The sequence below is a fragment of the Geodermatophilus sp. URMC 60 genome (assembly GCF_053502585.1).
Genome location: NZ_CP199958.1, coordinates 4,334,067 through 4,447,399 on the forward strand (window position 1 = coordinate 4,334,067; position 113,333 = coordinate 4,447,399).

Consider the following 113,333-nt stretch of genomic DNA (forward strand, 5'->3'; position numbering starts at 1 on the left):
TCGTCGAAGGACGCCGTCCTGCTGCAGGTCGACGGGCACGAGGTGCGCGTCTCCAACCCGGAGAAGCCGTACTTCGCCGAGCGCGGCATCCGCAAGATCGACGTGGTCGAGTACTTCGTCGCGGTCGGCGGCGGGATCCTGCACGCGCTGCGCGACCGCCCGACGACGCTCGAGCGCTGGCCCGGCGGGGTGTTCGAGGGCGCGCGGCTGTCCACGCGCGTGGACAACACCGGCGACGCCTTCTACCAGAAGCGGGTGCCCAAGAACGCGCCCGACTGGGTGCCGACGGCGCACATCACCTTCCCCAGCGGGCGGACGGCGGACGAGATCGCACCGGACTCGGTGGCCGTCGTCGCCTGGTGCGCGAACCTCGGCACGCTGACGTTCCACCCGTGGCCGGTGTCGAAGTCCGACGTCGAGTCGCCGGACCAGATCCGCATCGACCTGGACCCGCAGCCGGGCACCGACTTCTCCGACGCCGTCCGGGTGGCGCCGCACGTGCGGGAGCTCCTGGCGGAGTTCGGCATGCAGGGCTGGCCGAAGACCTCCGGCGGGCGCGGAGTGCACGTCTACGTGCCCATCCAGCCGCGCTGGACCTTCCCCGAGGTGCGCCGCGCGGTCATCGCCTTCGGCCGCGAGCTGGAGCGGCGGATCCCCGAGCGCGTGACGATGTCGTGGTGGAAGGAGGAGCGCGGCGAGAAGATCTTCATCGACTACAACCAGATGGCCCGGGACCGCACGATCGCCTCGGCGTACTCCATCCGGCCCAAGCCGCACGCGCCGGTCTCGGCCCCGGTCGACTGGGACGAACTGCTCGACGTCCACCCGACCGACTTCGACGTGCTGACCATGCCGGCGCGCTTCCGCGAGGTCGGGGACAAGCACGCCGCGCTGTCCGACCACGCGTTCGGCATCGAGCCGCTGCTCGAGCTGGCCGAGCGGCAGGCCACGGACCAGGGCCTCGGCGACCTGCCCTATCCCCCGGACTACCCGAAGATGCCGGGCGAGCCGATGCGGGTGCAGCCGAGCCGTGCCAGGCGTCCGACCAGCGCGGACGGATGACCCGGCGCTCGACGCCAGGGAGGCACAGCGCTCACTCGGCAGACGACCCACGTCCTGCAGGGGATCGGGCGTAGTCCTCCGGTCGCCCCTCACGGCGGCTGAGGCCGCTCCCGGAGCACCGCGGACGATCGGGCTCCACAGCCAGAGCGTCCACTACTCCAGCCGCTGGCTGACCGACCGCGGCCGTGAGCCCATGCTCGACGAACCCACCTGGCACGCGATGGCCGCCTGACTGGCCGAGACGCGTGCGAGCCCTCCACTGCGGGCACCAGGCTTCCCGGCTTACGGTTCTGCAGCTGGCTGGTCATTGGAGGAGAACTGGAGGTCGCCCCCACCGACGACATCAAGATCCACGCACCACCGGAGGACCGGTGCCGATCCCCACCGACGCCGAGATCGCCGCCCCGCTGAAGACTCGCATGGTGGATGCGCTCAGGCCGGGGGCTTCGACCACGGCGTGTTCTTCAGCCATCGCGATGAGGTGGTGCTGCAGCAGCTGCTCGACACAGGTGCGCGGGTATCGGAGCTCTGCGGACTGGAGCTGACCGACGTGGACCTCGACCGGAAGCTGACCTACGTCACAGCCAAGGGCTCCCGGGCCCGCGTGGCGCCGTTCGGCGCGAGGAGCGCCCAGGCGGTTGACCGATACCGCGGGTCCGCGCGCTGCATACCCGCTTCCGTTCGTCTCAGCTGCTGCTCGGCCAGCACGGCCCGATGAGCCCCGACGGTGCACGCGATGTGGTCAACATCCGCGCCGTGCAGGCCGGCTTCGCCGACGTCCACCTGCACCGCTTCCGGCACACATTCGCCCACCATTGACTCGCCGACGGTGGGCAGGAGCGGGACCCGATGTGCTGGCCGCTCGCGCTCGGACGACATGCTCCCGGTACGCAGCATGCACGGCGCTCGAGCAGGCCCACGACGCACGCCGGCGTCCGGGACTGGGTGACGAGCGTGCACCGGTAAGGGCGGCGAGCATCCCTCGAAGCGACAGGCCCACCGGCCCCCAAAGCCAGGAGCGCGGATTGTGCGAACGTGAGGCTCGTGCTGCTCGGGTCCTCATACCGGCACGGCGACCTCTGGACTCTCGGCTTCCTGCTGAGGACGGGGCCGCGGCGCATCTCGCGGGCAAGGGGGGGCACGAGGCCGCCGTCAGTTGGGCAGCAGACCCCGCCGCAGCTCCTCGGGGCTGACGTTGATCTGGAAGTGCATCGCGTCCTTGACCGACCTCCAGCGACCGCCCCAGGTGATCACCTGCAGCCCGTCGACCGTCGAGATGGCCTCGACGGCGTCGATCTGCGCCGGGGTGAAGGACGTGTCAGCCCGCTCGGCCCTCACCTCGGCGCATCGCCTCTCCTGGGTCGGCGCTCTTGACCACCGCACCTCGGGCTGGCGTGGCGTCTTGCGGTAGGGGTTGCACTCCGGGTCGATGTCGGTCGCGATGCCGTAGGAGTGCAGCGACCACCCCTTCCCGCCGGTGACCCGCCGCACGCAGAAGTTCTCCGCGCGGCTCGCGCGGTAACCGTTCGCCGTCAGTGCGTGCTCCAGTGCCTGCCACGCCGCGACGGTCACCGGGTTCACCTGTGTCGGACGACGCAGCCCGAACATCCGGATCGACATCACGGGCTCCGCCTTCCCGCCGAGGTGCTCCGCCCAGGCCCGGCGCAACCACGCGTCGTCACGGGGGGCGGCGAGCGGGCCCGCCGGCGCACCACCCGGCGGTGGAGTGCGCAGCGCAGGACGCACGATCCCGTCCCGGATCCGCAACCACTCTTGCGCGAGGGACGTCTCGTGTCGCGCGATCCGGGTGCCGCGCCGCTCCGGGTGCCGCTCGAAGAAGATCATGTCGGTGAGCGTGTTCACGTCGCCCGTCCCCAGTGCCACAGCCGCCTGGATCGCCTGGGGCCAGCGTCGCTGCCTCAAGGCAGTCTGCAGCTGTCGGGACGGTGCGGGCGCGGGGCCCACGTGCTCGCGCTCGTACTCCGCCGCCGCCCACGCCGTATCCGCCCCGGCGGGGTCGAGCGCCCACTCCGGGCGCAGCCCGGGTCCGCGACCGGCAGCGGTCAGCCCCCTGCGGTGGGCGGCACCGTGGTCCCCGCCGGGCAGGCGCTGGGGGCGTCGTCCGCCGTAGGTGAACCGGGCGGCGACGCGTCGGTACGTCGTCCGGCCGTCGGGCTGCCGGACCACACGGACGACGTCGTAGTGCGGACGCGGTCCACCGATGTGGTCGACGACCCACCCGGGGCCGAGCGAGCGCGCTCGGCGCAGTGCCAGGGCACGCGCGCGGCCGGCCGTGGAGCACCAGTACTCGCGGCGCCCCGGAGCTGCGCTGAGCCGGACGCCGGCGGAGTCGAGGACGGCGGGCCCCGGCCCGGTCGCGGATGGTGCGCTCATGGCCTCTTCCTCGGGTGGTCGTCGTGGTGAGGAGCGGACAGGGCTAGTCGACGATCAGGTCGCGCCGCCGGCCGGCCGGGCGCGGCCCCGACAGGGGCGCCCGGCGGACGCCTGCCGACCGGAGCACCACCGGCGCCTCGGCTCGATCGGCGGCGACGCCGATGGCCTGGGCGCTGGTCAGCCACTCCTCCGCGTGTTCGGCGATCGGCAGGAGCAGCGCCTCGAACTCGGTCCGGCCGGTCTGGAGGACGTGGGGCTGGGCGAGCCAGCGGAGGATCTCCCGGCCGGTGACCGCCATGCGCTGCCGCGGGGAGGTCATCAGCGGCTCCTGGAAGTAGCGTGTCAGGACCTCCTCGATGACGTCCCAGGCGTTGTCGGCGCCGAAGACGCGCTTCACGTCGTCGGCGTTGAGGATGCGGAAGGCCTCCTCGAGCAGCTGCATGACCTCGACGCGCAGCACGTTGATGTTGCCGTACGAGACGAACTTCAGGTTGTTGCGCAGGTCCAGGCCGGCTCGGCGGACGATCGCGATGCTGCCGAACGTGGGGTCGTTGGCGCGGTCACGGAGCACGTCGGAGATGCGCTTGTCCCGCCAGTACTGGGCGACCTGCCGGTTGAAGAGGGTGAACAGGGGGTGGAACTCCCGGTTCGGACGCACCTGCCCCGTCAGCGCCCGGGCCCCGTAGCCGAACGCCCGGCGGTAGGCGGCCGCACGCTCGCGACGGGTGCCGCGGAGCACCTCCCGACGGTCGAACTGGTACAGCCCGTACGCGCCGGGCCCCGACGACAACCGGACAGCGCCGTTGCGGAACAGCTCCCGCAGCTTCTGCACCACACGGAAGACCCCGACCCGTTCGTGCTGGTAGATGTAGTAGAGGTCACCGATCGCGACGATGCGCTCGGACGTGACCGTTTCGTCGTAGCCCTCGACGCCCTGGGGGATGCGCGTCTGGCCGAGCTGCCGCGCCGCCTCGGGACCGATCCCCACGAGCTGGGACAGACCGTTGTCCGGCGGGGGTGGAGCGGCGCTGTCGGCCTCGGCCGCCTGCCGCACGTAGTCGTCGATCTGCCCCACCAGGGCGTCGGCCAGCCGCGGCGTCTCCAGCAGGTCGACCCCCAGCTGATCGATCGCCTCCTGCCGCAGTTGCGCGAACCGGTCGAGGAGGGCCTGGTACTGCGCCTCGGTCGCCATCAGTACTCCTCCGCCCCGCCCGATTTGTCTCGCGGATCGAACTTCATCACCCAATGACGTCGATCATCGACAGCAGCTGTGAAGTTCACATTGGTCTCAGTGGGATACCAAGGAATTGGACCCTTGCGGGAGTACACCTTGAACTCCACCTGCTTCACGCGCGGCGGGAATCTGTATGGCGGAGTGCGATACAGACCATCCATCCCTCTGATCAGCGGGATTGTCCCTTCCCACTCGTCGACGCTCCACTGCAGATGCAAGTCGTCGGACGGTGGTCCGGCTGTGGCCCGAGCCACCTCGAACAGGTGCTCCTCGAGAGGCTGGATGGCGGCGTCGACGGCGAGCGACCCGAACACCGGTCCGCCGTTGGGCCGCTCATGCTCGATGACCCCTTCGACGAGGCGCCTCAACCGCCGCGCTGTCGAGTGGAGGGCTCCGGTGATCGCGAGCCGGCCGCCGTTCCTGGCGAGACGCACCCCCTCCTCGGCGGAGAAGTCCTCGATCCAGTCGAGGAGGTCCTCGAGGAACATCTGCTCGTCGTCGGAGGTCCTCACCGGCCGTGTGCGCCGCTGGTCCGCGTCGATGAGGACGGACTCGAAGGCAGTACGCAGCTCCCTGACCGAACCGGTCACCACGGCCAGCTGCCGCTCCAGGACGACCAGTTGCACGCCGAGGAATGTCGTGCCTGCCGTCGCGCCGAAGGCATTCTTGTCGCGGTCCCAGCTCGCGCGCAGGGAGACGAGGTCGTCGCTGATGATCCGGAAGTCGGTGAGCTGCTGTTCCTCGCCCGGGTCGTTGACGCGTTCGGCCGGGTCTCGGCTCACCAGCCCCAGCACGTCGCGCAGGCGCCCCAGCTGGCCACCCACGGCATCGGGGTCGGTCTGGGGGACGGACCCGAGCAGGATGCTCCAAAGTTCGTCGACCCGGGCGACCCTCGGTCCACCGAGGCGGCCCAGCTCGGTGACCACCTCGCGGAACTCCGAGGAGATGACGTGCTTGGCAGCGGCCGCGATGTCCAGGTCCCCGGTCTGGGTCAGTGGCTCCAGCCTCTCGAGCAGGGGTGCGACGCGGTTGAACGCCTCGGCGGCGCGCACGTGGAGGCTGGCCTGCGCGCCCACGACCCCACCCTCGAGCTCGCCGTGGAAGGTGACGGTGTTCGGCCGGTGCCGATAGAGCACGCGGCCGTCCTCCTCGTACCGCTCGAAGGCCTGCTCCAGCGCGGAGAGGACCCCGTCGATCCGTCCGGGGCGGCGCCGCCAGCCGAGCACGTTGCCGATCGCCTGCTCGACGGACTCCTTGAGGTCCCCGGGCCGGCGCTGCTCGCGCTCGCGCACCGGGGTCTCGGCCGTCGTCCGTACCGGGTAGGCCAGGAACTGACGCAGTGCCTGGGCCAGCTCCTCGTGGCCCGACCCGTTCCCGGATGACTCGGTCATGCCGTCCTCCCCGGCGTGTGTACGTAGACCGGCCCGATCGAGGCGCGGTCGGCGAGCTCCTGCCAGCACAGGGACTGCTCCTCCTGCACCGCGGAGATCCGCGGACGGCAGCGGCCGATGCCCTCACGGACGACCTCGACCCACGCTGCCCAGTCGTGCCCGTGGTGGCGGAGGACGACCACCGGGTCGAGTGCCTCGTAGGAGTTGACGTCGCCGCAGAACCGGTCGGCCAGCGTGGTGAGTGCGGCCTGCATGGCGACCAGGTGTCGCTGGGCGTCCACCAGGTCGAGTCGCTCGCCGGCCTCCGCGGCGTGGACCGCAACGCGGCAGGCCTCCTCGGCGCGGCCGACGAGGTCGTCGACGGCACCTCCCAGTCGGTCGATCACCGCCCGCTCGGCGGGCGCGTCCTCCCGCACCGTGAGGCCGAGCGTCTCCAGCTCAGCCCGGAGCCGTTGGCACGTCGTCACCAGCCCGGAAAGCGCGGTGGCCAGGGTCATCACGGATCACCGCCGCGCGAGATCGCGGTAGAAGTGGCGGCTGACCACGTCCGGCGAGGCCAGCCGGCGGTCGAAGGCCAGACGGGCCGCCCCGATCAGGAACCGCTCGGGGAGGATGCCGGGGTCGATGCCCCGGGCCAGGCGCCCCGCAGCCTCCTCGATCATCTGTTGCTCCTTGGGTGAGAAGCGGACCACCTGCGCCAGTGACCGGTGGCCGAGCGTGTCGTAGGGCTGGAAGCACATCGTGTCGACGACCAGGCGGACGGCGTCGTCGGCCGACTCCAGCAGCGCATCCGGGTAGGGAGCCGCCGGCCTGCCGTACGTGCGCCGCCAGGCACGCCGGAAGCTCTCGGCCTCGTCCGCGAACCCCATCCGGGACAGCAGCTCGGCGCTGACGAACACCCTCAGCCACGGTGTGGGGTGGACGCCCGCCGGGTCGTAGGTCCACACGCTGACCGGTGCGCGGGCCAGGATGTCCATGAGCGAGGCGACGACGGCGGGCCCACCCAGCAACAACCCGCACAAGTCGGCGAAGGTTTCCCGGTTCCACCGGCGCCACACCCGCGCGACCCCCGGTGGGTGCCCGGCCTCCACCAGCCGGCGTTCGAGCGTCTCGGGGACGACGCGGGCGAGGCCGAGCTCGTTCTGCAGGTTGTGGCTGACCTCGTGGAGGACTGCGCCCAGGGTCCAGGGGTTGACCAGCCGGTGGTACGGCAACTGGATCTGCGGGAACGGGTTGCGCTGGAAACCCAGCCGTCGCAACCGGATGTCCCGCCGGAAGGTGGACGGCGTGGACCCTGCCTCCATGCAGCTCATCGGTGCCGGTTGGGGCACCGACTTCGCGGTGCCGAGGCCGAGGAAGGCGTCCTGGTAACAGTCCAGGGCGATCCGGTCACAGCCCAGGAGCCACTCGGCGAACCTCCCCTGCCGCTGACCGAAGAAGCCCAGGTAGAAGTCCCAGACGCGCTCCACCGCGCGCACGTGCTGGTGGGCCACCTCGCCGGCCGTGACGAGCTGACGCAGCCGGCCCGTGGTGGGGTCGGCCTGCGCGTCCGCGGCGATCCGGGCGACCCTCCGGTTCAGCGCCAGCAGCGGCTCGCGCAACGTGGTGATGAGCGCGTTGACAGCCTCCACGTGCCCCTGGGTCGGCGCGGCGTGGCCGGTGCCGAACTCCTCCCGCGTGAAGGGACGCAGCGCCCGCGCGTGACGGTCGAGGTTGCGTGTCTGCGCGCTGGTCCACCGCGCGAGGACGGCGGCCGACCGCGGCAGCGACGGCCGGGGCTCCAGCCCCTGCCCGACCTGCCGAGCCGGTGCGGCTGCCGCGACCATCGCGCACGCTCCCTACCTCGATCCGACCGTCCGCCTACTGGAAACGCCGACGTGCGTCCGCCGTCCAGGCCCGGTCCGCCGCCCGGGCCCGCTGGATCACGAAGCGGCGCCGATCGGGGTCGCGCAGTGCGCGGGCGGCGTGGTGGGCGAACCGGCGGCCGACGAGGTCCAGGGAGACCGGGGCGCCTCGCGCGTACCGACCGGCCACGTCGGCGGCGGTACGACGGACGACGTCGGGTACCGCCTGGACGTACGACCTCGTGGTGGGGTCCTTCCACAGCTGTCGGCCGACCTCCACGGCGCTCCTGGCCAGGTCGGGAACCCAGCTGGTCACCGCCGGGGCCAGCCGGGCGGCGACGGCGGGCAGGGCGCCCAGGAACGCCTCGGCCTCCGCCTCGGACCCCGTTCGGGCCGCCAGGGCTCCCAGGTGCTCCATGAGCCCGACCTCGGCGGCCGGAGACGGCGCCCCGAGGTGTCCGCCGTTGGCGCGCCGGCCGTCGACCGGCAGGATCCCCTCGCTGATGACCGACATCGCTGGGCCCTCCCTGACCGGCGTCACGCGCCGTGGCGTGACGCCGTCTGCTGCAGGTACTGGCGGACACCCCGCTGGTTGCGCAGGGCAGCGGTCCGTGCCACCGCCGGCTTCATCAGGGCACGCTTGGCCTGCGCCTGGACGACACGGTCGACGGTGCTCTCCGACACCGGCGCTCCGGCCTCGACCCGCTGGGCGAGGGTCTTCACGACCGGCGCGGTGATCCCCGACAGCTCGACGGTCGTGGCCGCACGGGTGCCCTTCCGACGCCGGGCGATGTCGGTGAGGACCGCGTTGACCTGCACCAGCCGGGGGATGAGGTCGGGGATCGCGCTCTGCAGCAGGGCCTGCTCGCGCGGGGTCATCATCATCACCGTCGCGGCGCCCATCAGCGCCTCCGCCTGGTGGTCCGACGGTGTCCGCGCCGCCGCCGCGGCCATCGTCTGGGCCATCGCCTCGTTGCGGCCCATGGGCGCGGCGGGTGACTTCACCGAGGCCGCGAGCTCGTACGCGAGCTCGTACTCGGACTCACCCTCGCGCCGGCGGCGACGACGCCTCTTGCCGGATCCCCCGAACAACCCACCGAACATGCGCCCGATCGCGGGCACGGCTGACTGTGCCACCGAGCGGGCGGCGTCCACGGCCATGGGGATGGCCGCCTGCGCGAGTGGGGCGGCCAAGGCGCCGAGCGGAAGGAACTGCTCGTCCTCGAACTCGCCCTGGCCGAGCGCGCCGCCCGCAGGCACCCCGCCGAGGACCTCGTACTCGTCCTCGTCCTCGTACTCGTACTCGTACTCGTCCTCGAACTCCCCCTGGCCGAGGGTGCTCTCCGGCAGGAGCTCACCGAGGAACTCGTCCTCGAACTCGTCCTCGGGCTCGCCCACGAGTTCCGGGTCGAGCGTCTCGAACCCGACCTCGCCGTCCTGCGAAACGCTCATGAGGCCCTCCCCATCGTGCGATTCCCTGGCATTCGGGAACACTAGGGAAAAGGCAGGCTCATCCGGGATCACACGTTCTGGGTCACGCGCCCAGGCGTCACGTGGACACGTGACGTCGTCCTTCTTCGCCGAGGAGACGGGCGACCATGGCGGCGCGCGAGTTGACCTCCAACTTGGTGAACACCCGGCGGAGATGGGTGCCCACCGTCCATTCGCTGATGTCGAGGACGGACGCGATCATGCGATTCGTGCAGCCCTGCGCCACCATGCGCACGATCTCCCGCTCCCGCGGGCTCAGTGACACCCCGGAGGGGTCCGGCGGTCTCTCCACGGTCACGACCTGACACCGCACGCCGTCGACCTCGAACTCCAGCAGCACGGCTCCCCCGTCATCCGACCGAATGCACATGAGGGAACGGACCAACCGCCGGAGTTCGACCACCAGTCCGCTCCGGAGGTCCTTTTCACCGGGGCCCTCGGCTAGCCCTTGCGACGCCACTCCCAGAGGGCGGGACGGGCGATCCGGCCGGAGTCGGGGCGCGGGGCCGCCATTTCCCCCAGCGGTTGCTCGCACCCCGGCCACCCCATTTCTGGACACGGTCGGACGGACTTGTCGACCGTAACCGTCACGTGGTCCGGCCTCGTGTCACACGTCCTGAGGACTCAGGCCGACCTGTGCAGGGCAGGGCCATCCCGTGGTGCCGACACGACGCGCGAGGCGGAGGCAGAGCGACACCCGGCCGCGGCGGGCGGACGAGCCGACGTGCTCGTACGGCACTCGCGGACGTCCGCCCACACGGCCGGACAGCCACCCCCCCGGGAAGCATCGAGGTGCAGCGTCACCGCTGCGTCAACGGATCGTCACGGCGCCGTCGTGGGTCTCACAGCGCCACGGCCGACCCGGCAGCTGCCTCCGCACCCGTGGACAACCGGTCGTGATGCGGTCGAGGCGGTGCGCGGCGAGCGAGGTCCTCGGAGGCTGCATGCCCGTGATCGCGCCGCCCTGGTGAGGACGTGCAGCTCACCGACGGGCGACTCCGTCGACGACGACAGCTCCAGCGTCTCGGTGGCCGACAGGCCGCACCGGATCAACTGTCCACCTGCTTGTCGCGGTGACCGGCCACGCGGTGGTCGAGGTGCACGGGCGGCAACTTCCTTGCGCGGTTTTCAGGCGCGAGAACCCGCCCGATAACCCACCCGCCCACGCTCATGCGCCACCTGCGGTTTCACTGCTCTGAACAGCGTTTTCGGGTCTCGCACCCGAAGATGCCGGGCGAGCCGATGCGGGTGCAGCCGAGCCGGCCAGGCGTCCTAGCAGCGAGGACGGCTGATCCCGGCGCTCCCGGCGGCCTAGCACCGCGCTGACTCGCCCGATGACTGCCGCCACGGCGATCCGGCTCGAGGACCTGCTGGCGTCGTTCGGCGGTACCTGCGGGCCGCCGCGAAGGCGCCGCGGACGATCGAGCTCTACAGCCAGTCCGTCCGCTACTTCACTCGCTGGCTGACCGACCGCGGCCGCGAGCCGGTGCTCGACGAGCTGACCCGGCACGCGATCAGCGGTCCCGAAGGCGATCCGGAGCATCCGGTCGGCGCGGTGACACATGTGCACGGCTCAACGAGGCGACTCCCGGGGTCGGGGTAGCGCCAGGTACCGCCTACGGGAGGTGAGGGTGTAGGGATAGAGCGTGAGCGGTCGGGGGACCGACTTCTTCGTCAGTCACGCCGGCCGGGACACCGGGTGGGCGGAGTGGCTGGCCTGGCAGCTCGAGCAGGCCGGGCACACCGTCGAGCTGGACGTGTGGGACTGGGCGCCGGGCGAGGACTTCGTCGCCCATATGCAGACTGGCCTGGAGCGGGCGGCTCGGCTGCTGGCGGTGTGCACCGAGGCCTACTTCGCCTCGGGGTTCGGCGCGGCGGAGCTGCGTGCGGCGTTCGCGCGGTCCGCGGCGGCGCAAGGACGGATCGTGCCGGTGCTGGTCGAGCCGGTCACCCTGCCCCCGCTGTACGCGTCACTGATCCACCTGGACCTGACCGGCCTGGACGAGGCCGCGGCGGCGGCCCGGCTGCGGACCCGGCTGGCCGGTGGCCGACCGACGAACGCGCCACCGTTTCCTCACCCGTCGCCGGCGCCGACGGAAAAACCGGGATTCGCCGGCGCGCTGCTCGCGGTGTGGAAGGTGCCGCCGCGCAATCCGCGCTTCGTAGGCCGGGACGGCATGCTCACCGAGCTGCGCCGACGGCTGCGGGCCGACGAGAACACACTGGTGGTGCAGGCGCTCTACGGGCTGGGCGGGGTGGGCAAGACCCAACTGGCGATCGAGTACGCGCACCGCTTCGCCGCCGACTACGACCTGGTGTGGTGGATCGACGCCGAACAGCCGGTGCTCATCCCCGAGCAATTGGCTGGGCTTGCTGACGGGTTGGGGCTGCCAGCCGGGGCGACGGTGACCGTCACGGTGGAGCGACTGCTCGCCGAGCTGCGCGGCCGGGACCGCTGGCTGCTGATCTACGACAACGCGGAACGGCCCGGCCGACATCGCCGGCTACCGCCCGGCGGTGCCGGGCACGTGCTGATCACCTCGCGCAACCCAGGCTGGGGCGCCCTCGACGGCCAGCTGGAGGTCGACGTGCTCGCCGGGGGCGTGACCGTGGCCCTGCTCCAAGGGCGAATCCCAGGCTTGAGCGAAGAGCTGGCCGACAAGCTCGCTGCCGAACTGGGAGACCTCCCGCTGGCCGCCGCCCAGGCCGCCGGGTATCTGGAGCAGACCGACCTACCCCCAGCGGGCTACCTGCGCCGCTTCCGCACCCGCCGGACGGCGCTGCTGGCCCGCGGCGACGTCGTCGGCTACCACGGCCGCCTGGACACAACCTGGGCGCTGTCCCTGGAGCGGCTGCGCAGGGCGGACCCGGCCGGGGTGCAGCTGCTGGAGCTGGCCGCCTTCCTCGCCCCCGAACCCATTCCGCTGGCCCTGGTCGGTAACGGCGCCGACCTGCTCGATGAGCCACTGCGGGCCACCGCCGCCGATCCCGACGCCCTCACCGACACCGTCGGCGCGCTGGTCGGCTACACGCTGGCTCGCCGCTCCCCTGACGGCTTCCTGCTGCACCGGCTGGTGCAGGCGGTCATCCGCCACCAGCTGCCCGCTGACCGGGAGCACACCATCCGTCAGCAGGTGGTGGCGCTGCTGGCCGCCGCATACCCCGGCGACCCGGAGGACCCGGCCAGCTGGACGACTTATGCCCGGCTCGCTCCGCACGTGCTGGCCACCGCCCCGATCGGGGATCACTCCTCCACCGGTCGACATTTGGTCCTGGACACCGCCCGGTTTCTGTACGCCAAAGGAGACAGCCGCGGCAGCCGAGCCGTCCTAGAACCGCTGCTCCACCGCTGGCGGTCGACCCTCGCCCCGACCATCCCGACACCCTCACCGCCGCGAGCGCCCTCACCCTTGTCCTGGCCCAGCTGGCGAGGCGGAACCGGCCCGCGCCCTGAGCCAGGACACCCTGCGCCGCTGCCGGCGGGTGATGGGCCCGGATCACCCGACCACCCTGTGGGCGGCGGCCGCCGTGACCCGCGCCCTGCGCGAGTTAGGCGATGCCGAATTGGCCCGCGCCTGGGTCAGGAGACCCTTGAGCGCTGCCGCCGGGTGCTCGGCTTCGACCACCTCATCACGCTGTGGGCATCCGCGGCCCTGCCCCATGCCTCGGTCCATCTGGGCGAGGCCGAGCCGGCCCGCGCCTTGGGCGAGGACACCCTGCAGCGCTGCCGCCGGGCGCTCGGCCTCCACAACCCGACCGGTGGCTCAAGCCGGCCGTCCACGGACAGGCTGCGTCGTCGACCCGCGCCCGATGACACGACCGAGGAGACGCCATGAACCACCTGCGCCGACTGCAGGTTGAGCAGCCTGTCATCTTCTGGGTCCTGGTGGCGCTGGGCCTCTTCCTCGGCTTCCAGCTCGTGCTCTCCGTCGTGGGCCTACTGCTCGGACCCTTCGGGCTGCCGTCGTGGGTGCCCATCGTGGTCGTCGTAGGCGGCCTCGCCCTCCTCGCCCGGGGCCAGCCGAGGTCCCGGTGACTACGCCTGCCGCCCCCGCTCCTGACCCGGAGCTTCCTTCCGACCTGCTGTGTCCGGTCCAGCTCGGCGAGGGTGCTCGTGGTCCGCCGCAACCGACTGGCCACCAACCGCGGAGGCCCTGCATCGCCGCAGCCTCACCATCACATGCTGCTAGGAGCGGGACGTGGGCAGGAGAGGTCTCGACTGCCGGGCCTGGAGCGGTCGAGACACGCCCGAAGACCCCCAGTCAGACTCGGAGAGCTCACTGTCGTTCGCGATTGTGCTGTCCACCCTCCCCACAAAGCTGCGGGGTGTGACATCGCTCGGCCCTGTACAGCCTTGCCCGACAGCCCTGTTCGGACCGCTTCGCTGTACCGGTTGCTGTACAACTTCCCCGCTGGTCTCCTGGCGTCTGTCAACGACGGCCCAAGTTGCCCTCTGCAGCGACGGCCGATGCGGGTTATCAACCGACCCTCCGGACCGGAATGGGCTAACGCGCGAAGGGCTCCGCCCGGCCGTCAGCCGTGCGGGACCGCCTCGCGGATACTGCCGGAAGTTTCGTTCGGATCGGCGGGACTGGTCCCGACGATTGACGGATCGGCCGGGTTACCCAGGCGCGGCGGTCCGGCGGCGGCCAGGACCTCTGCGACGACGATGCGGCCTTCCCGGGTTCGCGGTGAGATGAGCGTTTGGTCACCCGCGGCTGGGACCTCGACGAGCCGCACCGGTCGACCATGGCGGGTGAGCTCGTCGGCGTAGCGCCGGGCGTCGTCGACCAGCGGGTCCTCGATGCCGGCGAGCAGCACAGCCGGCAGCGTCGGGACGCCGTCGAGCCAGGCATAGGGCGTCGCCCATGTCCACGACTGAGGTAACGCGTCCGGCGGCCCGCCGAAGAACCGCTCCGCCCTTGGGGTGACGTACGCATCGGGCACCGGGACGGGCCAGCCGTAGAAGCCGGCGATACCGACGACGGCATCCGGGACCGCCGATGCCGCGTGATACCGGCATCGGGCCGGGTCGAACGTATCCCCGGCGACGGCCAGGACGGTGGCCACCAATGCGCCGTCCGACCACCCCGCGAGGATCACCCGGTGCGGGTCCCCGCCGAGGCCACTGGCTCGTTCGCGGGCGAAGCGAACGGCGCATGCCGCCTCCTCGTAGGCATCGGGGAAGCGGGCATCCGCGTCGATGCCGGCCCAGTCGGCGTTGAAGACGAGTGCGCCGGCCCGCGCGAGCGCCTCGGCCAGCTTGGTGAGGTCCGCCCGGTCCCCGCAGCAGCCGTGCAGCAGGACGACGACCGGGGTCGGCGTCGTAGCGCGGGATCCGTCCGGCCGGTGGACGTCGAGGACCGCGCCGCTGGCATGGGCGTCCTGCTCCAGTGGTGGGGCTGCGGGGGAAGCCGCGGCCGCCGGGCCAGCACCGTCCGGGCGGGACAGGCTCCCCCCGCAGCTCAGGAGGAGACCGGTCACCGCGAGGGCTGCGCACACCCGCCGCGCAGCCCTGCGGTCAGCCACCGGGCGTCCCGGCGCAGGTCTGGGGTGGGCGGGACAACCCGTATCGGTCAGCCTCGGCGTCGCTGAGCTCCCGGCCGGCGACAGCGCACGCCAGGTCCCGCCATTCCCCGAGGTCGAGCGTCCAGCGGATGACGCCGCCGTCCCCGGCGCTGAAGACCGCGGCACCGGAGGGAAGGGCGACGACGCCGCCAACCCGGTCCAAGCGGCCGAGCTCCCCGAGAGGATCCAGGCGCACGTCGGCCTCCCAAAGCCGCAGCGTGCCGGTCTCGTCCGCGGTCGCCAGCCGGCCCGCCGGCTCGAGATAGGCGATCCCGGTGACCGTGCCCTCGTGCCCGGCAAGCGCCGGCCGGTCCGCCCGGCGCGCGTCGGTCTCCGCCAGGTCCCAGAGCACGACCTCTCCCTCGGCGTTGCCGATCGCGACCGTCTCGCCGTCGGGGCTGACGGCCGCGGTCTCCATTCGGCTGGTCCGCTCGGTCAGGGTGAGCGACTCCGGGGCGGGGAAGTCCGGCCAGAGGCGCGCCCGCCCGTCCGCTCCGGCCGAGATCAGCGCGCCGTCCGACGGCCGGAAGACGAGGTCGCGGACCCAATTGTCGTGTCGGCCCAGGGTGCTGACCTCCCGCAGGACGGGGTCCCAGGCCCGGACCAGGCCGCCGTCCCCACCAGTGACGACGTATCGCCCGTCCGGGGAGACCTCGACGACGACCGAGCCCTCACCGAGGCCGAGCTCATCGGTGCGGGCCCGGCCGTCGGCTGCGTCCCAGACCCGCACCCGCCCGCTGTAGGTGGCCGAGACGAGCATCGAGCCCGGACCAAACGCCAGACTGCTCACCGGATCCACGGCGTCCAGCTCGATCCCGGTGGGAATTCCGTCCGCCGTCCGCAGCACGATCCGGCCGGAGTCCTCACCCGTGGCTACCCGCTCCCCGGAGCGGTCGACGGCAACAGCCCGGCTCGGTGCCGACTGCTCCGGCAGGGAGGTGGCCAGCCGGCTGCGCCCGGCGTTGCCGGTGTCCCACAGGAAGAGCCGGGTGCCGCCGACGGACAGCATCTGGTCGTTGGCCAGGAACCCGAGGCCGCGGACGTAGTCGCCGTGGCCTCGCAGCGGGTCGCCGACCGCCTGTCCGGTGGCCGGATCCCACAGCCGAACGGTGTGGTCCCGGCTGGCTGAGGCCAGCCTGTCGCCGTCCGGGGAGAACGCCACGTCGAAGGCCCGCTCCTCGTGGCCGGGCAGCTCGTGAACCAGCTGCCCCGAGGCCAGCGACCAGATCCGGACTGCCCCCTCCTCGCCCGCGGAGGCGAGCAGCGCGCCGTCGGGGCCGACCGCGAGGGCCCGGACAGCGCCGGTGTGCCCGAGCAGCTCAGCCCGCAATGCGCCGGTGGCGACGTCCCACGCAAGGATGCGCCGGTCGTCGGGATCACCTCCGGTGCGCCCGCCGCCCGCCAGCAGGGTCGCGCCGTCCGGGGTGAAGGCCACCGTGTTGACCCAGTCGGCGTAACCGGTCAGCAACCGCTGGCCCTGACCGGTCCGCGCGTCGCGCAGGATGACCTGACCGTCCTGACCGCCCGTTGCGAGCAGCGTCCCATCCGGACTGTAAGCCGCCGTTCGGACCGAGCCGACGTGCTCCGGACCGGCCTGCGGCCCCGAGAGGAACGGCACGGGCTCGCCGCCGGGCAACGTCCACTGCCCGATCTCGCCGGTGCTGGACGTGGCGACGACGGCGCCCCCGTCCGGCCGCACCGCGATGCTGCGGATCTCCCCGCCCAGCCGGCCCAGCTCCCCCGGCGCGCCGCCGTCGAGGTTCCAGGACCGCACCACGCCGTCCAGGCCGCCGGTCACCGCGGCCTGTCTCTCGCCGACGACTGCCACCGCGTACTGCGGCACGGGTGCGTGCAGCACGCGCAGCACCCGGGGGTTCGCGGCGAGCGCGGCAAGGGCCCCGCCGACGGTCCGCGGCGTCGAGCGCAGCCGCAGCCCCTCCTGGGACAGCAGCAGCGCCCGGTCCACCTGCTCCGGGAGCAGCGCGGCGGCGGCCAGGGCCAGCTCGCCGGACCGGGCGAGGACCCGTCCGTCTCGGGCCTCGTTGCGTTGCTGCACCGCGACGACGGCGACCACCACGACAGCCGCCAGCAGCGCGGCCAGGGCGACGGTGAGCAGCCGGAACAACCGGTCAAGCCGGGCCTTGCGGGCACGGGCCGTGGCCAGCGCCGCGTCGCTCGCGGTCACGAGGTCCAGGAGGTCCCGGCTCGCCCCGAGCTCGTCGGCGTCGGGACCGTCGAGCCAGGCCCGCGCCTGGCCCAGCTCGACGTCGTCCATCAACCCGCCGGCCCCCCGGCCCAGCCGCACCCAGGAGGCCGCGGCGTCCTCGAGGTGGCGTCGGGTGCGCTCGGCCGCCCGGAGGTCCGCGATCCACCCGCGCAGCGCCGGCCAGCCGGTGATGATCGCTTCGTGGGCGAGGTCGATGAGCGCCTCCCCCGGATCGCTGGTCCGTTCGTCGGTGCTGCAGGTGACCAGGCGGGCGTCGATGAGGTGCTGCAGCACCCGGTCGAACGTCTCTGCGCTGCTGTCCGGGCTCTCCAGGTCCCGGCGGCGCTGCTGACGGCGCACGTCGCCGCGGCCGTCCATCAGCTGCACGAGCCGCAGGAAGACCCGCCGGGCGAGCAGCCGCTCCTCGTCGGTGGCTAGCGCCGCCATCGCCGCGTCCGCGCGCCGGGCCAGCGCCACCTGCAGACCGGTGCGCGGCGGCTCCCCGTAGGAGCTGCTCGGCAGCACCAACGCGTCGTAGGCGCTGATCGGCAGGTAGCGGCGCCGCAGGCGGCCCCAGAGCAGGACGAGGGTCTCCTGGATCAGCGGCAGGCTGCCCGGCTGCCCGCCGGCGTCGTGGACGATCGTCTGCACCAGCGCCGCCTCGATGTGGACGCCGACCTCCGCCGCGGGCGCGGCGATCGCCTCCCGCAGCCGGTCACCGGTGAGGGGCAGCACCTCCAGCCGGTGGTCGCGCACGGTCGCCCAGAGTGGCGAGGTCATGAGCTGCGGGTAGAAGTCCGCGCGGATGGCCAACAGGCAGCGCACCCGCCCCGACTCGCACAGCGAGCGCAGCTTCCGGCAGAAGTCGATCACCTGGCCACCGGCGCCCGGGGCGGCGTGCGTGAACAGCTCCTCGAGCTGGTCGACGACGAGCACCGTCGCTTCCTCGGGGCCCGGCCGCTCGGCGGACGCGAGCGCCGTGAGCAAGGTGTCGTGCGGCCGGTCCCCGGGGCGCACGGTGATGATGCGGGCGCCGCCTGCGGCCAGCCGCGGAACGACACCCGCCTGCAGCAGCGAGGACTTGCCACACCCCGACGGGCCGACGACGGCGAGCACCGGGTGCAGGCGCACCCGCTCGACGACCTCCTCGATCTCCGCAGCGCGGCCGTGGAACTGGCGGCTCTGCTCGCTGGTGTACGGCACCATGCCCGGGTAGGGGCATCCCGGCGGCGCGACCTCGGCCGCCACCTCCCGGTGCAGGTCGGCCAGCAAGCGGGCCAGGCAGACCTCCCAATCCGCCTCGTGGGTGGCGTCGAGGGTGGTCAGCATGGCGAGCGACAACGGCAGCTTGTCCACCGGGTGCAGCAGGATCGGCAACACCGGCCAGGTCGAGTGCTCCAGCCCGTAGTGCTGCGCCAGCAGCCGCAGCCGCAGCGCGCTGTCGTCGGCCAGGAACGCGGGGGAGATCACCAGGACGACGCGCTCGGACCTCTCGACCGCCTCGGCGAACTGCTCGCTGAGGGGGCGACCGAGGCGGAACTCCGACTCGATGCCGACGCGGACGCTGGCCTGGCGCAGCCCGGGCAACAGGAAGCCCTCGGCCCAATCCCGGTCCTCGGCAACGTAGGACAGGAAGATCTCCCGGCGGTCCCGATCCGCGGCCGCCGGCCCGGCGGCCGGACTGCCGGCGGTCACGGGCCGGCCGCCGGGTCGGACCACGGACGGCGCAGTTCCCGGCTCAACCGGGCGACGCCGTCGTCGAAGGCCGCGTCGTCGGTGAGGTCCAGCCACAGCCGAAGCCGCATGCTCAGCCGGGGTGTGACCGCCTCGCGCATCACGCCGATGAGGCGCACCTCGGCGTTCTCGAGTCCGAGGTGCTCGGCCATGAGTGACTCGAGGTCGGTGAACGTGCTCGTCAGGTATTGAGGGGTGAGCACCGCGACCGTGTACCGGCTGACCTCCACCGCGCGGGTCATGGCGATGATCAGCGGCTCGCCCAGCCGGAACTCGTCGTCGTCGAGGAAGACGCGCACTCCCGCGGCGCGGAGGGCAGGGACGAACCGCCCCCTCACCCAGGGCCGGTCCGGCGGGTGCCGGCGGTAGCTGACGAACACATCGTGGGTGAGCCCCGGCGCCGGGCCTGCGCCTGGCGCGCTCACGGGCCGTCCTCCGGCACTCCCGTCGCCGTCAGCCGCCTGAGTGCGGTGCCGGCCGCCGGCTGGTCGGGGACCCGGTACCCGACAGTGCCGAGATGGCCGGGCGGGAAGGGCGACACGGCGTCCGTCGGCGGCTCACGCAGGGTCGGCAGCGTGGCCAGCTCCGGTCCTCCGGGCGCTGCAAACGCAAGGGCGAGCCGCTCGAGGTCCGAGCCCTCGAGCCTCGCATCCACGGTGAGCGAGCCCCGCGCGCGGACCAGCCCGCGGAGGCAGTCCCAGGACGGACAGCGGTCGGGCAGCGCGGCGGCGAGGGCAGTGAGCAACCGCTGCTGACGGGCGATCCGCCCCAGGTCGCCAGAGGTTTCGGGGGTCCAGCCGGCGGGGGTGAGCTCCTCTAGGCTGCGGGAGCGCAGGTAGGCGAGGGCGGCCGCACCGTCCAACTCCTGGGTGCCGGGCCGCAGGGCCAGCCCCGTCCGCTGGTCCCGCACGGCATGCGTCACGGTCAACGGGACGCCGCCCAGAACGTCCACCATCGCGGTCACGGCGTCGAAGCCGACCTCCACGTAGTGGTGCACCGGCAGCCCTGTGAGCGAGCGGACGGCCGAGATGAGGGCGTCTGGCCCGTACTCCAGCGCGCCACCGAGCTTGCCGTCCCCGTGCCCAGGGACCGACACCCGCAGGTCCCGGGGCAGCGATAGGCCGGCCACGCGCCCGGTGCGGGGGATCGCCCAGAGCACGACGCTGTCGGCCCGCTCCCCTTCGACGTCCCAATCGGGGTCGACGGGGTCGCGACGGTCGCTGCCCACGAGCAGATACATGATGGGGCCCGCCACGGGTTCCGCATCCAGCGCGGGGACGGCGACGTCTGCGTCCCGCAGTGCCGCCTCAAAGAGCAGGTTGTCCCCGCGGGTGAGCACGGTCCAGGTCCCGCCGAGCAGCAGGGCTGCGGCGAGGGCCAGCGCGGCGGACGGGCGAGCCACGGCGGTCACGGTCCGGAGAGGTCAGTCGGCGTCGGTGGCGTGAACGTCGACCCAGTCGTCTGCGTCCCGTCGGCCGTGGTGGTCGGGGCCGTGGTGGTGGTCCGGGCCGGGGTGGTCCGGGCCGGGGTGGTCGGGGCCGGGGTGGTCGGGGCCGTGGTGGTGGTCCGGGCCGGGGTGGTCGGGGCCGTGGTGGTGGTCCGGGCCGGGGTGGTCGGGGCCGGGGTGGTCGGGGCCGGGGTGGTCGGGGCCGGGGTGCTCGGGACCGTGGTGCTCGGGACCGTGGTGCTCGGCGACAGCGAGCCGGTCGTTTGATCGCCGCTCGTCGGCCGGTCGGCGCACGCGGGCGTGAGGGCAGCCAGCGTCGCCAGGGCGAGGGCCGCGCTCCTGCACCGCCACGCTGCCGCCACCGACCACCTCCGGACCTGCTCGCGGCCCCGAACCGACCCGACGCCGCGGTCGGGGGCGCCAGGCCCCGTCCCACGGTGCCACCGGGGCGTCACCGCGGCGTCACGGCACAGCTGGGAAGACGTTGCGAAAGTAGGTCGTCGGGATCTGTCCCGTCCTGACGGTCCGCCGCAGGCTACGGCGTATGTCCTTGTCGGCGTCTTCACCGCCGCCCCGGCTGATCAGTGACGAGCTGTGGGAGTTGGCCGAGCCACTGATCCCGCCGCAGCCGCCGGCGGTGCACGGTCGAACCGGGCGACCGCGTACCTCGGATCGGGACGTCCTCGAGGGCATCGCCTTCGTGCTCTCCAGCGGCACCAGCTGGACCAAGCTGCCCCGCGAGCTGGGCTACGGCTCCGGCTGGACCTGCTGGGGCCGGATGCACGAGTGGGCCGACGCCGGCGTCTTCGACCGCCTGCACCAGGCCGTGCATGACCGACTGGGTGAGCAGGGCCGGCTGGACTGGTCGCGGGCCAGCCTGGACTCGGTGAGCGTCCGGGCGAAAAGGGGGTGCGCTGACCGGACCGAACCCGACCGACCGCGGCAAGGCGGGGACCAAGTACCACCTGCTGGTCGACGCCACCAGGCTGCCGCTGAACGTGCTGGTCTCGGCCGCGGACCGGTACGACAGCCTGTTCGTTGAACCGATCCTCGATGGCATGCCCGCGATCAAGCGGCGGCCGCGGCCATCCCCGCCGGCGGCCGGTCAAGCTGCACGGGGACAAGGGTTTCGACAACCCGCGAGTCCGCCGCTGCCTGCGCCGCCGGGGCATCACCGCCCGCATTGCCCGGATCGGCGTCGATTCCAGCCAGCGGCTGGGCCGGCACCGCTGGGTCGTTGAACGCACCCTCGGCTGGCTGCTGTCCTAAGAGCGCCTGGCCCTGCGCTACGACCGCACCGCCGTCACCATCACCACCCTGGCCCGCCTGGCCGTCACCCTCATCCGCGCTCGGCGATCACCGACGAACTAATGCAACGTCTTCTGAGACCGCCGAGCCCTCCACTGTCGCTACCCGGCTGCGCGGCATGCGCCGGTTCTGCCGCCGGCGGTGCGTGACCACCCAGTTCCGATCCTGGCGCTGCGGTGACGGAGTGCGCAAACAAGATGGCGTCAGGTGCCTGCAGCGGCCTGGGACGAGATGGTGAGACAGCGCAACCCACGGTGAACAGGCACTCGGTCGGATCGTGACGGGGAGCGGCACACCATGGAGCTGTACCGGCTCCACGTCGCCAGCCCCACTTCGCCAGGACGACCGAGTTCGACTCCTAACTGGCCGACGACCGTGTCGCGGTCCACCTGACACCTCTTGGCCAACACGTTGCCTCGAGGATCCCCACTGCTGGCCGGCGTCCCGGTTACTGGCAGTGCTGTCGCATGGACGTTCTTCATCTGTTCCGGGTCGAGGGCGGTCGGTTCGCCCAGCACTGGGCCGCCGCGAGCACATTGGTCTGCTGAGGCAGCTCGGCGCCTGGCCTCGACGGCGGGGCGGCCTATGGGATGACGGGCCCACGGGCGGTTGTGCACGTAGGCGCCGGCAGGCCGTGGAGATGGTGGAGTCACACGCCAGACCGACCAGTACTCCGAGGATCACGCCGCAACTCGAGACCGACGGCTCGACGCCCACCGGTGGTTGCGCAGGCGTGCCGGAGGCGCCACGGTGGCTTGCCACGCCCGAGGGACGGCCACAGGAGGCGCCATGTCCAGCATGATCAGCATCCGTCGCCAGCGGACCGGCTCCACCGCCAAGACGGCGAGCGTCACCGGCGCGATGGCTGTCGGCGCCCGCATCCTCGGGCCGTCGGCGATGGGGCCTCTCGCGCTCGCCGTCACCGCCGTCGGCGCGATGGCCGTCGGCCGGCTCGCGATTGCTGACGCGGTGATCCGGAGACTGCGCGCCGAGGAGATCCAAATCGGCTCGCTGAAGGTGCGCGAGCTCGAGGTGGCCGGCCAGCGTTGGACCGGCTCCACCATCTCGTCGATCCCGAGGGCCGATCAGCAGTCGTAGTGATCAGCCGTGGTGGGGAAGACACCGACGACATGCGCGGCGCGCTGTGCCGACCCCGGTGATGTCGCGAAGGGATGGCGGGCGGCGTGCTCGTGGCCGCTCGACCGGGCCGCCTGACCGACGGGCTGTGGGCTGGTGTTCCGGTGCCGCCGAACTCGGCCTTCGCCGGCGGCACGCCGGTCCTCCAGGACGTGTCCGGGCTCGACCTCCGTGGCGTCGATCGTCTGCACCGCCTCGACCGCCGGCAGCGTCGCGATCGGAAGCCGGCGGCCGTTCATGGATGCGCTCCTCTCGAGGTAGCTGGGGATCGGCGCCACCGGCGTCTCGAGCCGGGCGCCGGAGCTGGCTTGCGCCCACTCGGCGATTGAGACGAGTTCGTCGCGCGTGGGGCCTCCGGCCGTCGGCTGACGCCAGCCGGTCTCGTAGACGGCGCGGGCCAGCGGCTCGGCGGCAGCCAGCGACGCCGGCAACGCGGTCATGGCCACGAAGCCGGCGACGTGCGGTTCGATCCGGGGGTCGGCTTGGCCGGCCGCGACGATGGCAGCCGAGGTCAGGGGCTGCGCGAGGTCGAGGTCATGGCCTTGCCAGCGGCGTACCGACTCGGCGTCGAAGGCCAGGTGGTCCTCGACCCACGGGAGGATCCCCGTGTCGCACCAAGCGCCGAAGGGAGCTGCGATGGTGGCGGGGTCGGCGCCGGTGTCGAGCAGCTGCAGGAGCGCGCCGATCTGCATGCTGGCCATGGCGAGCCCCCGGCCCGCCGTGGGCGCCGTGGTCGCGACTGCATCACCGATGGCGACCAGACCGGGCCGACCGAGCTGCTGCCGGTAGGTGTTGGACAACCCACCACCGACGATGACGCCGCTGGTGGGCGTGGCGACGCGGGCGTCGGTCCATTCGGCCAGCCCGGGAATTGCCCGGCAGGCGGCCTCGAAGGCGCTCGGGTGACGGAGGGCGCCCAGGCCGGCGTCGGCGCTGGGTCGGGGGGTCAGCCGCAGGACCGTCTTCACCTCGGTCGGCGCGAAGGCCGCCGTACTGAAGCTCGCCTTCGACTGGACGCTGGCCGGCGACGAGGAACCGGTGGCCATCGCGGACCGGCCGGAGGTGCGGCGAATGATGCAGGGCCAGGACCCCGCCGAACTGCTCGCCGCATGGATGGCCATGAACGCCGCCATCAACCAGCGGCTCGCCACGCTCCACCACGTCCTCGTCGTGGCAGCCGACGCCGACCCCGAGGCTGCAGCCCTCCTCGCCACGACCGACGACCAGCGGGCCGAGGGCGCCCGAGATGTCATCGGCCGCGTCGCCGACCTCGGCGGGCTGCAGCCCGGACTCGATCCCGAACAGGCTGCCGCCATCGCCGACGTCCTGATCGATCCGATGCTCCACCAGCGCCTGGTCGGCACCTGGGGCTGGACGTTCGAGACCTACGTCAGGCACCTGCAACGGATGGCGGCGGTGTCACTGCTGGCGTAGCAGCACGGGCGGCGGAAGGCGCTGCCCGGGAGGAGCACGCTCGCCCTCAGGCACAGCCCTCCTCGCACCGGCCGAGCCGGCGCGCACGCATCGTCGAGTCGGGATGAGGCGATGAGCACGCCGGACCCTCGAAGCGTCGCGCGCAGGAACGGCGTCGCCGGAGACGGACGGGAGGAGGGAAGGCAGCCCCTGCTCGATCAGCCCCTCGGTGCAGAGCTCAACCGTGTCGCCGCGGCGCACCGCGGCCTCGTGAGCGGTACCGGGGGCCGAGGCGATCCGCGCCGAGCCGCCACTCGGCGCCGCGCGCGCAGCGTCGCCCCGCGGCGACCGCGGTGAAGCATCCGTGGGAGCTGCCCGGACGAACTGGTCCCTCTACCTCTCTGTCCGGGAGGCCACCGACGAGACCTCCTCGGCCCGAGGGGTCCTGCCGACGAGCCTGTTCACCGCAGCGCGCAACTGCTGGAGGTCCCACTCGGTGCTCCACAGCGCCCAGGCGACGAACAGCACCTGGAGGGGCAGTCGCAGCCAGGGGTACCAGCCGCCGGGTTGCCCCTCCACGTCGACGCCGGCGACGGCGACGTACACGTTGGCCGGGAAGACGGCGACCAGGTAGGCGGCGAGCGCGAGACCGGCGCGGCGCCGCCACGGCTGGCGGAGGAGGAGTGCTGCGCCGAGGGCGATCTCGACCGCACCGGTCACGAACACGAGGGTCTCCGCGGCGGGCACCCACGGCGGCAGGTGCTGGACGAAGGGTGCCGGCATCACCCAGTGCGCCACCCCGGCGAAGACCATGGCGGCGGCCATGCCGAGGCGAGCCGCACGGCGGGCGGAGCGCCGGCCGGACGACGGCCACAGGACGAGTGCGGCCACCGCGGTGGCGAGCGCGAGGACGACGAGGAAGATCATGAGGATCAACCCCTCGGAGGCGTTGGTGAGGACGAACGGGCATGGGCTTCGCGCGGAGCCGGTGGCGAGGGGGCCCCGCCGAGGGCGGGCCGTGACGTCGTGGCCCGCAGCAGGCCGATGCCGAGGGTCAGCAGCCCTGCCACCAGGACGACGGCCCCGGCGTAGGCGGAGTAGATGATCGCGTTGGGTTCTCGGTCCTGCGGCATCAGGACGGACAGGAAGAACGCCACGGGCAGCAGGACAGCGGCGGTGGGAAATGCGAGCCGCACGAACCAGCGGGCGCGCTCGGACAGCCCGGTCTCGTCGACGTAACGAAGCGCGACCAGGGACAGGAGCAACAACACGCCCGCGTGCGCATGACCGGCGCGCCACAGGTCCTGCCGCAGCGGGTTGTCACGGTAGCCCGGGTCACCGATCAGCAGGCTCAGCACGCTGACCCCGCCGATGACGACCGTGGGCAGGACGACGAGGACGATGCCGGCGACCCGGCGAGACGCGGGGCTCATGCCGCGCCTCGCTCCGTTTCACCGGCCAGGCCCAGCGGCTCGCTGAGCGCGGCTGCAACCCCCACCATGGCGTCACCCACGAGGCCGACCGGGGCCAGGCCGACCGAGCAACCGGTGGCCGGTCCGCTCGACGCATCGGTGAGTTGCCGAGTTGTCGCGCGTCGCGCCGGCCGGCGGGGCCGGTGCGCAGCCGCACCGGCGGGCGCTCCACCGGCGGAACGACCGGGACGGAGGGGAATCGGAGTCGACAGTCCCTGTGCCATGGCTGCTCCTCGTACGACTCGGTGGGCACGCACCCGCGTGGGGAGCGCGCGCACCGCGGCAGCGACGCTAGGGGACCGCCGAGGACCCGGACACGGCCGCAGGTCCCTGTCCGGGCCGGCGGCGGAGCATCCGGGCGCGCCTCCCCCGCCGAAGTCCGCGGTGGAGGTCGCCCACCCGACCAGGTCCAGGTCCCGGGCGACCCACGTCCGCTCATGCGCGACCTGCGGTTCCGACGTTCCGGACAGCGCTCCCGGGTCCGCGCCCCGCCCGCGATCCGTTCCGAGCACCTACCGGCGTCCTCCCGGCGCCGTCTCGCCGCTCAGCGCGGCTCGCCCCCCTCTCGCGACCACAGCAGGGGAAGCACCACCTCGTCGACGATCTCGACGATCACCTCGTCGGGCACCGGTCCCTCGTTGGTCAAGGAGTGGTAGCGCATGAGCGCGGGCCCGACCTCCCGCTGGCGTCGGGTCACGGCGTCGACGTCGAGCTCACCGCGTTGGTGCGCCCGACGCAGCACCGTCTCGATCATCGCTGCGCTGTTGCCCCGGGCCCGGGCGCGGAACTGCTCGGCGCGCGCGGGATCGCGCAAGACGTCGCCGAGCACGCCCCGCATGGCCCGTCCAGCCGGTCCCGCGAGTTGTTCCCCCGCGGCCCGCAGCACGGCCAGCAGGTCCCCGCGCAGGGTGCCGGTGTCGGCCAGCGCTGCCGGGTCGGGCAGAGCGTGGTGGACGGCGTCCACGACCAGCGCCACCTTGCCCGGCCAGCGGCGGTACACCGAGGCCTTGCTGGCGCGGGCCCGTTCGGCGACCTTCTCCATGCTGACGTTCGCGTAACCGACCTCGTCGACCTCGGCGATCGTCGCCTCCAGGATGGCCGCGACGAGGGCCTGACCGTGTCGGCGCCGCGGCCCCTCCAGGACGTCGCGCACGTCGGGGTCCCTGCGCACGTCAGCGGTCACGCTGCCGAGCGGGCCGGTCGGCCGCACCGGCCTCGACGACGAGCCCGGCGTCGCCGTCGACGGTGACCACCTGGCCGTCCGCGAGGACCGTGGTCGCCGTCCCGGTGGCCATGACGGCCGGGATCCCGTACTCGCGGGCGATGATCGCCGCGTGCGACCCGGAGCCGCCGGAGTCGACGACGACGGCTGCCGCGCGCTGGAACAGGGGGGTCCACGCGGGGTTGGTGTAGGGGCAGACCAAGACCTCGCCGTCGCGCAGCGTGCCGAACTCCGCCGGACCGCCGACCACGCGGACCGGCCCGGTCACCCGCCCACCGCTGGCGGCGACGCCGCGGAGCAGCGCGGCGGTGCCGGCGTCGGACTGCGGGAACAGAGAGGCCCGGCTGATCATCGGTGCGCCCGCCAGCTCGGCGCGCCGGGCCGAGCGGGCGCGCACGAGCGTGCGCAACCGGTCGGCGTCATGCGGCGTGAGCCGTGGTGGATCGGCGCAGTGCTCCAGCTCCTCCAGCCGCAGGTGGAAGACGTCCTCGGGGAGAGCCAGCACCCCCACCGCCGCAAGCCGGCTGCCGGCCTCCATCGCCACCCGGCGCAGAACCGGCAACACCGCGGTGACATGGAAGTGCGAGTCCTCGCGGAAGGCGATGCCGGCGCGAGCGGCCGCCACGACCCGCCGCGCGCCCTCAGCCGTCCCCGTGCGGCGGACGAGGGGATGGCCGACCAGCCGGTCCTCAGCCGCAGCAGCCGGCCCGGGTCCGGACGGCCGCGGAGGACCGGCCGCGAGCACCGACACCAGCGCGAGCACCGTGGTCGGCGCGTCCGCCCAGGTCGGAGCGGACATCAGCAGCGGGCTGGTGGTCTCGCGGTGTCCGTACCCGGCCAGGAACTCCCCCAGCGCCGCGGAGAACGCGCCGCATGCGGGATCGTCGGTGATCCGCTCGAGCAGGGCCGGGCCGTCCAGGTCGGCGAACGCATCGCGCAGGACCGGATCCTGCCGGACCTGGGCAGCCAGGCCCTCCAGCGCGCGGTTGGCGTCCTCGGTCCGGGTCCGCGTGCCCAGGGTGAGCTGCCCGGACAGCGCCCGGAGCCCCAGCAACGACACCAGGAGGTGCAGGCGCAGGAGGTCGTGACCGACGCGCGGCAGGTAGTCCACCCGCAGGTCCGTGACCAGGTCCGTCGCCGAGAGCGCCCGACGCGCGACCGCGGTGAGATCCGTCCAGGTGAGCCCGGTCAGGTCCACCTCGCGGAGGTGCCGCACCTCCCGCTGGAACCGGTCGAAGCGCGGATCGCGCTCCCACGCAGCCGGTGCGAAGCGGCGGATGCGGACAGCCAGGCGTGCGGGCGCGGTCAGCACCGCTCGGGTCGGCAGGGGCAGCGGAGGCACGAACCGGTCGACGACCCCATCGACCTCCGGCAGCACGTCGGACATCTCCAGGCGCAGTCCCGGGATCTCGGCCAGCATCCGTTCGACGAGCCGACCGATGCCCGGCTGTATCCAAGCGCTGACGTCGAGTGGGTATGGCCGGTCGGTGAAGTAGTCGAGCAGCTGCTGGCCGAGCCGGCGCCGGATCCGGCCCAGCCGGAGCGGGGGCGGCGGGAGTGCGGTCATCGGACGGGTCTGCACGAGCCAGACCTGCCCGGCGGCGCGGACCCACTCGATGTCCTGGGGACGCCCGAAGTGTCCCGCGACGGCCCGACCCAGCCTGGCGAGCTCGACCACCACCTCGTCGGGCAGAGCGTCCACCGGCTCCTCGGCACTACGTGCCACCCCGCCGCCGACCACGCCCCGGATGACCACCTCACGCCGGCCGGGGACGTGCTGCCGGACGGCGCCGCCGGCGTCGAGCACGTAGTGGTCGGGGGTGACCAGCCCGGAGACGACGGCCTCGCCCAGCCCCGGGCTCGCATCGATCACCACCTCGTCGCGCGCACCGGTCACCGGGTTGGCGGTGAACATCACTCCGGCGTGCTCGGCCGGCACCATCCGCTGCACGACGACGGCCATCCGCACCGAGGCCTGGTCGACGCCGCGTCGGTCGCGATAGGCGATGGCCCGCTCGCTCCACAACGACCCCCAGCACCGGCGCACCGCCTGGAGGAGCGCGACCTCGCCGACGACGTTCAGGCAGGTGTCCTGCTGCCCGGCGAACGCGGCGCCGGGCAGGTCCTCGGCGGTGGCGCTGGAACGGACCGCGACCGGGCCACCGCCGAGCACGGCGTAGGCCTCGAGGATCTCCGCTCGCAGCCCGTCCGGGACGGTGGCGCTCTCGAAGGCGGCACGGATGCCTGCGGCGCCGTCACCTGCCCGCAGGCCCGCCTCGATCCTCGCGGCCAGCCCGTTGCTCTCGACGACGCCGGCGTAGGCGGCGGTGGAGACGACCACCGCATCGGGGACGGGGAAGCCGCCGCGCACCAACTCGCCGAGGTTGGCACCCTTCCCGCCGGCCAGAGCCAGGTCTCCGCGGCCCAGCGCCGAGATCGGAACGACCAGCTGGTGATCGTGGCTGTGCAGGGTGTCCGTCATGACGCGCTCCTGACGGGAGTGGGGCTGCGGCGTGGTGCGCATGATCGGCTGGTATCCCGGCCTCCCGGATACCCGCCGATCGAAACGGAGCGTTTCTATCGACGCTACGTCGCGACAGCCGCAGATGCAACGTCCATTGCGCCGTCCGTCGTGACTCGGTCAGCAGGGTCTTGCTGGAGTCCTCCCACCGCTCGACCACCAGCCCGCTCGCGTGGCACGTCCCGCAGCCCACCCAGTGCTGCGCGAGGATCTGGACTACTGGATGAGCGGGGGACGCCGATGTGCGGTGCGGCTCCTGCTGGGACCGCTGCGGCTGCCATCGACGGCCGATGCCGCGGAGGAGCACCGCGGCGCGCCACTACGGGTCACCGACCGACGCCCCTGAGGTCGACCGTCGGTTGCGGTGACCCGCGTCGGCTGGACATGGTGTGCCCGCCGTCCTCCGCAGCCGGGTCACCGGACCCATGGGGCTCCCGACCCCTGGGAGGAGCCGCACCGGGCGGCGCGGACATCCGGCACAGTTCCGTCGCGAGCTGCTCGAACAAGTGGAGGGCCCGATGCTGATCACCGAGGACCTGGACGACGTCGCCGTCCTGCGCATCGAGCACGGCCGGGTCGGCGCCCTCGACGTGGAGCTGCTGAACGCCCTCACCGAGGCCGTGACGGCATCCGACCGGGCGCTGGTCATCACCGGCAGCGGCTCCTGCTTCTGCGCTGGGGTGGACCTGCGCCGGATCCTGGACGGCGGCCGGCCGTACACCGAGGAGCTCCTGACTGCGCTGTCCCGCACGTTCCGCGTCGTGTTCGACCATCCACGGCCGACGGTCGCGGCGGTCAACGGGCACGCGATCGCCGGTGGTTGCGTGCTGGCCCTGGCCTGCGACCTGCGGCTGATGTCGGGCGGACGGATCGGGCTGACCGAGCTGGCGGTCGGCGTCCCCTTCCCGACCACCGCCCTGGAGGTCGTCCGGCACGCGCTCGGCTCCCGCGCCGGCCCGGTGCTCCTCGGCGCGCAGACCACCGACCGCGAGCGGGCGCTGGCCCTGGGGATGGTCGACGAACTCACCGAGCCCGCCGCGCTGCTCCCGCGGGCGGTCGCGCTGGCGGCTGAGCTGGCCGCCCGGTCGCCGGAGTCCTACCGACTGGCCAAGGTGCAGCTCCACCGCCCCGCGCACGCGGCGATCGAGGCGACCGCCGACGGCGACACGACCGTCCTCGACGGCTGGACCTCCGACGACACCCGGCTGCGGATCGAGGCCGCGCTCGCGGCGCTGACCGGGCGGTGAACGCCGTCCCCCTCCCGGACGAACCGGGCAGCCGTGGCGGCGGGCGGCAGGTTGACGGCGTGGAGCCGGAACGGCGTCCGCCACTGCAGCAGGGCCGGTGCGGGCGGTCGGATCACGCGCCCGCACCCCCAGGCGTGTGCCATCTCGGCGCAGTGGAGACCGTGGGCACGACCATCAGAGACGCAGGCTGGTCATGCCGCCGTCGACCCGCAGGACGGTGCCGGTGGTCGACGCGGCCAGCGGGGAGGCCAGCGAGGCGATCGCGTGGGCGACCTCGTCCGCGGTGATCAGGCGGCCCAGGGGCTGGCGCCGGCGCAGCGCCTCTGCGGCCGCCTCCGGGTCCTCGGCCGCGGCGAGCAGGCGGGCGACCCAGGGGGTGTCCGCGGTGCCGGGAGCGACGGCGTTGACCCGGATGCCCTCCGCCGCGTGGTCGGCGGCCATCGCGAGGGTCAGCGCGAGTACCGCACCCTTGCTCGCGCCGTAGAGCGCCCGCTGCCGCACGCCGACGAAGGCGACCGCCGAGCAGGTGGTGACGACGGCGGCATGTCCGGACCGCCGCAGGTGGGGCAGCGACGCCGCGGTGACCCGCGCGATGCCGGTGACGTTGACGTCGAGGACCCGCGCCCACTCGGTGTCGTCGTTGGCCGCGACGTCGCCCACGGCTCCGATCCCGGCGTTGGCGACCACCACGTCGATCCCGCCGAGCCGGTCGGCCACCGTCGTCACGGCCGTCTCGACGCCGGCGCGGTCGGTGACGTCGCAGGAGAGCGCCAACTGCCCTTCGGGCACGCCGTCGGTGCTGCGGTCGAGGACCGCGACCCGGGCGCCACGGTGCCGCAGCAGCCGTGCGGTGGCGGCGCCGATGCCGCTGGCGCCGCCGGTGACCAGGGCGACCAGCCCTCCGAAGTCGTCCATCCCGCTCTCCTTCAGGGCAGTCCCGGATCGATGTGGATCTTGGGGCCCGGACCCGCGCCCTCCGGCCGCTCGCCGGCCAGGACGGCGCCGACCCGGTCCAGGCCCACGGTGGCCGCGACCAGCGGGCGCGGGTCGACCTCACCGGCGGCGTAGGCGGCGATCGTGGCGGCGAGGCCGGGTGAGGCGGAGAGGATCCCCACGGCCGTGACGTCCTTGAGGGCGAGGTCCCGGGTGTCGACGGTGCTGGGGCTGCCGGCAAGGCCGATGTAGACGACGCGGCCGGCCGGTTCGACCCGCTCCAGGGCCAGGGCCGGCAGGTGGACGGCGTTGGACGCGTCGACGACGGCGTCGAACGGGAGGTCCGGGAGGGTCTGCTCGGTCCAGGCGTGCTCGAAGCCGAGGCCACGGGCGAACTCCAGCGAGGCCGGGCTGACGCCCATCAGGTGCACCTCGGCACCCGCGGCGCGCAGGAACATCGCGACCAGCAGGCCGATCGTCCCGGGCCCCAGGACCAACGTCCGGTCGCCGGGGCCGACGTCGGCCGCCCGGGCCGCGCGCAGCGCGTTGCCCCCCGGCTCGACGAGCGACCCCATCACCGGGTCCACCGAGTCGGGCAGAGCGTGCAGCGAGGTGGCCGGCACGGCGAGTTGCTCGGCCAGCGCTCCGGGTCGCCCGCCGCGGATGCCGACCTCCTGCCGGTGCTCGCAGACGTGCTGGTGCCCGCGACGGCAGCGGCGGCAGGTGCCGTCGCCGAGCATGGTGTCGCCCATGACCCGCCGGCCCTGCCAGGCGGGGTCCACGCCTCGGCCGACGGCCGCGACCCGACCGCACCACTCGTGGCCCAGGCGCATGGGGTAGGCGGCGTGCCCCTGGTGGAGGTAGGCCATCTCCCCGGTGGAGAACTCGACGTCGGTGCCGCAGACGCCGACCCGCTCGACGTCGACGACGACCTCCCCCGGCAGGGCCACCGGGGCCGGTACCTCCTGCACCGAGCTCTCGCCGGGCCCGGTGAGGACGTGGGCCCGCATGGTCCGCGGGCTCACCGCGGCGCGAGGACGCACTGCCGCTGTGAGCCCAGACCCTGGATGCCGAGTTCCATGACGTCGCCGGGCTGCAGCCAGACCGGGGGCCGGAAGCCCATGCCGACGCCCGGCGGGGTGCCGGTGTCGATCAGGTCGCCGGGCTCCAGGACCAGGAACTGGGACAGGTGGTGGACGATGAACCACGGGTCGAAGACCATGGTCCTGGTGTTGCCGGTCTGCCGGCGCACTCCGTTGACGTCCAGCCACATGTCGAGGGCGAGGACGTCGTCGATCTCGTCCGGGGTGACCAGCCACGGGCCCGCGGGGTTGAACGTCTCGGCCGACTTGCCCTTGACCCACTGACCGCCGCGCTCCATCTGGAACGCGCGCTCGCTGACGTCGTTCACGACGCAGAACCCGGCGACGGCCTCGCGTGCCTCCTCCACCGAGTCCAGGTAGCTGGTGCGCCGTCCGATGACGATGCCGAGTTCGACCTCCCAGTCGGGCTTGGTGGACCCACGCGGGATGCGCACGTCGTCGTCCGGGCCGATCAGCGTGTTGGGCGACTTGGTGAACAGGATCGGCTCATCGGGCACCGCCTGCCCGGTCTCCGCGGCGTGGTCCCGGTAGTTCAGCCCGATGCACAGGATCTGGTGCGGCCGGGCGATCGGTGCGCCGATCCGCTCGCCGGCGAACCGGGACACCTGACCGGTCGCGGCGCGCTCGTCCACGACAGGGCGGACGCGGTCGAGACCGCCGGAGCCGAAGAATGCCTCGTCGACGTCGTCGACGACGTCGGAGAGGTCGACGTAGGTGTCGTCGTCGAGACGCGCGACGGGCTTCTCGGCGCCGGGCGCGCCGATGCGCATGAGGTACACGGAGGTGCTCCAGGAGGTCGGGGGATCAGGAGGCAGCAGAACCCCACCAGGCGGGCACGGGCGGGCCGTGCAGGGTGTCCATGCCGTACGTGCAGCGGCCGTCGGCGGACCAGGCCGGCCCGTCGGACAGCGTCAGGTCGCCGTCGAGCTGCGTGCGGATCCCGACGGTGTCGGGGCGGACCAGCACCTCGGGCCCGGAGGGCCCGTCCAGGGACGGCGTCCCGACGACGAAGCGGCCCGCCGGGTCGACGGCGCCGTCGTCGAGCCGACGCCCCTGACCGGCCGGGACGACCTGCCGGCCGTCCTCCGGTGCGCCGTCCGGCCGCAGGACGACGAGGTGGTCCTGCGCGGCCACCGGCAGCGCGCCGTCCGCGGCGACGGCGACCGCGCCCACCGTGCCGTCGGGCTCCTGGCGGCTCGTGACCCCGATGCGCCCGCCGTCCAGCCGTCCCCGGAACACGGTGTCGGCGCGGATGTCGACCCACAGCAGCCGGTCGCACGCGGCGTTCCGCACCGGGCCCTCGGCGAGCGGGTGGACCTCGTCGGTCGCCACGGGGACCTCGGTCACCGCTGCCCCTCCCCCAGGGGTCCGAGCAGACCGCGGATCTCGTCCACGGCGTCGACGAGTGCGCTCAGCGGCGTCCGGTAGGTCAGGGCGCTGATGCTCACGGCTCCCGACGGGGAGGTCGGAGAGGTGAGGAACACCGGCACGGCGAGGCAGTTCACCCCGACCTCGTTCTCCTGGTCGTCGACGGCGAACCCGCGCGCGCGGTTCCCGCGCAGGTCGGCGTCGAGCTCGTCGACCGAGCACAGCGTGCGTGGCGTGCGCCGGGCGAGGTCCCCTGATGCGACCCACGCCGTCACGTCGTCCCGGGCGGTCAGGCGGGAGGCGAGGAGCAGCTTGCCCACCGCGGTGCAGTGAGCGGGGTTGCGACCGCCGATCGTCGAGGTCAGCCGGACCGCACCGGACGGAGGGTCGACCTTCGCCCGGTAGACGACCTCCCGGCCGTCGAGCACCGCGTAGTGCGCGGTCTCGCCGAACTCCGCGGCCAGCGCCTCCAGCACCGGGCGGACCCGCACGTGGTCGGGGCGGGCCTCGTGGTGGGCGAAGGCCATCCGCAGGAACTCGTCGCCCAGCACGTAGCGACCACGGGCGTCCTGGTCGGCCAGACCGGCGCGGCGCAGCGAGGCCAGCGCGCGGTGGACCGTCGGCTTGGGGCTGCCGATGGCACGGGTCAGCTCCTCGAGGCCGACGCCGTCGGGGAAGCGGGCCAGTTCCTTGAGGACGGCGAGGACCCGGTCCGACCCGACCAGGCGGCTCTCGTGCAGCGGCGGAACGGCGTCCCGACCAGCGGCTGTCGTTCCGGGCCTGGGCTGCGTAGTCTCCATCGTGATTCCAGAAGCTAGACCATCGTCTCGGCAGTTGGAAGGCGGTGGTGATCGTCCGTCGACGCGACCAGGGAGGCCCGATGACGTCAGGACGCGATCGGACCGCCGGATCCCCGCTGCGCAGCGCGCAGTGGTACGCCGGCGAGGACCGCAACGCCTACATCCACCGGGCGTGGATGCGCCGGGGCGTACCTGGCGACGCCTTCGACCGCCCGCAGATCGCCATCGCGAACACCGCCTCGGACCTGACCCCGTGCAACAGCCACCTGACCGAGGTCGCGAGGTCCGTGCGTGACGGCATCCAGGAGGCCGGCGGCATCCCCCTCGAACTGCCGGTGGTCTCCCTCGGTGAGACACAGGTCCGGCCCACCGCGATGCTGTGGCGCAACATGGCCGCGATGGCCACGGAGGAGATGCTCCGGGCCAACCCGATCGACGGCGTGGTGCTGCTGGGCGGCTGCGACAAGACCATCCCGTCGCTGCTGATGGCCGCCGCCTCGGTCGACCTGCCCGCCGTGGTCGTCCCCGGCGGCCCGATGCTGACCGGGACCTTCCGCGGCGTGCCGCTGGGCTGCGGCACCGACGTCTGGCGGCTGTCGGAGGAGGTCCGCGCCGGCACCCTGTCGCAGGAGGCGTTCACGCGCTCGGAGTCGTCGATGATCCGCAGCCGGGGCCACTGCAACACGATGGGCACCGCCTCGACGATGGCGCTGGTCGCCGAGGCGCTCGGCGCCGTCGTCCCCGGTGTCGCGGGCACGCCTGCCCCGGACAGCCGGTTGCTGGCGGCGGCGCACGGCACCGGCCGGCTCGCGGTCGAGATGGTGTCGGCGGACCGGCGGCCGTCCACCTTCCTGACGAAGGCGTCCTTCGCCAACGCGATCGTGGCGCTGGCCGCGATCGGCGGGTCGACCAACGCCGTCGTCCACCTGCTGGCCGTCGCCGGGCGGCTGGGGATCGACCTGACCCTCGAGGACTTCGACCGGATCGGTTCCGGCGTGCCGGTGCTGGTCGACCTGCTGCCGGCCGGCCGGTTCCTGATGGAGGACTTCCACCGCGCCGGCGGGCTGCTCGCCGTGCTGGCCGAGGTCCGGGACCTGCTCGACCCGACGGCGCTCACCGTCACCGGCAAGCCGCTGGTCGAGTACCTCGACGACGCGCCGATCTGGGACCCGGAGGTCATCCGGCTGCGCCGGGAGCCGCTGGTCGAGCACGGTGGCATCGCGGTCCTGCGCGGGAACCTCGCCCCGTCCGGCGCGGTCATCAAACCGGCCGCCGCCTCCCCGCACCTCATGGAGCACCGCGGTCGCGCGGTCGTCTTCGACTCGGTCGAGGACCTGCACGCCCGGCTGGACGACCCCGACCTCGACGTCGACGCCGACTCCGTGCTCGTGCTGCGCGGCTGCGGTCCGAAGGGCTACCCCGGCATGCCCGAGGTCGCCAACACGCCCCTGCCGAAGAAGCTGCTGGAGCAGGGCGTTCGCGACATGGTGCGCGTCTGCGACGGCCGGATGAGCGGCACCGCCTACGGCACCGTCGTGCTGCACGTCAGCCCCGAGGCCGCCGCCGGCGGCCCGCTGGCCCTCGTGCGGACCGGCGACGTCATCAGCCTCGACGTCGCGGCCCGCCGCATCGACGTCGAGGTGCCCGACGACGAGCTCGCCCGGCGCACGCCGAGCGAGGCCACCGTCGCCGGGTTCGCCGATCCGCGGCGCGGCTGGGAGCGGCTCTACGTCGACCACGTGCTGCAGGCCGACACCGGCGCCGACCTGGACTTCCTGCTCGGCTCCAGCGGGTCCCGGGTGAGCCGGGAGTCGCACTGACCACCCGATCGCCGAGCTGATGAGCCTGGTCGTGGCGCCCGCCGGCGGCGGCATGACCAGCGAGGGCGCTCACCCGGGCGAGCGCGGTCAGGTCACCGTCGACTGCACGACCCGGCCGCTGCAACGCTGGAGGGGACCGGATCCCGGGACCCGGGGCGCGATCCCCCGCTCGCTCGACCCTCCGTGCACTCCTGGGCTCCCGGATCGTGGGCTCCCGGATCTGCCCGTGGCAGGGTCGTCGGGGTGAGCACCACCGTGGAGCAACTGCTGAGACGTCATGTCGAGGCCGGCACCGTACCGGGCGCGGTTGCGCTGCTCGGCTCCGGAGACGCGCCGGTGGTGACCGCCGGCGTCGCCGCCGTGGGGGGCGGCCCGATGCGCGAGGACGCGATCATGCGCATCCAGTCGATGACCAAGCCGATCACCTCGGTCGCGGCGCTGCGCCTGGTGCAGGCGGGCCGGCTGGAGCTCGACCAGGGTCTCGAGGAGTGGCTGCCCGAGCTCGCGGACCGCCGCGTGCTGTCGAGCCCCACGGCGGAGCTCGGCGACACCGTGCCCGCCCACCGCTCCATCACCCTTCGCCACCTGCTGACGAACGCCTCCGGCTACGGGATGGCGCTGGTCGACTCCCCATTGCAGCGAGCGATGGCCGACAACGGCACCGAAGCCGGTCCGGAGCCTCTGACCCTGGGTGCCGAGGAGTGGCTCGCCCGACTGACCGAGCTCCCGCTCGCGTTCCAGCCGGGAGAGGGGTGGCGGTACCACCACTCGTTCGGCCTGCTCGGCATCCTCATCACCCGACTGACCGGTCGGTCGCTCGGGGAGCACCTGGCCGAGGACCTCTGCGGGCCGCTCGGGATGACCGATACCGCCCTGTGGGTGCCGGAGGAGAAGCTCGACCGGCTGCCCGCGGCCTACCGCCACGGCGATGACGGCCTGGTCGAGACCGAGCCTGCCGGTGGTGGCTCCTACGCAGGACCAGCACCCTTCGACGTCAGCCACGGCGAGCTGGTCTCCACCGCCCGCGACTTCCACCGCTTCGCCCGGATGCTCGCCGCCGGCGGCCGAGTCGACGGGGAGCCGATGATCTCAGCGGACCACCTGCGGCAGATGACCAGCGATCAGGTACCCGCCGAGAACAAGACGCCGGAGAGCTTCTTCCCCGGCTTCTGGGAGGGGATGGGCTGGGGCTTCGGCGTAGGCGTGCAGACCGAGGGACCACGGCGGGGCCGCTGTGGCTGGTCGGGCGGTCAGGGGACCGACTTCTTCGTCGACCCGGACGGCACGATCGGCATCCTCCTCACCCAGGTCGAGTTGGGAGCACGCACGTTCGCCATGATCGAGGAGTTCCAGGGGCTGCACCCACCGTCCAGCTGAACCGTCGGCCCGCGGTTGAGCCGTGGCGGCGCGTGGCCGCGCCTGTGGCGCGACCCGCGCTGACCAGGGCTGACGACGCCCGCCGCGAGGTGCGGGAGCGGATCACGTCCCGCGCGGAGGGACGCGGCTTGCTGGCCACCACACCGACAGCCCTACCCCGTGCCGATGAGTGCTGCCGACACCGGACTCCCCGCCGCGAGGGAGGTCCGGGCCGGCCCGCCCCGGCCCCGGGTGGGCACCACCTCCCGACCAACGGTGCTCAGCTCTGCGGCACGCCACCCCCACAGCGAACTGAGCACCGCCAACCCCTCCGCCCCCTCGAGGTCGTCCACCTGGACCACCCGCTCCCGCAGCCGGCCCGCCCCGAGCAGACGCGCGCGCTCGACGCCGGGCAGGCAGCCGGATTCCAGTGGAGGGGTGCACCACCGCCCGTCCAGCTTCACCGCGAGGGTCGCCCGGGTGACCTCGGTCAGCTCGCCGCGGGTGTTCAGCATGATCACGTCGTCGACGTCGGGCCGCCGCTCGCGGCGCCGGTCGTACCGCTCCCGCATGCTCGTCTTGTGGTACAGCCAGGTCTCGTCGGGATCGACCGGATCGTCGTCGAGCGCGAGCAGCACCGGGCCGGCCGGAGGTGCAGGTAGGGCCTCGACGTCGACCGCGAGCGTCCCGTCGCGGCGGAGCCGGACCCGGACGCGTGCCGCCGGTTCGCCCGCCAGCCGCGCGGCCAGCGTGCGCCGGGCCGTCGGCAGGTCGAACCGGAACCCCAGGTGCCCGGCCGAGTCCGCCAGTCGCTGCAGGTGCCGGTCCCGGTTGCGCAGGCCCCGCGGCGGGTCGTGACGCATCGTCTCCAGCAGCTCGAACTCACGAGGCCGCGCGGCGAGGACGGCGGCCTTGGCGAGGACCTCCCTGTGCTCGGCCGACACCTCCGACCCCCAGGTGATGCCGCTCCCGGTGCCGTACACGGCCTCCCCTGACGAGGTGTCCACCACGGCCGTCCGGATGGCCACGCTGAAGCGGGCCCGAACCGGCGCGTCCGGTGGGCCGACCAGGCCGACGGCCCCGCAGTAGACGCCGCGCGGATCCGGTTCCAGGAACCGGATGATCTCCATGGAGCTCGCCTTGGGCGCTCCCGTGACCGAGCCGCAGGGGAAGAGCGCTCGGAACAGCTCCACCAGGCCGGTTCCGGGACGGAGACGAGCCGTGACGTCGGAGGTGAGCTGGAGCACGGTCTCGTAGCGCTCGACCGTGAAGAGCGCCGGCACGTCGACGCTGCCGATCTCCGCGACCCGGCCGATGTCGTTGCGCAGGAGGTCGACGATCATGACGTTCTCCGCCCGCTCCTTCGCGCTGGAACGGAGCTGGGCGGCCAGGCGCCGGTCCTCGTCCCGGTGTCGGCCCCGCCGCGCCGTCCCCTTCATGGGACGGAGCAGCACGTGGTCGCCGCGGCGCTCGAAGAACAGCTCGGGGCTGGCGCTGGCCACGGCGAACCGGCCGAGGTCGAGGTAGGTGTTGTGGGCCCCGCGCTGGCCCAGCGCCAGGTCCCGGTACAGGGCCAAGGGGTCCCCGGGCACGCGGCCGGACATCCGCACGGTCAGGTTGCACTGGAACGTGTCCCCGGCGGCGATCCGCTCCCGCACCTCTCGGACGCCGTGGGCGTGCCCGGCCGGTGTCCACGTTGGTCGCCACCGAGCGGTCGGGGCCGGGCCGGCGCCGGCCGGCTGCAGCGGAGGCACGGGAACCGGCTCGTCGCAGAGCCCGAACCAGACCAGCGGCATGTCCAGGGGCGTGGACGGGTGCACGGCCAGCGTCGGGTCCAGCCCGGCGGCGGCCTCGTAGGCGACGTAGCCGAAGGCCCACCACCCGGCATCGGTGGCCCGCTCGACCTCCGTCAGGACGCCGAGCACCTCCGCGGGCCGGTCGGCGGTCAGCACCCGATGCGGCGGCGGGCACCGGACGGCGGTCCCGGCGCGGAGGTCGTCGAACCGGGCCCACGGCGCCCCGGGCCGGCTGCCGGACGTCACGGCGCCGCCGTCGCCGATCGCACCGCGGCCAGCAGGTGGAACGAGCCGCTGACCACGACCGGCAGCCCGGCCCCGGCTCGATCCGCGGCCCGGGTCACCGCGCGCACCGGGTCCTGCTCCACCACGGCCGCGATGCCGCACTCCCCCGCCGCCGCGGCGACCTGCGCGGCGGGCACGGACGTGCCGGCGGGATGGTCGCCGTCCTCGGTGCCGAACTGCGTGGCGACCACCACGGACGCCGCGGGAGCGATGACCCGCAGGGCGGCTCGGAGGTCCTTGTCCTGCTTGAGCGCGAGTACCCACGGGAACCGGGAGCCGGGATGGACGTCCTGCAGGGTCGCCACCAGCGCCGCGAGCTTCATCGGGTTGTGTGCGCCGTCGAGGACCGCGGTCCGGCCGCCGCCGATCGCACGGCGTTCGAACCGACCGGGCAGCGTGGCGCTCCGCACCCCCAGCCAGACGGCATCCGGATCCAAGGACCACCCGTCACGCGCAGCCAGTGTCTCGATGGCACGCAGCGCCAGGTGGGCATTGCCGGCCTGGTGCCGCCCCGTGAGCCCCAGGGACAGGGACGGCTGGCCCCGTAGCTGCAGCTCGGTGCCGCCCGGCCCGGTCCAGGCCCGCACCGCCGGGGGGCCCAGGCCCACCCACCGGAGATCGCAGCTCCGGCGGGCCGCCTCTGCGCTGAGCACGTCCTCCACCTCGGCGTCTGGTTGGCGAGCCGCGACCGCACGACCGCCGAGGGGCAGGACGCCGGCCTTCTGGGCCGCGATCTCGCGGACCGTGGCCCCGAGGAGGTCCTGGTGGTCCAGGCCGATCGGCGTGATCACCGCGAGCTTGTCCGCCCGGGAGATCGTGTTGGTGGAGTCGAGCAGCCCCCCGAGCCCCGTCTCGACGACCCCGTAGTCGACGTGGTCGGCGAACAGGCTGAAGGCGATGGCGTTGGTGACCTCGAAGAAGGACGGCCGACCGTGCCCGGCCTGCTCCACCGCCTCGACTGCCGGCCGGATCCGGGCCAGCGCTGCGTCGACGAGCTCGGCCGGCGGCGGCCCGCCGTCCACCTGGAACCGCTCGAGGAGGCAGTAGACGTGCGGCGACAGGTGGACACCGACCCGGAACCCGTGCGCCCGGAGCAGGCTCGCCACGAAGGCGCTCACCGACCCCTTCCCCGCGGTGCCCGCCACGTGCACGGCGCGGAAGCGGTCCTGGGGGTCGCCCAGCGCCCCGAACAGGGCCCGCGGGCGGGTGAGTCCCCCTCCGACAGCGCCCCGCTGGGGCCCGAGCTCCTCCAGCAGGTACCGGATCACCCGGTCGAGCGCCGCGGGAGACGGCGGAGCACCGACGGGCGCCATCAGCCCCACCGGCCCGGTGGGCATGACGTCGACGACGCCCGGCTCAGCGGAAGACGACGGTGCTGTGCCCGTTGAGGAGCACCCGCCGTTCGCTGTGCCAGCGCACGGCCCGGGACAGCGCGAGCGCCTCGGCGTCCTGGCCGACGGTGGCCAGCGCGCGCGGGTCGTGGGTGTGGTCGATGCGGATGACCTCCTGCTCGATGATCGGTCCCTCGTCGAGGTCGGGGGTCACGTAGTGGGCGGTCGCCCCGACGAGCTTGACGCCCCGGTCGAAGGCCTGGTGGTAGGGCTTGGCGCCCTTGAAGCCCGGCAGGAACGAGTGGTGGATGTTGATCGCCCGGCCGTGCAGGGCGGCGCAGGCCTCGTCGGAGAGCACCTGCATGTACCTGGCGAGCACCACCAGGTCGGCCCGGTGCTCGTCGACCAGCTCCAGCAGCCGGGCCTCGGCCTCGCGCTTGGTGGCCGGGGTCACGGGCACGTGCACGAAGGGCAGGCCGGCGGCCTCCGCCATCGGCCGGAGGTCCTCGTGGTTGGACACCACGGCGACCAGCTCTCCGCCGAGGTTGCCGGCACGCCACCGGAAGATGAGGTCGTTGAGGCAGTGCCCGAGCTTGGACACCATCACGAGCACTCGCTCCGGCCGGTCGCCGGCGACCTGGTAGGACATGCCGAACGCGTCGGCCACCGCCTTGAAGGCCGCGGACAGCCGGTCGGCGTCGGTGTCCCCGGCGCACACGAAGGCCGTACGCAGGAACAGCTGCCCGCGGAGCGCATCGTCGAACTGCTGGTGTTCGACGATGTCGCAGCCCTGCTCGAACAGGAACGAGCTGACGGCGTGCACGATGCCCGGGCGCTCGGCACAGCTGAGCGTGAGGGTGAAGGGTCGGGACACGGGTGCCTCCTCAGCACTCGACGATGTTGAGGGCCAGCCCGCCACGGGCGGTCTCCTTGTACTTGTCCTTCATGTCCGCGCCGGTCTCGCGCATCGTCTTGATCGCCTTGTCCAGCGGGACGTGGTGCCGGCCGTCGCCGCGCACGGCCATGCGGGCCGCGGTGATGGCCTTGACCGAGCCGACGGCGTTGCGCTCGATGCAGGGGATCTGCACCAGGCCGCCGACCGGGTCGCAGGTGAGGCCGAGGTTGTGCTCGATGCCGATCTCGGCGGCGTTCTCCACCTGCTCCGGCGTTCCGCCGATCACCTCGGCGAGGGCGGCGGCGGCCATGGAGCAGGCCGAGCCCACCTCACCCTGGCAACCCACCTCCGCGCCGGAGATCGAGGCGTTCTCCTTGAACAGCAGCCCGACCGCCGCGGCGGTGAGGAGGAACCGCACCACGCCGTCCTCGCCGTAGGAGCCGATGAAGTCGCGGTAGTAGTGCAGGACGGCCGGGACGATGCCGGCGGCGCCGTTCGTCGGCGCGGTGACCACCCGCCCGCCGGCAGCGTTCTCCTCGTTGACCGCCAGGGCGTAGAGGGTGACCCACTCCATCGCGCGGAGCGGATCGGTCTCGTCCGGATGCCCCTCCAGCTGGGCGCGCAGCGCGGCCGCGCGCCGGCGGACCCTGAGCCCGCCGGGCAGCACGCCGGTGGTCCGGGTGCCGCGCTCCACGCACTCCTGCATCACCGACCAGATGTGCAGGAGCCCGGCGCGGACCTCCGCCTCGCTGCGCCAGGCCAGCTCGTTGGCCAGCATCACGTCGCTGATCCGCAGGCCCGTCTCCCGCGTCCGGGCCAGCAGCTCCTCGCCGGTCCGGAACGGGTACCGGACCGGCGTGGCGTCCTCGACGATGGCCGGGTTGCCGGCGTCGTCCTCGTCGAGGACGAACCCGCCGCCCACCGAGTAGTACTCGCGCCGGTCGACCTCGTCGCCCTCGGCGTCCAGCGCCCGGAAGCGCATGCCGTTGCTGTGGAACTCCAGCCGCTTGCGCCGGTGCAGCACGACGTCGTCGTCCACCGAGAACGCGATGGGGTGCTCGCCGGCCAGGGCCAGCTTCCCCTCGCGACGGACGGCGTCGACCCGCGGGCCGGCCGCCGCCGGGTCGACCAGGTCCGGCTGCTCCCCCTCGAGACCGAGGACGACCGCCTTGACGCTGCCGTGCCCGTGCCCGGTGGCCCCCAGGGACCCGAACAGCTCGCAGCGCACCCCCGTGACCCGTCCCAGCAGGCCCTCGTCGCGGAGCCGGGACACGAAGGTGCAGGCGGCGCGCATGGGGCCGACGGTGTGCGAGCTCGACGGGCCGATCCCGACCTTGAACAGGTCGAAGGCGCTGATGGTCACCCCGTACCTCCCTCTCCCCGCCGTTGGCCTGCACACCAACCGGAGATCTAGGTACACAGTTGGTATATCAGATGTACTATGAAGGTATGTCGATCCCTCTGAAGAGGCAAGGCCTGCCGGCCGCCAACCTCTACGATCTGGTCGTGAGCGCTGAGCCCCTGGATCTCGACTCGTCCGCCGTCGCGTCACTGGCGGACAAGGCCTACGTGGCGATCCGGGACCGGCTGATCATGCTCGACATCCGGCCGGGCGACCCGATCGACGACGACGAACTGGCCAAGGACCTCGATGTGGGCCGCACCCCGGTCCGCGAGGCGCTGAAGCGCCTGGAGGGCGACCGGCTCGTGGTGTCCTACCCACGGCGAGGGACCTTCGCGACCGGGATGGACATCTCCGACCTGGCGCACATCTCCGACATCCGCGCCCAGCTCGAGCCGTTGGCGGCCCGCCGTGCCGCCGAGCGGGCCGTCCGCACGGCGCATGCCGAGCTCGAGGACCTGGCCTCGCGCATCCAGCACCTGGACGTCGCCCGGATCGACCGGACCGAGTTGATGCGCTGGGACCTCGCCGTGCACCGGGCGATCTACCGGGCGGCCGGCAACCCCCACCTGGAGGACGTCCTCATCCGCTACGACAACCTGGCGACGCGGATCTTCTGCCTCTTCCTCGACCGGCTGCCCACGGTGGACGAGCACGTCGGCGAGCACGTGGAGCTGCTCCGCGCGATCGCCGCCGGCGACGCCGATCGGGCCGACGACCTCGCCCGTGAGCACGTCCTGGGCTTCGAGCGAGCGATCCGCGCGGTGATCTGAAGAGGGACCCCGTCCTCCCACCCCTCGCAAGCTCGGAGCGGTGCCCTGGACGGGGCCGCCCGCGGGGCGTTCAGACCGGGCCGACGGCGTCCAGGACGGCGAGGACGTCCCGCGTGGCCGCGACGTCGTGCACGCGCAGCACGGAGGCTCCTCGCTGGACCGCGACGAGCGCCGCGGCCAGGGAGCCGGGCAGCCGGTCCCCCACGGTCCGCCCGGTGAGCTCCCCGAGCAGCGACTTGCGGGACAACCCCACCATGACCGGGACCCCGAGGCCGGTGAACGCGTCGAGCGACGCCAGCAGCGCGACGTTGTGGGTCAGCGTCTTGCCGAACCCGAACCCCGGGTCCACCACCAGGTGCTCCTGCCGGATGCCCGCGTCGAGGCAGGCACGCATCCGCTCGGCGAGGAAGGTGCGCACCTCCACGACGACGTCCCGGTAGCGCGGGTTCTCCTGCATCGTCTCCGGCGAGCGCTGCATGTGCACGAGGCACACCGGCACGCCCAGCTCCGCGGCGGCCTCCAGGGCACCCGGCCGCTGCAGCGCCCGCACGTCGTTGACCATGCTCGCGCCGGCGGCCACCGCTGCCCGCATGACCTCGGGCCGCGAGGTGTCCACGGACAACGGCACGGGGACCTGCCTGCCCAGGGCCTCGACCACCGGGACGACGCGGTCGAGCTCCTCGCCGAGGGTCGGCGGGCGCGAGCCGGGTCGGGTGGACTCCCCGCCGATGTCGATGAGGTCGGCCCCTGCCGCTGCCAGGGTGCGCCCGTGCTCCACGGCCCGGTCGAGGCTGTCGAAGCGCCCGCCGTCGGAGAAGGAGTCGGGGGTCACGTTGAGGATGCCGCAGACCAGGGGCCGCCTCGCCGCGAGTGCTCGACCCAGGGGGTGCGTCGAGGTGCCGGTGGCCGCGAGGGGGCGGTCGGCCAACGCCGTGCCGGTCATCTTGCTGCTCCGATCTCTGTGGTGCGACTCGCTGCTGGGTCCCTGCGGGACCCTCCGAGGCCCACCCCGAGCGTGCGAGGCGGCCCCTCGCAGGGCCCGCCGCGAACGTGTGAGCGGTGGGGGCGAGGGTCCTTCTTCAGCCGCGCGCGGACGTGACCGTGTGCTGCAGGAGCAGGGCCGTGGTGACCGGGCCGACGCCGCCGGGGACCGGGGTCAGTGCGGCGACGCGCCCGGTGACCGAGGCGGCGTCGACGTCCCCGACCAGTCGGCCGTCGGGCGTCGGGTTGGTCCCGACGTCGACGACGACCGCGTCCTCGACGACGTGCTCGGCAGTGACGAGCTCTGGCCGTCCTACGGCGGCGACGAGCACGTCCGCGGTCCGGGTGACCGCGGCCAGGTCCTTGGTGCGGCTGTGGCAGACGGTCACTGTGGCGTCCCGCTGCAGCAGCAGGTGCGCCGCGGGCTTGCCGACGACGGTGGAGCGGCCCACCACCACGGCGTGCGCGCCGCACAGCGGGATCCCGTGGTGGTCCAGCAGCGCGAGCACGGCCTCGGCGGTCGCCGGCGCGAAGGCCGGCAGCCCCGCGGCCAGCCGTCCCAGGCTGAGCGGGTTGGCCCCGTCGACGTCCTTGGCCGGGTCGATCGACGCGGCGAGGTCCTCGAAGACCGCGTCGGCCGGCAGCGGGGTCTGCAGGATGATGCCGTGCACGGCGGGGTCCGCGCTGAGGGCGGCCAGCTCGGCGCGGATCCGGTCCCGCGTCGCCGTCTCCCCGAGGTCGACGACCGTGCAGGCGACGCCGGTCCGCTCCGCGGCCCGGGCGATGGAGCGGACGTACCAGGCGCTGGACTCGTCCGCCGTCGCGACGACGACGGCGAGCCGGGGCGGGGTGCCGGCCGAGGTCAGCCGGGCGGCGCCGGCGGCGACCTCGGCGCGGATGCCGGCGGCCAGCTCGCTGCCGCTGAGGACCGCCGTCACCGCACCAGCCCGTCCCGGACGGCGGCGGTGACCTTCTCCGCGCGGAGGACCAGGTCGTCGACGGTGTCGACGACCGCTGCGAGCTCTCCCCAGGTCGCCGGGTCCTTGATGCCGCCGAGGTTGACCTCCACGTTGACCCGGGCCGTCGTGGCCGCGGCCCGGGCGGCTTCCGCGGCGGCGGCGACGTCGCTGACCACGTTGCGGTTGCCGATCGGCAGCAGCTGCTCGGCCAGGCCCAGCACCTGGTCGGCGACGGCGACGACGACCGCCGGCACCCGGGCCGCCGCGACCAGGGCCGTCGCGATGGCCTCGGACCGGGCCGCGGCCTCGTCGGGCGTCCCCTTCGGCAGCCGGTAGGCCTCGGTGACCGCGGTGAAGGCCGCGGCGTCCTCCTCGGCCAGGCCCAGCGCGTTCTCCCTCAGCCGGTCGGCGGTGCTCGTGATGGTGGCGATCTCCTCGGCGTGGTCGGCGTACTTCGCCGAGTCGCTGTAGCGGGCGACCATCGCCACCAGAGCGGCGGCCTGGGCCGCGTGCAGCGCGGCGGTGGCCCCTCCTCCGGGGGCGGGCACCCTGGCGGCGAGCTGCTCCAGGAACGTCTCGATGGTGTCGGTGCGCATGACGGGGTCCTCCGGGGTGGGCGCGGTCGCGGGCCGGCGAGCAGCCCCGGGAGTGGCCGGGGTCGCCCGCCGATCCGGCGGGAGGGGTGTGGCGGGGCAGGGGTCCTCGACTCAGCCGCGGATGCGGGTCATCTCCGGGTCGACGAGCGGCTCGGCCGCGACGGTGGCGGGGATGCGGGTGCCGAAGTACTCGATCTCGACGGCCGTACCGACGGTCGCCGAGGCCGGGAGCCAGGCGTAGGCGATCGGCCGGCCGACGGTGTGCCCGAAGGCCGCGCTGGTCACGTAGCCGGCCGGTCGGCCGTCGACGAACACCGGCTCGTGGCCGAGGACGACGCTGCGGCCGTCGTCGATCGTCAGGCAGGACAGCCGGCGGCTCACCGTGTCGTCCCCCCTCCCGGCGAGGGCCTGCCGCCCGACGAAGTCGGCCTCCTTCTGCCTGCGGACGGCGAACCCGAGACCCGCCTCGTAGGGGTCGTGCTCGGTCGTCATGTCGTGGCCCCAGGCGCGGTAGCCCTTCTCCAGGCGGAGGCTGTTGAAGGCCGCCCGGCCCGCCGCGACGACGCCGAGGTCCTGGCCGGCGCGCCACAGCACGTCCCACAGCCGCTGGCCGTTGTCGGCGCTGGTGTAGATCTCCCAGCCGAGCTCGCCGACGTAGGACAGCCGCATCGCCGTGACGGGGACCCCGCCGATGCGGGCCCGCTTGGCGCGGAAGTACTTCAGGCCCTCGTTGGTGAAGTCGTCGGCGCTGACCCGCTGCACCAGGTCGCGGGCGCGCGGACCCCACAGCCCGATGCAGCAGGTGCCGCCGGTGACGTCGCGGACCTGCACGCTGCCGTCGTCCGGCGCCTCGCGCAGCAGGAGGTCGAGGTCGAGGGGCCCGTTGGCGCCGACCTGGAACAGCTGCTCGCCGAGCCGGGCGACGGTGAGGTCGCTGCGGATGCCGCCGGCCCCGTCGAGGGCGAGCGTGTAGGTCACCGCCCCGACGGACTTGTCCATCTCACCGGTGGTCAGCCGCTGCAGGAGGGCCAGGGCGCCGGGACCGCTCACCTCCAGCCGCTTGAGCGGCGTCATGTCGTACAGCGCCACGGCGGTGCGGGTCTTCCACGCCTCCGCCGCCGCGACCGGGGACCAGAACTGCCCCGCCCACGCGTCGCGCTCCGGCGGCACCCACTCCGCGGGCAGCTCGTCCACCAGGTGCGCGTTGGCCTCGTACCAGTGCGGCCGCTCCCAGCCGGCGGCCTCGAGGAAGACCGCGCCGAGCTCCCGCTGCCGGGTGTGGAAGGGGCTGACCCGCAGGTCGCGCGGGGACAGCCGCGGCTGCAGCGGGTGGATGACGTCGTAGACCTCCACGAAGTTCTGCTGCGAGGTCTCGCTGACGTACTCCGGGGCGAGCTGGACGTCCTCGAAGCGGTGCACGTCGCAGCCGTGCAGGTCGATCTCCGAGCGGCCGTCGACGAGGAGCTGGGCCACCGCCCGGCCGACCCCGGCGGAGTGGGTCACCCAGACCGCCTCGGCGATCCAGAAGCCGGCCACGTCCCGCGACTCCCCGATCAGCGGGCCGCCGTCCGGCGTGAACGAGAAGATCCCGTTGAAGCCGTTGTCGATCTTCGACGAGCGCAGCGAGGGCAGCAGCAGCTGGCTCTGCTCCCAGGCCGGGGCGAAGTCCTCCTCGGTGAAGGGCAGCATCGAGGGCATCGACGACTCCCTGACGCCGTCCCCCTGCGGCAGCTCCTCCAGGTCGACCGGCATCGGCCGGTGCGCGTAGGAGCCGATGCCCAGGCGGTCGGCGCGCTCCCGGTAGTAGAGGTCCTGGTCCTGGTGGCGCAGGATCGGCAGGCTCGCCTCGCTGAGCTCGTCGTTGCGGCCGACCAGGTCGGGCACCTGGCCCGTCCAGACGAACTGGTGGGCCAGCGGCAGCAGCGGCACGTCCATCCCGGCCATCGCGCCGAGCTCCTGCCCCCAGAAGCCGGCGCAGGAGACGACGATGTCGGCGGGGATGACGCCGTCCGGGGTCCGGACGCCGGTCACCCGGCCACAGGTCTGCTCGATGCCGGTCACCCGGGTCGAGCCCTGGAAGCGGGCGCCCCGCGCCTCGGCGCGGCGGGCCAGCGCGACGACCGCCCGGGACGCCTTGGCCAGGCCGTCGCTGGGGATGTGCAGGCCGCCGAGGATGCGGTCGCGGTCGACCAGCGGGTGCAGCCGCACGCACTCGTCCACGTCGACCACCTGCGACTCGACGCCCCAGGAGGTGGCCCAGCCCTGCTTGCGGTGCAGGTCGGCGAGCCGCTCCGGCGTGGTGGCGACCTCGAGGCCGCCGACCTGGTTGAAGCACCAGGCGCCGTCGACGTCGATGCTCTTGAACTTCTCCACGGTGTAGCTGGCGAACGCCGTCATGGTCTTGGAGGCGTTGGTCTGGAAGACCAGCCCCGGCGCGTGCGACGTGGAGCCCCCGGTCAGCGGGAGGGGCCCCTGGTCGACCACGGTGACGCGGTCCCAGCCACGGCCGGTCAGCTCGTCGGCCAGGTTGGCGCCGACGATCCCCGCTCCGATGATGACCACACGAGGGGTGGTGGACATTGGTTTCGCTCCTGACGTGCCGGTTGGTCTGGGTCGGCCCCTCTGCAGGGTCCCGCCGCGAGCCTGCGAGGGGCGGGGGGCAGAGGGGTCCTTCATCAGCTGTCGTGGGTGGTGAACTCGAGGGCCGCGTCGAGCAGCCAGTCGGCGAGGTAGCCGGCGAAGGACGACCGGACCAGGACGACGACGTCGTCGGCGGCGTCGGACAGGGCCAGCAGCACGACCCCGGCCTGGCCGAGCATCGTCTGGGCACTGCTGCCCCGGCCGAACACCCGTGGGTGCAGGTCGATCGAGCAGCCCTTGGCCAGGACGTCGCGCACCCGCGCACCGGTCAGCCGGAGGCCGATCCGCTGGGCGGAGACGTCCGTCGCGGAACCGCCCAGCTCGAGGGCGGCGGCGCGGACCCGGGCCTCCAGCTCCTCCGGCGTCTCCGTGGTGCTGCTGAGCAGCCACTCGTCGGGGCCGAGCCAGACGGCCCGCCCCGTGCCGGCCGGCACCCAGGTGTTGGGCACCGTCGGCAGCTCGACGCCCAGCGCCGCCGACGCCTCGGCGCCGACGGTGCCGAGCCGGACGTCGACCATCGCGACGAACGGCTCGACGGTGATGCCGACGGTGTCGGGCAGCCGCTCGAAAGCGGTGCGCCACCCCTCGAGAGGGTGGGTACGCAGCAGCTCAGCCATCGCGACGGGCTCCTTCGGGGTCGACCAGCACCGAGCCGGTGACCTCGACCGGGACGAGGGTGCCGTTGACGGGGACGTGGACGGTGTCGCCGATGCGCTCCCGGCCGCCCTTGACCAGGGCCAGGGCGAAGGGGCGGGCGAGCTCGGCACTGCGGTAGCTGGAGGTGACGTGCCCGAGCATCGGGACCGGCGGGGGCGGCAGCTGGCCGTCGGCGAGGAAGTCGACGATCTGCGACCCCTCCGGCAGCACGGTCTCCCGGTCCACGGGCAGCAGCCCGACCAGCTGCTTGCGCAGCGGGTCGGCGTTGGCCGGGCGGGCGAAGGAGCGCTTGCCGACGAAGTCGGGCTTCTTCTTCGAGACCGCCCACGCCATGCCCAGGTCGTGCGGGCTGACGGTGCCGTCGGTGTCCTGCCCGATGATCGGGTAGCCCTTCTCCGCGCGGAGGACGTGCATGGTCTCCGTGCCGTACGGCGTGATGCCGTACGGGCGGCCGGCCTCGAGCAGCCGCTGCCACACCGCGACCGCGTACCACGGGTTGACGTAGACCTCGTAGGCAAGCTCGCCGGAGAAGCTGATCCGGGCCAGCCGGACCGGCACCCCGTCGAGCGTGGTGTCCCGCCAGGTCATGAACGGGAAGGCCTCGTTCGAGACGTCCACGCCGGGGAAGACCGCGCCGATGACGTCGCGGGAGCGGGGACCGACGACCGGGAGGGTGACCCACTGCTCGGTGACCGACGTGCAGTGGACCCGCAGGTCCGGCCACTCCGTCTGGAGCCACTCCTCCATCCAGTCGAGGATCTTCGCCGCGCCGCCGGTGGTGGTGAGGACGAGGAAGCGGTCCTCGGCCAGGCGCAGCACCGTGCCGTCGTCGATGACCATGCCGTCGACGCCGCACATGATCCCGTAGCGGACGGAGCCGACCTTCAGGCTGCTCATCAGGTTCGTGTACAGCCGGTCGAGGAGGACGGCGGCGTCCGGGCCCTGGACGTCGATCTTGCCGAGGGTGGAGCCGTCGAGGATCCCGACGCCGGTTCGGGCCGCGGCGCACTCCCGCAGGACCGCGGTCCCCATGTCCTCGCCGGGCTGCGGGTAGTAGCGGGGACGCTTCCACTGGCCGACGTCCTCGAAGACCGCGCCGGCCGCCACGTGCCACTCGTGCAGGGCCGTGACCCGCTCGGGGTCGAAGAGCCGGCCGCGGTCGCGGCCGGCCAGGGCGGCGAAGGCGACCGGGGTGTAGGGCGGCCGGAACGTGGTCGTCCCGGTGTCCTGCACCGGGATCCCGAGCAGCTCGGCGGTGATCCCCGAGGTGAGGACGCCGGAGGTCTTGCCCTGGTCGTGCGCCGTCCCGATCGTCGTGTAGCGCTTGACGTGCTCGATGGAGCGCAGGCCGGCGCCGACCGCGCGGGCGATGTCGGCGACCGTCGCGTCGCGCTGCAGGTCGACGAACGAGGTGCTGCCGTCGGCGCCGGAGGTGTCCGGCACCCGCCACAGCACCAGCGGCGCGGTGGGGACGGCGGCCGTCGGGGCGGACGGCAGTCGGTCCTCCCCCGCCGGGGCGATCCCCAGCTCGGTCAACGCCCCGCGAGCCACGCGCCGCCCGTCGGCCAGACAACCGGCCAGGTCGAACACGCCGGCGGCCGAGCCGGTGACCGAGAGGCGGTCGAGCTCCTCGCCGGGGAGGAAGGCCCCCAGGGTCTCGTCGTAGCGGAGCCGGCCGCGAGCCTGGCTGAACAGGTGCACGGCGGGGTTCCAGCCCCCGCTGACCAGGAGCAGGTCGCAGGCGATCGCGCTGCTGGCACCCACCTCTCCGTCGGCGAACGGGGCGACGAGTGCGTGCGTGACCTGCTCGACGCCCTGCGTGCCGGTCACGACGGCACCGGACAGGACGCGGATGCCCGCGTGCTCGCACTCCCCGCGCCGGCGCGGGGAGCCCTCCGGCCGGGCGTCGACCACGGCCTGCACCCGCACGCCTGCGCGGTGCAGGTCGAGGGCGGCGTCGTAGGCGCTGTCGTTCGTGGTGAACACGACGGCCTCGCGACCGGGCAGCACGCCGTAGCGGTGCAGGAACGTCCGGGCGGCGCCGGCGAGCATGATCCCCGGGCGGTCGTTGTCGGCGAAGACGACCGGGCGCTCGTGCGCCCCCGTCGCGACGACGATCAAGCGGGCCCGGATGCGCCACACCCGCTGGCGGGCGACGTGCTTGGGTGCGGCGGCGCCGAGGTGGTCGGTGCGCCGCTCCAGTGCCAGGACGAAGCCGTCGTCGTAGCTGCCGAAAGCGGTGGTGCGCTGCAGGTGCAGCACCTCCGGGTGGCCGGCCAGCTCGGCGACCGCCGCGGCGACCCACTGCGGCGCCGGAGCGCCGTCGAGCCGCTCGGTGCCCGAGAGCAAGGAGCCGCCGGCCTCGGACTGCTCGTCCACCAGGGCGACGCGAGCCCCGGCGCGGGCGGCGGTGAGCGCGGCGGCCAGACCCGCGGGTCCGGCGCCCACGACCAGCACGTCGACGTGGTGGTGGACCGAGTCGTAGCGGGCCGAGTCGGGGACGTCGGCGAGACGGCCCTGCCCCGGCAGGCCGTGGGCGGCCAACCCGTCGTGGAGCTCGACGGTGGTGGCCAGCAGCATGGGCTCGGGGAACGGTTCCTCGATCTGCACCAGGCCGCCCGGGTCCTCGGCCCAGGCCGCGGCGACGCCGCGCGGCCGGCCGAGCTTGATGCTGGTGGCGACCTGGTGCCGGCCGTTGGCGAGCAGCGCCGAGGCGAGGGTGTCGCCGGGGTGACCGGGGAGGGTCTGCCCGTCGAAGGTGAACTCGACGGTGGTGGCGCGGTCGATGCGGCCACCCTCGGGGGTGCGGAACGGGCTCGTCATGGGGCTGTGCTCCTGCGTGACCTCGCGAGCTCGGTCGCGAGCGGCTTCGGGTCATCGAGGCGGTAGACGCGCTCGAAGCGGTAGGTGGTGGTGTCGCGGATCGCGTTGAACCAGCGGCGGCAGCCGGCGCTGTGGTTCCAGCGCTCCGCGAAGCGGCCCTTGAGGTTGTCGCGGAAGAAGACGTAGTGCGCCCACTCCTCGTCGGAGAGCTCGGCGGGGCTGTCCGGGTAGGGGACGTGGGCCTGGCCGCCGTAGTGGAACTCGACCTCCTCGCGGGGGCCGCACCACGGGCATGCGATGAGTTGCACGGGGGACTCCCTGGGTCAGTGGGCCACGGCGGCGGCGCCGTGCTCGTCGACGAGCGCGCCGGTGACGAACCGGTCGAGGCTGAACGGCGCCACGAGCGGGTGGGGCTCGTCGTGGGCGATGGTGTGCGCCAGGGCCGAGCCGATGCCGGGCGTGGCCTTGAACCCGCCGGTGCCCCAGCCGCAGTTGAGGTAGACGTTCTCGTAGGGCGTGCGCCCGACGATCGGTGAGGCGTCGGGGCTGACGTCGACGATGCCGCCCCAGGTGCGCAGCAGGTGCGCCCGCGCGAACACCGGGAAGAGCTCGACGGCGGCGGCCATCTGGCGCTCGATGATGTGGAAGGCGCCGCGCTGGCCGTAACCGTTGTAGGAGTCGACGCCGGCGCCCATGACCAGCTCGCCCTTGTGCGCCTGGGAGACGTACACGTGCACGGCGTTGGACATGACCACCGTGGGGTGCACCGGCTCGAGCAGCTCGGAGACCAACGCCTGCAGCGGGTGGCTCTGGATCGGCACGCGGATGCCGAGCATGTCGGTGAGCACGGACGTGTGGCCGGCCGCGCAGAGGGCGACCGTGCCGGCGCCGATGGTGCCGCGGGTCGTCTGCACCCCGGTGACCCGGTCGCCGTCGGTGGTGAACCCGGTGACCTCGCAGTCCTGGATGAGGTCGATGCCGGCCTCGTCGGCCCGGCGGGCGAAGCCCCAGGCCACGTAGTCGTGCTTGGCGATGCCGGCGCGCGGCTGGTACGTCGCCCCCAGGACCGGGTAGCGGATGTCGGACGAGGTGTTGACGACCGGGCAGATCTTGCGGACCTCGTCGGGCTCGACCCACTCGGCGTCGACGCCGTTGAGCTTGTTCGCCTCGACCCGGCGCACGCTGTCGCGGACGTCCTGCAGGGTGTGGGCGAGGTTGAGCACGCCGCGCTGGCTGAACAGGATCGGGTAGCCGAGGTCCTCCTCGAGCCCCTCCCACAGCTTCAGCGCGTGCTCGTAGATCCCCGAGCTCTCGTCCCACAGGTAGTTGGACCGGATGATCGTGGTGTTGCGGGCCATGTTGCCGCCCGCCAGCCAGCCCTTCTCCAGGACGGCGACGTTCGTGATGCCGTGGTTCTTCGCCAGGTAGTGCGCGGTGGCCAGGCCGTGCCCGCCGCCACCGACGATCACCACGTCGTAGGAGCGCTTCGGCTCCGGGCTCCGCCAGAGGGCGTCGGGGTGCTCGGGCAGGTCCGCGCCGGGGGTCCGGGGGCTCATCGGACGACCTCCGTCAGGTCGGGGTAGAGGGGGTGGCGGTCGGCCAGCCGGGTGACCCGCGTGCGGAGCTCGGCGAGCTGGTCCTCGCCCACCGAGGGCCGCAGCGCGGCGGCGATGACGTCGGCCACCTCGGCGAAGTCGTCGAGGTCGAAGCCGCGGGCGGCCAGCGCCGGGGTGCCGATGCGCACTCCGGAGCTGACCATCGGCGGGCGCGGGTCGAAGGGCACGGCGTTGCGGTTGACGGTGATGCCGATCGCGTGCAGCCGGTCCTCGGCCTGCCGGCCGTCGAGCGCCGACTCCCGCAGGTCCACGAGGACGAGGTGGACGTCGGTGCCGCCGCTGACCACGTCGATGCCCGCCTCGCGGGAGTCGGCGGCCAGCAACCGGTCGGCCAGGATCCGGGCGCCGGCGAGGGTCCGCTCCTGGCGCTCGCGGAAGGCCGGCTCCCCGGCCAGCTTGAAGGCCACCGCCTTGGCGGCTATCACGTGCTCGAGGGGCCCGCCCTGCTGGCCGGGGAACACCGACGAGTTGAACTTCTTCGCGAGGTCGGCCGTGGCCAGGATGACCCCGCCACGCGGCCCGCCCAGGGTCTTGTGGGTGGTCGAGGTGACCACGTGCGCGTGCGGCACCGGGGAGGGGTGCAGTCCGGCGGCGACGAGCCCGGCGAAGTGCGCCATGTCGACCATCAGGTAGGCCCCGACCTCGTCGGCGATCCGGCGGAACTCGGCGAAGTCCAGGTGGCGGGGGTAGGCCGACCAGCCGGCCACGATGAGCTTGGGCCGCCGCTCCTGCGCCAGCTTCTCCACCTCGGCCATGTCGACCCGGTGGTCCTCACGGCCCACGTGGTACGCGGCCACGTCGTAGAGCTTCCCGGAGAAGTTGAGCCTCATCCCGTGGGTCAGGTGGCCCCCGTGGGCCAGGTCCAGCCCCAGGATGGTGTCGCCGGGCTCCAGCAGGGCGGACATCGCCGCGGCGTTGGCCTGCGCACCCGAGTGCGGCTGGACGTTGGCGTACTCCGCGCCGAACAGCGCCTTCAGCCGGTCGATGGCCAGCTGCTCGACCACGTCCACGTGCTCGCAGCCGCCGTAGTACCGCCGGCCGGGGTAGCCCTCGGCGTACTTGTTGGTCAGCACCGAGCCCTGGGCCTGCATGACCGCCACCGGGGCGAAGTTCTCGCTGGCGATCATCTCCAGCGTGGTCTGCTGCCGGGCCAGCTCGGCGGTGATCGCGTCGGCGACCTCGGGGTCGGTGTCCGCCAGCGACCGGTCGAGCACCCGGTCCGAGATGGCCGGCGCCTGCAGCGCTCCGTCGACCTGGACGACCATGCCGCAGTCCCTTCTGTCATGAAATGGTGCCGAGGACTGGTATATCAGTCGTCCAACACAGTAGGGTGAGCGCCGGACGGGGTCAAGGGGTGCCGAGGAACGGATGTCCTGCCGCTCCTCCACCGCAGTCGGGACCCGTCGGGAGCAGCGACCACCGCGTCCGGTCCGCACATCGCGAGAGGAGATCCACCGCCATGGCCTACGAGGTGAAGGGCGTCGTCGCCCGCAGCAAGGGTGCCCCGGTGAGCGTGGAGACGGTCGTCGTCCCCGACCCCGGTCCGGGGGAGGCGGTGGTCGACATCCAGGCCTGCGGGGTCTGCGCCACCGACCTGCACTACCGCGAGGGCAACATCACCGACGAGTACCCCTTCCTGCTCGGCCACGAGGCCGCCGGGGTGGTCTCCGCGGTCGGTGAGGGCGTGACCAACGTCGCCGTGGGGGACTACGTCATCCTCAACTGGCGGGCGGTGTGCGGGCAGTGCCGCGCCTGCGCCAAGGGCGAGCTGCAGTACTGCTTCGACACCCACAACGCCGCGCAGAAGATGACGCTGTCCGACGGCACCGAACTGAGCGCGGCGCTGGGCATCGGCGCGTTCGTGGAGAAGACCCTGGTGCACTCCGGGCAGTGCACCAAGGTCGACCCCGCCGCGCCGGCCACCGCCGCCGGCCTGCTCGGCTGCGGCGTGATGGCCGGGGTGGGCGCGGCGATCAACACCGGAGGCGTGCGCCGCGGGGAGAGCGTGGCGGTGTTCGGCTGCGGCGGCGTGGGCAACGCCGCGATCGCCGGCGCGGCGCTGGCCGGCGCGGCCACGATCATCGCCGTGGACATCGACGACCGGAAGCTGGAATGGGCCCGCCGGTTCGGCGCCACCCACACCGTCAACAGCAGGAACACCGACGCGGTCGAGGCGGTCAAGGGGCACACGAACGGCTTCGGGGTGGACGTCGCGATCGACGCGGTCGGCCACCCGGCGGTGTTCGAGCAGGCCTTCTACGCCCGCGACCTGGCCGGCTGGGTGGTGCTGGTGGGTGTCCCGGCACCGGACATGACCATCACCCTGCCGCTGATCGAGGTGTTCGGCCGCGGTGGGGCGATCAAGTCGAGCTGGTACGGCGACTGCCTGCCCTCCCGGGACTTCCCGATGCTGGTCGACCTCTACCGGCAGGGCCGCTTTCCGCTGGAGGACTTCGTCACCGAGACCATCGGCATCGACGACGTCGACGCCGCGTTCGACAAGATGCGCGCCGGTGAGGTGCTGCGCTCGGTCGTGGTGTTCCAGAGATGACCGCCCGCATCGACAAGACCGTCGTCTCCGGCGTGTTCAGCCTCGACGGGCAGGACTTCGCCGTCGACAACAACGTCTGGCTGGTCGGCGACGAGGACGAGGTGCTCGTCATCGACGCCCCGCACCACGCCGCCCCGATCCTGGACGCGGTCGGCGGGCGCACCGTGACCGCGATCGTGCTCACCCACGGGCACAACGACCACATCACCGCCGCCGTCGCGCTGCGCGAGGCCACCGGCGCACCGATCTGGTTGCACCCCGCCGACCGGATGCTGTGGGACGTCGTGCACCCCGACACGGCCCCGGACGAGGACCTCGTCGAGGGCACCCGGTTCACCGTCGCCGGGACCACGCTGACCGCGCTGCACACCCCCGGGCACTCGCCGGGCAGCACCTGCCTGCACGCCCCCGACCTGGCCACCGTCTTCACCGGCGACACCCTGTTCCACGGCGGCCCCGGGGCGACGGGGCGCTCCTACAGCGACAAGCCCACGATCCTGAACTCCATCCGGTCGCGGCTGCTGAGCCTGCACGGCGACACCGTCGTCAAGACCGGCCACGGCGACGACACCACCATCGCCGCGGAGGTGCCCGGTGTCCGTTGAGCTCCCCGGCGGGACCCGCGCACCGACGAGGGCGGGGCCACCACCCCCGGCCGACGGGCCGCCGACGCGGCGGGGTGCCCGCACCGCGCTGGAGCGGGGGCTGCGGGAGGCCAGCTACGAGGTCCTGCCGTTGCGGGGCACCGAGGAGTCGGTCGTCGAGCACGTCCCGCGGACCGTGCCGCTCACCGTGACGGTGACCGAGGCCAAGGGCCTGACGCCGACGCTCGAGCTGGCGGAGCGGTTGGCCGGTCACGGGTTCACCGCGACGCCGCACCTGGCCGCCCGGCTGGTCCGGGACACGGCCCACCTGGCCGACGTCGTCGCCCGCCTGCGCGCCGCCGGCGTGTCCGGCGTGTTCGTCGTCGGGGGCGACGCCACCGAGCCCGCCGGGACGTTCCCCGACGCGCTGAGCCTGCTCGAGGCGCTGGAGACCACCGGTTCCCGCTTCGAGACCGTGGGGATCGGCGGCTATCCCGAGGGGCACGCGCACATCGACCCGGAGCTGATCGAACGCGCCCTCGAGCGGAAGGCCCCGCACGCGACGCACGTGATCACGCAGCTGTGCTTCTCCGCCGCGACGACGGCGGCCTGGGCACGACAGGTGAGGCTGCGGGGCGTCGACCTGCCGATCCGGGTGGGCCTCCCCGGCGCGGTCACGCGCCAGAAGCTGGTGCGGATCTCAGCCGGGCTCGGGCTCGGCCAGTCGGCGCGCTTCCTGGCGAAGCAGCAGAGCATGTTCTGGCGCTTCTTCCTGCCCCACGGCTACCGGCCGGACCGCCTCGCGGAAGGCCTCGCCCCCACCCTCGGCCGGCCCGGGCACAACCTGCAGGGCTTCCACTTCTTCACCTTCAACGAGGTGGCGCGGACGGAGGCGTGGCGGCAGGAGTGGCTGGCCCGGCTGTCCGACGCGGACGCGAGGTAGCGGGGTACACCGCCGTCGGCGAGCCGATGACACGACCGGGGAGGACGGCATGCGCGGGCCTGATGTGCAGTACGGGGGCGTCACGCTTCTCGCCTCGCCGGAGGGCGGCCGCTATCCGTCCGGCAACTCCCTGCTGATCAGCGGGACGGACCGCACCGTGCTGGTCGACCCCTCGATCGAGGTCCACCGGCGAGGCGGGTTGCCGGACGTCGTGGACCTGGTCGTCGTCAGCCATGCCCACGAGGACCACCTGGCGGGACTGCACCTGTTCCCGGACCTGCCGGTCCTCGCCCACCCCGCCGAGGTCGGCGCCGTCCGCTCCCCCGAGGTCCTGCTCGCAGGCTTCGGGATGGGCCCCTCCGAGGCCGGGGGCTTCCGGGGGCAGCTCCGCGACACCTTCCACCTGAGCGAGCGCCAGGACGTCGGCACGGTCGAGGACGGGGACGTGGTGGACCTCGGTGGCCGGACCCTGACCGTCCTGCACCTGCCGGGACACACCGCGGGTCACTGCGGCTTGCTCGTCGAGCCCGACGGCTTCCTGTTCTCCGCGGACATCGACCTCACGTCCTTCGGCCCGTACTACGGCGACGTGTCGAGCAGCCTCGAGGAGTTCGAGGCATCCATCACGCGTCTGCGGGAGGTCGAGGCCCGCTGGTACGGGACGTCGCACCAGGTCGGCGTCCTCGGCGACCGACAGACGTTCCTCGATGCCCTGGACCGCTTCGCCGCGGTGATCCGTCGCAGGGACGAGACGCTGCTGCACCTGCTGCGGCAGCCACGAACGCTGGCCGACGTCGTCGCACACCGACTGGTGTACCGGCCGCACGTCCGGTTGCCCTTCGTCGAGGCGGTCGAGCGTCGGACCGCACTCCTGCACCTGGAGCGGCTCGAGCGCCACGGCCTCGTCGTCCCCACCGACGGCGGTTACCTCGCCGTGTGACGGACGCAGCTCCGTGGCGTGCCGTTCCGCTCGGCCGCGGACGCCCCTGCGGGGCCGAGGACGTCGTCCTCGGCCCCGCAGGGACGGCCACCCTCCAAGGGCCCGCGCCGAGCTCGTGCGGCGTGGGGGGAAGGGTGGTCCTCGTTCATCCCGACAGGCGCTGGGTGAGCCAGTGGTGGAACTCGCCGATGTGGTGCTCGGACGGGACCAGGACACCGCCGTTCGCGTAGGCCCGGGACGACATGGCCGGCTGGGTCCGCTCGCAGGCCTCGAAGTCCTGCTCGTTGACCCGGTGGAACAGCTCCACAGACCGGGACACGTCCTTCCCGGAGTCCACCACCTCGCGCGTGTACAGCCAGTCGCACTCGACGATCGTCCGGTCGACCGACACCGGGAACATGCGGTGGAAGATCACGTGGTCGGGCACCAGGTTGACGAAGACCGTCGGCCGGACGGTGATGGCGTAGTAGCGGCGGTCGTGGTCCTCGTCGACGCCGGGGAGCTTGCCGAAGCCCTCGCTGCCGTCGACGGTGAAACCCTGGACGTCCTCACCGAACTCCGCGCCGTGCCCGACGAAGAACTGCGCGGCGTAGCCGTCGGCGAACTCCGGGAGCACCTCGGTGAGCTCGGGGTGGATCGTCGCGCAGTGGTAGCACTCCATGAAGTTCTCGATGATGAGCTTCCAGTTGGCCTTCACGTCGTAGGTGATGCGGCGGCCCACCGTGAGCGAGTCCAGCTCGTAGTCGTCGATGGAGTCCAGGCTCCCGAGGCGGTCGGCGATGGCGCCCATGACGTCGTCCTCGAAGGACGGCGGCTCATCGGCCAGGGAGACCCAGGCGTACCCGAGCCACTCCCGCAGGTGCACCGGTACCAGGCCGTACTGCACGCGGTCGATGTCGGGCATCTTGGTCAGGTTCGGGGCCGCGACCAGCTTGCCCGAGAGGTCGTAGGTCCAGGCGTGGTACGGGCACTGGAAGGCCCGCTTGACCTCACCGGAGTCGTCGGTGCAGATCTGCGCGCCGCGGTGCCGGCAGATGTTGAGGAATGCCCGCAGCTGACCGTCGCGACCGCGGACCACCAGCACGCTCTCCCGGCCGACCTGGACCTTCCGGAACTTCCCGGGCGTCGGCAGGTCAGCCGAGCGCACCGCGCAGAACCACATGGTCTCGAACACCCGGGTCTGCTCGAGGGCGAAGATGGCGGGGTCTGTGTAGTACTGGCCCGGCAGCGTGGAGATGAGGCTCGCGGGCAGGTCGGTGGTGGTCATACGGCACCTCGGGGGTTCCATCCGGCGCTGGGAAGGACACGCCGGGAGTCGGGCAACGCGGCTCTGGTCGACCACGGTCGTCGTCCGCCAGCCGGCTCAGGACGACCGAGGTGTTGCACATTACACAGCCCGTCGCGCCCTGCGCAACAGTCCCTGAACGCGGCGATGCCCCGCTGGGCCGATACGCAGAAGAGCGGCGTGTGCACCCGCTGCGTGCACGGGGCGCCCCCTGCGTGCCCAGGGAGCGCGGACCCGCGGACGCGGCGGGGCCGGCGTCGGATCCCGACCGCCACCGACCCGGCGGGACACCCGCCGGATCGGCGCGGTCAGCAGGGGTCAGCCGAAGAAGCCGAGCCGCCTGCTCATCTCCTCGGCGCCCGACAGCACCCGCCGGGCGAGTCTGGGGAACTCCTCCACCCCCATGCGGAACGACGGCCCCGAGACGCTGAGCGCCGCGACCACGTCCCCGTCGGCGCCCCGGACGGGCGCGGCGACGGCGTTGAGCCCCACCTCGTACTCCTCGGCGGTGGCACCCCAGCCCTGCTCGACGATCAGGTCGAGGTGCTGCTGCAGGACCTCCGGATCGGTGATCGTCCCGCTGGTGTAGCGCGGCAGGTCGCGGGAGAGCACGCCCTTGCGGACGGCGTCGGGCGCGTAGGCCAGGAGCACCTTGCCGCTCGAGGTGGCGTGCAGGGGCGTACCCTGCCCCACCCAGTTGTGCGTGCTGAGCGCCGCCGGCCCGCGGGCCTGGCTGACGTTCACCGCCCGGTCGCTGTCGAGGATGGCGATGTTGACCGTCTCCTCGAGATCAGCGGCCAGCGCTTCGCAGACCCGGCGCCCCTCCCGGGCGATGTCCAGCTGAGCGGCGGCGGCACCGGCCAGGCGCACGACACCGAAGCCCAGCCGGTACTTGCCCCGATCGGCCAGCTGCTCGACGAAGCCCCGGCTCTCCAGCACGGCGACCAGGCGGAAGGCCGTGGACTTGTGCACCCCCAGCTCGGCGGCCACCTCCGTGACGCCGGCCTCGCCCTGGGCCGCGAGGATCTCGAGGACGCTCAGCGCCCGATCCACGGACTGGACCGCAGCGACCGAGCTCCGCTCTTCGTTCCCACCCTGCAGCCCACCCATGACCTCAGCGTAGGTCGCCGACCGCGCCGGCCGGGCCGCGCCTCTTGACGCCACCACGGCGCCCAGTCATGCTTGTTGCGCTATAGGCACATCGTTGCGGAGGACGCAACGCCAGTCAGCCAGGAGCACCCATGATCCCGGTCTGTCCCACGACCGCGCTGCCGCCCGGCGAGGCGACCCGAGTCGAGGCCGACGAGCCCATCGCGGTCTTCAACGTCGACGGCGAGTTCTACGCGATCGACGACACGTGCACCCACCAGGACGCCTCGCTGGCCGACGGCTGGCTCGACGGCTGCTCGGTGGAGTGCCCCCTGCACGCCTCGTGCTTCGACCTGCGGACCGGGAAGGTCTCCGGCCCGCCGGCCAAGACGCCGGTCCGCACGCACCAGGTCGTCGTCCAGGACGGCATGGTGTACGTGCAGGCGGGGACCGTCGCGGACGGCATCGCGTGAGCTCCACGATCGCCGTGGTTGGGGCCTCCCTGGCCGGCCTCTCCGCTGCGCGGGCGCTCCGCGACCAGTCCTACGACGGCCGCATCGTCGTCATCGGCGACGAGGTGCACGCCCCCTACGACCGCCCACCCCTGTCCAAGGAGTTCCTGGCCGGCACGGCCTCGCTGGAGGACATCGCCCTGGGCGCACCCGACGACGAGGACCTCGACCTCGAGTGGCGGCTGCACAGCCCCGCGGTCGGCCTCGACCACCTCAGCCGCACGGTGCAGCTGCACGACGGCACCGAGGTCCGGGCCGACGGCGTCGTCCTCGCCACGGGCGCCCGGGCCCGGCGCCTCCCCGGCAGCGAGGGGCTCGACGGCGTGCACGTGCTGCGGTCCCTGGACGACGCGATCGCGCTGCGCGAGGACCTGGCCGCCGCCGGTCGTCTCGTGGTGATCGGCGCCGGCTTCATCGGGGCAGAGGTCGCCGCCACGGCCCGCAAGCTGGGGCTGGAGGTCACCGTCGTCGAGACCCAGCCGGTCCCGCTCGCCGGCCCGCTGGGTGCCGACATGGGCGCGGTCTGCGCCGGGTTGCACGCCGACCACGGCACCCGGCTGCTGACCGGGACCGGGGTCGCGCGGCTCGTCGGCGCCGGCAGGGTCGAGGCCGTCGAGCTCACCGACGGCACGCGGCTGCCCGCCGACGTGGTGGTCGTCGGCATCGGCGCCACACCCAACATCGAGTGGCTGGCCCACTCCGGCGTGGCCCTCGGCAACGGCGTCCTCACCGACGCGCGCGGTGCCACCAACATCCCGGGCGTGGTCGCGGTCGGCGACTGCGCCGCGGCGTGGTCGACCGCTGCCGAGCGGCACGTGCGCATCGAGCACTGGACCAACGCGCTCGAGCAGCCGGCCACCGCGGTCGCCACCCTCCTGGGCGCCGGGGGTCCGGTGCCGACGCCCGTGCCCTACTTCTGGTCCGACCAGTACGGGGCCCGCATACAGTTCGCCGGGTCGCGCCGCGAGGGCGACGTCGCCCGCGTGGTGGAGGGCAGCTGCGACGACCGCAGCTTCCTGGTGGTCTACGAGCGCGACGGACAGCCCGTCGCCGTCCTCGGCATGAACCAGCCCCGGCTGTTCACCCGCTGGCGCCGCCAGCTGCGCGCGGCCGTGCCGACCGCGTCCTGACAGCCGACCGGCCCTGACCGCCGCGGCGGGACCGCCCGGCGCCCTGGTCGCCCGCCCTCGGACCGCCACCGCACCGCTGACGGCGGTTCACGCATCCACCCGCCCGGCCCACCGGGTCACCGGGCCCTGCCCGCTACAGCCGGACGTGCACGGGCAGGGCTCGCTGCGGTGGTCCACGGGCACCGGTCGCCCACGGGGGTGGGCTGCTCCCCCGCGCCCCCGGCCACGGGCGACCGGCCGACAGCCGGCCTCCGGCCTCGGTGTCCGCGCCCCACACGAGCGCCCACGGCCGGGCTGACCGGGACGTCCGGCGTGCAGGCGGTGGCGGCGTCGCCCCTGAGTGCACGGGCCGGCCTGGCGGCACACCGGGACCCGCCGGTGCGGGGAGTCCGCGTCGTCCGGACTGCGGATGTCTCACGAGTGAAACGGCAGGGGCCGGGTCCGCACCGCGTCGCCGACCCGGTCGGGCCCCAGCCGGCTCGCCCCGCACAGGCGGACGACCGCCCGGTCGCCATCCCCGCAGGGCCGGGGAGGACCACGACAGCGCCCGTCGTGCCAGTCCCTCCTCGGGACGGCCGACCGCGCCATCCCCGACGTCGCACACCGCGCGGCGCCGCGACCGGGCAGTGCCGGCCCCACCGGGCCCGGTCGGTGCCCGGCGCCCGGACACGGCGGAGCCTCCCGGCACCGGAGCGGCAGGCCGCAGCCGGTGCCGGGAGGCTCTCACCCGCCGGCCGCCCCCTGGAGCCGCCGGCCTCGTCCCGAGCCTCGCCCCGCGCGTGCGAGGGGTGAGGAGGACGGGGTCCTCGACCGGTGGGGACAGGGGGTCGTCTCAGTCGCGCGGGTCCCGTGGGCGGCCGAGGGCCCCCGCCCTGGGCTGGGTCTGCGCATGGACGGCCGAGGTCCCCTCCGGCGCCACGAAGTTCCCGTTGGGGCTGACCGACGGCTGGGCACCCGCCTCCGGGAACAGCCGCTCCGGCGCGGCGTCCGGTGCCGCCGGGCTCGGGGTCCGCTCCACGACGAGGACGAACTCGTCGCCGTGGCGGGTGATGCCGTCGACGACGGCCTGCTCGATCGCCAGGGTGGCGTAGTTGCCACGCAGGACGATCGGGTCACGGCGGAGGTCCTTGACCAGGCTCACGGCCATCGCCGCCATCACCAGGGCGAAGGGCAGTGCCGCGATGATCGTCAGGTTCTGCAGCCCCGTCAGGGCCGCACCCTCGTCGCCCAGGAGCAACATGATCGCTGCGACCGAGCCCATCACCACGCCCCAGAAGACGACGACCCAACGGCTGGGCTCCAGGGTGCCGCGCTGCGAGAGCGACCCCATGACGATCGAGGCCGCGTCCGCACCGGACACGAAGAAGATCGCCACGAGGACCATCACGAGCACGGTCGCGACGGTGGCCAGGGGGTACTGCTCCAGGACGGCGAAGAGCTGCCCCTCCGTGGTGCCCTGGCCGGCGACGTCGAGGCCGTCTCGCTGCGCGGCGATCCCGGCGCCGCCGAACACGGCGAACCACAGCAGACTGACCAGGCTGGGGACGAGCAGCACGCCCGTGACGAACTGGCGGATGGTCCGGCCGCGGCTGATCCGGGCGATGAACAGGCCGACGAACGGCGTCCAGCTGATCCACCAGGCCCAGTAGAAGACCGTCCAGCCACGCAGCCAGGTGGCCATCGGGTCGCCTCCGGTCGCCTCCGTGCGCGCGGCCATCTCACCGAGGTCGGAGAAGTAGCTGCCCAACGCGTCGGGCAACAGGTTGAGGATGAAGATCGTCGGGCCGACGAGGAAGACGAACACCGCGAGCAGCAGGGCCAGGACCATGTTCGTGTTGGACAGCCACTGGATCCCGCGCTCGATGCCGGAGACGGCCGAGGCGACGAACGCGGCGGTCAGGATCGCGATGATCGCGACCAGGACGCCGTTGCCGACGTCCCCCGCCCAGCCGAGGATCTCGACCCCGCTGCCGATCTGCAGGGCACCCAGGCCGAGGGAGGCCGCCGATCCGAACAGCGTCGCGAAGATGGCCAGGACGTCGATGACCCGGCCGGCCGGGCCGGCGGCTCGCCGCTCGCCGAGCAGGGGGACGAAGACGGAGCTGATCAGCTGACGGCGGCCCCGCCGGAAGGTGCCGTAGGCGACCGCCAGCCCGACGACGGCGTACATCGCCCACGGGTGCAGCGTCCAGTGGAACAGCGTGGTCGCCATCGCCGTCTCGATGGCCTGGGACGACTCGGCCTCGACCGTCAGCGGCGGTGGGGCGGCGTAGTGCGACAGCGGCTCGGCGACCCCGTAGAACATCAGCCCGATGCCCATGCCGGCGCTGAACATCATCGCGATCCAGGAGATGGTGCGGAACTCCGGCTGCTCGTCGTCCCGGCCCAGCGGAATGCGCCCGTACTTGCCGGCCGCCAGCCAGATGACGAAGACCACCAACGTCGACGCCAGCAGCACGAACAGCCAGCCGAGATTGCCGGTGACCCAGCCGAGCACCGAACCACTGACGGTGCCCAGGCCCGTGGGAGTCGCGAAGCCCCAGGCGACGAAACCCAGCGCCATGACCGCGGCGACGGCGAACAGGACCCGGTCCACGGCCCAGTGCCGGTCCGCGACGCACGGTGGCGGTTCGGCGATGGCCGGATGGGTACCGGTCACGGTCACGTCGGTGGCATCGACGGTACGGCGCTCCTGCCCCGCCGTGGCGGCGCCACCGGATGACGTCTCATCTGCACCCACGGCCTCCGGCGGGCTCGGTTGGCGGGAGGGTGCGGGTTGCTCACTGCGCGGTTGCTCCATGACACTCCTCGATCCGTGTTGCGTCATTTGAGACCGACTTCACATGAGGGAACCAGAGGGCCTCTCGGAGGACAAGAGTTCCCCGTGACTCTTTACACAGTCCTCGTAGAGGTCGCCCTGTGTCACGCGGGCGTGACGAGGCGGACGATCGGTCAACCTCCGCCTCGAGCACTCGGCGGCGAGCTCCCTGCCGCCGGCGGCACGCACCCGAAGGTCGTCAGGGGCTCCTGGGCCACTCGTCCACCGCCATCACGGCGGACACCGAGAGCGCGGCGGTGCCGCTACGCAGCGCGGGGCCGCGGACCGGCTGCACCGGGCGCTCCGGTGGTGACCGTCGCCTCACTCACGGCAGAGGCGACGGAGCAGCCCGCGTGCGGCGGACCGGCTCGACGCTGGCGGGAATGCCGCGGACATCGCCTCGGAGGTCCGCCCGACTCGGCACACGGGCGCGGATGTCCTCGTGAGTGAGCGCACGGCGTCGAACGGGGCGGCCGGCGGGCCGGCTCGAAGGCCGGCTGCAGTGCCGGGATGGCGCTCGGGCTCAACGGTTCCGCCGGATGCGCCGCTTGATCAGGGGGATCACCGCGGCCAGGCCGATCATCGCCAGGCTCACCACCGACGCGTACCTGTCGACCAGCAGCACGAGGTCCACCGCCCGCCGGCCGAGCCCGTAGCCGAGTCCCGCGACGAGGCCGGTCATCAGCAGGGCACCCGCGAGGTCGAGGAGGAGGAAAGTGGCCAGGCGCATCCTGGCCCAGCCGGCCAAGGCGTAGACCACCGCGGTGGGAACGCCGGGCAGGACGGCGAGGACGACCGCGGCCCTGAGGATCCATGGGTTCAGATCCGTGGCCCGGGCGGCGAAACGCTGGGCGCGCTCGCTCGTGGTGAACATGTTGATGATGCCCGCGCCCCACTGCCGCCCGGTCCACCAGGTGAGCCAGTCGAGTTTGACCATGCCGACCGCCCCGGCGACGACGACCAGCCAGAGCGGGGCCTCGCCGATCCGGGCGAATGCTGCAGCGGCGCCGATGGCCGTCAGGTCGCCGGTGAGGAACTCCAGGGCCACCGGGTGCGAGGCGAGCAGGAACGGCTTGAGCGGCCGCAACACCAGCCCGAGCGCCACCACCGCCAGGATCGCGCCCATCAGCGCAACGTCGACTCGGGTGGCGGGTCCCTGCCAGGGAACGATCTGACGCCACCGTGTGGTCGTTCGCAGCCGATCACGGATCGGGACGGGGTCGAGAGTCACGGTCGGTGCGGCGGTCATGGTCCGGTGGGCAGGGACGGACCGGCCGGCGCAGTGCCGGCCGCACCCGCGTAGCCAAGCCGCGAGCTCGGCCACGGACGTCTGCGCCGGGTCGTAGGTGACCACCGCGGTCTGTGCGATCGGGTCGGCCTCCACGGCCAGCACGCCCGGCCGCCGCCCGAGCACGTCCTCGGTGACCGCCTTCTCCGCGGCCCAGTGCACCCCGGCGACCTCGAGCACCGCCGTCGTCTGCAGAATTGGCACGACCCGGACCTCCTCCACTCTGGTCCCGTGCTCCCCGTCGACCATATACCCCTACCCGGTACATGCACCGCTCCCGGCCTCGGAGGTCGGTGCGGGCGGTCCCGGGTAGATGCGCTCGGATCGGTTGCACCTGTCGGGTGGCGCGGCGGACGGCGGCCGGGGAGCGCGACGGCGGCGGTCGTCAGCGGCCGGCCCAGCAGCAGCTTCCCCACCGCCAGGAGTCCCGAGAGGTCCTCCCGGTCCAGGGACGCCTGCACGCCGGCGCGCACGACGAACAAACGAGGAGGGCCGAACCAGGACGGGACTGGAGGACCGACGTCACCGACGTCGCCTTCCGAACCTCCATCGAGGACCTGGGCCGCGAGTGCAGCGCGACTCGACGACCCGCTGCCGGCCGCCAGCGGGAGTCGGGACGTCACGGCAGCGGCCCCCGCATCGAGGCTGGACACAACGGGTCACGAGACGCGCTCCGGAGCCGTGGACGACGCGGCACGGCCGGCACCCGATGCCTCCAGCGGAGGCCGCTCGTCGGTCGTCCCGCCGCCACCGGGAGGTGCGGACGACACCGGAGACGCCCAGGCGACCAGGCCGAGGGCGGTGTGCCGGTGTTCCCCAGCTCACGGGCGACCAGGCGCTGGCCCTCGTCGTCCGTGACCTCGCGACAGGTGCCTGCACGACCTGTCCCGTGACGTCGGCGACCTCGTGGTGGACCCGATCAGGACGTGGACTCCTGCAGGGATCGCGTTGTGTGAGCGCGGGGCCCGGAGTGGTCGCGGTGCTCGGCGCGGCGGGCCCCGGCCAGCAGCAGGACGGTCGCGAGCAGCAGGATCGGCCAGGGCGTGGGCAGGAGGACCACGGCATCGACCACGGTCCAGATCCCCAGCGTCCACGCGATGAACGGCGGAGGCGTGATGCCGTGGCCGTCCAGCCACAGCACCGTCAGGCCGACCACGGTCAACGGCACGCCGAAGCTGTCCACACTCAGCCAGTACGCGCTGTTGGCCGGGCTCATGTCGGCGAGGTCGTCCCTCCACAACGCCCCGCTGAACCACGCTCCGGCGTGGCCTGCGGCTCCTTCCACCGTCAGGGCGCCGACCGTGTGCGCGGTTCCGTAGAGCGCGATGAGCCAGCCGGCCCACCTGATCGTCCGAGATCTGCACTCGTGACGCGGAGCCGCAGGACGGGGCTCATCGCGGTTGCGTGACCCTTGCCGCACCACGGCTGTTCCCGGGTGTCGGGCCGTGCTGGCGGTGGTGCGCGCGCCGGGACCGGAGGACCTGTCCCGATTCCGCCACGCACGTTCCCATCTCCGGGTCAGTGCCGGGTAGACGATCAGGTAGCGAAACGGCTTGGTCGCAGCCATGCGTGCGCGGCCGAACCGGCCGTTGGGTCTGACCAGGGCCGCCATGTGCAGTTCGTACTCGCCGTCGTCGGTCGGCACCCAGCCCAGATGACAGATGCCGCGGACGGTCTCGTTGGCCAGCTCGATGGCGCACTCGTCAGGCAGCTCGTACACCGTGGTGATCGGGGTGTTCGGCACCGCCGCCCCGGCCGCGTCCTGGCGCAGGTCGGGGGGCAGCCGGTCACGCAGCGACCCGACCCGCCCCACGAGGCCCTGCTCGGGCTCGTCCCAGCCGAACAGGGCGCCGAGCTTCCATCGCACGGCGGACAGGAACCGGACCACCGGGGGGTGCTCGTCGAGCCCGCCGGCAGCCCGCAGCGCGGCCAGCACGGCGGGGAAGTCGTCCGGCCCGGCGCCGGGTGTGCGGTGTGCCCACACGTCCTCGACGGCGAAGTCGGCAGCGATCTCGTGGATCCGCCACGGGCGGGCAGTGTGCTCGGTGACAGGGATCCTCATCGACGTCACAGCCTCCATGTCCGCGCGACGACCTCTGTCCGGTCGTCCTGGCGGCGTGTGCCGCGGGAACGACGCTAGGAGCCCGCACTCCGGCGCACAGGTGCCGGTGGTCATCTCCCCAGGCCATGACTTCCGGCACGACGATCACGGCCGCGGTGGACCTCGGCCCGTCGATCACGGGGCGAGCAGCCCCATCTCGAGCGCGCGGAGGACCGCCCGAGTGCGATCCCGCACTCCCAGCTTGAGCAGGACGCTGGACATGTGGTTCTTCACCGTCCCCTCGGCCAGACGCAGCCCGTGGGCGATCTCCCGGTTGGACCAGCCGGCAGCCGCCAGCCGCAACACGTCCAGTTCCCTGGGCGTAAGCGGCTCCGGCCGCTCGATGCCTGCGATGCACTCGGGCCGCTCGACCATCGCGCGCAGCAGTCGCTCGGTGAGCGCCGGCTGGAGGAGGGTGCCGCCCGAGGCGACGGACCGCACCCCGCCGACGAGCTGGTCCAGGGTGACGTCCTTGAGCAGGTAGCCGCGGGCGCCGCCGAGCATGGCCCGGAGCACGAGTTCCTCGTCGTCGAAGGTCGTGAGCACGAGCACCGGGACGCGGATCGCCCGCTCGCGCATGGCCTCCAGAGTGGCGATCCCGTCACGGCCCGGCATGCGCAGGTCGAGGAGCAGCACGTCGACCTCGTGCTCGTCGAGCAGCCGCAGGGCTTCGTCGCCGTCGGCGCCCTCGGCGGCCACCTCGACCTCCTGGGTGAGTTCCAGCAGGCTCCGGATGCCCTGCCGCACGAGGGTCTGGTCATCGACGAGCAGCACGCGCACCGGCTCGTCGCTCATGCCGACCGTCCCACGGGGACCCGCGTCGGCAGGTGTCCGACGGCAGCGAAGCCGGCACCGGGAGCGGAGCAGAGCTGCAGGGTGCCGCCGAGCGACTCGAACCGTTCCCTCATCCCGGTCAGACCGTTGCCCGGGACGACGGCTGCGGTGCCGCGGCCGTCGTCCCGGATCTCGACCCGGATGCCCGAGGCGTCGGCGAGCACGACGACGTCCAGGTGGTCAGCCGCGGCGTGCCGCACCGTGTTGGTGACGGCCTCCTGGACGCAGCGCAGCACCACCTGGGCCTGGTCGCTCTCGACGGGTTCCGCCTCGACCATGCGCAGGGACACCGCGAGGCCGGGCACGTCCCGCACGACCGAGCGGAGCACGGGTTCGAGCGTGTGCGGGCCCTCCCGCATCCGACCGACCGTCGCCCGGACGTCGGCGAGCAGGTCCTTGGCGATCGTCCGTGCCCGGGCCACGTGCTCACCCCCTCCTCCGGCCACGAGGTGGGAGGCCACCTCCAGCTCGAGGGTGAGCGCGGTGAGCTTGTGCCCCACGACGTCGTGGAGATCGCGGGAGATGCGCAGCCGTTCGGCGTCCCGGCTCGTGATCTCCAGCAGCGTGGACGCCGCGCGCAGCTCGGCATGGGCCACGGCGAGGTCGCGACGGGCCTCCGTCTCCCGCCTCGCCGTTCGCACCAGCAGCGCGGCGAACAACTGGAAGCTGCCGTCCGCCAGCACCGACAGCACGACGTCGGAGACCGGCCAGCCCCTCGTCGCCACACCGAGTGCGACGCCCACCCCCACAGCGATGGTCTGGAGGGCGATGACGGCGACGACGGCGCGCGGCTGCCAGACGAACGCCGCGGTCGCGGCGGTCACGACCAGCAGGATGGCGGTCCACCCCGGGTCCGGGTACAGCGCGAAGACGGCGATGCCGAGCACGACCAGCGCGACGACCAACGCGTCGTCGGTCATCCCGGGCGGCCGGGGCAGGTACTCGTCGACGACGAGGAGGACCACCAGGTAGAGCAGGTAGGCGGTCCACCACCACGCCGGGTGCGCGGGCGAGGAGCCCGGCTCGCGGTCGAACGCCGACAGCAGCACGACCACGCCCACGGTGACGACCGAGATCAGCGCGGCCACCGCGCTGGTCCTCTCCGTGGCCCGGGACATCATCGCCGCCACCTCATGCGCGGAGCGTAGGGACCGGGCGAGGCTTCGTGCGGGTGCCGGAAGTCATGCCCGGAGGGGATGACCACCGGCACCTGTGCGTGCGTGCCCGCAGCCCGGGTCCGTCTCCGCGGCGGGTGTCAGTCGGTGAGCCCGAGCACCTCGGCGGCGTTGTCCTTGAGGATCAGCGGGCGGACGTCGTCCTTGATCTCGAGTCCCTCGAAGTCGGCGCGCCACCGGTCCGGGGTGATGACCGGGAAGTCCGACCCGAACAACACCTTGCGCTTGAGCAGCGTGTTGGCCGCCCTCACCAGCTGCGGCGGGAAGTACTTCGGCGACCACCCGGACAGGTCGATGTAGACGTTGGCCTTGTGGGTGGCGATCGAGATGGCCTGGTCCTGCCACGGCACCGAGGGGTGGGCCAGCACGACCGTCAGGTCGGGGAAGTCGGCGGCGACGTCGTCGAGCAGCATCGGGTCGGAGTAGCGCAGCTTGATGCCGCGCCCGCCGGGCAGCCCGGCGCCGATCCCGGTCTGTCCGGTGTGGAACAGCGCAGGTACGCCGAGCTCCGCCACGGCCTCGTAGAGCGGATAGAAGCGCTGGTCGTTGGGCTCGAACGCCTGCAGGCTGGGGTGGAACTTGAAGCCGCGCACCCCGTGCTCGGTCACCAGCCGCCGCGCCCGGGCGACGGCCGCCTTGCCCGCGTGCGGGTCGACCGAGCCGAACGGGATCAGCACGTCGGCGTGCTCGGCGGCCTGCTCGGCGATCTCCTCGCTCGACAGCGCCGGGTGCCCGGTGCCGGCCGGGGCGTCCACGGTGAACACCACGGCGGCCGTGCGGCGCGCGCGGTAGTGCTCCGCGATCGCCGCCACGGTCGGGGTGCGGTCCTGGTCGGCGCGGAAGTACTTCGCCGATGCGTCCATCAGCTCCTGGTCGAGCGAGAAGCAGCCGTGGGCGTCCTGCTCCACGTGCACGTGCACGTCGATCGCGTCCAGCGCGGCGAGATCCATCTGGGCCCTCCTACAGTTCGGTCCGGGCCTTGGCGGCCAACAGGGCGGCGAGCACGGCGTCGCGGCGGGCGACCAGCTCGGAGGGGTCGACGCCGTTCAGCTCCTCGTCGACGCCGGCCACGATCTTGGCCACCAGCTCCGGGGTCAGCGTGACCTGCCCGAGGTCGCGCCACCAGCGCTCGGTCGGCGGTCCGAGGTGCTCCAGGACGTGCGCGATCCCGCCAGGCCCGCCGGACAGGTGCTGGTTCGCGAACGGCCCGAGCACCGCCCACCGCAGTCCCGGACCGTGGGCGATCGCGGTGTCGATGTCAGCCACCGTGGCGACGCCGCGCTCGACCAGCGAGTAGGCCTCCTGCCACAACGCCGCCTGCAGCCGGTTGGCCACGTGCCCGGGCAGCTCCTGGCGCAGCCGGATCGGCCGCTTGCCGACCGCCGTGTAGAACGCCAGCGCGGCCTCGACCGCCTGCTCCGAGGTCCTCTCCCCCGGCACCACCTCGACCAGTGGGATCAGGTGCGGCGGGTTGAACGGGTGCCCGATGACCACCCGCTCGGGGTGCTGCGGGCAGCCCCGGGCGATGACGCTGGGCAGCATCCCCGACGAGCTCGACGCCAGCACGACCCCCGGCCGTGCGGCGGCGTCCAGCGCCGCGAACAGCTCGTGCTTGACGTCCTCGCGCTCCGGACCGTTCTCCTGGACGAAGTCGGCGTCCGCGACCGCCTCGGCGGGGTCGGCGGTGAACGCCAGCCGCTCCGGCGACCCGCCTTCGGTGGGCGTGAGCGTCGGCCAGATCGCCGCGACGTCGGCCCGCAGTCGCTCCTCCGCACCGGGCGCCGGGTCGGTCGCGGTGACGTCGAGGCCGTGGGCGAGGAAGTGCGCCGCCCAGCTGGCCCCGATCACCCCGGTGCCCACCACGGCCACCCGCCGGACGGTCACGTCCCGCTCCGGGAGGCGGCGAGGCCGACGAAGGGATCGAGCGCGGTCGGGTCGGCGAGGACGTCGCGGCTGGCCACGTCGTCGAGCGCCGCGCCGAGCAGGATCCGCTTCGCCGGCAGCTCGAGCTTCTTGCCCGTCCGGTTGCGTGGGATGACCGGCAGCTCGGCGATGCCGTCCGGGATGTGCCGGGGCGAGAGTTCGGTGCGCAGCGCGGTGGTGATGCGGCGGCGCAGGGCGTCGTCCAGCACGGCTCCGGGCCGCAGCTGCACGTACAGCAGCAGCTCGCCGTTGCCGCCGGCCGGGTCCTCCAGGTGTACGACGAGGCTGTCGACGACCTCGGGGAGCTCCTCGACGACCCGGTAGAACTCCGCGGTGCCCAGCCGGACCCCGCCGCGGTTCAGCGTCGCGTCGGAGCGCCCGGCGATCACCGCGCTGCCGGCCGCGGAGAAGCGCACCCAGTCGCCGTGCCGCCACACCCCCGGATAGACGTCGAAGTAGGTGTCCCGGTAGCGCGTGCCGTCGGGGTCGCCCCAGAACCCGACCGGCATGGACGGCATCGGCCTGGTGATCACCAGCTCCCCCAGCTCGCCGACGACCGGGTTCCCCTGCTCGTCGAACGCCTGGGCGTCGACGCCCAGGCACGGGCCGGAGATCTCCCCCACCCACACCGGCTGCAGCGGGCTGCCCTGCACGATCCCGGAGCACACGTCGGTGCCGCCGCTGCCCACGTTGAGCAGCACGTCGGGGCCGAACTGCTCGGCCACCCAGCGGTAGCCCTCCGCTGGCAGCGGGCTGCCCGCGGCCCCGATCTGCCGGATCCGCGACAGGTCGAACTCCGCCGCCGGCCGCACGCCCTCCTTGCGGCAGGCCATGAGGAACCCGGGGCTGGCGCCCATCAGCGTGGCCCTGGTCTCGGCGGCGAGCTGCCACTGCCACCGGAGGTCGGGGTGCAGCGGGTTGCCGTCGACCATCACGATCGACGCCCGCACCAGCAGCGCCGACACCAGCGCGTTCCACATCATCCACGCGGTGGTGGAGAACCAGAGGATCCGGTCGCCGGGGTGCAGGTCCCAGCTCAGGCCGTGGTTCTTCAGGTGCTCCAGCAGGATCCCGCCGTGTCCGTGCACGATCGCCTTGGGCTTGCCGGTGGTGCCCGAGGAGAAGAGCACGCACAGCGGGTGCGCGAACGGCACCGGGTCGAAGACGAGCTCGCCGGGTTCGGCGAGCAGCTCGTCCCAGCCGAGCGCGTCGGGCAGGGCGTTGCCTCCGTAGGGGACGTGCACGACGTGCCGCACGGTGGGCAGTCCCGCCCTGATCTCCGCCACCTGCTCGCGGCGGTCGACGTCCTTGGCGCCGTAGCCGTACCCGGCCACGGCCAGCAGCACGGTCGGTTCGATCTGGCCGAACCGGTCGACGACGCTGCGCGCCCCGAACTCGGGGGCGCAGCTGGCCCAGACCGCGCCGAGGCTCGCCGTGGCCAGGAACGCCACCAGCGTCTCGGGGATGTTCGGCAGGTAGGCCACGACGCGGTCGCCGCGGCCGACGCCGAGCCGCCGGAGCCCGGCACGGGCGCGGGCCACCTGCTCCCGCAGCTGACCCCAGGTGAGCTCCTGCCGCTCGCGGGTCTGCGAGTAGGCGAGCACGGCGAGCTCGTCCGCGTCCTCGGGCAGCCCGACGGCGTGCTCGGCGTAGTTCAGCATCGCGCCCGGGAACCACTCGGCGCCGGGCATCCCCCGCCGGCCCAGCACGCGCTCCGGTGGCGTCGCGAAGCGCACCTCGAAGAACTCCGCGACTGCCGACCAGAACCCCTCCAGGTCGTCGACCGACCAGCGGTGCAGCGCGTCGTACCCATCGAGGGCGAGCCCGCGCTGCTGCTCGAGCCAGCGCAGGAACCGGCCGATCTCGGTGGTCTCCCGCACGTCGGCGGCGACCGGGCGCAGCTGCTCCGGTGTCTCGACGGCGGTCACGCGCCCTCCCCCCGCTGCACCTTGCCGCCTCTGCCCTGCAGGAACGCCTGCATCCGCTCCTGGGCCTGCTCGCTGCTCCCCGCGAGGGCGGCCATCAGCGACTCCATCAGGTAGCCCTCCGCGGGGCTGGCTTCCGCGATCCGCGGCAGCGCCTGCAGCACGGCGAAGTTCGTCACCGGGGAGTTGGCCGCGATCTTCTCCGCCAGCTCCAAGGCGTGCGGAAGCCCCTCCCCCGGCCCGGTCAGGTAGTGCGACAGCCCGAGCGCCTGCCCCTCCTGAGCGTCCAGGACGCGCCCGGTCAGCATCATGTCGGCCATGCGGTGCGCCCCGATCAGCCTCGGCACGCGCACCGACCCGCCTCCGCCGACGAACAGGCCGTGCTGCCCCTCGGGCAGCGCGTAGAACGCGCTCGGCTCGGCGACCCGCAGGTGGGTGGCCGACGCCAGCTCCAGCCCGCCCCCGATCACCGCCCCCTTGAGCACCGCGACGACCGGGATGCGCCCGTGCTCCATCCGCTCGAAGGCCCGGTGCCACATCCGCGAGTGCTCCAGGCCCTCGAACGCGGTCCGCTCGGTCAGCTCCGACAGGTCCAGCCCGGCGCAGAAGTGCTCACCCTCCGCGTCGAGCACGACGGCCTTCACCCCGTCCGGCGGGGCGGCGAAGAACGCCTCGATCCCGAGCACCGTCGGGTCGTCGAGCGCGTTGCGCTTGGCGGCGCGGGTCAACCGCAGCACGGCCACCTCACCGTGCCGCTCCAGCTGCAGTGACGGCGGTAGCAGGGCCTGGACCCGGTCCTGGGCGGGCCGCTCGGCGGCGCTGGTCATGACGCTCCCTCCGGCCGCCGCGACGCGGCCGCGGCCTGCTCGATCGGATCCGGCTCAGCGGCTCCGTGTCCTCCGGCGGTCAGGTGGTCCTCGACGGCGCGGTGTCGCAGCTCGACCCGGCGGATCTTGCCGGTGGCGTTGCGCGGCAGTTCCGGCACGAACTCCACGTACTTCGGCACCTTGTACCGGGCCAGGTTGGCCTCGAGGTGGGCGCGCAGCCCGGCCTCCGTCAGCGTCGCCCCCTCCCGTAGCTGCACGTAGGCGACGCCGACCTCACCCCACCGGCGGTCGGCCAGTCCGACCACGGCGCAGCTGGCCACCGCGTCGAGCTGCACCGCCACGGCCTCCACCTCCGCGGGGTACACGTTCTCCCCGCCCGAGATGTACATGTCCTTCACCCGGTCGACGACGTGCGCCCAGCCGTTGTCGTCGACGCGCAGCACGTCACCTGTGCCGAACCACCCCCCGTCGACGAAGCTCGCCGCGGTGTCCTCCGGTCGGTTCCAGTAGCCGGCGAAGACGTGCGGCCCGCGCACCACCAACTCCGCCGGCTCCCCGCCGACCGGCGTGGGGCGACCGTCGCGCAGCAGGGCGACGTCGGTGAAGAAGTGCGGGACCCCCACCGCCGTCGGGTGGGCCGCCGTGCCGTCGTGGGTGCTCATGTACACCCCCGGAGACGCCTCGGTCATGCCGTAGCCCTGCAGCAGCCGCACTCCGCGGTCCAGCCAGGCGCGGGCGACCCGTTCCTGCACCGGCGACCCGCCGTACTGGACGACGGCCAGCGAACTGAGGTCGGCCGTGTCCCAGGCCGGGTGCTCGCACATCATCTGGAGCATGGTCGGCACGGCCGAGAAGCTCGTGATCCGCGCCGCGGACACCCGCTCCAGGACCAGGCCGGGGTCGACCCTCGGGACCAGTTCGACGCTGCCGCCCTTGAACAGGGTCGGCAGCGTGACCTGGCCGAGCCCGACGCAGTGGAACAGCGGGGCGATGCACAGCGCGCGGTCGGTGCTCAGCACGTCGACGTGCGCCACGTAGTTGATCGTGTTCCAGGTCAGGTTGCCGTGGGTCAGGACCGCGCCCTTGGGTCGGCCGGTGGTGCCGGACGTGTAGAGCAGGATCGCCGGGTCGTCCAGCGACACCTGCGGCTCGACCTCGAGCGTCGGACCGGCGGCGACCTCGGACTCGAACTCCGCGCCGTCCACCGGGCGGTCCACGGGGTCCACGGCGAGGACGTGGCGCACCGTGCCCGGCAGCGGCACGGCTGCGGCGACGAGGGCACTCGCGTCGCCACTGTGCACGAGGACCGAGGCGCCCGAGTCCTCGAGCATGTAGCGGATCTCCGCTCCGGACAGGCGGTAGTTCAGCGGCACCGCGATCGCGCCGAGCAGCCAGGTGGCGAAGAACGTCTCGAACACCTCGACGGCGTTCACGCCCAGGTAGGCCACCCGGTCACCCCGCCCGACGCCGAGCCGGCGCAGCGCCCCGGCGTACCGCGCGGTGCGGTCGGCGAGCTCGGCGTAGGTGAGCGACCGGCGGGGGTCGAGCACGGCGGTGCGGTCCGGGGAGATCCGGGCCCGGCGGGCGGGCCAGGTGCCCAGACCGGGGTTCGGTCCGGCGATCAGGTCCATCGCGCCTCCTCGTCGAGTGCGGGGGCGGTCTCGTTGTCTCAAGGTCCTTGATAGCAAGTTCCCTGAGATCGAGTCAAGCCTCGTCCGTCGAGACCCTCGATGCCTCGATCCGACGCACCCTGGGCCCGGGCTCGGCGAGAGCGGCGAGGCACGCCTCCAGGGCCCGCTCGAACACCGCGGCCTCCTCCGGGCTGAGGGCCGACAGCATCCGCTCCTCCAGGCCGTCGACGACGTCGTGACAGGCCTGCAGGACCTCGGCACCGTGGCGTGTCAGCCAGGCACGCAGGATCCGGCGGTTCTCCCCGTCGGGACGGCGCTCGATGAGCCGGTCGCGTTCCATGGAGGCGACCAGCTGGTGCATCGCCTGTGGGGTGACGTAGGTCCGGCGGGCCAGCTGCGCCGACGACAGCCCCTCCCGGCGCTCGAGGATGCTCAGCGCCGTGTACTGGTGCAACGTCACCCCGAGGGGCCGCAGCACCTCGTCCATCCGCGCCCGCTCGGCCATCTCGAGGCGCTTGACCAGGTACGTGAGGCGCTGACCGCGCCCACCGGTCGTGGGCGACAGGCGCTGCGTCATGCACCGAGCCTATCAAGCAGCCTGATAGCAAGGCCCTTGCGAACTCGTATCAAGGTTCCTAACATCGGCGGCGCATGTGACGCAGGCCGCTCTGGCCACCGCCGCTCGGCCGGGCGCCACCCCGGCCGCTCGGCCCGCCGACCTCCAGCAGACAGGGCAACCGCGATGACGCACCCGCACTTCTCGCGCAGTCAACTGCGCCGCGCCGTGCTGTCGAGCTACCTCGGCAGCGTGATCGAGTACTACGACTTCCTCCTGTACGCGACTGCCTCCGCCGTGGTGTTCGGTCAGGTCTTCTTCTCCGACCTGGACCCGCTCGTCGGCACCGTCGCCAGCTTCGGGACGCTCGCCACCGGCTACATCGCCCGCCCGCTGGGCGGCATCGTGTTCGGACACTTCGGCGACCGGATCGGGCGCAAGAAGATGCTCATCATCAGCATGGTCATGATGGGCGTCGGCAGCACGCTCATCGGCCTGCTGCCCACCTACGCCCAGATCGGGGTGTGGGCCCCGATCCTGCTGGTGTTCCTGCGCGTCGTACAGGGCTTCGCGGTCGGCGGGGAGTGGGGTGGCGCGGTGCTGATGTCCGCAGAGCACGCCGCATCCCGGCGCGGGCTGTGGGCGAGCTTCACCAACGCGGGTGCGCCCAGCGGCGTGGTGCTCTCGACCCTGGTGCTGGCCGCGTCCGCAAGCCTGACCGGGGAGCAGGCGTTCCTCGCCTGGGGCTGGCGGATCCCGTTCCTGATCAGCATCCTGCTGCTGGCCGTCGGCCTGTTCGTGCGCGCGAAGGTCGCCGAGACACCCGTGTTCGCCGAGGCGGCCGCGGAGCAGCCCGCGCGACCGCCCCTGTTCGAGGTCCTGCGCCACCACCCGCGCAACCTCGCCCTGTCGGTCGGGGTCGGCTTCGGGGCGTTCGTCGCGCAGGCCACGCTGACCACGTTGGTGATCTCCTACGCGGTGCAGGTCGGATTCCTCCGATCGACGGTGCTCAACGCGCTCACCCTGTCGTCGGTCGTCGCGGCGATCGGGATCATCGGGTTCTCCGCGCTGTCGGACCGGCTCGGGCGGCGTCCGGTGGTGGTGGCCGGCGCCGTGGCGATGGCGGTCTGGGCCTTCCTGATGTTCCCCATGATCGACAGCAGGTCCACGCTGTTGCTCACCCTCGTCGTGGTGGTCGGTCAGGGCGTGGTGCACGCCGCGATGTACGGGCCGCTGGCCGCGCTCTACACCGAGCTGTTCTCCACCCGCTCCCGCTACACCGGAGCTTCGCTCGGCTATCAGATCTCCGGCCTCGGCGCAGGCATCGCGCCCGTCGCCTTCGCCTCCGTCCTCGCCGCAAGCGGCGGCACGGTCGTGGTCTCCACCATCATCGCCGCGTTCTGCCTGCTCAGCGTCGGCTGCATCCTCGCCCTCCGGGAGACCTCCGCCACCGACCTCACCGTGGACCCCGAGGCCGCCGCAGCGGTGCCGGCCGGCCGCTGATCGACCCGGTCGGACGTCAACGCCCGAGGTGCGCCACCAGCCGGGCGTGGGCTCCCGGCTCCCGTGCCCGGCGATCCCAGTGTCGTGGACGTCATGGGGTGACCGGCCGGTTGACGACCGGGCAGCACGGTACGGAGACACGGCACGAAGACATGGCCTGAGGACGTGCCCACCTGGCTCCAGAGTCACCGGCCGTTCGCGCGTGTCCCCGAGCGGGCCTGGCGGGCCATCGCGGGGAACTCGCCCCCGACCGCGCCGATCGGCATCCGGGCGCAGCGCGGCGGGATGGACGACCTCACCGCGCACGCCGCGCTAGGCCTGGCCCTGCGCATCGGAGCGTCGATGCTGGCACTCGGGGCCTCCGGGGCCGACGTGACCGCGACGGTGCTGCGGGTGGCCGCCGGCTACGGCTTGGTGAACTGCCAGGTCGACGTGACCTTCACGTCGATCACGGTGAGCTACGACCGGGAGGGCGCCGTGCCGCTCACCGCGATGCGGACCGTGCGCACGAGCCAGATGGACTACACCCGCCTGCAGGGGATCAGCGACCTGGCCGGTGCGGTCGGCGGGGGCGGCCTGGACGTCGAGGAGGCACACCGCCGGCTGGACGCCGTCGTGTCGGCACCCGCCACCTACCGCCGCACCGTGAACGCGCTGGGATGGGCCGGCGTCGCCGGTTCCGTCGGGTTCCTCCTCGGCGGCGGGTGGCTGGAGGCCCTCATCGCCGCGCTGACCACCGCCCTGATCGCCCAGGTGCTGCGCCTGCTCAACCGGCGCAGCCTGCCGTTGTTCTTCCAGCAGGCGGCCGGGGCCGCGCTCGCCACCGGCGTCGCCGTCCTGCTGCTCGCCTGGGACGTCGAGGTGCGGAGCTCACTGGTCGTCGCGGCCGGCATCGTCGTGCTCCTCGCCGGGCTGTCCCTGGTCGGCGCCGCGCAGGATGCGATCAGCGGCTTCCCGGTGACCGCCGCAGCCCGGGCCTTCGAGGTGGTGACGCTGACCGCCGGCATCGTCGTGGGCATCGCCGGCGTGCTGGACGTCGCCCTGCGGGCCGGGATCCCGTTGGACGTCGTCGACGCCTCGCCCACGACCGTCCCGTTCCCTGTCGGGCTGGCCGCGTCGGCCGGGATCGCCGGAGGCTGGTCCCTGGCCTGCCACGCCCGGCCGCGCGCCGTCGTCCTCGCCGCGCTGGCCGGGGCCCTGGCAGCGGGACCGCTACGACGAGCGCGTCCGGCGCCGGGCCATGACGACCGACTGAGCTCCTCGCCGGTCGCGGCTTGGCGGACGGCGACCAGCCCGGACCACCCGCGACGTCGGATCGAGCCGGAAGCAGGCGGACGACGCCCAGCCGATCGCCTTCCTCGCGCGATCCGACGCCTCCACCAGGAACCCCGCAGCTGCGCGAGCTCAGTGGCCCGGTGCCAGTGCAGAAGGCATCCCTCGAGCGCGTCCGACACGGACAGCCGCCCGTTCGAGGCGGGCGGCCAGCGGGAACATCCGGGCGCAGCCCCGGAGGCCCCGTCGCGGAAGCCCGGCGGCCACTGCGGTGCACCACCGGACGGTGCGGCCCGTCGGTTCCCGCTCACGTCCCAGGGACGACGAGCCCGGTCTCGTAGGCGAGCACGACCAGTCGGGCCCGGTCCCGGGCGTCGAGTTTCGTCAGCAGCCGGGAGACGTAGGTGCGTGCCGTCGCCGGGGAGAGGAACAGCTCTCGGCCGATCTCCTCGTTGGACAGGCCCCGCCCCACGAGCGCGAGGACCTCCCTCTCCCGTGCGGTGAGTGCCTGCAGCGGCGCGTCGTCCACCTCGGCCTGCAGCCGGTCGGCCAGTGACCGCAGCACCGTCCGGGTGACCGCTGGTGACAGCAGCGACTCGCCCGCGGCGACCACGCGGATCCCCTGGCGCAGGTCCGTCGGTGAGACGTCCTTGAGCAGGTAACCGGCCGCGCCGGCGCGGATGGCCTCGAACACGTGCTCGTCCTCGTCGAAGGTGGTGAGCACCAGCACCCGGACGTCCCTCAACTGCGGGTCGGAGACGACCTCCCGCGTCGCCTGGAGGCCGTCCATCTCCGGCATCCGGACGTCCATGAGGACGACATCGGGGTGCAGCTCGCGGATGCGTGCCAGGCCCGACCGACCGGTGCCGGCCTCGCCGACGACGCTGATGTCGCCGTCGCGCTCGGCGAGCGTCCGCAGCCCTGTGCGCACGAGCTCCTGGTCGTCGACCAGCACGATCCGGATCACGGGTCCAGCCTCACCGGCAGCACCGCGTGCACGAGGAAGCCGCCGGCCTTGCCGCGCCCGGCACTGAGCTGCCCGCCGAGCACGGCGGCCCGCTCCCGCATGCCGACCAGTCCGTGACCACTCCCGGCCGACGGCGGCCCGACCGGGCGCCCTCCCGGACCGTCGTCGGCGATGACCAGCTCCAGCCGGTCCCCTCGGACGCCGACGGTGACCGTCGCGCGGGTGGCCCCGGAGTGCCGGATGACGTTGGTGAGCGACTCCTGCACGATCCGGTAGGCGGCCGCCTCGATGGCGCCGTCGAGGCAGCCGTCACCGACGGGAACGTCGAGATCCACCAGGACACCGGCCTCCCGGGCGGCGTCGGCCAGACGCCCGAGCCCGGAGAGGCCCACCGCGCCCCGCTCGACGTCGCCCATCGGCGAACGGAGGAGCTTCACGGTGGCCCGCAACTCCCGCAGCTGGGCCGAGGTCGCCATCCCGATCTGCTCGACCGCCCGCCGGGCCACCTCGTCGTCACGGCCGATGGCCTCGGCAGCGACGTTGCCGTGGAGAGCGATCACCGACATGGCATGGCCGACGGAGTCGTGCAGGTCCTGGGCGATGTGCACTCGCTCCGCCTGCAGCCGGCCCTCGGCCTCGCGGGCCAGTTCAGCGGCCGCCAGCGCCCGCAGCCGCTGCTGGTGGGATCGTGCCTCCCGGCGGGCACGGACGCTCACGCCGAGGGCGATCGCCGCGGCGACGAGCGCCACGTTGGTGAGCAACTCGTAGCTGAGCAGGTAGGTGGTGGGCAGCCCCTCGGCGACCCGGGCCCAGGCGGCCACGGAGACCAGGACCGCCCCCGCTCCGACCGCCCAGCGCAGGGCACCGACGTCGGCCGCGCAGTAGAGCGCCGCGACGGCGGGCAGGGCGATGCCGATCGGAGGGAAGCCGAGGGCGTAGTAGGCGAAGACGCAGAGGACCGTCAGCGCCAGGACGAGCCGGGGGGCACGCCGGCCCGCCAGCACCAGGGCGCCGAAGCCGGCGGCGAACAGGTAGGCACCGGGGGTGGCCCGGCCGGTCCCCTCCAGATCGGCGGCGATGACCAACGCCACGGTGAGCGCCTGCGTCACCGCGAGCAGCGGGTCGGTCAGGCGTCGGTCCACCTCGCGGACGCCGCTGCTGTCGGACACGTCCCTGCTGTCGGACACGTCCCTGCTGTCGGACACGGCGTCAGGGTAGGAAGCCCGACGGGCGCGCGGACGTCCTCGCGCGTCGACGGAGAGATCGCGCCGGGGAGACGTCCACCCTCGATCCGCGGCGATCCCCGACCACCCGTCCTCGCTCCGGATCACCGTCGAGCGGGCGTCGGTCGCCGGAGGCGTACGTGGCTGTGGGTCCACGCCAGCAGTCGCCACATCGGCTCCTGCACCGGGTCCGGCACGCCGTGGACGGCGAAGGACAGGCCGTGGCGCACGTCGATCGTGGCGAGCCACCCGATCGGCGGGATCCGGCCGCTGCCGGCGAGCGCGCGGAACTGTTCCTCGAGGGGCCTCGCGGGGGTCTCCCGCACGCGGATCCGCGCCGGCTCGTCGAAGGGGTTGGAGAACCGTGGACCACCGTCGGAGGAACCGTCACGGTGTCCCCCGCGGAGAGGACCCGGGTGTCCCGGCCGAGGACCACCTGCAGACGCCCTTCCTGCACGGTGAAGGTCTCGGTCTCCGTGCGGTGACGGTGCCGTGGCGGGCCGGCCGGACCCGGCGGCAGGAGCGCGTCGATCTCGAACCCGGCGCCGCCGTCGTCCTGGCCGGAGGCGACGATCGTGATGGTCTCACCGGTCGGCAGGTGGAGCACCCGCGGGTCGCGCTCGGACGGGGTCGCGGTCATGCCGCGGATCCTCGCTGCCGGTGGATCGCCACGACGGGCTTCGTCCGGCGGCGCGGGGGTGTGGGCGGCGACCGCGCGCAGGGCGCGCGCCCGCAGTGCTCGGGTCGGGTCGAGCCCGTCGACCTCGTCGGAGGCGTTCACGCTCGCTGGCCTCCTCCGCCCGCGGACGTCGTCGGGCCGGTGCCGTGCCGAGCCCGGACGGCGGTCCCGATGCGGTGGAGCAGCAGGGCCACCGCAGCGGTGACGCCCCCGACGAGGACGCCGGTGACCAGGCTGGACACGATCACGGCGACGCGGAGGAGGCCCTCCTGGACAGCGGGGTCGATCCCGCCGAGGTCGCCGCCCAGGGACGCGGTGCCCGCGCCGGAGGTGGCGTCCCACAGCACCTGGTGGCCGATCGCCGGGAGGACCCCGTAGAGCGTGCCGATGACGACCACGGTGGCGAACGGGCGTGGCGGGCGCTTCCACAGCACGGTGGCGATCCAGCAGGCCGGCGGGGCGAAGACGAACAACCCGTTGACGGCGCTGCCCTCCTCGAGGATGCCCAGGTCGTGCAGCACGACCCGCGGGGCGGCCAGCGCGGCGAGCGCGATGAGGACCGGCCAGGAGAACCCCAGCACCCGGCGGGCGGTGCTCATCGGCCCACCTCGACCGGCTGGGCCGGGGCCGGGGTGGAGGCGGTGGCGCGGACCCAGCGCAGCAGCGCGGTGAAGGTCAGAGCGGAGGTCACCGCGCCGCCGGCCAGGCGCACCCAGTGGCCGAGGACGAACTCCTCTGCGACCTGACGCAGCCGCTCCGGCGGGTGGGTGCCGACCGGGTCGACGAACATGACCTCGTTGCGCGGCCAGAAGAACAGGACCGAGAACACGAAGTCGCACGCGATGAACACCGCGGCCGCGCCGACGACCCACCACCGCACCCGCGGCTCCCGCCACGTCAGGACCGTCGCGGCCAGACCGCTGACCACCACTGCGGCACCCAGCGGCGGGAAGTAGTCGCTCGGGCCTCCCGCGACGAGGAACTCACGGGCCCGTTCCAGCGACGCCGGTGGATCGCCGAAGACGTTCGGATAGAGCATCACGGTCTCGGCGGCGACACCGCCGAAGGACAGCATCGCGGCCCACACGACGGCGACGAGTGCCACGGTGGTGAGTCCCGTGCGCGACATCCCGGTGCGTCCTCTCGCTGATCGACTCGACGGCCTGGCCGGTCGCCGCCGCCGCCGCTCAGCGACGCTAGGTCCGGACGGTGCCCGGGTCTGCCGACTGACGACGGAAGCCGGGATCGCTCCTGGACGTACGGCGACCCCGCTCCGGCACGCACACCGAGACGACGCCGGGCCCGATCCGCAGTCGTCGGGCCGCGGGTCGACGAGGCGCCGGCCGCTTCGTGACGGGGTTGACGGCGGAGCCCCGGCCGTGCACCATACGACCGTATGGTGCACCACGCTCGTATGGGACTGCCGCGGGGGATGACCGTCGGCGTCCTCGGATGGCTCGCGATCGCCTGGGGGCTGTACGCCGTCGACCCGCACGCCTGGCCGGGGATCGTCGCGCCGATCGCGCAGAGCGCCGTCTGCCTGGTCCTGGTGGCGCTGACCGCCAGGAGTCGACGCGCCAAGGTGGTCCTCGTGCGCACCCTGCAGCGGTGGACGATCAACCCGCTCGTGCGACTGCTGCTGCGGCTGGGGCTCAACCCGCTCGGACTCGTGCTCCTCGAGACCCGCGGTCGGGTGTCCGGGCGGCCACGACGGACCCCCGTCGGCAACGGACGCAGCGGCGACTCGCTGTGGATCATCGCCGAGCACGGGACGTACGCGAACTACGTGCGCAACATCCAGGCCGACCCGCGGGTGCGCGTGCGGCTCCGCGTCGGCCTGCGCCACCGCTGGGTGGCCGGCCTCGCCACGGTCCTGCCTGATGACGACGCCCTGGCTCGGCAGCGGAGCATCATCCGTTGGCACCCACTGCGGATGCTCAACGCGATCGTGGTACGCGTCCTCGGCGGCGACCTGCTCACCGTGCACGTCCGGCTCCTGCCCGACCGGCGCACCGACCCACCGGCCCACGCTCAGCCGCCGCCTGCGGTCGTAGCGCCGCGGACCGCGCCCGGGGGCGTGCTCCCCGAGGTGCTCCGCGAGCCGATGCGGGTGCAGCCCGGCCGAGCGCCGAGGTCTGCGACCGGCTGAGCCCCGGCTCAGTTCCCGTCGGCGGCGGCGGGCTCGTCGTTCACGTCGACGGCCCTCCGCAGCGCGCGGCGGCGGCGCACGTGCCAGACGCCGATGACCCCCCAGACGGCGACGGCGCCCCAGGGGATGCCGACCCCCTCGCCCGAGGTGAGCCGGGGAACGAGCAGACCGAGTGCGGCGGCCACCCAGACGACGACGAGCACGACCACCACCCCGCGGGTCCGGGGGTTCCGCGGCAGCCGCACCTGCTCCTGCGCCAGGAGGTCCCGGGCCCACTCGGCGGCCGCCCGGCGCAGCCGTGGATCCGGCAGGCGGACCCCGCGCGGGACGTCGGCCGCGATCCGCGCCGCCTCCCCTGGTGACAGTCCGTGCCGCCGGACCAGGTCCCGCCACGGGTCCGGCTCGGCGCCGGGGCGCAGCCGCGACCAGTACGGCCGGCGGGCCACGCACCACGCCAGCAGGGGCAGGCCCACGGCGATCACCAGGACGGCGATCAAGGGCGCGGTCACCCGACGACCATGACCCGCCGTCGTCGGGACAGCAGCGAGGCAGCGGCGCTGCCACCCGTCCGCGTGACGCGCGCGGGTACCGGTGACGCACGGAGTGCCCCGCTCGCACGCCGGGTCGGGCCAGGATGCGCCGCCATGAAGTACGTGATGACCTATCGCGCGGTCGAGGACTTCCTGCCGCTCGCCCAGCAGAACTACGCCGCCCACTCGGCGCGGGTCGACGAGTTCGCACGGCGAGGGGAGCTCCTGATGGTCGGCACCCTCGACGAACCGATGAACGGCGAGGCGATGGGGATCTTCACCACCCGGGAGGCCGCCGAGGAGTTCATCGCCGGCGACCCGTTCGTCGTGAACGGTGTGGTCGCCGGCTGGGCCGTGCGGCCGTGGAACGAGGTCCTGCGTCCCTGACCCGTCACCCGCACGGGTGACGGCCGCCCGCGCGCACGACGCCCCGGCGTCCGACCTGCCGTTGAGGGGACATCGGTCCACGACGGAGGAGGTGCACGGTGCGGGTCTCGTTCCTGGCCTACGGCGTGCTCTACGTCGTCGTCGAGATCGTCGGCGCCCAGATCGAGGCGATCGGCTGGCCGCAGCTGACCGCGCTCGACGTCGCCACCGCGGTGGCCAACGCCTGCCTGACCGTGGCCGTCGGCATCGCCGTGCTCGTCGGCACGGACGTCGGCGGTCGCCACTGGCACCGCTCGGTGGTGGCGCGGCGCGAGGAACGCGCGCGCCTCGCGGCGGAGTCCTGGGACGAGGCCGGGACGATCACCGTGTCCTCCTGGCGACCGGAGCCGCTGGCGCTGCCGGCCGGTCGGCCCCGGGAACCCGCACCCGGCGGCGACTACGCCGTCCCGGCGCGCGGCGCCGTCCCGGCGCGCGGCCGACCGTTCCCGGAGGACCCCGGCCGCCTGCTCTGACGACTCCCTCCCGGAGCCGTCCGCGTGCCCCGGCGCCCCGCAGCCCTCCCCGAGCACGAAGAACGCCACGGGGGCGCAGCGGCTGGGTCAGCCCGCCAGCATCGCGGCCTTGAGGCCCAGGTCGTGCACGGCGGCCGCGGCGGCACCGCCACGGCGGATGGCCCAGGCCAGCGACACGGCGTCGGCCAGGCCGGGCTGCCGACCGGCGCCCGAGACCAGCCGCCGGACCTCGTGGGTCGGGGCGCCGGCAGCGTCCGGGCGCAGGAACACCCGGCCGTCCGCCTCCAGCCGCTCGGTGAGGTCGGCGTCGAGATCGGCCTCGGCGAGGTCCTCGAGGTCGAGCAGGACGATCGGGTCGGTGGAGGGCGTGACGGTCATGGCGGAGTCCGTTCCGTTCGGAGACCGGGTCCGTCCCGGCAGCGACGACGATCCGGGCCGCTCCGCAGGGCCCCGACGAGGGAGCCGCACGATTTCCGCAAGATCCGGCGCGCTCGCCCCCTTCCCCGCGGGACCCGTTCGACCGCTAGGGTCGTCGCCGTCGGGAAGGCCCTGCGCACTGGCAGGACCCCGATGCACCACCTCAGCTAGGAGCGAGCAATGCCCGAAGGAACTGTCAAGTGGTTCAACGCAGAGAAGGGGTTCGGCTTCGCCACCCCTGACGGTGGCGGACCGGACGTGTTCGTCCACTACTCGGCCATCCAGACCAGCGGGTACCGCTCGCTCGACGAAGGCCAGCGGATCTCGTTCGACATCGAGCAGGGCCAGAAGGGCCCTCAGGCGGCGAACGTCAACCCGCTCTGATCGCCTGATCAGCACGGCGCCCCCGTCCGGCTCAGCCGGGCGGGGGCGCCGTCGTTCGAGGGGGGTCAGCGGGCTCGCGGCACGTACCCCCCGATCAGCGCCGACATCAGCAGGGCGCCGGCGTCCGCCCCGACCGCTACCGCGGCGTCGGCGAACGCCTGCCACCGGGCCCGCTCCACGTCGGTCGGCGCGTTCTCGGCCCGGGCGGTGAGCTGCTCGACCAGCCGCTCCCACTCCCCCTGCGGGGTCGGCCAGAGCCCGGCCAGCCGCCGGGCCTCGGTCGAGATCCCGGTGAAGCGCACGATCTCACCCGCGTAGTTGGTCAGCGCCTCGACGTAGCCCGCCGACACGAGCGCCCGCGCCGCCGCCGTCACCTCGGGCTTGGGCAGGCCGCTGGCCGGCACCACCTGGCCCAGGTAGGGGTTGCCGCCGTGGTCCGGCCCGTCGACGAGCCGGGCGATCGCGCGCAGCACCGGCAGGTCGCGGGTGAACCAGACGTCGGGCAGCGGGGTGTCCAGCGAGCTCACCCGTCCAGTCTCCGCCGCGCACGACGGCGCCGCGCCACCCGGGTCAGGCGGTGGCGGGGCGCGGCTCCCCTGCAGGGTCCTTCCGTGGCGGGGGCGTGCGGCCACCCATCAGGGGCCTGCACCGACCTCGCGAGGCGTGGGGCCGAGCGGCCCCGGCACGGCGTTCCCGCAGCTGACCGCCCGCGATCGGGAGGTGCTCGACCTGGTCGCCGCCGCGCTCCACCTGTCGCCGAAGACGGTGCGCGACAACCTCCCCAGATGTGCTGACGAATCTGCAGGTCACCGACCGGGCGCAGGCGATCGTGCGGGCGCGCGATGCCGGGCCGGGGGCTGATCAGCAGTGGCCGAGGGCTCGTACCGTTGAGCACATGACGACGTCCGCGCAGAACCAGCCGAAGGTCACCAAGAGCGACGAGGAGTGGCGGGCGCAGCTGTCGCCGGAGGAGTACGCCGTCCTCCGCCAGGCCGGCACCGAGCGGCCGTGGACCGGGGAGTACGTCGACACCAAGGCGCAGGGCGTCTACAGCTGCCGGGCCTGCGGGGCCGAGCTGTTCCGGTCGGAGACGAAGTTCGACTCGCACTGCGGCTGGCCGTCGTTCTACGAGCCGTCGTCCGCCGACAACGTGGTGCTCCGCGAGGACCGCAGCTACGGGATGGTGCGCACCGAGGTCCTCTGCGGCACCTGCCACAGCCACCTCGGTCACCTCTTCGACGACGCCCCGCAGACCCCGACCGGCGACCGCTACTGCATCAACAGCGTCTCGATCCGACTGGAGCCCGCGCAGGGCTGAGCCCCGGACCTGCGCCCGGGGCGGTCACCCCTACCGCGGTGACCGCCCTCAGGCGCTCGTCGTCGACGCAGCGGCCAGCACCGGGGCCAGTCGCCGCCAGCGGTGCTGCCGCCAGCGGAAGAACCCGCTGGCCAGGACACCCACGAGAGCGGTCAGCCGTCCGGCGCCGATCTCGACCTCGTCGGTGTAGCGGCAGCTGGTGGGCCCGGCCGCCTCGACGGTGAGGTGGTGACGCCACACCGACACCGGCCCGCCGTGCTCCTCCGTGCGAACGGTCATCGCCGCGTCGTCGAGGACGTCGATCCGCACGGTGTGCCGCGGGACGGGCAGCACGCCGAAGAGCAGCAGCCGGGTGGTCACGGACTCACCCGGCTGCCAGGCCCGCCGCCGGTCGTCGAGCGCCGGCATCCGGAGCACCGGGGCAGCGACGTGCACCAGGGCCGCCGGGGACCGCAAGGCTCGCCAGACGACCGCCGCCGGCGCGTCGAGCGTGCAGGTGCGCCGGACCGTCCGCAGCCGTCGTCCGCCACCCGGGCGGGCGAGGGACGGACGAGGCGTCACGGCAGGTCGGCGACCAGCTCGGCGACGGGCTTGCGCACGCCGGTGTAGAACGGCACCTCCTCGCGGACGTGCCGGCGGGCGGTCGAGGCCCGCAGGTCGCGCATGAGGTCGACGATGCGGTGCAGCTCGTCGGCCTCGAAGGCCAGCATCCACTCGTAGTCGCCGAGGGCGAACGAGGCGACGGTGTTGGCGCGGACGTCGGCGTACCCGCGCGCCATCCGGCCGTGCTCGGCGAGCATCGCGCGGCGCTCCTCGTCGGGCAGCAGGTACCACTCGTAGGACCGCACGAACGGGTAGACGCACACGTAGCGGCGCGGCTCCTCGTCGGCGAGGAAGGCCGGGATGTGGCTGCGGTTGAACTCGGCGGGCCGGTGCAGCGCCATCTGCGACCACACGGGCTCGAGGTGCCGCCCCAGCGCGGTGCGCCGCAGCCGGGTGTAGGCCTCCTGCAGCGCCTCGGGCGTCGAGGAGTGCCACCAGACCATGAGGTCGGCGTCGGCCCGCAGTCCGCTGACGTCGTAGGTCCCGCGGACGACGACGTCCTTGCCGGCGAGCTCGTCGAGCAGCCCCTGCACCTCGTCGGCGAGAGCCGTGCGCTGCTCCTCCCCCAGCGGGCGGGCCAGCCGGAACACCGACCACATCGTGTAGCGGATGGTGTCGTTCAACTCGTTCGCCCGCTTGCCGATGCTGCGCTGGTCGGTCTGCTCGCTCATGTCCCCATCATCCCTCCCGGTGCCGGGCCGCCGCCGCCCACCCGATGGCGGGCGGGCGGCGGCGGGACGTCGTCAGCGGGAGGCCGAGCCGGTCTCCCGCTGCTCCCGGACGGGCACGGCGTGCGCGTCGCGGCAGTCGCTGCAGGCGGCCATCCAGACGTGGTGGCGCAGGCAGCGGGCGGGTCGGTGGACGGGTCGGACGGGGTGGTGCACGGAGCTCACTGGGGACTCAACGGTCCCGGCCCCGGCCCCATGCCCCGGGCCGTGGTGGCGTCCGCCACGGCTCTAGAGCAGCGCGTCGACCGCGTGGTGGGCGTCGCGGATGCACGCCGGCACGCCCACGCCGCGGAACGCCGCGCCCGCGACCGCCAGCCCCGGCACCGCGCTGACGGCCGCACGGACGGCGTCCACCCGCTCCTGGTGACCGACCAGGTACTGCGGCAGCCCGCCGCCCCAGCGGACGACGCGGGTGGCGACCGGCTCGGGGCGGGACAGCTGCAGCAGGTCCGCGACGTCGGCGACCACGGCGGCGGCGAGGTCGTCGTCGTCCCGCTGGAGCTCGCGCTCGTCGCGGAACCGGCCCACCGACGAGCGCACCAGCAGGTGCTCCCCGGCGAGGTGCGGCCACTTGTGCGAGGAGACGGTCACGCCCTTCACCAGCCGGCCGGTCACCGGGGGCACCAGCAGCCCGGACCCGGCGGCCACCTCCTGCGCGGGGAACGCCATGGCCACGACGGCCATCGACGCGTACGGGATGCCCTGCAGGGGCTCGGCCGCGCCGGGCGCGACGCCGGCGAGCAACCGGGCGGCCTTGGGGGCGGGTGCGGTCACCAGGACGGCGTCCGCGGTCAGCCGCTCGGGTGCGTTGGCCCGGCCGATCGACAGCTCGAAGCCCGACGCCGTCCGCACCAGGCCGTGCGCCGGGGTGCGCAGCCGGACGTCGGCGCCGGAGGCCGCGACCAGCGCGGCGGGCAGCGAGCCGATGCCGTCGGCGACGGTCACGAACACCGGGCTGCCTGCGTCGAAGCGGCTGCGCGCACCGGCGTCGCGGGCGGCGGCCGCCGCACCCAGCACGGAGCCGGCGGCGGGCAGGTGCGCGGCCAGCTGCGGCATGGTCGCGACCAGCGACAGTTCGTCGGCCCGGCCTGCGTAGACGCCGCCGAGCAGCGGCTCGACCAGCCGGTCGACGACCTCGTCGCCGAGCCGTGCGCGCAGCAGGGCGCCGACCGCGACGTCGTTGCGGGAGAGGTCGCCGTCCGGCGTCAGCGGCGGCAGGTCGGCCTCGGCGGCCACCCGGGCCACGCCGTCGGGCGTGAGGACGCCGGCGAGCCCCTCGGCCGACGCCGGGACGCCGAGCACGGTGCCGGCCGGGAGCGGGAACCGGCCGTCGGGCAGCACCACCGACGCCTGCGTGGTGGCCGGCGCGACCAGACGGTCGGCCAGACCGAGCCGCTCGACCAGCTGCACCGCCTCGGGGACCCGCGCGAGCATCGCCTCGGGTCCGGTGTCGTACCAGTGCCCCGCGAGCTCGACCCGGTCGAGCTTGCCGCCGATGCGGTCGCCGGCCTCGAGGACGACGACCTCGTCGTCCGGGCGCCGCCGGTGCCACTCGAACGCGGCGGCCAGACCGGTGATCCCGGCGCCGACGACGACCAGGCGGCGTGCGGTCATCGCGTCGTCAGCTCGTGGACCAGGTCGACGACGGAGGTCAGCACGCCCGGGTCGGTCTCGGGCAGCACGCCGTGGCCGAGGTTGAACACGTGCCCGCGCGCGGCCCGGCCCTGCTGCACGACCCGGCGGACCTCCCGGTCGACGGTGGCCCGGTCGGCGAGCAGCACGGCCGGGTCGAGGTTGCCCTGCAGCGAGCGCTGCGGACCCACCCGGCGGGCGGCCTCGTCCAGCGGCACCCGCCAGTCGACGCCGACGACGTCGGCCCCGGCGTCCCCGATCAGCGCGAGCAGCTCACCGGTGCCGACGCCGAAGTGGATCCGCGGCACGTCGCGATCACCCAGCGCGTCGAACACCGCCCGGGAGTGCGGCAGCACCCGCTCGGCGTAGTCGGCCGCGGAGAGGACGCCGGCCCAGGAGTCGAAGAGCTGCACCGCCGAGGCGCCGGCGTCCACCTGGGTGTTGAGGAAGGTCGCCGCGGAGACCGCGAGCCGGTCCAGCAGCCGGCCCCACGCCTCGGGCTCGGCGTACATGAAGGCCTTGGTGCGGGCGTGCTCCTTGGAGGGCCCGCCCTCGATCAGATAGGTGGCGAGGGTGAACGGCGCACCGGCGAAGCCGATCAGCGGCGTCGCGCCCAGCTCGGCGACCAGCCGGCGGACGGCGGTGGCCAGGAAGGCCAGCCGGTCGGGCTCCAGCGGCGGGAGCGCGTCGACGTCAGCGACGCTGCGCACCGGCGAGGCGATGACCGGGCCGACACCGGGCTTGATGTCGATGTCGACGCCGGCCACCACCAGGGGCAGCACGATGTCGGAGAAGAGGATCGCGGCGTCCACCCCGTGCCGGCGCACCGGCTGCAGGGTGATCTCGGTGACCAGGTCGGGGTCCTGGCAGGCCTCGAGCATCCGGGTGCCGGCCCGCAGCGCCCGGTACTCCGGCAGCGAGCGGCCGGCCTGGCGCATGAACCACACCGGGGTGCGCCGCACCGGCAGGCCGCGGGCGGCCCGGACCAGGTCCGAGTCGGCGGGAGAGGACGCAGGGGTCGGCGCGGCGTCGGCAACAGCGGTCACGACGTCCCATCCTCCCAGAAACGGCATCCCCTCCTGGAAACGGCACGGCCTCCCACAACCCGCGCGGCGCGTCGGCGGCACAGGGCGGTCCGGCGACCTACCCTGCGAACGTGGAGCCTTCCAGCCTGGCCGGGACCGGCCACGGCCCGGACCGACCCGGCGGCGAGCCGCCGGAGGAGTTCCGCGCTGCCCTGGAGGCGCTCGCCGGGGTGACCGCCCGCCCCGAGATCGTGCTCGAGGCCATCCCCGCCCCGCAGCGGCTGGCGCCCCATGCGTACGCCATCGGCGCGCTGGTCACCGAGCCGGACGGCGACGAGGACGTCGAGGTCGCCAGCGGGCGGTTCATCGTGCTGCACGACCCCGCCGGCCACGAGGCCTGGGCCGGCACCACCCGCTGCGTGGGCTACCTGTCGGCCACCACCGACGAGCACATGGTCGACGACGCGATGTTCTCCGAGGTCGCCTGGAGCTGGCTGACCGACGCCCTCGAGGAGTGCGGCGCCGCGTCGCACGCCCTCGGGGGCACCGTCACCCGCACCGCCTCGACCCGGTTCGGCGAGCTCGCGGGCCCCGAGCACTCGGTAGACGTCGAGATCCGTGCCTCCTGGACGGCGGAGGACAGCCACCTCGACCGGCACCTCACCGCGTGGCTGGACGTGCTGGGCAGCGCGGCCGGGCTGCCACCGCCCGGGGTCCGGCTGCTGGGTCCCTCCGGCCCGCAGGCGGACGGCACTCTCTAACATCGGTGTCCCGGGGGTGCGACACCCCCGCGCCGGCGCCCCCTCCGGGGCCTGCTGCGGCCCCGCCGCGGAACCGCGCGCTGACCACGCTGTCGAGACGGGCGAGAAGGTGGACCTGCCCTGAGCACCGAGCCCCTCCCTGCCCAGCCCCTCCCCGCGCCGGACGACGAGCCGACCGCGCCCCCGGCGGTCCCGCTGCTCGCCCCGCGCGACGGGCTGCCCCCGGTCATCGAGACCTCCACCGCGCTCGTCGACTACGCCGAGGCGCTGGCCGCCGGCAGCGGTCCGGTCGCCGTCGACGCCGAGCGCGCCTCCGGTTACCGCTACGGCCAGCGGGCCTACCTGGTGCAGCTGCGCCGCGCCGGCGCGGGCACCGGGCTGGTCGACCCGATCCCGCTGCCGGACCTCTCCGTCGTGCAGTCGGCCATCGTCGACGCCGAGTGGGTGCTGCACGCGGCCAACCAGGACCTGCCCTGCCTGGCCGAGATCGGTCTGGTGCCGACGCGCGTGTTCGACACCGAGCTCGCCGCCCGGCTGGCCGGCATGCCGCGGGTGGGGCTGGGCGCCGTCGTCGAGTCGCTGCTGGGCTACTCGCTGCAGAAGGGGCACTCGGCCGCCGACTGGAGCACCCGCCCGCTGCCCGAGGAGTGGCTGGTCTACGCCGCGCTGGACGTCGAGGTGCTCGTCGACCTCCGCGACGCGCTGGCCGCCGTCCTGGAGGAGCAGGGCAAGACCGAGTGGGCGCGGCAGGAGTTCGAGGCGATCCTCGCCGCCGGGCCGCCCGCCCCCAAGGCCGACCCCTGGCGGCGGACGTCGGGGGTGCACGGGCTGCGCAACCGCCGGCAGCTGGGCATGCTGCGCTCGCTGTGGCAGGCCCGCGACGAGCTGGCCCGTCGCCGCGACATCGCCCCGGGGCGGGTGTTGCCCGACGCGGCGATGGTCTCCGCGGTGCAGGCCGACCCACGGACCGAGGCCGCGCTGCTGGAACTGCCCGTCTTCCGCGGCCGGGCCAACCGCAAGCTGGTCGGCACCTGGTTCGGAGCGCTGGCCCGCGGCCGGGAGCTGCCGGAGTCCGAGCTGCCCCCGCACAGCCGCTCGGGTGACGGCCCGCCGCCGGTGAGCCGCTGGGCCGACCGCGACCCGGCTGCCGCCACCCGGCTGCAGGCCGCCCGCGCCGGGCTGGCCGAGCTGGCCGGCACGCACACGCTGCCGGTCGAGAACCTGCTCTCCCCCGACCTGGTGCGCCGGCTGATGTGGACGCCGCCCGAGCCGCGGGACGCCGAGACGGTCGTCGCGACGCTGCGGGCCGGCGGCGCCCGCGAGTGGCAGGTCGAGCTCACCCGCGACCTGCTGACCGACGCCCTGAACCGCGCCTGAACGAGGACCCCGTCCTCCCCACCCTTCGCAGGCTCGCGGCGCGGCCGCTCCGCCGGCAGCTGCCTCCGCGGAGTGACGTGCCGCGCGTGGAACGCCGGTCACCGGCGGGCACATTGCCCGGTGCCGCATCCGCCGGGGTGCCGGTACCGAGTTCTGCGGAGGTCCTGTGTCATCGGAGGAGCGGCGGCCTGAGGAGCCGGCGATGATCAGCTGACCTGGTCATCGCCGGTCCTGGCTCACCACCGGGGCTGAGCCAGGACCGGCAGACGTGAGCCAGGACGACGGCTCACCGGCTCCGGGCAATGAGAGGGCCCCGCACCCGGGTCTGGTGCGGGGCCCTCTCGTCGCCTCGGCTCACCTGAACTTGTGGGTGAGGCTCTCCATCGTCCGGCCCACCGACGCGACCTTCACGTGCGAGATCCCGCTCGTCGCGCCCGCCGCCAGCACCGCCTCGTGCGCCGCCCGCAGCGTCGTCCAGACGGCGTCGTCGTCCCCCTCGAGGGTCGTGCCCAGCGCACTCACCTCGTAGCGGAGCCCGGACTCCCGGATCACCGCGATGGCGGCCTCGACGTACGCGTGCGGGTCCTCGGGTGTCCCGGCCGGCGAGGGCGCGACCTGGATCTCGGCGATCACGGCCGCTCCTCGACCACCTCGGCGACGCGGCCCTCGGAACGCTCGGCGAGCACCGCCGTCCACTCGGCGATCCGCCGGGCGACGTCCTGCTCGGTGAGGCCGGCGTCGGCCAGCACCTGGCCGACGCTGCCGTGCTCGAGGAAGGCCTGCGGCAGGCCCAGCGCCCGCAGCGGGACGTCGGCGCCCCGGTCCTGCAGCGCCTGGGTCAGCGTGGTGCCCACGCCACCGGCGCGGCCGCCGTCCTCGACGGTGACCACCAGGCGGTGGGCGGCAGCGAGGTCGACCAGCTCGGACGGGACCGGCAGGACCCAGCGCGGGTCGACGACGGTCACGTCGATGCCGTGGTCGGCGGCGCGCTCGGCGGCGGCCAGGCACATCGGCACCATCGAGCCGACGGCGACCAGCAGCACCTCCTGCTGCTCGCCGCGGCGCAGCACGTCGACCGGGCCGCGCCGCTCGAGCGCCGGGACGTCGACCGGCGGGGTGCCCTTCGGGAACCGGACGACGCTCGGCCCGTCGGTCACCTCGACCGCCTCGCGCAGCGCCTCCCGCAGCGTCGCCTCGTCCCGCGGCGCGGCCAGCCGCAGCCCGGGGACGACGGAGAGGATCGACATGTCCCACATGCCGTTGTGCGAGGCGCCGTCGCTGCCGGTGACCCCGGCCCGGTCCAGGACGACGGTGACCGGCTGGCGGTGCAGCGCGACGTCCATGAGCAGCTGGTCGAAGGCCCGGTTGAGGAAGGTCGAGTAGACCGCGACCACCGGGTGCAGCCCGCCCATCGCCAGGCCCGCGGCGGAGGTGAGCGCGTGCTGTTCGGCGATGCCGACGTCGTAGGTGCGTTCCGGGAAGCGCTCGCCGAAGGCGGCCAGGCCGGTCGGGTGCAGCATCGCCGCGGTGACCGCGACGACGTCGGAGCGCTCGGCGCCGATGCGCACCAGCTCGTCGGAGAAGGCCGTCGTCCAGTCCCGGCCCTTGACGGCCGGGCTCGCCCCGCTGTCGGGGTCGAAGACGCCGGTGGCGTGCCAGGCGTCGATCTGGTCGGTCTCCGCCGGCGGGTAGCCGAAGCCCTTGGTGGTGACCGCGTGCACGATGACCGGCCCACCGAAGGAGCGGGCGCGACGCAGCGCGGACTCCATCGCCCGGACGTCGTGCCCGTCGACCGGTCCGAGGTACTTCAGGCCGAGGTCCTCGAACATGCCCTGCGGGGAGAGGACGTCCTTGAGGCCCTTCTTGATGGCGTGCAGCGCGTCGTAGAGCGCCGAGCCGACCACCGGGGCGCGGTGCAGGGCCTGCCGCACCTGCAGCAGCGCCTGCTCGTAGCCCGGGCGCAGCCGCAGGGTGGCCAGCGCGTCCGCGACACCGCCGATCGTCGGCGAGTAGGAGCGGCCGTTGTCGTTCACGACGATGATCACCGGGCGGTCCTGGGCGCCGGCGATGTTGTTCAGCGCCTCCCAGGCCATGCCGCCGGTGAGGGCGCCGTCGCCGATGACGGCGACGACCGGGCGCTGCTCGCCGCGGACGGCGAAGGCCTTGGCCAGCCCGTCGGCGTAGGACAGCGAGGTGGAGGCGTGGCTGTTCTCCACCCAGTCGTGCTCGCTCTCGGCGCGGCTCGGGTAGCCGGAGAGGCCACCGCGCTGGCGCAGCCGGGCGAAGTCCTCCACGCGGCCGGTGAGCATCTTGTGCACGTAGCTCTGGTGGCCGGTGTCGAAGACGATCGGCTCGCGCGGGGAGTCGAACACCCGGTGCAGGGCCATGGTCAGCTCGACCGCGCCGAGGTTGGGCCCGAGGTGCCCGCCGGTCCTGGCGACGCTGGTGACCAGGGCGTCGCGGATCTCGGCGGCGAGCGCCGGCAGCTGGTCGGCCGGGAGCGCCTTCAGGTCGTCAGGGGTGCGGAGCGATCGCAGGAGCGACACGAGGGGGGTGCGTCCTCTCCATCGGCGGCAGGTGCGGCGTCGCGACGGCCGCCGATCAACTGTAGACGCGCGCGGGCGGGTCGTCCGTCCGAGCGAGCCCAGGGCTTCCGCTCACAGCCGGGGTACCCAGCGCTCCCCGCGCAACGCACCGGCGACCACGTCCACCGCGCGAGCGGCCGACGCCAGTCGGGCGCCCTCCCGCTCGTACGCGGCGATCGCCGCCTCCATCGCGTCGGCCGGCAGGTCGTCGGCGAGCTCCACCCGCACCGTGCGCCAGCCCGCGCGGGCCGCTTCCAGCCCGGCCGTGACGTGGTCGCGGGCGAAGCGGGCCAGCAGCACCGGGTAGCGGCGCAGCACCTCGTGCGCCCGGTAGTCCGGCGGCACCAGGTCGAACAGCCAGGCCACGGCGGTGTGCTCCCAGTCGGGAGCGCCGGGCGGCCGCACGGCGGCGGGCCAGCCGGGGGGCAGCGTCGCGTCCACCGGACCAGTCTGCCGCACCGGTCGAACAACCGTTCGACCGGTGCGCGGCCACGAGGACGGCGGCCCTCCTGCACGGGCCCGCCGGAGCTCGCGAGTGGCGGGGGGCAGGAGGGTCCTCCTTCAGGAGGTGGGGCGCTTGAGCCAGAACTGCTCGAAGCCCCAGGTGCCCGCGCCGCTGGAGTGGTAGCTGACCAGCTCCCAGCCCTCGCTGCCGAGCCGGTTGAGCACCGAGCTGGTGTCTCCGGCCTGGCGCTCCGACTGCCCGCCGGGCAGCTTGACGCTCACCCCTGCCCGTTGCGACTCCGCGTCGTTGGCCGTGATGACCGAGGCGTACTCCCAGGTGGTCACGGGGAGCCACCGTAGTCGGTCGACCCCGGATCCCCCGGACCGGCGGGACCGGATCCCGGCAGGACCCTTCCGTCACGGCGCCGTCCGGGTTACCGTCACCTTGCGCGCCTGTCCGAACGCTCTGCGTGTGCAGACCGGGGGTGCCGCTCCTCCGGGCCCCGTGCCCGACCACGCCCGACACCTGCCGCCGCCACCTGCCGCCCGCACCGCCGAGGGGATCACCCGCATGTTCCGCCTGTCGCGCACCCGCACCGAGGGCTCCCGCCCGCCCCGTGCCGCGACCACCGCCCTCGGGATGCTCTCCTTCGTCGGCATGGCCGCCGGGCTGGGCGCTGTCGCGGCCGATGACGGCGGGGTGTCCGGTCCGGGGACCACGGCCGTGCACAGCGCGGTCGACGTGTCCGGCAGTGGCGTCGGGAACGCCGTCCGGGCCGGGGAGATCGGGGACGCCGCGCGCGCCGGCGAGGTCGGCGACGCGTTCCGGGCCGCCGAGAGCGGGACCCCGGCCCCCGCCCCCGTCGCGGCCCTCCCGGAGGACGCGGGGGGAACCGCACCCGCCGCCGGGGCGCCGGTACCGGTTCCCCCCGCCGACGGACCCGCACCCGCTCCGGCCCCCGAGCCGGTGCAGCAGCCGGCGCCCGCCCCGTCGCCGTCGGGTGCCTCGTCCTCCGCCCCGGCACCGCGGGTCCCCGCCGCCCCGGCTCCGGTCGTCCCAGTCCCCGCCGCCCCGGCTCCGGTCATCCCGGCGCCCACCGTTGCGGAGCAGGCCGCCCCGGAGCCGGCCGCCCCCGCCCCGACCGTGCAGGCCGCCGCCCCGCGGGTCGCGCCGCCGACCCCGTCGACGGAGCCGACGCCGACGGAGGCCACGGAGGCAGCGACGACCCCCGCGCCGGACCGCAAGGACGAGAAGGACCGCGACCGCCGCAAGAGCGACCGGGACTGACCCGTCAGGCGCGCTCGATCAGCGCCACGCACTCCACGTGCGCGGTCATCGGGAAGGCGTCGAAGCCGCGCAGCCCGGTCATCCGGTAGCCGCCCTCGGCGAAGGCGGCGACGTCGCGCGCCAGTGACGCCGGGTCGCAGGCCACGTAGACCACCGCGCGCGGCCCGGCCGCGGCGAGCACCCGGCTCACCGCCGCCCCGGCACCGGCCCGCGGCGGGTCGAGGACGACGACGTCCGGCGCGCCGTCCAGCTCGGCGAGCAGCTCGGTGAGCCCCTCGGCGTCCACCTCGCCCTGCCAGACCTCCGCCTGCGGCAGCGCGGCGAGGTTCGCCTCAGCGGCGGCGCAGGCGGCCTCGTCCGCCTCCACGCAGACCACCCGGCCCCGGTCACCGACGGCTGGGGCGAGCGCGCCACCGAACAACCCGGCCCCGGCGTAGAGGTCGAGCACCGTCTCCCCCAACCGGACGGCGCCGAACGCGGCGACGGTCCCGGTCAACGCGTCCGCCGCGGCGGGGTGCACCTGCCAGAAGCCGGTGCCCTCGACCTCCCAGTCGCGCCCGGCGGCGGTCCGCTCGGCGCGTCCGCCCGGCTCGGCCGGGACGTCCTCGCCGGCGCGCAGCACCCGCGTCGACTGCGGCCTGCCCCGGCGGTCGAGCCGGGTGGTGGTCACCGTGCCGGCGGAGTCGACGGCGACGTCCACCGCGCCCGCGCCGGGCCAGCGGCGGTCCAGGACGGCGTGCGCGGCCGGCTCCACGGTGATCGGGCAGTCGTCGAGCAGCACCAGGTCGTGCGAGCGGTGCCGGCGCAGCCCCGGCGCCCCGGCGCGGTCGACGGCGAAGCGCGCGCGGGTGCGCCAGCGCAGCGGCCCGCCGGGCAGCGCCTCGACGGTCAGGCCCCGCACGACCGGGTCGTCGGAGGGGAGCCCGGCCAGGCGGGTCAGCTGCTCGCGGACCACCTCGGCCTTGAGCCGCAGCTGCCCCTCGTGCGCGACGTGCTGCCAGTCGCAGCCGCCGCAGCGCCCCGGACCGCTGTACGGGCAGGGCCGTGGAACCCGGTCGTGGGCGGCCTCGAGCACCTCGACGGCGTCGGCGCGGCAGTAGCCGGGCTGGCGGTCCTCGGTGACCCGGACGACGACCCGCTCGCCGGGCAGCGCGTGCCGCACGAACACGACCCGCCCCTCGTGCCGGGCGACGCAGTGCCCGCCGTGGGCCACCGGGCCGACCGTGACCTCGAACTCCCGGCCGGTCCAGCCGCCACCCCGGTCCGGGCGTGCCGCCCGCGCCCGGCCCCGCTGCAGGGCGCCGCCGCGGCCCCGTCCCGGGTCCCGCCCCGAGCTCGCGAGGGGCGGGGAGGGTGGGGTCCTCCCCCGGCGGGGGGCAGCGGGGTCCTCCTCCGGGGGCTGGGGGGGACGGGGCCCGCCTCGGGGAGGAGGGGGTCGGTCATCCATAGGGGGTCGCCTCGGACGGATCGGTGATCCCGCGCCGCAGATCCCCTGGCGCCGGTCCGGCGCCGCGGCCGTCGTCGTCGCGGCCCACGGAGCTCTCCAGCTGCCAGGGCACCGTGGTGATCATGACGCCGGGCTGGAACTGCAGCCGGGCGCGCAGCCGCAGCGCGCTCTGGTTGTGCAGCACGTTCTCCCACCAGTGACCGACGACGTACTGCGGCACGAAGACGACGACCAGCTCGCGGGGACTGGCGCGGCGGATGCCCTTGACGAAGTCCACGACCGGCCGGGTGATCTCCCGGTACGGCGACTCCACCACCGTCAGCGGCACGGGGATGTCGTAGCGCTCCCACTGCTGTTGCAGCGCCCGGGTCTCGGCGTCGTCGACGTTGACCGTCAAGGCGGTGAGGTGGTCGGGCCGGGTGGCGCGGGCGAAGGCCAGCGCCCGCAGCGTCGGCTTGTGGACCTTGGACACGAGCACGACGGCGTGCACCTTGCTGGGCAGCAGCCGCGAGTCGGTGTCGGGCACCAGCTGCTCGGCTACGTGGGAGTAGTGCCGGTTGATCGCCTTCATCAGCAGGAACAGCACCGGCATCACCAGCAGGACCAGCCAGGCCCCCCGGGTGAACTTGGTGACGACGATGATCAGCAGCACGACCGTGGTGAGGCTGCCGCCGACGGCGTTGATCGTCTGCGACCGGCGTATGCGGGCGCGGGCCTGCGGGTCGGTCTCGGAGCGCAGCTCCCGGTTCCAGTGCCGGACCATGCCCCACTGGCCGATCGAGAAGCTGGTGAAGACCCCGACGATGTACATCTGGATCAGCCGGTTGACGTCGGCGCCGAAGGCGGCGATGAGCAGCGCGGCGAACCCGGCGAGCAGCAGGATGCCGTTGCTGTAGACCAGCTTGTCGCCGCGGGTGTGCAGCTGCCGGGGCAGGAAGCGGTCCTGGGCGAGCACCGAGCCCAGCAGCGGGAAGCCGTTGAACGCGGTGTTGGCGGCCAGGATGAGGACCAGCGCGGTCGCCGCCTGGATGTAGAAGAAGCCCGGCGAGGTCGGCCCGCCGAACACGGCCGCGGCGATCTGGGCGATGACGGTCCGCTGCGGCTCGGTCTCGCAGGCGGTGAAGCCCACCAGGTCGCAGGGGTGCTCGGCGTACCGGACGTCGGCGAAGAGGGCCACCGCGGTGACGCCGGAGAACATCGTCGCGGCGATGCCGCCCATCAGCGCGAGCGTCGTGGCGGCGTTGCGGCTCTTCGGTGGCTTGAACGCCGGCACGCCGTTGGCGATCGCCTCCACCCCGGTGAGCGCGGTGCACCCGGAGGCGAAGGCGCGCAGCACGAAGAACAGCAGCGCCAGTCCGGTCAGCTGCTCGAAGCCCGGCTCGGGGGTGATCGAGTAACCGGCGCTCTCGGCGGTGATGCCGTCGCCGAAGAACTGGCGCAGCAGCCCGGTGCCGACCATCACCAGGATGCCGGAGATGAACAGGTAGGTCGGGACGGCGAAGGTGCGGCCGGACTCGCGCAGTCCGCGCAGGTTGGCCGCGGCGAGCAGCGCCACCAGCCCCACGGCGATGGCCACCCGGTGCTCGTTCAATGCCGGGAACGCCGAGATGATGTTGTCGGTGCCGGCCGCGACCGAGACCGCCACCGTGAGCACGTAGTCCACGAGCAGCGCGCTGGCCACGACCAGCCCGGCGAACTGCCCGTGGTTCTTCATGGCGACCTCGTAGTCGCCGCCGCCCGAGGGGTAGGCCCGCACCACCTGGCGGTAGGAGAGGACGACGGTCGCCAGCAGGAGGACGACGGCGATCGCCAGCCAGGGCGCCAGGTAGAGGAATGCCGTCCCGGCCAGCGTCAGCACGATGAGGATCTCCTGCGTGGCGTAGGCCACGGAGGACAGCGGGTCGCTGGCGAAGATGGGCAGCGCCAGGCGCTTGGGCAGCAGGGACTCCCCAAGCCGGTCGCTGCGCACGGGGCGGCCCAGGACCAGGCGCTTCGGGAGTTGTCCGAGATCGGACAGGGTCGGCACGGCGGCGATGGTACGGACGCGCAGCGGCCCCGCGCCCCCGCCAGGAGGGTGAGTTGCGGCGCTGCGGACCGCGGCGCCTCCCCCGGCCAGGTGTAGCTTCGCGGCCGGACACGCACCGGGTCCACCCCCGGCGCACCGGACCTGCGAGCTTGGGAGTTCTCCGTGCACGTGGTCGTGATGGGCTGCGGCCGCGTCGGGTCGGCGATCGCCCGCCGGCTCGAGGAGGTCGGCCACAGCGTGGCCGTGATCGACCAGGACCCGGAGGCCTTCCGCCGGCTGGGCGCGGACTTCGCCGGCCGCCAGGTCACCGGCCTGGGCTTCGACCGGCAGACGCTGCTCGACGCCGGGATCGACTCCGCCGGCGCGTTCGCCGCGGTGAGCAGCGGCGACAACTCCAACATCATCAGCGCGCGGGTGGCCCGCGAGACCTTCGGCGTCCAGCACGTCGTGGCCCGCATCTACGACTCCAAGCGGGCCGAGGTCTACGAGCGGATGGGCATCCCCAGCGTCGCGACCGTCCCCTGGACGGTGAACCGGCTGCTGCGCGAGCTGCTCTCGGTCAAGGTCAGCGAGCTGTGGCGGGAGCCCACCGGGCAGGTGCTGCTCATGCGGGTCACCGTCACCGAGCCCTGGGTCGGGCGGCGGCTCGCGGAGCTGGAGGCCGCATCCGGGGCGCGGGCCGCCTGGCTGGTCCGCTACGGCGACGCCCAGCTGCCCACCGCGGGAACCGTGCTGCAGGACGGCGACCAGCTCGTGGTGGCCTCGACCGACGCGATCACCCCGCGGGTGCACCAGGTGGTCGAGCAGGGCCCCAGGGGAGGGGGACACTGATGCGCGTCGCCATCGTGGGCGCGGGTGCCGTCGGGCGCTCGATCGCCGGGGAGCTGCTCTCCAACGGGCACACCGTGATGCTCATCGAGAAGGACGGCCGCAAGGTCCGCACCCGCTCGGTCCCCGGCGCCGAGTGGGTGCAGGCCGACGCGTGCGAGGTCTCCTCCCTCGAGGAGGCCCAGCTGGCCACCTGCGACGTCGTCGTGGCCGCCACCGGCGACGACAAGGCCAACCTGGTCGTCTCGCTGCTGGCCAAGACCGAGTTCGCGGTCAACCGCGTCGTCGCCCGGGTCAAGGACCCGCGCAACGAGTGGCTCTACACCGAGGCCTGGGGCGTCGACGTCGCCGTCTCGACCCCCCGGGTGCTCGCCGCGCTGGTCGAGGAGGCGGTGACCGTCGGCGACGTCGTCCGGCTCATGAGCTTCCGCAAGGGTGCGGCCGTCCTGGTCGAGATCACCCTCGCCGAGGACACCCCGTGGGCGGGCAAGCCGCTGCGCGAGGTGCCGCTGCCGCGGGAGACGGTGCTGACCGCCGTCCTGCGCGGTGACCGGGTGATCACCCCCACCCCGGACGAGCCGCTCGAGGTCGGTGACGAGCTGCTGTTCATCACCCACGCCGACGTCGAGGAGCAGTTGCAGCAGGTGCTCTCCCCCGCGCCGCGCCCCTAGGAGGAAGCACCCCTCGCCGGATCGGGACGCCCTGGAGGGGTCGGGTCCGGGTCAGGCGGCGGGACGCTCGCCGCCGGCCTCCGGCGGCGCCGGGGGCTCGGCCGCGTCGGCCCGGTGCCGGTGCAGCCGGGACACCACCCACAGGGTCACCACGACCTCGACGGCGGTGACCGGCAGGCCCAGCAGCAGCGAGGCGGTGCCCAGCAGCTCGACCTCGTCGGCGCGGTAGAGCACCCACTGCACGGCGACGCGCACCAGGAAGACGACGCCCCACAGGAGCGTCAGCCAGGAGTAGGCGCGCACCATCCGCGGGTCGTCGCGCCAGTGCCGCTCGGGCGCGGGGTCGGCGGGAGGCGCGCCGGTCGAGGGGTCCGGCCGTGGCCGGTGGTGCAGCGTGGCGTTCACCCGGTCGATCCGGCGGCGCAGACCCGGCAGCCCGGAGGACGCCATCGAGCCGAGGTGGCTGGGGGCGAGGAACTCGGCGACCACGCCGACCAGCGGCCACCGGACGGCGATCGAGCCGATCAGCACCACGCCGAGGGCGGCGTTGCGGATCAGGCCGGGGACGAAGAAGTCGCGGGCCTGCCCCGACGCGGCGGCGATGGCCACGGCGATCGCGACACCGAAGAGCCCGCTGAAGGCCTGCTGCACGCTCTCGCGGCGCACGAGGCGCAGTCCGAAGAGCAGGACGGCGACGGCGAGCGCGGCCCAGATGCCGGTGCGCAGGCCGGCCAGCGAGTTGGCCACGACGAACGCGACCGTTGGCAGTGTGGCGTCGAGCATGCCGCGCCAGCCGCCGAGCTGGTCGAGGACCAGGTGGCGGTCGAAGGCCAGGCTGCGGGGGCCGGCCGCGGCGTCGTCCCCCGGCCGTGCCGGACCGGGGCGCCCGTCCCCCTCGGGCGCAGCCGTCACCCGGCGCCCAGCTCGTACCGGGGGTTGTAGATGACCTGCCGCCCGTCGAAGGACGCGAAGCGGCCGTGCGCGGTGAGCGTGCGGCCGGGTTCGACACCGGGGATGCGCCGGCGGCCGAGCCACACGAGGGTGACCGATCCGGAGCCGTCGAACAGCTCGGCCTCGAGGGTCGGCACCGTCTCCCGTGGGGTGTAGACGACCGACTTCAGCCGGCCGGTCACGGTGACGACGGCGCCCTTGCGGCAGGCGCTGACCGCCTCGCAGCCGGCGTTCGCCGACCCCGCGCGCAGCTCCTCCGCGTCGATCGTCTGGTCGTCGGCGGTCAGCCGCTGCAGGGTCCGCGAGAACCAACCGCCCTGACGTGTCTGCGTCACGGACCCAGCGTAGAGCGGTCGCGGGCGTCCTCGGCGCGCGACCGCAACCAGTCGCGGACCAGCGCCCACGGCCCCCCCCCCCCCCCCCCCCCCCCCCCCCCCCGCCGGGTCGACGAGCACCATGTGGTCGCCCGCCACCAGCCGCACGTCGACGGCTCCTCCCTGAGCCGCGGCGGCCTGTGCGTACCGGGTGCTCTGCTCGGGCGGGACGACGGTGTCGTCGGTGCCGTGCACGCAGAGCAGGTCGACACCGGTCGGCACCAGCCGCACCGGATCGGCCGCCGCGTAGCGCTCCGGCGCGTCGGCAGGCTCGGCGCCGAGCAGGTCCTGCACCGCCCCGTCGCCCAGCCGCTGTGCCGCGGCGCGCTCGAGGTCGAGCACCCCGGCCTGCACCACGGCGGCGGTCACCCGGACCCGCGGCCGCGCACCCGGCACCCCCTCGGGCAGCCGGGGACGGCCGGCGGCCCAGGCGGCCAGGTGGCCGCCGGCGGAGTGCCCGACGACCGCGAGGTCGGAGAGGTCGAGCCGGTCCTGGCCGGTCAGGTGCGGCAGGGCGTCCAGCGCCGCCGCGACGTCCTCGAGGGTGGCCGGCCACCCGCCGCCGGCCCCGACCCGGCGGTACTCGACCGCGACGGCGGCGAAGCCGGTGGCGGCCAGGTCCGCGGCCAGCGGCCGGGCCAGCTCGACGCCGTGCGCGGCCCGCCAGAAGCCGCCGTGCAGCACGACGGCCACCGGCGCCGGGCCGGCGCCCGCGGGCAGGGTCAGCTCGACGAACTGGTCGGGGTGCGACCCGTAGGGGGTGCGGACGGCACTCACGCGCCGGGCGCGGCCGGTGGCGGGGCCCCCGGCTGCTGCGCAGCCTGCTGCGCGGCCAACTGCGCGGCGGCCTGCGGCGGGAGGGTGAGCGGCAGCGGCTCGCGGACCGGCATCGGCGCGCTCCCGCGGACGACGACGATCTGCCGGAACGCCTGCTCCAGCGCCGCGGCGGCCTCGGGGCTTCCCGCCGCGGCACCGCTGATCATGCCGCGCAGGAACCAGCGGGGGCCGTCGACCCCGACGAAGCGGGCGGGCCGGCGCACCGGTGCGGGGGCGGGCTGGCCGGGCTGCGCCGGTGGCGTGGCCCGCACGAAGCCGGCGAGCTCCGGACCGAAGGGGCCGTCGACCTCCTCCAGGTGACCGCCCTGGCCCGAGGCGCTGCGGGCCAGGTCCGCGCGGACGTCGTCCCAGATGCCGGCCGCGCGGGGCGCGGCGAAGACCGCCACCTGGAGCAGCGAGTCGCCGTGGCGGAGCGTGGCGCCGATGACCTTCTGCTGGGCGTTGACGTCGACCCGCAGCTCCGTGCCGGGGACTGCCGGCAGCTGCAGCGAGCCCAGGTCGATGCGGGCGACGCCGTCGTCGGGGGCGTCGGTGGAGTCCCACGGCCCCGTGGTCGCCGCCACCTCGCGGACCTTGTGCTGCGGCTCCGGCGGCACCCCGCGCTCGCGCAGGCTGCGGTCGATCCGGTTGCGTCGCCGTCCGAACGGCATCAGTCGGTCCCCTTCTCCTGGACGCTCGCGTGCCCGCCGGTGGACCCGTGGCCCCCGGCTCCCCGCGCGCTCTCCGGCAGCTGCTCGACCGGCACGAAGCGGGCACGCACGACCGGCTGGACGACCAGCTGGGCGACGCGGTCGCCGCGGCGCAGGGTCAGCGGAGTCGTGGGGTCGAGGTTGACCAGGTTGACCTTGACCTCCCCGCGGTAGCCGGCGTCGATGGTGCCCGGGGCGTTGACCAGGGAGAGGCCCACCCGGTGGGCCAGACCCGAGCGCGGGTGCACGAAGCCGGCGTAGCCCTCCGGGATGGCCACCGCGACGCCGGTGCCGACCAGCGCGCGCTGCAACGGCGCGAGCTCGAGGTCCTCGGCGATCGCCAGGTCGGCCCCGGCGTCACCGGGCAGGGCGTAGGCGGGGACGACGTCCTCCGGGGAGGTCAGACGCACCGGGACCTCCACCTCGGGCAGGGCTGGGCGGGAGGGGTCGGGCACGCCCGCGACCCTATAAGGACCCCCTTGCCCCCCACCGCTCGCGGCGAGCCCCTGGAGGGGCCGGCCCGGGACGGGGCCAGGGGTGGGACGGAGCCAGGGGTGGGACGGGGCCTCAGGAGCGGGGCCGGCGCAGGTCGGCGAGCACCCGGCGGGCCAGCGCCTCGGTCGCCTTCCGGTTGGCCCGGCCGCCGAGCGCCGCACCGACGAGGAAGGGCGCCGCCCCCGGGACGCTGCGGGCCATCCGCCGGGTCATCCGGCGGCTGAGCGTGCGCAGGCCGGCCGAACCCAGGACGGCGCCCAGCCCCGGGACGACGGACTCCTCGACCGCGCGCTGCCGCGTCCAGCTGGACAGGTAGGCGAGCGCGCGTTCGCGGGCGTCGCCGGGAGCGGGCCGGCCGTACAGCTCGTGCAGCTCGCCGAGCAGGACGAGCTCGACGGCAGCGGTGAGCACCGTCTCCGCGCCGATCTCCAGGGGCAGCGCCAGCAGCGAGGGCGGTGCGATCCAGTGGGCCGCCGACAGGCCACCGGTCGCGGCGCCGATGCCGGAGGTCAGCGTCCCGGCCCGGGAGACGAGCGCGTCGGCGATCTCGTCGTCCGAGGCGCCGCGATGGGCGGCGCGCAGCCGTGCCCGGTCGCGGATCGGCAGCCACGGGGCGGCGGTGGCCAGGAGGTCACCCAGCAGGGCGCTGGGGGTGCGGGCAGCCCCGCCGTCGCCCGGACCGGACGGCGCTGCCTCCCGGGCGCCGCGGCCGGCGCGCGCCCCGGCGGCCGCGACCGCGGCGACGACGTCGCGCAACGTCGCCGCGGTCGAGCGGCGCCCGTCGGTCCCAGCCGTCGTCCCGCCCACCAGGCCGGACACGGCCTCGGCCAGCAGCCGGCCGGCCCGCGCGAGCGGGCTCTCCTCCGCGGGCGGGGACGTTTGCCTCCCGGCCGCGCTGGGCGGAACGGGGCGCGGCGGCGGGACGTCCCGCACCGGCCCGGTGCGCTCTCGGTGGTCCGTCACCGGCTCTCCTCGGTCGAGTGCCCTCGCCCCGTCCCGCGTCCGCGAGGCGTGGGACCGGCGGCCCCGTGGCAGGGTCCCGCCGCGAGCCTGCGAGCGGCGGGGGGCAACGGGGCCTCTGTCAGGCGGCGCAGTCGCGGCAGTACAGCTGGTCGCCCTTGGTGGCGGCCAGGCGGCTGCGGTGCTGCACGAGGAAGCAGCGGGAGCAGGTGAACTCGTCCTCCTGCTTGGGCAGCACGCGGACGGTCAGCTCCTCGTTGGACAGGTCGGCGCCGGGGAGCTCGAGGTTCTCGTTGAAATCGGTCTCGTCGACGTCGACCGACGAGGACTGGGCCTCGGCGCGGCGGGCCTTGAGCTCCTCGAGCGAGTCCTCGCCGAGTTCGTCGGCCTCGTTGCGGCGCGGGGCGTCGTAGTCGGTGGCCATGGGAAGTGCCCCTCCTCCGGGGTCGTCGCGGGCACGGGCCCGCATCGTCTGCGGCGGCGCGCCGTGGCGCCGCCGTGCTGTCCGGTCGCCCACGGGCGACCGGTGGTCCGGGCCGGTGACCGCGAGGCGGGCACCGGCCGGTACTGGTACCACCACGCCATCCGACCCACCGCCGGACGGCGGAGCAGCCGGCACGGTCTGACCGGCGGACCCCCCAACGTCGCGCGGCCCCCGTTTGTGCCCGACCCGCGAGGGGGTGACCACCTCACTGCCGGAACGGGTCGGACGAGGCGCGGAGCGCCAGAGGTTACCCTGCGCCCGTGTCGACTCCCGTGGGTGCTGATCCAGCCGTCGTCGGGCCCTATCTGGCCTCCGTTCTCGGCGACGGACGCTGGTCCCGGGTCCGCGTCGAGCTCATCGCGGCGGGCATGTCCAACCTCACCTACACGGTCACACCGGAGGGCGGGTCGGACGACGAGGCGGTGATCCTGCGTCGCCCGCCGACCGGTGCGGTCCTGGCCACCGCGCACGACATGGCGCGCGAGCACCGGGTCGTCTCCGCGCTCGGGCCCACCGCCGTCCCGGTGCCGCGGACACTGCACCTGTGCACCGACCCCGCCGTGCTGGGCGCGCCGTTCTACGTGATGGAGCGGGTCGTCGGCCTGCACGTCGTCGACCGGATCCCGGCCGGCTACGCCGACGAGCCGGCCCGGCGGCGGGCGATCGGCGAGGGGCTGGTCGACGTCCTGGCCGACCTGCACGCCGTCGACCACGTGGCGGTGGGCCTCGGTGACTTCGGCCGACCCGAGGGCTTCATGGCCCGGCAGGTGCGCCGCTGGACCCAGCAGTGGGAGGCCACCCGCGACCGCGACCGCCCGGGCCTGGACGCGCTCGCCGCGCGGCTGGCCGAGACCGTGCCGACCACGCAGCGCTCCGGGATCGTGCACGGCGACTTCCGGCTCGACAACTGCCTGCTCGACCCGCAGACCCCCGGTCGCGTGCGGGCGGTGCTGGACTGGGAGATGTCGACCCTCGGCGACCCGCTGGCCGACCTGGGGATGCTGCACGTCTACTGGCCGCAGACCGGTGAGGAGAGCGTCGCCGGGCAGAGCACCGTGACCGCGCTGGAGGGCTTCCCCACCCGGGCGGAGGTCGCGGCGCGCTACGCCGAGCGCAGCGGCCTGGACCTCTCCGACCTGCCCTGGTACGTCGGCTTCGCCTACTTCAAGTTCGCCGCGATCGTCGCCGGCATCGTCGCCCGGTCGGCTGCCGGCGCCATGGCCGGCAAGGACACCGCCGGCTACGCCGACCGCATCGACCCGTGCGTCGAGCGGGGACGCGCCGCGCTCGACGACGGTGCGATCTAGGTACCCCCACCGGCCCTAGACTCCCGCCGACCGCCAGCGACCCAGGGGGACTCCGTGAGCCGGCTGGCGAGCTCACGCGAGAGCACAGCAGCGCCGCGAACGCGGCCGACGAGCGCCAGCGAGGAGAGACCGTGAGCGCGCCGCCCACCGACCGATCCGCGGTCCACCCCCGGAGCGGTCGCCGGCCGATCCCGCCGTTGGTCTTCCTGCTGGTGCTCGCCCTGGCCGCCCTGGTCGTCTGGTGGAACGTCTTCGACACCGAGGGCGAGCTGGAGGCCCAGGAGGCCCAGGCCTGCGCCAGCGCCTCGGCCGCGGCGCCGTCGTTGGACCCGACCACGGTCGCCCTGCGCGTCTTCAACGCCACCGACCGGGGCGGCCTGGCCCAGGAGGTCGCCGCGTCCTTGCAGGAGCGAGGCTTCGTGGTCGAGGAGATCGCCAACGACCCCACCGAGCGCGAGGTCACCGGCGTCGGCGAGCTGCGGCACGGTCCGCGAGGCAACGACGCCGCTGCGTTCGTGCGGCTGTTCGTGCCGGGGGCCGGCGACTTCCTCGACACCCGCGCCACGGCCACGGTCGACGTGGTGATCGGCCCCGACTGGGCCGGCCTCGCGCCGCCGGAAGAGGTCGACGCCGCGCTGGTCGCCGGCGCCAGCGCCACCGCCGCCTGTTGACGGACCCCGTCCTCCCACCCTTGCGGGCTCAGCGCGGTGCCCTGGACGGGGACGCTCCATCATGGTGCGACGCGGTGCAGCCGGGCGAGCAGGGCCAGGAAGTCGTCGGCCACCGATCGCGCCACGGCGATCCCCAGCGGCTCCGCGAACGGCCGTCCCGGCAGACCGGTGACGACGAGGCCGGCCTCTGCCGCCACGAGCGCGCCCGCGGCGAAGTCCCAGCGGTTGAGGTGCATCTCGTAGTAGGCGTCCACCCGGCCGGCGGCCACGGTGCACAGGTCCAGGGCGGACGAGCCGTGCCGCCGGATGTCGCGGATCTCCGGTAGCAGCTCGGCGACCACGGCGGCCTGGGCGCGGCGCTGCTCGGCCTGGTAGCCGAAGCCGGTCGCGACCAGCGCCTGCCCCAGCGAGGCCGGCCGGCTGCCGGTCAGCCGCACCGGCTCCGCACCGGGGACGGTCAGGTGCGCGCCGCCGCCCGCGGTCGCCGAGAACAGCTCGCCGGTGGCCGCGTTGAGCACGACCCCCGCCACCGGCTGCCCGTCGACCTCCGCGGCGATCGACACCGCGTAGGCGGGCAAGCCGTAGACGAAGTTGGTCGTGCCGTCGATCGGGTCCACGACCCAGCGCACCCCGCTGCTGCCGGTGCGCTCGCCGCCCTCCTCCCCCAGCAGCCCGTCGTCCGGACGGGCGCCGAGCAGCCGGCTGGTGACCAGCTCCTCGCAGGCCCGGTCCACCGCGGTGACCATGTCCCCCGGGCTGGACTTGACCTCGACGTGCTGGACGGCCGCGGCACGCCCGCGTGCGACCAGGTCCGCGGCCTCGCGCGCGGTGGAGACGGCGAGGTCGAGCAGGTCGGCGGGCTCCGTCGGCGT

General features: G+C 73.9%; 103 protein-coding genes and 4 pseudogenes (2 of these 107 cut by a window edge). 33 read left to right on the forward strand and 74 right to left on the reverse strand.

Features of this window, described 5'->3' with window-relative positions; translation table 11 throughout:
• Positions 1 to 1,062, forward strand: the 3' portion of a protein-coding gene (locus tag ACWIX3_RS20410; protein WP_448609182.1) for a DNA polymerase domain-containing protein. Its footprint begins 6 nt before the window's first position; the window shows 1,062 of its 1,068 coding nt (coding positions 7-1,068); its start codon lies beyond the left edge, outside the window; its stop codon occupies positions 1,060 to 1,062.
• Positions 1,063 to 1,543: 481 nt separating this feature from the next.
• Entirely contained in the window at positions 1,544 to 1,780 is a 237-nt protein-coding gene (locus tag ACWIX3_RS20415) for a tyrosine-type recombinase/integrase (RefSeq protein ID WP_448612489.1), read from the forward strand.
• 434 nt (positions 1,781 to 2,214) lie between these two features.
• On the opposite strand, the gene ACWIX3_RS20420 is transcribed toward ACWIX3_RS20415, so the two are convergent.
• The 8 genes from ACWIX3_RS20420 to ACWIX3_RS20455 form a co-directional block, all read right to left on the reverse strand.
• Entirely contained in the window at positions 2,215 to 3,456 is a 1,242-nt protein-coding gene (locus ACWIX3_RS20420) for a M15 family metallopeptidase (protein WP_448609183.1), read from the reverse strand.
• A gap of 43 nt (positions 3,457 to 3,499) precedes the next feature.
• Positions 3,500 to 4,648 carry a hypothetical protein gene (locus ACWIX3_RS20425; RefSeq protein ID WP_448609184.1) on the reverse strand — a complete coding sequence of 383 codons (1,149 nt, stop codon included), beginning with the start codon at positions 4,646 to 4,648 and terminating at the stop codon, positions 3,500 to 3,502.
• Positions 4,648 to 6,081, reverse strand: a complete 1,434-nt coding sequence (locus ACWIX3_RS20430; RefSeq protein WP_448609185.1) for a hypothetical protein — start codon at positions 6,079 to 6,081, stop codon at positions 4,648 to 4,650. The genes ACWIX3_RS20425 and ACWIX3_RS20430 overlap by 1 nt, the downstream gene beginning before the upstream one ends.
• Positions 6,078 to 6,578 (reverse strand): hypothetical protein, encoded by a 501-nt coding sequence (locus ACWIX3_RS20435; RefSeq protein WP_448609186.1) that lies wholly within the window; start codon positions 6,576 to 6,578, stop codon positions 6,078 to 6,080. The genes ACWIX3_RS20430 and ACWIX3_RS20435 overlap by 4 nt, the downstream gene beginning before the upstream one ends.
• Before the next feature lie 6 nt (positions 6,579 to 6,584).
• Entirely contained in the window at positions 6,585 to 7,907 is a 1,323-nt protein-coding gene (locus tag ACWIX3_RS20440) for a hypothetical protein (RefSeq protein ID WP_448609187.1), read from the reverse strand.
• A 34-nt stretch (positions 7,908 to 7,941) separates the two neighbouring features.
• Positions 7,942 to 8,439 (reverse strand): hypothetical protein, encoded by a 498-nt coding sequence (locus ACWIX3_RS20445; protein WP_448609188.1) that lies wholly within the window; start codon positions 8,437 to 8,439, stop codon positions 7,942 to 7,944.
• 23 nt (positions 8,440 to 8,462) lie between these two features.
• Positions 8,463 to 9,377, reverse strand: coding sequence for a hypothetical protein (locus tag ACWIX3_RS20450; RefSeq protein WP_448609189.1), 915 nt, complete (start codon positions 9,375 to 9,377; stop codon positions 8,463 to 8,465).
• Positions 9,378 to 9,474: 97 nt separating this feature from the next.
• On the reverse strand, positions 9,475 to 9,756 hold the full coding sequence (locus ACWIX3_RS20455) for a helix-turn-helix domain-containing protein (RefSeq protein WP_448609190.1): 282 nt from the start codon (positions 9,754 to 9,756) through the stop codon (positions 9,475 to 9,477).
• 1,306 nt (positions 9,757 to 11,062) lie between these two features.
• Here ACWIX3_RS20455 and fxsT point away from each other — a divergent pair.
• From fxsT to ACWIX3_RS20470, 3 genes and pseudogenes are all read left to right on the forward strand, one after another.
• Positions 11,063 to 12,775: pseudogene (gene fxsT, locus ACWIX3_RS20460) on the forward strand (FxSxx-COOH system tetratricopeptide repeat protein); the annotation flags it as partial.
• 127 nt (positions 12,776 to 12,902) lie between these two features.
• Entirely contained in the window at positions 12,903 to 13,277 is a 375-nt protein-coding gene (locus tag ACWIX3_RS20465; RefSeq protein WP_448612490.1) for a hypothetical protein, read from the forward strand.
• Positions 13,249 to 13,452, forward strand: a complete 204-nt coding sequence (locus ACWIX3_RS20470; protein WP_448609191.1) for a hypothetical protein — start codon at positions 13,249 to 13,251, stop codon at positions 13,450 to 13,452. The genes ACWIX3_RS20465 and ACWIX3_RS20470 overlap by 29 nt, the downstream gene beginning before the upstream one ends.
• Before the next feature lie 497 nt (positions 13,453 to 13,949).
• Here ACWIX3_RS20470 and ACWIX3_RS20475 read toward each other — a convergent pair whose 3' ends face one another.
• Genes ACWIX3_RS20475 through ACWIX3_RS20490 form a run of 4 tightly spaced genes read right to left on the reverse strand, consistent with a single transcriptional unit; the run spans position 13,950 to position 20,326 of the window.
• Complete coding sequence (locus ACWIX3_RS20475; RefSeq protein WP_448609192.1) at positions 13,950 to 14,900, reverse strand: alpha/beta hydrolase; 951 nt, start codon at positions 14,898 to 14,900, stop codon at positions 13,950 to 13,952.
• 37 nt (positions 14,901 to 14,937) lie between these two features.
• Positions 14,938 to 18,885 carry an nSTAND1 domain-containing NTPase gene (locus ACWIX3_RS20480; protein ID WP_448609193.1) on the reverse strand — a complete coding sequence of 1,316 codons (3,948 nt, stop codon included), beginning with the start codon at positions 18,883 to 18,885 and terminating at the stop codon, positions 14,938 to 14,940.
• Complete coding sequence (locus ACWIX3_RS20485; RefSeq protein WP_448609194.1) at positions 18,882 to 19,349, reverse strand: toll/interleukin-1 receptor domain-containing protein; 468 nt, start codon at positions 19,347 to 19,349, stop codon at positions 18,882 to 18,884. The genes ACWIX3_RS20480 and ACWIX3_RS20485 overlap by 4 nt, the downstream gene beginning before the upstream one ends.
• Positions 19,346 to 20,326 (reverse strand): LCP family protein, encoded by a 981-nt coding sequence (locus tag ACWIX3_RS20490; RefSeq protein ID WP_448609195.1) that lies wholly within the window; start codon positions 20,324 to 20,326, stop codon positions 19,346 to 19,348. Before ACWIX3_RS20490 ends, ACWIX3_RS20485 begins: the two co-directional genes overlap by 4 nt.
• 39 nt (positions 20,327 to 20,365) lie before the next feature.
• Here ACWIX3_RS20490 and ACWIX3_RS20495 point away from each other — a divergent pair, with 39 nt between their 5' ends.
• The 3 genes and pseudogenes from ACWIX3_RS20495 to ACWIX3_RS20505 all read left to right on the forward strand — a co-directional run bounded on the left by ACWIX3_RS20495 (position 20,366) and on the right by ACWIX3_RS20505 (position 22,777).
• A complete protein-coding gene (locus ACWIX3_RS20495; RefSeq protein ID WP_448609196.1) occupies positions 20,366 to 20,638 on the forward strand; it encodes a hypothetical protein in 273 nt (90 codons plus the stop codon).
• A gap of 283 nt (positions 20,639 to 20,921) precedes the next feature.
• A pseudogene (locus ACWIX3_RS20500) lies at positions 20,922 to 21,742 on the forward strand (IS5 family transposase).
• Between the two features lie 726 nt (positions 21,743 to 22,468).
• Positions 22,469 to 22,777 (forward strand): hypothetical protein, encoded by a 309-nt coding sequence (locus ACWIX3_RS20505; protein ID WP_448609197.1) that lies wholly within the window; start codon positions 22,469 to 22,471, stop codon positions 22,775 to 22,777.
• Here the strand turns inward: ACWIX3_RS20505 and ACWIX3_RS20510 are convergent.
• Positions 22,765 to 23,862 (reverse strand): hypothetical protein, encoded by a 1,098-nt coding sequence (locus tag ACWIX3_RS20510; RefSeq protein WP_448609198.1) that lies wholly within the window; start codon positions 23,860 to 23,862, stop codon positions 22,765 to 22,767. The genes ACWIX3_RS20505 and ACWIX3_RS20510 overlap by 13 nt on opposite strands.
• Here ACWIX3_RS20510 and ACWIX3_RS20515 point away from each other — a divergent pair.
• Positions 23,855 to 24,250 carry a hypothetical protein gene (locus ACWIX3_RS20515; RefSeq protein WP_448609199.1) on the forward strand — a complete coding sequence of 132 codons (396 nt, stop codon included), beginning with the start codon at positions 23,855 to 23,857 and terminating at the stop codon, positions 24,248 to 24,250. The genes ACWIX3_RS20510 and ACWIX3_RS20515 overlap by 8 nt on opposite strands.
• A gap of 372 nt (positions 24,251 to 24,622) precedes the next feature.
• Here ACWIX3_RS20515 and ACWIX3_RS20520 read toward each other — a convergent pair whose 3' ends face one another.
• From ACWIX3_RS20520 to ACWIX3_RS20535, 4 genes are all read right to left on the reverse strand, one after another.
• Positions 24,623 to 25,156, reverse strand: coding sequence for a DoxX family protein (locus ACWIX3_RS20520; protein WP_448609200.1), 534 nt, complete (start codon positions 25,154 to 25,156; stop codon positions 24,623 to 24,625).
• A gap of 5 nt (positions 25,157 to 25,161) precedes the next feature.
• A complete protein-coding gene (locus tag ACWIX3_RS20525; RefSeq protein ID WP_448609201.1) occupies positions 25,162 to 25,662 on the reverse strand; it encodes a hypothetical protein in 501 nt (166 codons plus the stop codon).
• A 583-nt stretch (positions 25,663 to 26,245) separates the two neighbouring features.
• Positions 26,246 to 26,884, reverse strand: a complete 639-nt coding sequence (locus ACWIX3_RS20530) for a TetR/AcrR family transcriptional regulator (protein ID WP_448609202.1) — start codon at positions 26,882 to 26,884, stop codon at positions 26,246 to 26,248.
• Complete coding sequence (locus tag ACWIX3_RS20535) at positions 26,874 to 29,405, reverse strand: PEP/pyruvate-binding domain-containing protein (protein ID WP_448609203.1); 2,532 nt, start codon at positions 29,403 to 29,405, stop codon at positions 26,874 to 26,876. Before ACWIX3_RS20535 ends, ACWIX3_RS20530 begins: the two co-directional genes overlap by 11 nt.
• Positions 29,406 to 29,962: 557 nt before the next feature.
• Here ACWIX3_RS20535 and ACWIX3_RS20540 point away from each other — a divergent pair.
• Positions 29,963 to 30,691, forward strand: coding sequence for an enoyl-CoA hydratase/isomerase family protein (locus ACWIX3_RS20540; RefSeq protein ID WP_448609204.1), 729 nt, complete (start codon positions 29,963 to 29,965; stop codon positions 30,689 to 30,691).
• Between the two features lie 174 nt (positions 30,692 to 30,865).
• Here ACWIX3_RS20540 and ACWIX3_RS20545 read toward each other — a convergent pair whose 3' ends face one another.
• From ACWIX3_RS20545 to ACWIX3_RS20565, 5 genes are read right to left on the reverse strand one after another with little or no spacing between them, the layout of a single operon-like run.
• Positions 30,866 to 31,606 carry an SDR family NAD(P)-dependent oxidoreductase gene (locus ACWIX3_RS20545; protein ID WP_448609205.1) on the reverse strand — a complete coding sequence of 247 codons (741 nt, stop codon included), beginning with the start codon at positions 31,604 to 31,606 and terminating at the stop codon, positions 30,866 to 30,868.
• Between the two features lie 11 nt (positions 31,607 to 31,617).
• Complete coding sequence (locus ACWIX3_RS20550) at positions 31,618 to 32,634, reverse strand: zinc-dependent alcohol dehydrogenase (RefSeq protein ID WP_448609206.1); 1,017 nt, start codon at positions 32,632 to 32,634, stop codon at positions 31,618 to 31,620.
• An 11-nt stretch (positions 32,635 to 32,645) separates the two neighbouring features.
• Complete coding sequence (locus ACWIX3_RS20555) at positions 32,646 to 33,497, reverse strand: fumarylacetoacetate hydrolase family protein (RefSeq protein WP_448612491.1); 852 nt, start codon at positions 33,495 to 33,497, stop codon at positions 32,646 to 32,648.
• Positions 33,498 to 33,531: 34 nt separating this feature from the next.
• Positions 33,532 to 34,074: an SMP-30/gluconolactonase/LRE family protein gene (locus ACWIX3_RS20560; protein WP_448609207.1), complete on the reverse strand. Its 543-nt coding sequence runs from the start codon at positions 34,072 to 34,074 to the stop codon at positions 33,532 to 33,534.
• Entirely contained in the window at positions 34,071 to 34,895 is an 825-nt protein-coding gene (locus ACWIX3_RS20565; protein WP_448609208.1) for an IclR family transcriptional regulator, read from the reverse strand. The genes ACWIX3_RS20560 and ACWIX3_RS20565 overlap by 4 nt, the downstream gene beginning before the upstream one ends.
• Positions 34,896 to 34,975: 80 nt before the next feature.
• On the opposite strand from ACWIX3_RS20565, the gene ACWIX3_RS20570 reads away from it, so the two are divergent.
• On the forward strand, positions 34,976 to 36,715 hold the full coding sequence (locus tag ACWIX3_RS20570; protein WP_448609209.1) for an IlvD/Edd family dehydratase: 1,740 nt from the start codon (positions 34,976 to 34,978) through the stop codon (positions 36,713 to 36,715).
• 243 nt (positions 36,716 to 36,958) lie between these two features.
• Entirely contained in the window at positions 36,959 to 38,092 is a 1,134-nt protein-coding gene (locus tag ACWIX3_RS20575) for a serine hydrolase domain-containing protein (RefSeq protein WP_448609210.1), read from the forward strand.
• Between the two features lie 152 nt (positions 38,093 to 38,244).
• Here the strand turns inward: ACWIX3_RS20575 and pabB are convergent, their stop codons facing one another.
• The 4 genes from pabB to ACWIX3_RS20595 are packed head-to-tail and all read right to left on the reverse strand — an operon-like array spanning position 38,245 to position 43,741.
• Positions 38,245 to 40,113: an aminodeoxychorismate synthase component I gene (gene pabB / locus ACWIX3_RS20580; protein WP_448609211.1), complete on the reverse strand. Its 1,869-nt coding sequence runs from the start codon at positions 40,111 to 40,113 to the stop codon at positions 38,245 to 38,247.
• Positions 40,110 to 41,489, reverse strand: coding sequence for a bifunctional folylpolyglutamate synthase/dihydrofolate synthase (locus ACWIX3_RS20585; protein WP_448609212.1), 1,380 nt, complete (start codon positions 41,487 to 41,489; stop codon positions 40,110 to 40,112). Before ACWIX3_RS20585 ends, pabB begins: the two co-directional genes overlap by 4 nt.
• Positions 41,490 to 41,508: 19 nt before the next feature.
• The gene (gene purU / locus ACWIX3_RS20590; RefSeq protein ID WP_448609213.1) at positions 41,509 to 42,357 is read right to left on the reverse strand and encodes a formyltetrahydrofolate deformylase; all 849 of its coding nucleotides are present in this window, start codon (positions 42,355 to 42,357) and stop codon (positions 41,509 to 41,511) included.
• Between the two features lie 10 nt (positions 42,358 to 42,367).
• Positions 42,368 to 43,741, reverse strand: coding sequence for an L-serine ammonia-lyase (locus tag ACWIX3_RS20595; protein WP_448609214.1), 1,374 nt, complete (start codon positions 43,739 to 43,741; stop codon positions 42,368 to 42,370).
• 143 nt (positions 43,742 to 43,884) lie between these two features.
• Here ACWIX3_RS20595 and ACWIX3_RS20600 point away from each other — a divergent pair, with 143 nt between their 5' ends.
• Positions 43,885 to 44,553 (forward strand): GntR family transcriptional regulator, encoded by a 669-nt coding sequence (locus ACWIX3_RS20600; RefSeq protein ID WP_448609215.1) that lies wholly within the window; start codon positions 43,885 to 43,887, stop codon positions 44,551 to 44,553.
• A gap of 70 nt (positions 44,554 to 44,623) precedes the next feature.
• Here ACWIX3_RS20600 and folP read toward each other — a convergent pair whose 3' ends face one another.
• The 9 genes from folP to glyA form a co-directional block, all read right to left on the reverse strand.
• Positions 44,624 to 45,496, reverse strand: a complete 873-nt coding sequence (gene folP, locus ACWIX3_RS20605) for a dihydropteroate synthase (protein ID WP_448609216.1) — start codon at positions 45,494 to 45,496, stop codon at positions 44,624 to 44,626.
• A 136-nt stretch (positions 45,497 to 45,632) separates the two neighbouring features.
• A complete protein-coding gene (locus ACWIX3_RS20610) occupies positions 45,633 to 46,472 on the reverse strand; it encodes a bifunctional 5,10-methylenetetrahydrofolate dehydrogenase/5,10-methenyltetrahydrofolate cyclohydrolase (protein WP_448609217.1) in 840 nt (279 codons plus the stop codon).
• Positions 46,469 to 47,089 carry a cyclodeaminase/cyclohydrolase family protein gene (locus ACWIX3_RS20615; protein WP_448609218.1) on the reverse strand — a complete coding sequence of 207 codons (621 nt, stop codon included), beginning with the start codon at positions 47,087 to 47,089 and terminating at the stop codon, positions 46,469 to 46,471. Before ACWIX3_RS20615 ends, ACWIX3_RS20610 begins: the two co-directional genes overlap by 4 nt.
• A gap of 111 nt (positions 47,090 to 47,200) precedes the next feature.
• On the reverse strand, positions 47,201 to 49,669 hold the full coding sequence (locus tag ACWIX3_RS20620) for a GcvT family protein (RefSeq protein ID WP_448609219.1): 2,469 nt from the start codon (positions 49,667 to 49,669) through the stop codon (positions 47,201 to 47,203).
• 95 nt (positions 49,670 to 49,764) lie between these two features.
• Positions 49,765 to 50,346 (reverse strand): sarcosine oxidase subunit gamma, encoded by a 582-nt coding sequence (locus tag ACWIX3_RS20625; protein ID WP_448609220.1) that lies wholly within the window; start codon positions 50,344 to 50,346, stop codon positions 49,765 to 49,767.
• Positions 50,339 to 53,209 carry a 2Fe-2S iron-sulfur cluster-binding protein gene (locus ACWIX3_RS20630; RefSeq protein ID WP_448609221.1) on the reverse strand — a complete coding sequence of 957 codons (2,871 nt, stop codon included), beginning with the start codon at positions 53,207 to 53,209 and terminating at the stop codon, positions 50,339 to 50,341. Before ACWIX3_RS20630 ends, ACWIX3_RS20625 begins: the two co-directional genes overlap by 8 nt.
• Positions 53,206 to 53,517 (reverse strand): sarcosine oxidase subunit delta, encoded by a 312-nt coding sequence (locus ACWIX3_RS20635; RefSeq protein ID WP_448609222.1) that lies wholly within the window; start codon positions 53,515 to 53,517, stop codon positions 53,206 to 53,208. Before ACWIX3_RS20635 ends, ACWIX3_RS20630 begins: the two co-directional genes overlap by 4 nt.
• 15 nt (positions 53,518 to 53,532) lie before the next feature.
• A complete protein-coding gene (locus ACWIX3_RS20640; RefSeq protein ID WP_448609223.1) occupies positions 53,533 to 54,765 on the reverse strand; it encodes a sarcosine oxidase subunit beta family protein in 1,233 nt (410 codons plus the stop codon).
• A complete protein-coding gene (glyA, locus tag ACWIX3_RS20645) occupies positions 54,762 to 56,090 on the reverse strand; it encodes a serine hydroxymethyltransferase (protein ID WP_448609224.1) in 1,329 nt (442 codons plus the stop codon). The genes ACWIX3_RS20640 and glyA overlap by 4 nt, the downstream gene beginning before the upstream one ends.
• A gap of 194 nt (positions 56,091 to 56,284) precedes the next feature.
• Here glyA and ACWIX3_RS20650 point away from each other — a divergent pair, with 194 nt between their 5' ends.
• Genes ACWIX3_RS20650 through ACWIX3_RS20665 form a run of 4 tightly spaced genes read left to right on the forward strand, consistent with a single transcriptional unit; the run spans position 56,285 to position 59,843 of the window.
• The gene (locus ACWIX3_RS20650; RefSeq protein WP_448609225.1) at positions 56,285 to 57,376 is read left to right on the forward strand and encodes an S-(hydroxymethyl)mycothiol dehydrogenase; all 1,092 of its coding nucleotides are present in this window, start codon (positions 56,285 to 56,287) and stop codon (positions 57,374 to 57,376) included.
• Positions 57,373 to 57,981, forward strand: coding sequence for an MBL fold metallo-hydrolase (locus ACWIX3_RS20655; RefSeq protein ID WP_448609226.1), 609 nt, complete (start codon positions 57,373 to 57,375; stop codon positions 57,979 to 57,981). The genes ACWIX3_RS20650 and ACWIX3_RS20655 overlap by 4 nt, the downstream gene beginning before the upstream one ends.
• A complete protein-coding gene (locus ACWIX3_RS20660; protein WP_448609227.1) occupies positions 57,971 to 58,903 on the forward strand; it encodes a methylenetetrahydrofolate reductase in 933 nt (310 codons plus the stop codon). The genes ACWIX3_RS20655 and ACWIX3_RS20660 overlap by 11 nt, the downstream gene beginning before the upstream one ends.
• A 49-nt stretch (positions 58,904 to 58,952) precedes the next feature.
• The gene (locus tag ACWIX3_RS20665; protein WP_448609228.1) at positions 58,953 to 59,843 is read left to right on the forward strand and encodes an MBL fold metallo-hydrolase; all 891 of its coding nucleotides are present in this window, start codon (positions 58,953 to 58,955) and stop codon (positions 59,841 to 59,843) included.
• Between the two features lie 145 nt (positions 59,844 to 59,988).
• On the opposite strand, the gene ACWIX3_RS20670 is transcribed toward ACWIX3_RS20665, so the two are convergent.
• Positions 59,989 to 61,110, reverse strand: coding sequence for an aromatic ring-hydroxylating oxygenase subunit alpha (locus tag ACWIX3_RS20670; RefSeq protein WP_448609229.1), 1,122 nt, complete (start codon positions 61,108 to 61,110; stop codon positions 59,989 to 59,991).
• 336 nt (positions 61,111 to 61,446) lie between these two features.
• A complete protein-coding gene (locus ACWIX3_RS20675; RefSeq protein WP_448609230.1) occupies positions 61,447 to 62,181 on the reverse strand; it encodes an IclR family transcriptional regulator in 735 nt (244 codons plus the stop codon).
• A gap of 188 nt (positions 62,182 to 62,369) precedes the next feature.
• Here ACWIX3_RS20675 and ACWIX3_RS20680 point away from each other — a divergent pair, with 188 nt between their 5' ends.
• Both ACWIX3_RS20680 and ACWIX3_RS20685 read left to right on the forward strand, forming a co-directional pair.
• Positions 62,370 to 62,690, forward strand: a complete 321-nt coding sequence (locus ACWIX3_RS20680) for a bifunctional 3-phenylpropionate/cinnamic acid dioxygenase ferredoxin subunit (RefSeq protein WP_448609231.1) — start codon at positions 62,370 to 62,372, stop codon at positions 62,688 to 62,690.
• Entirely contained in the window at positions 62,687 to 63,859 is a 1,173-nt protein-coding gene (locus tag ACWIX3_RS20685; RefSeq protein ID WP_448609232.1) for an NAD(P)/FAD-dependent oxidoreductase, read from the forward strand. The genes ACWIX3_RS20680 and ACWIX3_RS20685 overlap by 4 nt, the downstream gene beginning before the upstream one ends.
• An 832-nt stretch (positions 63,860 to 64,691) precedes the next feature.
• On the opposite strand, the gene ACWIX3_RS20690 is transcribed toward ACWIX3_RS20685, so the two are convergent.
• The 11 genes from ACWIX3_RS20690 to ACWIX3_RS20740 all read right to left on the reverse strand — a co-directional run bounded on the left by ACWIX3_RS20690 (position 64,692) and on the right by ACWIX3_RS20740 (position 78,958).
• Positions 64,692 to 66,524 carry a BCCT family transporter gene (locus ACWIX3_RS20690; RefSeq protein ID WP_448609233.1) on the reverse strand — a complete coding sequence of 611 codons (1,833 nt, stop codon included), beginning with the start codon at positions 66,522 to 66,524 and terminating at the stop codon, positions 64,692 to 64,694.
• 676 nt (positions 66,525 to 67,200) lie between these two features.
• A complete protein-coding gene (locus ACWIX3_RS20695; RefSeq protein WP_448609234.1) occupies positions 67,201 to 68,187 on the reverse strand; it encodes a VTT domain-containing protein in 987 nt (328 codons plus the stop codon).
• Between the two features lie 697 nt (positions 68,188 to 68,884).
• Positions 68,885 to 70,027, reverse strand: a complete 1,143-nt coding sequence (locus ACWIX3_RS20700; protein ID WP_448609235.1) for a DUF2867 domain-containing protein — start codon at positions 70,025 to 70,027, stop codon at positions 68,885 to 68,887.
• A gap of 174 nt (positions 70,028 to 70,201) precedes the next feature.
• The gene (locus ACWIX3_RS20705; RefSeq protein WP_448609236.1) at positions 70,202 to 70,861 is read right to left on the reverse strand and encodes a response regulator; all 660 of its coding nucleotides are present in this window, start codon (positions 70,859 to 70,861) and stop codon (positions 70,202 to 70,204) included.
• Positions 70,858 to 72,021: a histidine kinase gene (locus ACWIX3_RS20710; RefSeq protein WP_448609237.1), complete on the reverse strand. Its 1,164-nt coding sequence runs from the start codon at positions 72,019 to 72,021 to the stop codon at positions 70,858 to 70,860. The genes ACWIX3_RS20705 and ACWIX3_RS20710 overlap by 4 nt, the downstream gene beginning before the upstream one ends.
• A gap of 134 nt (positions 72,022 to 72,155) precedes the next feature.
• A complete protein-coding gene (gene couO, locus ACWIX3_RS20715) occupies positions 72,156 to 73,025 on the reverse strand; it encodes a 4-hydroxyphenyl-beta-ketoacyl-CoA hydrolase (RefSeq protein WP_448609238.1) in 870 nt (289 codons plus the stop codon).
• Positions 73,026 to 73,035: 10 nt separating this feature from the next.
• Positions 73,036 to 73,959, reverse strand: coding sequence for a 3-hydroxyacyl-CoA dehydrogenase NAD-binding domain-containing protein (locus ACWIX3_RS20720; protein WP_448609239.1), 924 nt, complete (start codon positions 73,957 to 73,959; stop codon positions 73,036 to 73,038).
• A complete protein-coding gene (locus tag ACWIX3_RS20725; RefSeq protein ID WP_448609240.1) occupies positions 73,956 to 75,926 on the reverse strand; it encodes an acetoacetate--CoA ligase in 1,971 nt (656 codons plus the stop codon). Before ACWIX3_RS20725 ends, ACWIX3_RS20720 begins: the two co-directional genes overlap by 4 nt.
• The gene (locus tag ACWIX3_RS20730; RefSeq protein WP_448609241.1) at positions 75,923 to 76,750 is read right to left on the reverse strand and encodes a crotonase/enoyl-CoA hydratase family protein; all 828 of its coding nucleotides are present in this window, start codon (positions 76,748 to 76,750) and stop codon (positions 75,923 to 75,925) included. The genes ACWIX3_RS20725 and ACWIX3_RS20730 overlap by 4 nt, the downstream gene beginning before the upstream one ends.
• Positions 76,747 to 78,381, reverse strand: a complete 1,635-nt coding sequence (locus tag ACWIX3_RS20735) for an acyl-CoA synthetase (protein WP_448609242.1) — start codon at positions 78,379 to 78,381, stop codon at positions 76,747 to 76,749. The genes ACWIX3_RS20730 and ACWIX3_RS20735 overlap by 4 nt, the downstream gene beginning before the upstream one ends.
• 73 nt (positions 78,382 to 78,454) lie before the next feature.
• Positions 78,455 to 78,958, reverse strand: coding sequence for a MarR family winged helix-turn-helix transcriptional regulator (locus ACWIX3_RS20740; RefSeq protein WP_448609243.1), 504 nt, complete (start codon positions 78,956 to 78,958; stop codon positions 78,455 to 78,457).
• Positions 78,959 to 79,123: 165 nt separating this feature from the next.
• On the opposite strand from ACWIX3_RS20740, the gene ACWIX3_RS20745 reads away from it, so the two are divergent.
• Positions 79,124 to 80,440: an MFS transporter gene (locus ACWIX3_RS20745; RefSeq protein ID WP_448609244.1), complete on the forward strand. Its 1,317-nt coding sequence runs from the start codon at positions 79,124 to 79,126 to the stop codon at positions 80,438 to 80,440.
• Positions 80,441 to 80,782: 342 nt separating this feature from the next.
• Positions 80,783 to 81,418, forward strand: a pseudogene (locus ACWIX3_RS20750) (threonine/serine exporter family protein); the annotation flags it as partial.
• 601 nt (positions 81,419 to 82,019) lie between these two features.
• On the opposite strand, the gene ACWIX3_RS20755 reads toward ACWIX3_RS20750, so the two are convergent.
• The 6 genes and pseudogenes from ACWIX3_RS20755 to ACWIX3_RS20780 form a co-directional block, all read right to left on the reverse strand.
• Positions 82,020 to 82,679: a response regulator gene (locus ACWIX3_RS20755; RefSeq protein WP_448609245.1), complete on the reverse strand. Its 660-nt coding sequence runs from the start codon at positions 82,677 to 82,679 to the stop codon at positions 82,020 to 82,022.
• Positions 82,676 to 83,884, reverse strand: coding sequence for a sensor histidine kinase (locus ACWIX3_RS20760; protein ID WP_448609246.1), 1,209 nt, complete (start codon positions 83,882 to 83,884; stop codon positions 82,676 to 82,678). The genes ACWIX3_RS20755 and ACWIX3_RS20760 overlap by 4 nt, the downstream gene beginning before the upstream one ends.
• 122 nt (positions 83,885 to 84,006) lie before the next feature.
• Entirely contained in the window at positions 84,007 to 84,228 is a 222-nt protein-coding gene (locus ACWIX3_RS20765; RefSeq protein ID WP_448612514.1) for a hypothetical protein, read from the reverse strand.
• 47 nt (positions 84,229 to 84,275) lie between these two features.
• A pseudogene (locus ACWIX3_RS20770) lies at positions 84,276 to 84,542 on the reverse strand (cupin domain-containing protein); the annotation flags it as partial.
• Positions 84,543 to 84,679: 137 nt separating this feature from the next.
• Positions 84,680 to 85,180 (reverse strand): hypothetical protein, encoded by a 501-nt coding sequence (locus ACWIX3_RS20775; protein ID WP_448609247.1) that lies wholly within the window; start codon positions 85,178 to 85,180, stop codon positions 84,680 to 84,682.
• The gene (locus ACWIX3_RS20780; RefSeq protein ID WP_448609248.1) at positions 85,177 to 85,710 is read right to left on the reverse strand and encodes a DUF1772 domain-containing protein; all 534 of its coding nucleotides are present in this window, start codon (positions 85,708 to 85,710) and stop codon (positions 85,177 to 85,179) included. Before ACWIX3_RS20780 ends, ACWIX3_RS20775 begins: the two co-directional genes overlap by 4 nt.
• Before the next feature lie 285 nt (positions 85,711 to 85,995).
• Here ACWIX3_RS20780 and ACWIX3_RS20785 point away from each other — a divergent pair, with 285 nt between their 5' ends.
• Positions 85,996 to 86,730: a nitroreductase/quinone reductase family protein gene (locus ACWIX3_RS20785; RefSeq protein WP_448609249.1), complete on the forward strand. Its 735-nt coding sequence runs from the start codon at positions 85,996 to 85,998 to the stop codon at positions 86,728 to 86,730.
• A gap of 8 nt (positions 86,731 to 86,738) precedes the next feature.
• Here the strand turns inward: ACWIX3_RS20785 and ACWIX3_RS20790 are convergent, their stop codons facing one another.
• A complete protein-coding gene (locus tag ACWIX3_RS20790; protein ID WP_448609250.1) occupies positions 86,739 to 87,239 on the reverse strand; it encodes a hypothetical protein in 501 nt (166 codons plus the stop codon).
• 135 nt (positions 87,240 to 87,374) lie between these two features.
• Between ACWIX3_RS20790 and ACWIX3_RS20795 the strand changes: the two genes are divergently transcribed.
• Together ACWIX3_RS20795 and ACWIX3_RS20800 are read left to right on the forward strand one after the other, a co-directional pair.
• A complete protein-coding gene (locus ACWIX3_RS20795) occupies positions 87,375 to 87,647 on the forward strand; it encodes a YciI family protein (RefSeq protein ID WP_448609251.1) in 273 nt (90 codons plus the stop codon).
• 98 nt (positions 87,648 to 87,745) lie between these two features.
• The gene (locus tag ACWIX3_RS20800) at positions 87,746 to 88,159 is read left to right on the forward strand and encodes a hypothetical protein (RefSeq protein ID WP_448609252.1); all 414 of its coding nucleotides are present in this window, start codon (positions 87,746 to 87,748) and stop codon (positions 88,157 to 88,159) included.
• Between the two features lie 87 nt (positions 88,160 to 88,246).
• On the opposite strand, the gene ACWIX3_RS20805 is transcribed toward ACWIX3_RS20800, so the two are convergent.
• Positions 88,247 to 88,537, reverse strand: a complete 291-nt coding sequence (locus tag ACWIX3_RS20805; protein WP_448609253.1) for a hypothetical protein — start codon at positions 88,535 to 88,537, stop codon at positions 88,247 to 88,249.
• A 219-nt stretch (positions 88,538 to 88,756) separates the two neighbouring features.
• Between ACWIX3_RS20805 and ACWIX3_RS20810 the strand changes: the two genes are divergently transcribed.
• Positions 88,757 to 88,960, forward strand: coding sequence for a cold-shock protein (locus ACWIX3_RS20810; protein WP_012948038.1), 204 nt, complete (start codon positions 88,757 to 88,759; stop codon positions 88,958 to 88,960).
• Between the two features lie 65 nt (positions 88,961 to 89,025).
• Here ACWIX3_RS20810 and ACWIX3_RS20815 read toward each other — a convergent pair whose 3' ends face one another.
• Positions 89,026 to 89,487, reverse strand: a complete 462-nt coding sequence (locus ACWIX3_RS20815) for a hypothetical protein (RefSeq protein WP_448609254.1) — start codon at positions 89,485 to 89,487, stop codon at positions 89,026 to 89,028.
• A 368-nt stretch (positions 89,488 to 89,855) separates the two neighbouring features.
• Between ACWIX3_RS20815 and msrB the strand changes: the two genes are divergently transcribed.
• The gene (gene msrB / locus ACWIX3_RS20820; protein ID WP_448609255.1) at positions 89,856 to 90,278 is read left to right on the forward strand and encodes a peptide-methionine (R)-S-oxide reductase MsrB; all 423 of its coding nucleotides are present in this window, start codon (positions 89,856 to 89,858) and stop codon (positions 90,276 to 90,278) included.
• Between the two features lie 48 nt (positions 90,279 to 90,326).
• On the opposite strand, the gene ACWIX3_RS20825 is transcribed toward msrB, so the two are convergent.
• The 4 genes from ACWIX3_RS20825 to hemE all read right to left on the reverse strand — a co-directional run bounded on the left by ACWIX3_RS20825 (position 90,327) and on the right by hemE (position 94,287).
• Positions 90,327 to 90,686: a hypothetical protein gene (locus ACWIX3_RS20825; protein WP_448609256.1), complete on the reverse strand. Its 360-nt coding sequence runs from the start codon at positions 90,684 to 90,686 to the stop codon at positions 90,327 to 90,329.
• A 149-nt stretch (positions 90,687 to 90,835) separates the two neighbouring features.
• On the reverse strand, positions 90,836 to 91,552 hold the full coding sequence (hemQ, locus tag ACWIX3_RS20830) for a hydrogen peroxide-dependent heme synthase (RefSeq protein WP_448609257.1): 717 nt from the start codon (positions 91,550 to 91,552) through the stop codon (positions 90,836 to 90,838).
• Positions 91,553 to 91,837: 285 nt separating this feature from the next.
• Positions 91,838 to 93,223, reverse strand: coding sequence for a protoporphyrinogen oxidase (gene hemG / locus ACWIX3_RS20835; protein WP_448609258.1), 1,386 nt, complete (start codon positions 93,221 to 93,223; stop codon positions 91,838 to 91,840).
• Complete coding sequence (gene hemE / locus ACWIX3_RS20840) at positions 93,220 to 94,287, reverse strand: uroporphyrinogen decarboxylase (protein WP_448609259.1); 1,068 nt, start codon at positions 94,285 to 94,287, stop codon at positions 93,220 to 93,222. The genes hemG and hemE overlap by 4 nt, the downstream gene beginning before the upstream one ends.
• A 110-nt stretch (positions 94,288 to 94,397) precedes the next feature.
• Here hemE and ACWIX3_RS20845 point away from each other — a divergent pair, with 110 nt between their 5' ends.
• The gene (locus ACWIX3_RS20845; protein WP_448609260.1) at positions 94,398 to 95,027 is read left to right on the forward strand and encodes a DUF3000 domain-containing protein; all 630 of its coding nucleotides are present in this window, start codon (positions 94,398 to 94,400) and stop codon (positions 95,025 to 95,027) included.
• A 120-nt stretch (positions 95,028 to 95,147) separates the two neighbouring features.
• Positions 95,148 to 96,404: an HRDC domain-containing protein gene (locus ACWIX3_RS20850; protein WP_448612492.1), complete on the forward strand. Its 1,257-nt coding sequence runs from the start codon at positions 95,148 to 95,150 to the stop codon at positions 96,402 to 96,404.
• A 354-nt stretch (positions 96,405 to 96,758) separates the two neighbouring features.
• Here ACWIX3_RS20850 and ACWIX3_RS20855 read toward each other — a convergent pair whose 3' ends face one another.
• The 4 genes from ACWIX3_RS20855 to ACWIX3_RS20870 all read right to left on the reverse strand — a co-directional run bounded on the left by ACWIX3_RS20855 (position 96,759) and on the right by ACWIX3_RS20870 (position 99,778).
• On the reverse strand, positions 96,759 to 97,037 hold the full coding sequence (locus ACWIX3_RS20855) for a thiamine-binding protein (RefSeq protein WP_448609261.1): 279 nt from the start codon (positions 97,035 to 97,037) through the stop codon (positions 96,759 to 96,761).
• Positions 97,034 to 98,950 (reverse strand): 1-deoxy-D-xylulose-5-phosphate synthase, encoded by a 1,917-nt coding sequence (gene dxs / locus ACWIX3_RS20860; protein ID WP_448609262.1) that lies wholly within the window; start codon positions 98,948 to 98,950, stop codon positions 97,034 to 97,036. Before dxs ends, ACWIX3_RS20855 begins: the two co-directional genes overlap by 4 nt.
• A 111-nt stretch (positions 98,951 to 99,061) precedes the next feature.
• Positions 99,062 to 99,430 carry a hypothetical protein gene (locus tag ACWIX3_RS20865; protein WP_448609263.1) on the reverse strand — a complete coding sequence of 123 codons (369 nt, stop codon included), beginning with the start codon at positions 99,428 to 99,430 and terminating at the stop codon, positions 99,062 to 99,064.
• Between the two features lie 120 nt (positions 99,431 to 99,550).
• Positions 99,551 to 99,778, reverse strand: a complete 228-nt coding sequence (locus tag ACWIX3_RS20870; RefSeq protein ID WP_135141104.1) for a DUF4177 domain-containing protein — start codon at positions 99,776 to 99,778, stop codon at positions 99,551 to 99,553.
• A gap of 226 nt (positions 99,779 to 100,004) precedes the next feature.
• On the opposite strand from ACWIX3_RS20870, the gene ACWIX3_RS20875 reads away from it, so the two are divergent.
• Complete coding sequence (locus ACWIX3_RS20875; RefSeq protein ID WP_448609264.1) at positions 100,005 to 100,721, forward strand: hypothetical protein; 717 nt, start codon at positions 100,005 to 100,007, stop codon at positions 100,719 to 100,721.
• 4 nt (positions 100,722 to 100,725) lie between these two features.
• Here ACWIX3_RS20875 and ACWIX3_RS20880 read toward each other — a convergent pair whose 3' ends face one another.
• The gene (locus ACWIX3_RS20880; RefSeq protein ID WP_448612493.1) at positions 100,726 to 102,018 is read right to left on the reverse strand and encodes a class I SAM-dependent RNA methyltransferase; all 1,293 of its coding nucleotides are present in this window, start codon (positions 102,016 to 102,018) and stop codon (positions 100,726 to 100,728) included.
• 142 nt (positions 102,019 to 102,160) lie between these two features.
• Positions 102,161 to 104,194, reverse strand: a complete 2,034-nt coding sequence (locus ACWIX3_RS20885; protein ID WP_448609265.1) for an APC family permease — start codon at positions 104,192 to 104,194, stop codon at positions 102,161 to 102,163.
• Positions 104,195 to 104,356: 162 nt separating this feature from the next.
• Here ACWIX3_RS20885 and ACWIX3_RS20890 point away from each other — a divergent pair, with 162 nt between their 5' ends.
• Together ACWIX3_RS20890 and ACWIX3_RS20895 are read left to right on the forward strand one after the other, a co-directional pair.
• On the forward strand, positions 104,357 to 105,025 hold the full coding sequence (locus ACWIX3_RS20890) for a potassium channel family protein (protein WP_448609266.1): 669 nt from the start codon (positions 104,357 to 104,359) through the stop codon (positions 105,023 to 105,025).
• A complete protein-coding gene (locus ACWIX3_RS20895) occupies positions 105,025 to 105,693 on the forward strand; it encodes a potassium channel family protein (protein WP_448609267.1) in 669 nt (222 codons plus the stop codon). Before ACWIX3_RS20890 ends, ACWIX3_RS20895 begins: the two co-directional genes overlap by 1 nt.
• 51 nt (positions 105,694 to 105,744) lie before the next feature.
• Here the strand turns inward: ACWIX3_RS20895 and ACWIX3_RS20900 are convergent, their stop codons facing one another.
• From ACWIX3_RS20900 to ACWIX3_RS20925, 6 genes are all read right to left on the reverse strand, one after another.
• Entirely contained in the window at positions 105,745 to 106,605 is an 861-nt protein-coding gene (locus ACWIX3_RS20900; RefSeq protein ID WP_448609268.1) for a DUF3159 domain-containing protein, read from the reverse strand.
• Entirely contained in the window at positions 106,602 to 107,795 is a 1,194-nt protein-coding gene (locus tag ACWIX3_RS20905; protein ID WP_448609269.1) for a prolyl oligopeptidase family serine peptidase, read from the reverse strand. The genes ACWIX3_RS20900 and ACWIX3_RS20905 overlap by 4 nt, the downstream gene beginning before the upstream one ends.
• Entirely contained in the window at positions 107,792 to 108,505 is a 714-nt protein-coding gene (locus tag ACWIX3_RS20910; protein WP_448609270.1) for a DUF3710 domain-containing protein, read from the reverse strand. The genes ACWIX3_RS20905 and ACWIX3_RS20910 overlap by 4 nt, the downstream gene beginning before the upstream one ends.
• The gene (gene dut / locus ACWIX3_RS20915; RefSeq protein ID WP_448609271.1) at positions 108,505 to 108,999 is read right to left on the reverse strand and encodes a dUTP diphosphatase; all 495 of its coding nucleotides are present in this window, start codon (positions 108,997 to 108,999) and stop codon (positions 108,505 to 108,507) included. The genes ACWIX3_RS20910 and dut overlap by 1 nt, the downstream gene beginning before the upstream one ends.
• A gap of 112 nt (positions 109,000 to 109,111) precedes the next feature.
• On the reverse strand, positions 109,112 to 110,002 hold the full coding sequence (locus ACWIX3_RS20920) for a hypothetical protein (protein WP_448609272.1): 891 nt from the start codon (positions 110,000 to 110,002) through the stop codon (positions 109,112 to 109,114).
• A 118-nt stretch (positions 110,003 to 110,120) separates the two neighbouring features.
• Positions 110,121 to 110,423 carry a DUF4193 domain-containing protein gene (locus ACWIX3_RS20925; RefSeq protein ID WP_089306675.1) on the reverse strand — a complete coding sequence of 101 codons (303 nt, stop codon included), beginning with the start codon at positions 110,421 to 110,423 and terminating at the stop codon, positions 110,121 to 110,123.
• A 320-nt stretch (positions 110,424 to 110,743) separates the two neighbouring features.
• Between ACWIX3_RS20925 and ACWIX3_RS20930 the strand changes: the two genes are divergently transcribed.
• Both ACWIX3_RS20930 and ACWIX3_RS20935 read left to right on the forward strand, forming a co-directional pair.
• Positions 110,744 to 111,790, forward strand: coding sequence for a phosphotransferase family protein (locus ACWIX3_RS20930; protein WP_448609273.1), 1,047 nt, complete (start codon positions 110,744 to 110,746; stop codon positions 111,788 to 111,790).
• A 131-nt stretch (positions 111,791 to 111,921) separates the two neighbouring features.
• Positions 111,922 to 112,461, forward strand: a complete 540-nt coding sequence (locus tag ACWIX3_RS20935) for a LytR C-terminal domain-containing protein (protein ID WP_448609274.1) — start codon at positions 111,922 to 111,924, stop codon at positions 112,459 to 112,461.
• Positions 112,462 to 112,520: 59 nt separating this feature from the next.
• Here ACWIX3_RS20935 and ACWIX3_RS20940 read toward each other — a convergent pair whose 3' ends face one another.
• Positions 112,521 to 113,333, reverse strand: the 3' portion of a protein-coding gene (locus ACWIX3_RS20940) for an inositol monophosphatase family protein (RefSeq protein WP_448609275.1). The gene runs 6 nt beyond the window's last position; 813 of the gene's 819 nt are visible here — the last part of the coding sequence; its start codon lies off the right edge, out of view; it ends in the stop codon at positions 112,521 to 112,523.

Coding starts and splice junctions, on each gene's coding strand:
- msrB (WP_448609255.1), top strand. CDS start 89,856: ATGACGACGTCCGCGCAGAACCAGCCGAAGGTCACCAAGAGCGACGAG.
- ACWIX3_RS20570 (WP_448609209.1), top strand. CDS start 34,976: ATGACGTCAGGACGCGATCGGACCGCCGGATCCCCGCTGCGCAGCGCG.
- ACWIX3_RS20895 (WP_448609267.1), top strand. CDS start 105,025: ATGCGCGTCGCCATCGTGGGCGCGGGTGCCGTCGGGCGCTCGATCGCC.
- ACWIX3_RS20465 (WP_448612490.1), top strand. CDS start 12,903: ATGGGCCCGGATCACCCGACCACCCTGTGGGCGGCGGCCGCCGTGACC.
- ACWIX3_RS20705 (WP_448609236.1), bottom strand. CDS start 70,861: ATGAGCGACGAGCCGGTGCGCGTGCTGCTCGTCGATGACCAGACCCTC.
- ACWIX3_RS20805 (WP_448609253.1), bottom strand. CDS start 88,537: ATGACCGTCACGCCCTCCACCGACCCGATCGTCCTGCTCGACCTCGAG.
- ACWIX3_RS20435 (WP_448609186.1), bottom strand. CDS start 6,578: ATGACCCTGGCCACCGCGCTTTCCGGGCTGGTGACGACGTGCCAACGG.
- ACWIX3_RS20445 (WP_448609188.1), bottom strand. CDS start 8,439: ATGTCGGTCATCAGCGAGGGGATCCTGCCGGTCGACGGCCGGCGCGCC.
- glyA (WP_448609224.1), bottom strand. CDS start 56,090: ATGGTCGTCCAGGTCGACGGAGCGCTGCAGGCGCCGGCCATCTCGGAC.
- ACWIX3_RS20825 (WP_448609256.1), bottom strand. CDS start 90,686: ATGCCGGCGCTCGACGACCGGCGGCGGGCCTGGCAGCCGGGTGAGTCC.
- ACWIX3_RS20735 (WP_448609242.1), bottom strand. CDS start 78,381: ATGGACCTGATCGCCGGACCGAACCCCGGTCTGGGCACCTGGCCCGCC.
- ACWIX3_RS20505 (WP_448609197.1), top strand. CDS start 22,469: ATGTCCAGCATGATCAGCATCCGTCGCCAGCGGACCGGCTCCACCGCC.
- ACWIX3_RS20780 (WP_448609248.1), bottom strand. CDS start 85,710: ATGTCGCGCACGGGACTCACCACCGTGGCACTCGTCGCCGTCGTGTGG.
- ACWIX3_RS20585 (WP_448609212.1), bottom strand. CDS start 41,489: ATGCCCACCGGGCCGGTGGGGCTGATGGCGCCCGTCGGTGCTCCGCCG.
- ACWIX3_RS20655 (WP_448609226.1), top strand. CDS start 57,373: ATGACCGCCCGCATCGACAAGACCGTCGTCTCCGGCGTGTTCAGCCTC.
- ACWIX3_RS20640 (WP_448609223.1), bottom strand. CDS start 54,765: ATGAGCCCCCGGACCCCCGGCGCGGACCTGCCCGAGCACCCCGACGCC.
- ACWIX3_RS20650 (WP_448609225.1), top strand. CDS start 56,285: ATGGCCTACGAGGTGAAGGGCGTCGTCGCCCGCAGCAAGGGTGCCCCG.
- ACWIX3_RS20875 (WP_448609264.1), top strand. CDS start 100,005: ATGTTCCGCCTGTCGCGCACCCGCACCGAGGGCTCCCGCCCGCCCCGT.
- ACWIX3_RS20430 (WP_448609185.1), bottom strand. CDS start 6,081: ATGACCGAGTCATCCGGGAACGGGTCGGGCCACGAGGAGCTGGCCCAG.
- ACWIX3_RS20525 (WP_448609201.1), bottom strand. CDS start 25,662: ATGAGCCCCGCGTCTCGCCGGGTCGCCGGCATCGTCCTCGTCGTCCTG.
- ACWIX3_RS20535 (WP_448609203.1), bottom strand. CDS start 29,405: ATGACGGACACCCTGCACAGCCACGATCACCAGCTGGTCGTTCCGATC.
- ACWIX3_RS20545 (WP_448609205.1), bottom strand. CDS start 31,606: ATGGACGACTTCGGAGGGCTGGTCGCCCTGGTCACCGGCGGCGCCAGC.
- ACWIX3_RS20520 (WP_448609200.1), bottom strand. CDS start 25,156: ATGATCTTCCTCGTCGTCCTCGCGCTCGCCACCGCGGTGGCCGCACTC.
- ACWIX3_RS20420 (WP_448609183.1), bottom strand. CDS start 3,456: ATGAGCGCACCATCCGCGACCGGGCCGGGGCCCGCCGTCCTCGACTCC.
- ACWIX3_RS20625 (WP_448609220.1), bottom strand. CDS start 50,346: ATGGCTGAGCTGCTGCGTACCCACCCTCTCGAGGGGTGGCGCACCGCT.
- ACWIX3_RS20810 (WP_012948038.1), top strand. CDS start 88,757: ATGCCCGAAGGAACTGTCAAGTGGTTCAACGCAGAGAAGGGGTTCGGC.
- ACWIX3_RS20510 (WP_448609198.1), bottom strand. CDS start 23,862: ATGGCCACCGGTTCCTCGTCGCCGGCCAGCGTCCAGTCGAAGGCGAGC.
- ACWIX3_RS20670 (WP_448609229.1), bottom strand. CDS start 61,110: ATGACCACCACCGACCTGCCCGCGAGCCTCATCTCCACGCTGCCGGGC.
- ACWIX3_RS20745 (WP_448609244.1), top strand. CDS start 79,124: ATGACGCACCCGCACTTCTCGCGCAGTCAACTGCGCCGCGCCGTGCTG.
- ACWIX3_RS20680 (WP_448609231.1), top strand. CDS start 62,370: ATGATCCCGGTCTGTCCCACGACCGCGCTGCCGCCCGGCGAGGCGACC.
- ACWIX3_RS20470 (WP_448609191.1), top strand. CDS start 13,249: ATGAACCACCTGCGCCGACTGCAGGTTGAGCAGCCTGTCATCTTCTGG.
- ACWIX3_RS20925 (WP_089306675.1), bottom strand. CDS start 110,423: ATGGCCACCGACTACGACGCCCCGCGCCGCAACGAGGCCGACGAACTC.
- folP (WP_448609216.1), bottom strand. CDS start 45,496: ATGACCGGCACGGCGTTGGCCGACCGCCCCCTCGCGGCCACCGGCACC.
- couO (WP_448609238.1), bottom strand. CDS start 73,025: ATGGATCTCGCCGCGCTGGACGCGATCGACGTGCACGTGCACGTGGAG.
- ACWIX3_RS20775 (WP_448609247.1), bottom strand. CDS start 85,180: ATGAGCACCGCCCGCCGGGTGCTGGGGTTCTCCTGGCCGGTCCTCATC.
- ACWIX3_RS20710 (WP_448609237.1), bottom strand. CDS start 72,021: ATGATGTCCCGGGCCACGGAGAGGACCAGCGCGGTGGCCGCGCTGATC.
- ACWIX3_RS20555 (WP_448612491.1), bottom strand. CDS start 33,497: ATGCGCATCGGCGCGCCCGGCGCCGAGAAGCCCGTCGCGCGTCTCGAC.
- hemQ (WP_448609257.1), bottom strand. CDS start 91,552: ATGAGCGAGCAGACCGACCAGCGCAGCATCGGCAAGCGGGCGAACGAG.
- ACWIX3_RS20795 (WP_448609251.1), top strand. CDS start 87,375: ATGAAGTACGTGATGACCTATCGCGCGGTCGAGGACTTCCTGCCGCTC.
- ACWIX3_RS20615 (WP_448609218.1), bottom strand. CDS start 47,089: ATGCGCACCGACACCATCGAGACGTTCCTGGAGCAGCTCGCCGCCAGG.
- ACWIX3_RS20700 (WP_448609235.1), bottom strand. CDS start 70,027: ATGAGGATCCCTGTCACCGAGCACACTGCCCGCCCGTGGCGGATCCAC.
- ACWIX3_RS20630 (WP_448609221.1), bottom strand. CDS start 53,209: ATGACGAGCCCGTTCCGCACCCCCGAGGGTGGCCGCATCGACCGCGCC.
- ACWIX3_RS20910 (WP_448609270.1), bottom strand. CDS start 108,505: ATGCCGTTCGGACGGCGACGCAACCGGATCGACCGCAGCCTGCGCGAG.
- ACWIX3_RS20785 (WP_448609249.1), top strand. CDS start 85,996: ATGGGACTGCCGCGGGGGATGACCGTCGGCGTCCTCGGATGGCTCGCG.
- ACWIX3_RS20620 (WP_448609219.1), bottom strand. CDS start 49,669: ATGTCCACCACCCCTCGTGTGGTCATCATCGGAGCGGGGATCGTCGGC.
- ACWIX3_RS20550 (WP_448609206.1), bottom strand. CDS start 32,634: ATGCGGGCCCACGTCCTCACCGGGCCCGGCGAGAGCTCGGTGCAGGAG.
- ACWIX3_RS20665 (WP_448609228.1), top strand. CDS start 58,953: ATGCGCGGGCCTGATGTGCAGTACGGGGGCGTCACGCTTCTCGCCTCG.
- hemG (WP_448609258.1), bottom strand. CDS start 93,223: ATGACCGCACGCCGCCTGGTCGTCGTCGGCGCCGGGATCACCGGTCTG.
- ACWIX3_RS20540 (WP_448609204.1), top strand. CDS start 29,963: ATGCTGATCACCGAGGACCTGGACGACGTCGCCGTCCTGCGCATCGAG.
- ACWIX3_RS20565 (WP_448609208.1), bottom strand. CDS start 34,895: ATGGAGACTACGCAGCCCAGGCCCGGAACGACAGCCGCTGGTCGGGAC.
- ACWIX3_RS20740 (WP_448609243.1), bottom strand. CDS start 78,958: ATGACGCAGCGCCTGTCGCCCACGACCGGTGGGCGCGGTCAGCGCCTC.
- ACWIX3_RS20425 (WP_448609184.1), bottom strand. CDS start 4,648: ATGGCGACCGAGGCGCAGTACCAGGCCCTCCTCGACCGGTTCGCGCAA.
- ACWIX3_RS20730 (WP_448609241.1), bottom strand. CDS start 76,750: ATGACCAGCGCCGCCGAGCGGCCCGCCCAGGACCGGGTCCAGGCCCTG.
- ACWIX3_RS20450 (WP_448609189.1), bottom strand. CDS start 9,377: ATGAGCGTTTCGCAGGACGGCGAGGTCGGGTTCGAGACGCTCGACCCG.
- ACWIX3_RS20440 (WP_448609187.1), bottom strand. CDS start 7,907: ATGGTCGCGGCAGCCGCACCGGCTCGGCAGGTCGGGCAGGGGCTGGAG.